Raw genomic sequence first — 115343 nt, 5'->3', positions numbered from 1 at the left:
GGCTGGAACGCCCCCCAGTGAACGACCGGTAAACCAGGCTGGAAGCCCTCTCCCCCAATCGTGGCAATCCCATACTGTTGTGCAGAGGTCACCCATACCAGTGCCGTTGTTATTACAATGGCGATTAAAGGTGCTGGCAACTGGCTGCGATACGTTTTGATCAGCATTAAAATAATTAACGTAAAAAGGGATATTCCTACGGTTAATAAATGGCTATCTGAAAGTCGACCTGGCAAGGCGATTATTTTTTCAATAACCTGCGCTTCATCAAGCTTAATCCCCAACACCTTGCCTAATTGCCCGACGATAATCGTCACGGCTACGCCATTAAGTAAACCGGTAAGAATGGGATGAGAAAGCAGATCGGCGAGCGCGCCCAGCCGAAATTTACTGGCAAGCAAACACCACCCGCCCATCATCAATGTCATGATGATCGTCAGCTGCCAGTGCAGTTCGGGGTTTCCTGCAGAAAGCGGAAATACGACGGCCGCAATCACCGCGCAGGTTGTGGCATCAGGGCCCACAATAAGCTGGCGTGAAGAGCCAAACAGTGCGTACGCTATCATTGGTAAAACGCAGGAATAGAGCCCTACAATTGCCCCCACACCCGCCAGCTCAGCGTATGCAATCGCAACAGGGAGCGCTACGGCCGCAACGGATAACCCGGCTTTAACATCATGCTTTAGCCAGCTTTTATCGTAGGCTAACAAATTTTGTAAACCGGGCATGTAGTTTAACAACAGTTTTCCGAACACATTATTCTCCGGACAGAGATATTACTCGCGTCATGTTGGCACATTTCTTAGTGAGGTTCTGGTTTTCAAATGCTCCGGACGGAGGCCGACACTGTTGCGAATCAAATAAAACGTTAACTCTTTTATTATTCTGACTGATGTTAAACGTAGTTCAGATACTGCGGCTTAACCGGGGTTGGCCGTGCCGGATACCGTGATGAAAGCAAGTGATGGAATAAATACAATGGTCATTATCAGTAAGTCTCGTTAATCGCTAATGTTGAATCATTTTGGCATAGATAGCAGGTTGTTACACACCCTGAGATTGAGACAGTCCATCACTCTTCCCGTCACCCAGCAGTACCGCCCCGCCATCTTAACCGGAGCGGCTTATATACGTCGTTATCACATGCTCAAAAACTGTACGTCACCTTCAAACTCCCCGTCGGCGACGTTTTACGATGCACAATCGGGCTATCGCCCGCATCCCCCGTCAGCTGCGTCACGCCCGCTGAGGCAAGCACGCTCCAGCGCGAGGTGAGCTTGTGGGTCCAGTCAAGGTTCATCGACCAGGCATAAATCCCGGCCCCGGCGTCATGTCGGGCAAAGCCCGATGCGGCCGACTGGGCGGCGCTGACCCCATAGTACGTCTGCATATACTTGTCGGATCCCCAACTGCCGGTCAGCGCCATCGTCACCTCATTTTTGGGTGAGGTGTAGAACGGGCTGGAAATGCCGAAATGTACCGCTTCACCGTTGTCCCTTTCTGAAACCGGTACCTCAGCCTGCAGCTGCAGATTCAGCCAGTCGGTCACCTTGTACCCCAGCCCGGGTACCACGATAGCCGAGCCTTTAATCTCACCCATCCCCCGCAGCTCGTCGCTGCCAGAGCTGATCGAATCGCTGCTCACGTCTTTATCTTTACGGCCAACTCGATAGCTCAGCGCTGCGCTGTAATCCAGGTTGCCAACATTGTTTCCATAACCGATCCCTCGCGTGGTGCCGATAAAGAAGCCATTTGCCATGGAATAATCCACTACCTGAGCCGCTGAGACGCGGGTTTTCTCTGAACCCGAGTATCGCGGCCCCACATCCACGCCGCCTCCCAGGGTTAAGACGTTACCCTGGCGCTGTTCTTCCGCCAGTACAGGCGTAGCCAGTAACGCCAGAACGACGCCCGGCACGAGGGTTTTCAGGCAGCGGCCCGAAAGTAAATGAGGGAACGTATGACGCAGTTCGATATTTCTCATTAAGGAAGTCCTTATGGATGCAAATGATGACGATGCAGGCGGTTAAACGCCGGAACGCCCATTTTGAAGCGTGACCCTAAGGTTCTTATGAGCCGAAAATGAAGAAAGACTGAAGCGCGCGCGGGTGCTGTCATCCGGACAGATTTCCTGCTACCGTTTTTTTCTTAAGAAATTCTTCATTCACGGTTGATACCGTTACCAATGTGAAAATTCTACTTATCGAAGACGACCTGGATCTCGGCAATGGCGTACGTATCGCCCTCTCAGATCAAGGGTTTGACGTCATATGGGTTCGCCGTAAAGAGGATGCGCTGCATCAGCTTGACGTCTGCGTGCCGGAACTAATTTTGCTCGACCTGGGGCTACCCGACGGCGATGGCATGAGCCTGATGACGCGTTTGCGCCAGCAGCTCAAGGGGATCCCCGTCATCATCCTGACGGCGCGAGGGACATTGCAGGATCGCCTGTGCGGGCTGGATGCCGGCGCGGACGACTATCTCGTCAAACCCTTTATTCTCGCCGAGCTGCTGGCGAGAGTGCGAGCCCTTGCACGGCGCAGCTACGGTTTTGAAAATGAGGCGATAGAAATTCGCGGGCTCTCTCTTCATATCCCGACGCGTCGCGTGACGGTGAGTGCGCGCCATATCGATTTAACGGCCAGTGAATACGCGCTGCTGGAAACGTTGATGCTGCGCGCGGACCGCGTGCTGACCCGGCGGTTTCTGGAAGAAAGGATATTCGGCAACAAAGAGAACCTCAGCAACGCGCTCGACGTGCATATGGGAAATTTGCGGCGGAAAATCGGCGACGGCTATGTGCGAACGGTCCGGGGCGTCGGGTACGTCATTGATACCGTCTCCATTCAAAAGGTGAGCGGTTAATGCAAAACGTCTGGTATCACCTGAGGCGCCCGACGCTGGTGCGCCGAATTATCATCGCCCAGATGCTGCTGCTGACCCTGCTGTGGTGTCTTTTTCTAACCTTCATTCTGTGGGAGGACCTGCGCAGCCCTCCCATCCTTACGGGCAGTAAAACGTACGAAACCGTTTTTACCCTGGTTGAGCGTATGGACGGACGTCCGCAGGATCGTACCGCCGTGCTGGAAGCCTTTAGCCAGGCCCTGCGGGAAGGTTACGGCGGAGGGGAAGATCCCGTGCTGTCGATTAACATCATCGTTCGCAAGAATAATGCCGTTATTTTTGCCTCCGACGGTGCACCCGCGGGGATAACAAACACCCGATTCGGCGAACTGGAGCACGTCCAGAGTGAAGATCGTACCTGGACCAGCCGCACCCTTAAATCCCCTCACTCTGACGTGGAGGTCACCCTCTTCACGCCAGCCAGCGGCTGGAACTTCTTTATCTATCTGAACTCTCGCGGGTACTACATCCTGCCGCTGCTGGTCTGCTTCCCGTTTCTGCTGTTTCCCGCGTGGCTCTCAATCCGCATTGCGATGCGTCCATGGAATAAGGTGGTCAATGAAATTACGTTACGCACGCCGGACGACCTCTCTCCTTTAAGAGCCGTACCGAAGCACCGGGAGCTTCGACAGATGGTGGACGCGATCAACGACTTCCTTGCCAGGGTGCGTGAAAGCGCGGAAAGGGAGCGAGTTTTCATCGCTGATGCCGCGCACGAGCTGCGTACCCCCCTCGCGGCGATGCGCATCAACGTGGAGGCGCTGCAGTCCTGGGTCATCAGCGAGAGCCAGAAGGAGCTGCTTGCGGGCGTGATTCGCAGCAACAGCCGCGCCGCGCGCCTCGTCAATCAGTTGCTGCTGATGATGCACAGCGAAGCGCGCATTGATACGGCGATGGAACCCGTGCCGCTGACAACGCTTATTCAAGAACGAATGGCCGAGCTGGAACCGCTAGCGTCTGCGCGCAAAATTGAGCTGGAATTCTTTGCCGAGGATGACGTCTGGATCCACGGCGTCAGGGAACGCCTGGTGTCGCTGATTGATAATCTCATTGAGAACGCCGTGAAGTACAGCCCCGAGGGCGGGCGGATTCAGGTCGACGTGAGCGCCTGCGATCGCGTCGTTCAGCTGCGCGTCTCCGATGCGGGCCCGGGTATTCCGGATGAGCTGCAGGAGCGCGTGTTCGACCGCTTTTTCCGCGATCCCAATCAGGTGCAGAGCGGCAGCGGGCTGGGGCTTGCCATCGTCAAAGCGGTGGCGCAGCAGCACAACAGCAGCGTAAATCTGAGTACTTCTGCAGAAGGTGGCCTCCTGGTCACGGTTGACTTCCCGAACCGCACGTTTAGCTAAAGCAGAACAGGGGGTTTGATCGCAAATGCCGCAGATTGCTTCAAAATAATTACCGTATTTGTTATATTGTTGTTTATTGCTTATTCACCTCTGCGGTGCCAAAAAGAACAAGATTCACCGCAACCCAGGACAGAGAAATGTTAGATTACCGCTTCCCGACAGCTTTGCAGATGGTTCTCAGCGTAGCGATGGCGGAGCAATTGGGTGAACGTTCGACGAGCGCGATTCTGGCCTACGGTCTGGAAGCAAACCCGAGCTTCATCCGCAAATTGATGGTTCCGCTGACGCGAGACGGCATTATCGTCTCAACGCTTGGCCGTAACGGCTCCATTCATCTTGGTCGCCCGCCGGAAGAGATCACCCTGCGCGACATCTACCTTTCGGTCATCGAAGATAAAAAACTGTGGGCGTCGCGCCCTGACGTACCGGCCCGCTGCGTGGTCAGCGCTAACGCCTGCTGGTACTTTAAATCGATTTCCGAAGAGGCCGAGCAGGCGTCGTTAGCGGTACTGGAGCGCCATACCGTGGCTAGCGCCCTGGAAGCGGTTAAAAACGCCGACAGCAGCGGATGGGATCCGCTCCCCGATCTCATTGCCCAGTATCAAAAAACGTCATAACGTTTTCCTGATGCGAAAAAAAACCGCCTTCACTGTGAAGGCGGTTTTTTATTATCAGCAACATCCCTACGCGGGCAGCACGTCCCTTTCCTCTTTTTTGCCGCGCGTGACGAACTTACGCAGCGTCACGTAGAACACCGGCGTCAGGAACAGACCAAACAGCGTCACCCCCAACATACCGGAGAACACCGTGATCCCGGTGACGCCGCGTACTTCCGCACCCGCGCCGTGGCCGAGGATCAGCGGAATGGTCCCGGCAATAAAGGCGATGGAGGTCATCACAATCGGGCGTAAACGCAGGCGGCACGCCTCCAGCGCGGCTTCCATAATGCCTTTACCCTGAATTTCCAGCTCGCGGGCAAACTCCACGATAAGAATGGCATTTTTACAGGCCAGCCCCATCAGCACCACCAGCCCCACCTGCACGAAGACGTTGTTATCGCCCCCGGTCAGCCAGACGCCAAACAGCGCGGAAAGCATCGTCATCGGCACGATGAGGATCACCGCCAGCGGCAGCGTCCAGCTTTCATACAGCGCCGCCAGCACCAGGAACGCCAGCAGTACCGCGACCGGGAAGACGATCAGCGCCGTGTTGCCCTGGGTGGCCTGCTGGAAGCTCAGATCCGTCCATTCAATGTTCATCCCGTTCGGCAGGATCTGCTTAGACATCGCGTCCAGCTGCGTCATCGCCTGCGCTGATGAGAGCACGCGCGGGTCGGCATCGCCAATCAGGTCCGCCGCCGGGTAGCCGTTGTAACGGATCACCGGATCGGGCCCGTAGGTGGTCGTGATGTTCACCATACTGCCAATCGGCACCATTTCGCCCTGGCTGTTGCGGGTACGCAGATTCGCAATATCTTCCACGCTGTCGCGGAACTGCCCGTCGGCCTGCGCCATCACGCGCCAGGTACGCCCGAACTGGTTGAAATCATTGACGTACGACGAGCCCAGATAGGTTTGCAGCGTCCCGAAAAGATCGGTCAGCGACACGCCCTGCGCTTTCGCCTTGTCGCGGTCAACCTGGACGTCCAGCTGCGGCACGTTAGCCTGGTAGGTTGAGATCGGGAAATGCATCCCCGGCGTCTGCATGATTGCACCGGACATGGTGTTCACCGCGTTTTGCAGCGCGCCATAGCCCAGACCACCGCGATCCTGAATGTACAGGGAATAGCCCGACCCCTGACCCAGCCCTAAAATCGGCGGCGGCAGAATAGAGAAGCCAAAGCCCTGCTGGATTTGCGCGATTTTCGCGTTAATCTCCGCGTTAATTTCCGCCGCGGAATGTTTACGCTGGTCGAACGGCTTCAGGCCGAAGAAGACCGTCCCGGTATTCGGCGTATTGGTGAACTGCAGCGCATTCAGTCCCGGAAACGCGACCGCATAGTCCACGCCTTCGGTATTCATCCCGATTTCGCTCATTTTGCGGATCACCGCATCGGTGCGGGCCAGCGAAGAGCCTTCCGGCATTTTCACGCCGCCGATCAGGTACAGCTTGTCCTGCGTGGGAATAAACCCGCCGGGCACCGCTTTAAACATGACGCCTGCGGCACAGAGCAGCAGCAGGTAAACCACGAATACCGCACCGCGCCGTCCCAGCGTTTTGCCCACCAGCCCCTGATAGCCGTTTGAACTGCGGAGGAAAAAGCGGTTAAACGGACGGAAAATCCAGCCGAACAGACGGTCGATAAGCCGGGTCGGGAAATCTTTCGGCGCGCCGTGGGGCTTTAACAGCAGTGCCGCCAGCGCCGGAGAGAGCGTCAGCGAGTTAATCGCTGAAATCACCGTCGATATCGCGATCGTCACCGCAAACTGCTTGTAGAACTGGCCGGTAACGCCCGACAGAAACGCCATCGGCACAAACACCGCGCACAGCACCAGCGCAATCGCGATAATCGGCCCGGACACTTCACGCATCGCCTGGTGCGCGGCCGCAAGCGGCGCAAGCCCCTCTTCGATATTTCGCTCGACGTTTTCCACCACCACGATGGCGTCGTCCACCACGATACCGATGGCCAGCACCAGCCCGAACAGGCTGAGGGTATTCAGCGAGAAGCCCAGCAGGTAAAGAATGCTGAAGGTACCCACCACCGACACCGGCACCGCGATCAGCGGAATGATCGACGCGCGCCAGGTTTGCAGGAACAGAATCACCACCAGCACGACCAGCACCACGGCTTCCAGCAGCGTTTGCACCACCGCACGGATCGAATCACGCACGAAAACCGTCGGATCGTAAGGTGCCGCCCACTTCATGTCTGCCGGGAAGCGCGTGGACAGTTCGTCCATTTTCGCGCGCACCGCGTTAGACAGATCGATGGCGTTCGCCCCCGGCGACTGGAAGATACCAATCCCGACCGCGTCTTTATTGTTCAGCTGGGAACGCAGGGCATAGCTCCCGGAGCCCATTTCAATCCGCGCCACGTCGCGCAGGCGGACGACCGTACCATCCTGCGTTGTTTTCAGGACAATATTGCCAAACTCTTCTTCGGTATGCAGGCGGCCCTGGGCGTTAATGGAGATCAGGAAGTCGCTCTCTTTCGGCAGCGGCTCGGCGCCAAGCTGACCGGCGGAGACCTGTACGTTTTGCTCCTGCATCGCCGTGACCACGTCCGAGGCGGTCAGCCCGCGCGCCGCCACTTTATTAGGGTCCAGCCAGACGCGCATCGCGTACTCACCGGAGCCGAAAATCTGGATCTGGCCGACGCCGGGCAGGCGCGCCAGCTCATCCTTCACCTTCAGCGTGGCGTAGTTGCGCATATACAGAGAATCGTACTTACCGTTTGGCGAAAACAGATGCACCACCAGCGTCAGCGTGGGCGACTGCTTCTGGGTGGTAATGCCCAGACGCCGCACGTCCTCCGGCAGACGCGCTTCGGCCTGCGCGACGCGGTTCTGCACCTGAACCTGCGCCTGATCCGGGTCAGTCCCCGGACGGAAGGTCACGGTGGTCACCAGCACGCCGTCCGAGCCCGCGACGGATTTCATGTACATCATGTTCTCGACGCCGTTGATCGCCTCTTCCAGCGGCGTCGCCACGGTCTCGGCAATCACTTTCGGGTTGGCGCCCGGGTACTCGGCGCGCACCTGCACGCTTGGCGGCACGACGTCAGGGTATTCGCTCACCGGCAGCAGCGGGATGGCGATTAACCCTGTGATAAAAATCAGAATCGACAGGACGGCAGCAAAGATCGGCCTGTCGATGAAAAAGCGGGAAAAGTCCATGGGTTGGATTCTCAGGTCAAGGGATCAGTTGAGGGCGGCGCTGGCGGTCATGGCAACGGTTTTGGCGTTAACCGGCATACCCGGCATAAACACTTTCTGTAAACCCTCGACGATGACTTTGTCACCTGGGTTCAGCCCCTGCCGCACGATGCGTAAACCGTCTGCCAGACGACCCGGCGTAATGTCGCGACGCTGCGCTTTCCCCTCTTTATCCACGATATAAACGTATTTACGATCCTGATCGGTCAGCACCGCCTTGTCGTCGATAAGCGTAGCTTTGAACTCCGCGCTGCCCGGCAGGCGTACGCGGGCAAACAGTCCCGGCGTGAACTGACGCTGTGAGTTATCCAGCAGCGCGCGCATGCGGATGGTCCCGGTGCTCGGCGTGAGCTGGTTATCCAGGAAATCCACTTTGCCCTGATGGGGATAGCCCTCCTCGCCCGTCAGGCCAATCTCAACCGGCAGCACCGTGTGATTGCTGGACGCCCCCTGCCCGCTGCGGGCCAGGTTTTGATAGTGAAGGTAGGTTGACTCGTCCACGTCAAAGTAGACGTATACCGTCTTCTGCGAGACCAGCGTGGTGAGGACGCTGGCGGTATCGCCCGCAGTCACCAGGTTGCCGCTGGTGATCAGCGCCCGGCTGGCGCGACCATCGATAGGCGCGGTCACTTTGGTGAAGTCCAGATTGAGCTGGGCTGCGTCAACCGCCGCCTGCGCGGCGCGAATATCGGCCTGCGCCTGAACGGCAGCCGAACGACGCTGCTCCCACTCTTCCCGTGAGACCAGATGGGTATTGATCAGCTTATCGGTACGGTTAGCCTCACTTTGCGCCAGGCTGGCCTGCGTTTTGGCCCGCGCCAGGTTCGCCTGCGCCTGTTCCAGCGCGGCGCGATAGGTACGGTCATCAATGGTGAACAGCACCTCGCCCTTCTTCACTTCCTGGCCGTCGGTGTAATTCACCTTATCAATGTAGCCGGACACGCGCGGGCGCAGCTGAACGCTCTCCACCGCTTCAATCCGGCCGTTAAAGCTATCCCACTGGCTAATCGATTTCACCACCACGTCAGCGGCACTCACGGCAGGCGCAGGTGGCGCGGCATTTTGCGCGACGCTGTTATCGCATCCGACGAGCAGCACGGAGAGCAACATGGCCCCCAGCGCGCTCAGAGGAGAGTTACCCCAGGTTTTTTGCAGGCTCATTATTTTTATTCCGATAATTGTCGCCACCGGGCAAGACGCAGCAGGAGGCACCGCGCCACTTCCTTTGTCCGGGGGCTGTCTTAAGGCCATTTGTGTCGTTCATCGCCACAAAACTGTAACAGTTGCGAATACACTATTCGCGGCGATTGTAGGAAGGCGCTTAACTAAGTGCAAGAATAATTGTTGCACTTTATGTGCTATTTGAGTGGATGTGAAAAGACCCGTTTCGGTCAGGGATTTAAATGCAACAATAAAACTTGCAATTACTGAAAAAACGCGCCACCTTTAAATGCAACAGACAAAGATACTTTTTCATCCGCTGCGTGGGGGTAACCAGATGAACACTGGCGCATTTATGCATGATTTACTCGACTGGATCGACAACAACCTGGACAGCCGCCTGGACATTGAGACCGTCGCCAGGCGTTCCGGCTACTCAAAATGGCACCTCCAGCGCCTGTTCAAAGAGCATACGGGCTATCCCCTCGCCGGGTATATTCGCGCGCAAAAGCTGCAAAAATCGGTTGAGCGGTTATCCCACAGCGACGAACCGATTCTGAACGTGGCGATCGCGCTGGGCTTTGACTCCCAGCAGTCCTTCAACCGCAGCTTTAAGCGCCAGTATGGTCAGGCGCCTGGGGCATGGCGACGCAGTATGGTTGGCCCGGAAACACAGCAGCTTCGCCAGTAATGCATATTTTGCTGCAACGTCGATCTGTTGCTGCTATACTGTATATAAATGGGTCTTCCCTTGTTGTGGTGGCTGAAGGCATGATAATGGTGTATTTAATCGCCAGAGGTCACCGCCATGGACGAAAAGTCCCTCTACGCTCATATTCTCAACCTGTCCGATCCGTGGCAGGTAAAGTCCCTTTCTCTCGATGAAAATGCCGGTTCTGTTACTGTCACTATTGAGATCGCTGAAAACACCCGGCTAGCCTGTCCGACCTGCGGTAAATCCTGTTCTGTTCACGATCACCGTCATCGTAAATGGCGCCATCTTGATACCTGCCAGTTCACCACTATTGTTGAAGCCGATGTTCCACGAATTATGTGTCCGGAGCATGGCTGCCTGACGTTGCCTGTTCCGTGGGCTGGCCCCGGAAGTCGGTATACGTTGCTATTCGAATCGTTCGTTCTCTCATGGCTGAAAATCAGCACCGTTGATGCTGTCAGGAAGCAACTTAAGCTCAGTTGGAATGCGGTTGACGGCATTATGACCCGGGCAGTTAAGCGAGGTCTTGCCCGGATAAAAAAGCCATTATCCGCCCGTCATATGAATGTGGATGAGGTCGCCTTTAAAAAAGGACATCGTTACATAACGGTGATCTCCGATCGCGATGGTCGGGCGCTGGCCTTAACGGATGATCGCGGCACAGAGAGTCTTGCCGGCTATCTTCGCACGCTCACTGATGGGCAGTTGCTGGCTATCAAAACGCTCTCAATGGACATGAACGCGGGCTATATAAGAGCAGCGCGTATCCACTTACCCAGTGCGGTTGAGAAAATCGCCTTTGACCGCTTCCATGTGGCGAAGCAACTGGGCGAGGTAGTTGATAAAACCCGTCAGAATGAACATCCGCACCTCCCTGTTGAAAGCCGACACCAGGCAAAAGGAACCCGCTTCCTGTGGCAGTACAGCGATAAGTGGATGACCGAATCCCGGCAGGAAAAGCTGATGTGGCTGCGTGCACAGATGAAGCTGACGAGCCAGTGCTGGGCGCTGAAAGAGCTGGCAAAGGATATCTGGAACAGGCCATGGAGCGAGGAAAGACGGAGTGACTGGCAGAGATGGTTGGCGCTGGCGGCTAACAGTGACGTTCCCATGATGAAAAATGCCGCGAAAACGATAGGAAAAAGGCTGTACGGGATCCTGAATGCGATGCGACACAGTGTCTCAAACGGAAATGCGGAGGCACTTAACAGCAAGATCAGGCTGCTGAGGATAAAAGCCAGGGGATACCGAAACCGGGAGCGCTTTAAACTGGGGGTGATGTTCCACTACGGAAAGCTGAATATGGCGTTCTGAGCCTTCCCACCATGATCGGGGAAGACCCATATAAATACAGTATAGCGAGGTGCACGATGGCTGTTGAAACAAAATTTGTTGTCGTAAGAAAAGGTGAAGAGAAAATGACATTTGCCAGTAAGAAAGAGGCTGACGCTCACGACAAGCTGCTCGATATGGCCGACGCGTTCACCGACTGGCTGTTGCAAAGCGGAATGCAGATGGATGAAACGCAGGCTGAAAATCTTGGCCTGTATCTCGCCGAGCAGAAAGAGACCGTGCAGCATATTCTGCGTACCAGCAAGCTCCCCGATCTCACTGCTCCAGCTGTAGCGGATAAAACAGAATCCGACGCGGCTGACGCCAAAAAAATCAGGGCTGTGAAAGCGGCCTGATTGTCAGAAAATCATCACCGTTCTGGAAGCCGTAAGCAGATAACTGCTTACGGCTTTTTTTAGCCCGAACACAAGCCCTTATAATCATTAGCATATCCTCTTTTGGTGATAAGAATTTAACAATACCAGCAAAAGTCACTTTATGGCGTATTTTCCAATAAGCATGTTTCGTTACTCAAAAACTAATTATTGGAATAAACCAGCTTCCCTCTTCCTGTATGCCCGTTCCTCGCTCTTAGCTGCCGGTTAACCACAGTGATTTTCTGAAAGTGTAACGGGTGCCATTTTGCATACCACGAAGCGCCACGATAAAAAACCCGGCTTTGACGTATAGGGGATTATTATGGCTGAAGCTGTAGTGCTTTTTTTATTCTCGTTGGAGCTAAGGGAGTTTTGTCGTTAAACTCCTCCAATACCCCGACGGGTATAGACAGAATGGCTGGGCTTACAGAACAAGTAGATATGAACATGAAAGGATCAGTGAAGTATAATTAATCATGGAATAATTAATGTTATGCGAAAAAGCTAAAAGGGAATATATTAGTAATTTATTTGGTTATACCCCGCATTTTGGTTGCGGCATTTGAATTAATTGTGTTTTTTGTAGTATGGGGACTGCCTGCCTTGGCTTTTCTCCTTTTGATTTTTATGGTTTTGAAATACGGCTCCAGCCTTGGAAAAATATCACTAGTAGCATTTACTTCTCTGGTTGTGGTTGTGGTTGTGGTTGTGGTTGTGGTTGTGGTTGTGGTTGTTTAATATAGAGTTTTTCGAACTGATATGTTATCAGTATCAGTGGATAGAAAATATTTTATGTCCAAGTGATTAAGGGAAATTTAAAGAGTGAAGAAAAAAACAACTGGTGCGGCTCGATGGCTGCAGCCAGCTCTTATTGGAAATATCTTTGGTGGGTTCGCATGAGAGATTAACTTTTAATCAACATTGCGAGTAGTGTTTATACAAATCCTGCCCTCCCCTTTGCACTACTTTGAAAACATTACCCGGTTCATTACACATGCGACTTTCATAAAAGTTATCCGTTGTTATATTATATAAACAGATAAGACGTATTCCATAAGTAATATCTTCGCGATCACGGGGAATTACTTCATGTTCCGTTCCATACCAATATAGTTTGGCTTTATCGCCCTTTGCAATAAATGGAGCGGGCTCACCAAAAGACTCTTCATACTCAAATGTAAATTTTTCTCCGCCACAAACCATATTAATCATGCATTTTGTATAGCCTGTGCTATAAGATAAGTCTGATCCAGTATTGGGTTCGTATACAGTTACACTTTTTCTCTCACGATATACAGATTCTATGGTAACTGTTCTGCGGTTAAGTTCCTTAGGTAACCTTAGGTTTAGCTCATAATCTTGTTTATGCTGGCAACTTGATGGTAAGTTTGTAAAGGGAAAAAATAAACCTTTTTCTTGCATAAGGTTTTTTCGCATCAAATCTCGAAATTGGATGAATTCAACTGAGTATGTTTGAAAAAAAACAAGGAGTGCCAGGATAAAACCAAACAGGCTCAGTAATAAAAATGGTACATAACATATAAATATGTCTGTGCTGGATGAATAATATGCACCTATAGAAAGTGAAAATAAAATCAGACCAAGTAATACAGCTAAACATGCAGAACTTCCACGACTTCCTTCAGTATCCATTTTTCTGAACTCTATGCAATCGCAATCTCCTAGCCAGCATATCCTATAGCTATTAGGTGATATTTTATATGCTATAATAAAAAGATATCCGGTTTTGTGAATGCATTCAATTGAATTAAAATGTGGTGTAACTGGTCTCAGATCATAGTAACTTAAATAAAAGTAGAACTCATTGTAGGTGATTCTTACATATGAGGCATTGTTACCTTTCTCATCACACATCCTGTCGATTTTTACCTTATCAAAAGGCAACCTGAGGCACTTATACATATCTTAGCGACCTAAATTATGTTGGATATTTATATTGTAACACAAATTATATAGCAAACAGTACATGAAAACAATTCATGCATTTTAAGTATAAATCCATGAAATACATTCACAAGATGAATTGTTCATTACCAGAAAACTGAACTTACCAACCTGAGCGTCAAAGCTGATAATTTCTCCGTTCCGTCTGACTTGCATCCAGCAGTGGACCTTTAATTATTGTCAATGTGATGGTATTTCAGCAAAATGAGGTTGCCTTTAAGTATGACATTTTTATACAGTCACCAACTATTGAATCTAGCTCCTGCAGAAGTTACTGACTCACAAAATAAAGGATACACGGGGTCGGGCTTTGCGGACTCCTCCACTGAATAAGCCCCGCAAACTGTATCGCAGCGTCTACAAAACTACGCGGCACCATTCTAATAATCCAGGTGCTGAATATCGCTGGAAATGTAATCGTAAAAGAGCCGGGGATGGACTACTGGCCAAGCGCGAGACTATGCATGGCGGACAGAAGCGTGGCCGAGACTACACACCATTGCTTTATTTTCCGATCAAAAAGATTGGCAAACCGTTGAATGAAATATTCAGCGAAGTATATGGCCGTCTTGATGCCACCGATCCTGTATTCTGGTTGGTCCCGCAACATGAGCATCAGCGAAGGGAATTAGTCTGAATTGGCGAAAACAGTTTTTATCCGGGTCTGGTTGTTGATGAGAACGGAATTCTGCAACAGGTAAATACTTCAATTACGAAAAACGACGTTAAGGTTAAAACAACACCTCTTTCCTGCTACGGGTGCGGCCATCATCCGCAATGAGAGCTATTGCAAACTTCCGCTTTTCGCTCTTAGCAAACCAAACGTTACCTCCATACCTCTTCCCCAACGCTACCAGCCACAAAACCTGGTAGCTATACAAACACGCCAGACTGTTAAGTTAATACGCTTTCCCCCTCTCTGAGAAAATACGCATGACCCCACACCCGCTACGCCAGATAATCGAATCCTGCGATCGCGCCATCACCACCAAAAACTATGACGCGCTGATGAAACACTACGCCGAAGACGCGGCTCTGGTGGTTAAGCCCGGCATGACGGTTAAAGGCAAAGAAAACATCCGCAACGCGTTTATTGCCATCTCGGATTATTTCCAGGACCAATTGATTGTGGAACAAGGAGAGATGCAGGTGATCGAAGGCGGTGACAATGCCCTCGTTATCATGGAAACCGTTCTGCGTTTTCCTGATGGTCAGGGTGGAATCACGGAAATGTCGCGCCGCGCGACCTATGTTTTTCGGCAGGAAAGCGATGGTCGCTGGCTTTGTACCATCGACAACTCCTACGGTACATCGCTTCTGGATACCGGGAACCGATCGCGTTAATCACTCTTTCAAAGGGGCGCTGCCGCCCCTCCACGCCAGCCCCTTAATGCGCAGTAATGCGCGGCTCCTTCACAAACTCAGCCAGCAGCCACACCATATCGTGCAGCAGGCCTGTCAGCTCCTTCACTACGTGAGCGGGCAGCGTTCCCCCCATAACGGCTTGCGTCAGCGCCAGAACGTAGTCCACCTGCGTTAAGGTGTCCTGCCAGCAGTCGGGCACGCAGGAGTTGGTTTTCTCACCCATGATCAACTGTTCAATCAGGTATGGCGGAAGATCGGCATCGCAGAGTGCGCGCAGCCTGCGCAGAGCCTCAAGGAGACGCTCGCACAGCGCATTACGGCTCGCGACATCATCGGTTTCGACCAGCACGCTCACCAGCGCGGCGCAGTTGTCGGCGACGTCAAAGAGATCGGCATCGGCCGGAAGCGGTCGGGAGATACGTTGCAGAATGACGTTTTCGTCAGACGGGAGATAAGTCAATGTTGGGATAGTCGCCATACAAGGCTTCCTTCTATATGGAGTTTATTTAACCACCCTTTGAGTTCCTACGCTCGGGGGGTAGCGCTGACAGAGGTAGGAATACCGCCCATATAGAAAACGGCCAGCCTTACGGCTGCTCCGTCAGCGCCACCGTTATTGTAACGAGATCGGCACTGCTGCGACATACGTAATGTCACTATATGGTTGACGGGTTCCTACGCCCGATTGCGGATGTGCCGCAACGCAGGCACTTTACGACCGCGCCTCGTAGAGGAAAAGACATAACGCTGAATTTCATAAGGTTACTTTTCGGTTTGCGAGGCGCCTTCCAGAAACGTTCACCGGGGTCAGACAGAGCACGCCCCACCAAATTTTGCCCCAACCTCTCTGGCACATCTGGTGTATTGTTTTTAAACAATAACATCCATTAAAGGACACCTGCGTAATGATCAGCATCCTCGGCAAAACCACCTCCATCAACGTTCGTAAAGTGCTCTGGACCTGCGAAGAAGCGAGCATAGCCTATCAGCAGGAAGATTACGGCAGCGGTTTTGCCTCGACGGAAACGGATGCCTTCCGCGCCCTGAACCCCAACGCCATGGTGCCGGTGCTGATTGACGGTGATTTCGTGCTGTGGGAGTCCAATTCCATCTGCCGTTATCTGGCGCGCAAGGCCGAACGTCACGATCTGCTGCCCGCAGAACCGCAGGCCTGCGCCAACGTTGAGCGCTGGATGGACTGGCAGGCCACTGAATTTAACAACGCCTGGCGCTATGTCTTCCCGGCGCTGGGGCGTAAAAACCCGGACTTTAACGACCCTGAGCGCATTGCGGCGGGAATCAAAGAGTGGAACCACTGCATCACCATTCTGGAAAACCAGCTGCAGCGCACCGGGGCCTTTGCGGCGGGCGAGACGTTTACCCTCGCGGACGTGGTGCTTGGGCTGTCGGTGAATCGCTGGAAAATGACGCCGTTTGATAAGCCAGACGTGCCCGCCATTGAGGCCTGGTTCGAGCGCCTTAACCAGCGTCCGGCATTTTTGCGTCACGGCAATAACGGCATGATATAAAACTTAATGCCTGAATGAATACCGCAACGAGGCTGTTTTATTTAATTACGAAACCCTGATTGTCGTCAGAGGGAATAATAATTAAGCCATATCCTGGACAGCCCGTTGCACCGCTTTGCTAGCCTGAATAGTCAGGCAAAGCTCAACCCGGAGGTATTCTTGCTGATTAAACTCAAGAAAGAACGAACGCACCAGGAGGATCGCCGGCTTGCTCTCTGGCTGGCGACCTCAGCAGGTTTGCTGAACGCCATCGCCCTCGGGGCATTTGGTTTTTTTCCCTCACACATGACCGGCAACACCTCACAGTTATCCAGCGAAGTTTCTTCTACCGATCTGAGCGATATGATTTTCTTCGGCTCGATAATTCTCTCTTTTGTGGCTGGCGCCATTATTGCGCGCACGATCGTCATATGGGGAATTATCCATAACGTCAGGCTGGTTTTTTGCCAGATCCTTTTTGTCGAGGGGATATTACTGACCGGCGTTTCCTTCTACGAAATGTATTTCCATGCGCTCACCAGCAATCGCGAGATTATTCTTTTTCTCTGCTTTCTGATGGGCATTCATAATTCCACCTCCACGCAGCTTTCCGGCGGACGGGTAAGATCGACGCACATTACCGGCACGCTAACGGACGCGGGGATTTCCCTGGCCTCCGTCATGGTGGCGATGCTGCGCAGGGATTACTCCAAAGATACGGCGGCGCAAAAAAGCCAGCTAAAAACCCACTTAACCACCCTGTTTTCGTTCATTACGGGCGGCATCGCGGGGCTGCTGCTGTTCCGATGGATTGGCTTTAACGCCATGCTGGCGCTAGGCGTGATGCTTGCGGTTGTCGCCACCGTCTCAATAATCACCGTCTCGTCGCGGGTTCGACGGGTTCGCGCCCCTCTATGAAGGTAATGACCTGTAATCGGCATAAAAGCCCTTTAAATGTGACACTGTCACATATAAATATTCGCTTTAGGACTATTCTGCCCGCCCCACAATCAGGCCTTATGCCATAAGGCCTGACCTCAGGTTGCCACTAGTTTCATAGGGTTACTGATTTTCCCCCTTCGCTGGAACCCTTCCCAAACGCTTGCTATAGGTCAATTACCCCTGCCGAAACATGGCATAACAACAGGCAACCGGTGGTTGCTATAACGCATGCGCACAGGGAGACACACCGCAATGCACCCATTATTCAAACGTTCGCTGCTGTTTGTCGGCGCCATTATCGTGGTTCTCGCCCTCCTCGTCTGGGGGATCGGGCTGGAGACCATCAGAGCGCGTCAGGTTGACCTGATCTATCTCGGGCAACAGCATATGATTCTGGTTTTCTCATCAATGTTCTTTGCCCTGCTGGTGGGTATTCCGGCCGGTATTCTGCTGAGCCGCCCGGCCGCGCGGGGTATCGCCGAATATGTGATGCAAATCTTCAACGTCGGCAACACGCTGCCGCCGCTGGCCGTGCTGGCGCTGGCGATGGTGGTGATTGGTATTGGCGATACGCCGGCCATCATCGCCCTGTTCCTCGCCTCGCTGCTGCCGATCGTGCGCAACACCTATGCCGGGCTGTGCTCGGTCCCGCCGTCGCTGCTGGAAGCGGCAAACGGCATCGGGATGACCAAATGGCAGCGTCTGCGCCAGGTTGAGCTGCCTGCCGCCTGGCCGGTCATGCTCTCGGGGATCCGCATCGCCACCGCCATTAACGTCGGTACCGCACCGCTGGCGTTCCTGATCGGTGCCAGCAGCTACGGCGAGCTGATTTTCCCCGGCATTTACCTGAACGATTTTCCGACCCTGATCCTCGGCGCGGCGGCCACCGCCCTGTTCGCCCTGATCCTCGATACCCTGCTGGCGGCGCTGGGTCGCGTGATGAGTCCCCATCTCGCTCGATAACAATAACTAGGAGCTTTTATGAGACTGATATCCAGCCTGGCGGCGCTGTGTGCCGCGGCGCTGTTCACCGGCCAGACCATTGCGGCCCCGCTGATTCTGGCGACCAAGAGCTTTACCGAGCAGCACATTCTCTCGGCGATGACCGTGCAGTACCTTCAAAAGAAAGGCTTTCAGGTGCAGCCGCAAACCAATATCGCCACGGTGATCTCCCGCAACGCGATGATCAACAAGCAGATTGATATGACCTGGGAGTACACCGGCACGTCATTAATCATCTTTAACCATATCAACAAGCGCATGTCGCCCCAGGAGTCTTACGAGACGGTGAAACGTCTGGACGCGAAGCACGGTCTGGTCTGGCTCAAGCCCGCCGACATGAACAACACCTATGCGTTCGCCATGCAGCGCAAGCGCGCCGAGGCGGAACATATCAACACCATGTCGGAGATGGTGGCGAAGATTGAGCAGATCCGTAAAACCAACCCGGACAAAAACTGGCTGCTGGGCTTAGACCTGGAATTTGCCGGGCGCAGCGACGGCATGAAGCCGCTTCAGGCCGCCTATAAGATGGACCTGGACCGCCCGCAGATCCGCCAGATGGACCCCGGTCTGGTTTATAACGCAGTGCGCGACGGCTTCGTCGACGCCGGGCTGATTTATACCACCGACGGGCGCGTGAAGGGCTTCGATCTCAAGGTGCTGGAAGACGATAAAGGCTTCTTCCCGAGCTATGCGGTCACCCCGGTGGTGCGTAAGGACACGCTGGAGGCCAATCCGGGCCTGGAAGAGGCGCTCAACACCCTCTCGGCCCAGCTCAACAACGACGTTATCACCGAACTGAACAAGAAGGTGGATATCGACCATCAGTCACCGCAGCAGGTCGCCCGTGATTTCCTGCGTAGCAAACAGCTGCTGTAGGAGGCGCTATGGAGACGATTCACTACATTCTGGACAACTGGGACTACCTCTTAACCCTGACGCTGCAGCATCTGTGGCTGGTGGCGCTGGCCGTGGGCTTAGCCATTCTCATCGGCGTCCCGCTCGGCATTCTGATTGTTCGCCACAGGTGGCTGGCGACGCCGGTGCTGGGGATTGCCACCATCGTGCTGACCATTCCGTCCATTGCGCTGTTTGGCCTGATGATCCCGCTCTTTTCGCTGATCGGTCAGGGGATTGGCGCCCTGCCCGCGATCACGGCGGTGTTTCTCTACTCGCTGCTGCCGATTGTGCGTAACACCCATACGGCGCTCGACAGCCTGCCGCCGGGCCTGCGTGAAGCCGGGCGCGGCATCGGCATGACCTTCTGGCAGCGACTGCGCTGGGTCGAAATTCCGATGGCGCTGCCGGTGATTTTCGGCGGGATCCGCACCGCCGTGGTGATGAACATCGGCGTGATGGCGATTGCCGCAGTGATCGGCGCGGGCGGTCTGGGCCTGCTGCTGCTCAACGGCATCGGCGGAAGCGATATTCGCATGCTGATTGCGGGTGCGCTGATGATTTGTCTTTTAGCGATTGTGCTCGACTGGCTGCTGCACCGTCTGCAGGTGGTTCTGACTCCGAAGGGGATTCGATAATGATAAAACTGGAAAACCTCACCAAACACTTTTCACAGAAGCACGGCCAGACCTTCAAGGCCGTCGACAACGTCAACCTGAACGTGCCCGAAGGGGAAATGTGCGTCCTGCTCGGCCCGTCCGGCTGCGGGAAGACCACCACCCTGAAGATGATTAACCGCCTCATTACGCCGAGCAGCGGGACGATCCTGATCAACGGCGAAGACACCAGCGGGATGGACACCGTCACCCTGCGCCGCAACATCGGCTACGTGATCCAGCAGATTGGCCTGTTCCCGAACATGACCATCGAAGAGAACATTACCGTCGTACCGCGCATGCTGGGCTGGGATAAAGCGCGCTGCAAAACCCGCGCCGAAGAGCTGATGGATATGGTGGCGCTGGATCCGCATAAGTTCCTGAATCGCTATCCGCGCGAGATGTCCGGCGGCCAGCAGCAGCGCATCGGCGTGATCCGCGCCCTGGCGGCAGATCCTCCGGTGCTGCTGATGGATGAGCCCTTCGGCGCGGTGGACCCGATTAACCGCGAGGTGATCCAGAACCAGTTCCTCGAGATGCAGCGCAAGCTGAAAAAAACCGTCATGCTGGTGAGCCACGATATCGATGAGGCCCTGAAGCTTGGCGACCGTATTGCGGTGTTCCGGCAGGGGAAAATCGTCCAGTGCGCCAGCCCGGACGAACTGCTGGCGAAACCGGCGAACGAGTTTGTCGGCTCGTTTGTCGGTCAGGACCGCACGCTGAAGCGCCTGCTGCTAGTCTCGGCGGGCGACGTCACCGACCAGCAGCCGACCATTACGGTGCGGGGTTCGACGCCGCTGCCAGAAGCCTTTGCCACCATGGATGATAACGATATTCGCGCGATTACCGTGGTTGACGAGCACGGCAAGCCGCTGGGCTTTGTGAAGCGTCGCGAAGCGCGTAACGCCAGCGGGACCTGCGCCGACATCCTGCATCCGTTCCGCATGACCGGCAAAGCCGAAGACAACCTGCGCGTGGTGCTGTCACGCCTGTATGAGAGCAACACCAGCTGGATGCCGATCGTGGATGAGGACGGGCGCTACAACGGCGAGATTTCTCAGGACTATATTGCCGAGTATCTCAGTTCAGGTCGTACGCGTCGGGCGTTGAATATACATAGCGAGAGCTAATCTTTCCGGCCGGGCATCGCCCGGCTTTTCCGCACGCATACCTTTTGCTAACCCCGCGATTTCCCGCCACAATATTGTATCTTTCCCGTTTACTCGCGACCCATGCAACGTCTTCATACGTACCCCGACATCCGCGCGATGTTTCGTCGACTGCTGATTGCTACCGTCACCGGCGTGCTGGCCGCGCTGGCCGTGGCGGTGTTCCGCCACAGCATGTATCTGCTGGAGTGGCTGCTTCTCAGCAACGACAGCGGCAGCCTGGTGAATGCCGCCTCGTCGCTCTCACCCTGGCGGCGCGCGCTGACGCCCGCGCTGGGCGGGCTGGCTGCGGGACTGTTACTATGGGGATGGCAACGGCTGACCGCCCAGCGGCCTCATGCCCCCACCGATTATATGGAAGCGCTGGAGACCGGCGACGGTCAGTTTGATTACGGCGCCAGCCTGGTGAAATCCCTTGCCTCGCTGCTGGTCGTGGCAAGCGGAAGCGCCATCGGGCGTGAAGGGGCGATGATCCTGCTTGCCGCCCTCGCCGCCTCCTTTTTTGCCCGGCGCTTTACGCCCAAATCCGAATGGAAGTTATGGATCGCCTGCGGCGCCGCGGCCGGGATGGCCAGCGCCTACCATGCTCCGTTAGCCGGAAGCCTGTTCATTGCGGAGATTCTGTTTGGCACCCTGATGCTGGCCTCGCTCGGGCCCGTGGTTATCGCGGCGGTAGTGGCGCTTCTCACCACGCAGCTCCTGGCGCCGGGAACCGGCACGCTCTACGCGGTCCATCTGAGCGGCACACTCACCGCAACTGATTATGCCCTGCTGGCCGCCATGGGGCTGCTGGCGGGTCTCTGCGGACCGCTGCTGATGTGGCTGATGGCGTTCAGCCACGGGCTATTCCTGCGCCTTAAGCTTTCGCCCCCGTGGCAGCTGGCGCTCGGCGGTGCGATCGTCGGGCTACTGTCTCTTCTGACGCCGAAGGTGTGGGGGAACGGCTACAGCGTGGTGCAGGCTTTTCTGCTCGCCCCACCGCTGCTGTCGATCGTTGCAGGCGTCTTTATCTGTAAACTACTGGCGGTACTGGCGAGCAGCGGTTCGGGCGCGCCGGGCGGGGTGTTCACGCCCACGCTGTTTGTCGGCATGGCGACAGGGATGCTGTTTGCACAGCTTTTCGCGCTGTGGCTGCCGGGCGCTGAGACGGCGATTCTGCTTGGGCTGGCGGGGATGGCGACGCTACTCGCCGCGACCACGCATGCGCCCATTATGTCGGCGCTGATGGTCTGTGAAATGACCGGGCAATATTTTTTACTGCCCGGTTTGCTGGTCGCCTGCGTGCTGGCGTCCGTGCTGTCGCGGACGTTACGCCACGACTCGATCTACGGTCAACACGCCACTGAGGGCAGAGAGATCGATGTATTGCGCTAGCTCGCGCTGCTCGGCGCGAGGCAGATAAGGCAGTTCGCCCACCAGTGGTCCGGGTAGTTTGGTGCTCAGCACGTCGATGATCTCCGCATAGTGCGCCAGACCAGGGTTGATGCGGTTGGCCACCCAGCCAACCAGCGGCAGGCCGTCATTGGCAATCGCCTGCGCCGTCAGCAGCGCATGGTTGATGCACCCTTCCTGGATCCCCACCACCATCACCACCGGAAGCTGTTCCTGCACCACCCATTCCGACAGCGGGCGCAGATCGTTCATCAGGCTGCGCCAGCCGCCCGTGCCTTCCACCACCACGTGATCGACCTTCTCGCACAGGCTCGCCAGACCGTTGGACAGCAGAGGGTAATTAATCAGGCCGCTGTGCGCCACGCTGCTCTCCTCTTCGCTTAACGCAATAGGATTGATCGCGTGATAAGGCAGTTCCAGTGACGAGACGCTTTGCAGTACCAGGGCGTCTTTATTACGCAATCCCTCTGGCGTCTCTTTACTCCCTTTTGCGACCGGTTTGTACCCTGCCACGCGTTTACCGCTTGCTGCCAGCGCCTGCAGCAATGCGCGGGATACAACGGTCTTGCCGACAGAGGTATCTGTACCAGTAACAAAGAAACGCTTAAGCATGACTCACTCCACCTCTTGGGTATGCTTCGAAAATATAAACCAGGTAAATAATTCAGTGGAGGAAGTCTACGGGATGCGTGCGCTACCCGGCTTGAGATAGCGCAATTTTTCTTACATCTGCAAAAAAGAGTTAACCCTGTAACAGGCGGATCAACAGCGAGCCGTTATACATGGCATCTTTGACCAGCGCGGCGCCGGCCATCGTGCCCTGATTGGAAAACTGGGTACTTTCTACCGCAATGTTCCGGCTGTAGGCGGGAAGTGACTGCTGCTGAATACAGGCCGTAATCGCCGGGAAGAGGATCTCCGCCGCCTGGCTCAGCGGTGAGCCAATAAGGATTTTTTGCGGGTTGAAGAGGTTCACCATAATCGCCAGAATGCGGCCAACGTTATTCCCCACCCCGGTAATGATGTCCTTCGCCAGCAGATCGCCCTGACGCGCCGCGGCGCAGAGAGAATCCACCGTGAGGGGTTGTCCGTGCAGCGATGAGCTCATGGACTGACTGAGCCTGACCTGCGCCAGCTCCAGCACGCTTTCCACGCTGGCAATGGTCTCCAGACAGCCGTGGTTACCGCAGTAGCAGCGCTTACCGTATGGGTCGACCTGGGTATGGCCAATTTCCACCAGACTGCTGCTTCCGGCGTGGAGAAGACGTCCGTCGGTAATGACGCCTGCCCCGACGTTATGATCGATAACCACCTGAATCACATCCCTCGCCCCGCGTGACGCGCCGAACAGCGCCTCCGCCATGGTCCAGGCGCTGATGTCATGCTGAATATAGACCGGCACGCCGGTATGGTTTTTCAGCACTTCGCCCAGCGGCATCTCTTTAACATCGTCGTAAAACGGCATGCGGTGAACAATGCCATTTTCGGTATCAATAATCCCCGGCATGGTGATGGCAATGGCCGTTAAGCGTTCAAGCTTCTGCTGGTGACGAATAAAGAAGCGATCGATATGCGAAACAATCGCGTCGAGGAGCGGTTCCCCGGCGTTGAGCGGCAGATCAAGACGGTCTTCCACCACCAGCTTGCTGCTGAGATCGCGCAGCGCAAGGAAGATCTCCCCCGGCTGATGCGCAGCGACAGGTAGTGCCAGGCTTCCGTCTCCACCACCAGCCCGACTGCCGGACGACCACGGCTGCCCGGCTCCTGAATTTCCGTCTCCTGAACCAGGTGCGCTTCCAGCATCTCGCGGACAATCTTGGTAATACTGGCGGGTGCCAGCTGTGCCAGGCGCGAAAGATCGATACGCGAAACCGGACCAAGCTGATCAATCAGGCGATACACCGCGCCAGCGTTGGTCTGCTTAATCTGATCAATATGCCCTGGCTGACTATCAGCGACCACCTCGTACTCCCTTATTTTCGAGCTTCGAAATAAACTGTTGGCTATGGTGAAGCACTTGCAGGGCTGCCGTCAAATATTTACTTAGCCATGTGATTTACTGCACATTTTTGCCCACTTTTCCCTGAAAATGCCGCCCGGCGGAGGCGTTCATCAACTGATGTTTGAAGCGCTGTGCGGCATGGCTCTGTTCGCGATGTTTTGCCCAGACCAGCCACATCTCTGAAACGGCATCCTCTTCGGCGATGGTCACCCAGCGCATTTCGCGCAGTTGTACCCGCTTAAAGGAGGCCGGAAGAATAGAGACGCCCAGCCCGGCGGCGACCAGGCCGATAATGGTCATTGCCTCCCCGACTTCCTGGGTGATGACCGGGGCAAGATCGTAGCGGCGCATCAGCCCCAGGATATCGTCATACAGACCCGTTCCGACCTGCGGGTCAAAAAAGACAAACGGCTCGTTTGCCAGCTCTGCCAGCGAAACCGCCGGACGCGACGCCAGCGGGTGATCGTGCGGGATCATGGCCATCAGCGGCTCGCGCAGGATCACCTCCCACGCCAGCGAGTCCGGCAGCTGGGTATTACGCATCAGCCCCAGATCCAGCGAACCTTCATTGAGCGGCGCGATCTGCTCGCGGGTGTTGATCTCGCGCGTTTGAATATGAACATCCGGGAAATGGCGACGGAATGACGACAGGGTTTCCGAGACGGCGCTGATAAACGGTGCGGACGAGGTAAACCCGATGCGCAACTCTCCGGCCTCCCCGAGATAGAGCCGTTCTGCCCGGGCGGCGGCGTCCTCGACCATGCTCAGAATTTGTCGGCTGTCGATGAGAAACTGCTTACCCGCCGCCGTCAGGCTTACGCTGCGGTTGGTGCGGGCCAGAAGGCGCGCCCCGACCTGCTGCTCCAGGATCTGAATCTGCTGGCTTAAGGGGGGCTGAGAGATGTTCAGCCGCGCCGCCGCTCGGCCAAAATGCAGCTCTTCGGCGACAGCGACAAAGTAGCGGAGATGACGCAGCTCGATATTCATATTTCTAAAGTATCATTTGAGATTATTAATATATTAGACAGAATATTTACATTTTCCTACCCTTATCAGGTGGTCATACCCGTCACCAGAAATCACGGGGATGTTTAAGCAAGGAAACTGTGTGAGTCGTACAACTGCCATTGATATCGATCCGGCGAGCGATATCGATGATTTACCTGCAACATCGCAGCCGGTTCAGTTCATTAAACGTGGTACCCCCCAATTTATGCGCGTCACGCTGGCGCTCTTCTCCGCCGGTCTGGCGACCTTCGCCCTGCTCTATTGCGTTCAGCCGATCCTGCCCGTGCTCTCCCATGAGTTTGGCGTTTCACCCGCCAGCAGCAGCGTATCCCTCTCTATTTCAACCGGTATGCTGGCGGTTGGCCTGCTCTTTACCGGGCCGCTCTCTGACGCCATCGGCCGTAAACAGGTGATGGTAACCGCGCTGATGCTGGCCTCGGTTTGTACGCTACTCTCGACCATGATGACCAGCTGGCACGGCATCCTGGTGATGCGCGCGCTGATCGGGCTCTCGCTCAGCGGCGTGGCGGCGGTCGGGATGACCTACCTCAGCGAGGAGATCCACCCGAGCTTTGTTGCCTTCTCTATGGGGCTATACATCAGCGGGAACTCGATTGGCGGGATGAGCGGACGTCTGCTGAGCGGGGTATTCACGGACTTCTTTAGCTGGCGTATTGCGCTGGCGGTCATCGGCTGTTTCGCGCTGGCTTCTGCCCTGATGTTCTGGAAAATTCTGCCGGAATCGCGTCATTTCCGCCCGACATCGCTGCGCCCGAAAACGCTGTTTATCAACTTCCGCCTGCACTGGCGCGACAAGGGGCTGCCGCGCCTGTTCCTGACCGGCTTCCTGCTGATGGGCGCCTTCGTCACGCTGTTTAACTATATTGGCTATCGCCTGATGCTCTCGCCGTGGCATCTGAACCAGGCTATTGTCGGTTTACTCTCGGTGGCTTATTTGACCGGTACGTGGAGTTCACCGAAGGCCGGGGCAATGACCGCCCGCTATGGCCGCGGCCCGGTCATGCTGTTCTTCACATCGGTGATGCTGGTCGGCCTGCTGCTGACGCTCTTCTCCTCCCTGTGGCTGATTTTTGCCGGCATGCTGCTCTTCTCGGCAGGGTTCTTCGCCGCCCACTCGGTCGCCAGCAGCTGGATAGGCCCACGCGCGCGTCGCGCCAAAGGTCAGGCATCGTCTCTTTATCTGTTTAGCTATTACCTGGGGTCCAGCATCGCCGGGACGCTCGGCGGCGTGTTCTGGCATCACTACGGCTGGAACGGCGTGGGCGGGTTTATCGCGCTAATGCTCTGTGCCGCACTGCTGGTGGGCGCAAGTCTTCATAAACGTCTGAGATAATATGCTCGCGGGCGGACGTCCGTTTCCCGAAAAACGGCACCAGCGTACTGGTGCCGTTTTTCGTTCAGGAATCCCAGGCCTGTTCTATCTTACCGGCTTCAAACTGCGGAGGCGGTTTTCGGAAACGGCGCGTGAGCCATGTCAGGTAAAGGATCCCCAGCGCCGCCCAGATGAGGCCAAGCGTCAGGGACGTCGCTTCGAGGTTTATCCACAGCACGCCGACCGTGACGGCACCAATGAGCGGCAGCAGGAGATAGTGGAACCGATCTTTCCACGTTTTGTTCATCCCCTTACGCCGCCAGAAATGGTTGTACACCGAGAGATTAACAAACGTAAACGCCACCAGCGCGCCAAAGTTGATCAGCGCCGTCGCGGTCACGAGATCGAAGTACAGGGCCGACAGCGCCACTATCCCAACCATAATGACGTTCAGGGCTGGCGTACGCCATTTCGGATGCACGTAGCCAAACACCCGCTCCGGAAACACGTTGTCACGCCCCATCACATACAGTAAGCGAGAGACGCTGGCGTGCGAGGCCAGGCCTGAAGCGAGCGTATTCACAAACGTGGTACACAGAAACACCGACTGGAAGAGCTTGCCGCCCACGTACAGCGCGATTTCCGGCAGCGCAGCGTCCGGGTTTTTGAAGCGCGCGATCGTCGGGAAAAAGAGCTGCATGAAAAACGAGGCAACAATAAATATCAGCCCGCCATACAGAGCGGTGAGGAAGATGGCTTTGGGGATCACCCGCGCCGCGTTTGGCGTCTCTTCCGACAGCGTGGTGACCGCGTCAAAGCCGAGGAAAGAGAAGCAGACGATAGTCGCGCCGGTAATAATCGGGATCAGGTGTGCGTTCTCGCTGATAAACGGCTGGAGCGACCAGACGGTGCCGACGCCCTCTCCCTTATGCAGACCGTGCACCACCAGTATGACAAACACCACCATGATGGCGATCTGCACCAGCACAAACAGCGTGTTAAAGTTGGCGACCAGATTCACACTCTTCAGGTTCGCCAGCGTCAGGATCGTCACAAACCCCACCACCCAGACCCACGGCGGGACTTCGGGGAACAGCGCGGAAAGGTAGATCTTCGCCAGCAGCACGTTGATCATCGGCAGGAAGAGATAATCCAGCAGCGATGACCAGCCGACCATAAAGCCTAAATGGGGGCCGATCGATTTCTGCGTGTAGGTGTACGCAGAGCCCGCTTCCGGGAACTGTCGTACCAGTTTGCCGTAGCTGATGGCGGTAAACATGACGCCAGCCAGCGCCAGGAGATACGAGGCGGGCACGTGGCCGTTGCTGATACCGGACACAATGCCGAAGGTATCAAACACGGTCATGGGGGTGAGATAAGCCAGCCCCATCATGACCACCTGCCAGAGCTTGAGGGAACTGCGCAGCCGGGTTCTGCCGGCCATGCGCGGCGAGTCAAGAGAGGTGTTAGTCGCCATAAACCGTCCCCCCCATGCTTACCGTGGTTTGCAATCGCGCTGTCCTTAACGCAAACCTGCTTAGCAAAGGGGGAAGTTGTAAAGAACACACGCGATCGTACCAGCGCACCGTCTCTGGCTCGCACTCACAGCAGGCGCCTGACTGGCCCCCTTCGCCCTGCGGATAGTTGAACATCTGCATCATTTCCTACCTCGTCACACAGTGTCGTTAAGAAAATCCCTGTGCCGCCTGCGCTCCATAACGCGACTCCCGGGAGAAAGCTGGCGTGCCAGCGAACAGTTAGGCCAGGCTCCGCGCAGGCCGTTTGGTGATACGTGTCAGATGAAACAAAGCGGCCCCTTACCGGGGCACGTCATCAGGCGTTTTTCAGCATCCACTCAATTTCCGTTTCGGTAATCAGGCGTTCAAACTGCAGTAATTCATCGTTTTTGCAGGCGTGATAGACGTGGCAGAAACGTTCGCCCAGCCGCTCGCGAAGGCTATCGTTTTGCATAAATTCCCACAGCGCATCGCTCTGACGAATCGGGAACGGCAGTCCGTCCTGCTCCAGACCGTTGCCTTCCACTTCTTCCTGCAGGGGTAAATCGTTATCCAGCCCATGTAAAATGCCGGCAAAAATCGCCGCCATCACCAGATACGGATTCGCGTCAGCGCCCGCCACCCGGTACTCGACCCGATGGTTATGGCGATCGCCGCAGGGGATACGCAGGGCAACGGTGCGATTATTGTGTCCCCATGACGCCTGCGTCGGCACGTACATCCCCGGCTGGAAACGGCGGTAGGAGTTGACGTTCGGTGCCAGCAGCGCCATGGACGCAGGCATCAGGTCGATCATCCCGGCCAGCGCGCGTTTCAGCAGCGCGGAATCCTCGCCGTTGGCGTCTGCGAGCACGTTTTCGCCTCGGTTGTTTTGCATGCTGATGTGGATATGCATCCCGCTGCCCGCATGTTCTTCATACGGCTTTGCCATAAACGTGGCGTGCATCTTATGTTTTTCCGCCATCTGCCTGACGAGACGTTTAAGCGCCAGCGCATCATCGCAGGCGTCGAGCACGTTTTCCGTATGGTGCAGGTTTATCTCAAACTGGCCCGGGGAGGCCTCAGCCACTGCCCCGTCGGCGGGGATCAGTTGCAGCTGCGCCAGTTCGTCAATGTCGTTCAGCACGTCAGCAAAATGGTTAAGATTATCAACCGAGTAGACCTGACTCTGCGTGTTACGCACGTCGGTCCCCGGCGCGCAGGGTGGCTGCAGATAGCCGTCGGCATCGCGTTTACGGTCAAGTAAATAGAACTCCAGCTCTACCGCTACCACGGGGAACAGGCCGCGCTGGCGCAGCTGCTGCCAGAGTCGGTTGAGTACGTTCCGCGGCTCAACGTCAAAGGGAGCGCCATCTTCATCGACCATGGTGAGCTGCACCTGACCAATGTATTCCGGGTCGGCGGCGGACGGCGTCAGGGTGCCCGGCACCGGCACGCAGATACAGTCCGGCTCGCCGAGCTCCTGCCCCAGACCCGCCTCTTCCACGACGTTACCTAAAATGTCCATGGCGAAAACCGATGCCGGGAAATAGCAGCCTTTTTCAAGCTTGCTCAGTCCGGCAACCGGGATGCGCTTGCCGCGAAAACAGCCGTTCAGGTCGGTCAGGAGGACATCAATAAACTGGGTGTCAGGATACTTTTCTAAATAGCGCTTCACTTCCTGCGTAAAGGCGCTGCCCCGCCTCTCATCCGTGTGCTGCACAAAGTTCTCAACTTCTACGATATTGGTTTCCATGATTTACCACCGTTTTTGGGATTTGCGTTCGCTGCTCTGGACTGTCAAATATAATGTCCACCCTATCGAATCTGTATGCAAATAAATTGTTTGTCAAATGTTAAATTAAGTTTGCAAAAGGCAGATCCCGTTGCTAGATTGAGAAAATATTGAACGAAAAGGCCGTTTGTCAGGCGAAAATGGCCTAAATTTAGTCCACTTTGTGAGGGCGATCATGGAAAATATAATGAACAAGCCAGTTATTGGCGTGGTGATGTGTAGAAACAGGCTTAAGGGTCATGAGACCCAGACCCTGCAAGAAAAGTACCTGAATGCCATTATTAACGCGGGGGTTTACCAATTGCCTTACCGCATGCGCTGGCAGAGCCAGAGCTGCTCACCGCTCTGCTGCCAACGCTTGACGGAATTTACCTGCCGGGCAGCCCAAGTAACGTGCAGCCGCACCTTTATGGTGAAAACGGCGATGAGCCTGACGCCGATCCCGGGCGAGATCTTCTGAGTATGGCGCTGATTGCCGCCGCGCTCGAAAGGCGCATCCCCATTTTCGCCATCTGCCGGGGGCTGCAGGAACTCGTTGTTGCAACGGGGGGGACGCTGTATCGCCGCCTGTTCGAGCAGAACGACCTGCTCGAGCACCGGGAAGATCCTGAACTGCCGGTTGAGCTACAATACGCCCCGTCTCATGAAGTTCAGGTTCAGGAGGGAGGACTGCTGTCTCAATTAATACCAGGCTGTAACACATTTTGGGTAAACTCGTTACACGGGCAAGGTGCACGGACGTTAGGACCACGGCTTCGCGTGGAAGCCCGCTCGACGGATGGGCTGGTCGAGGCGGTCAGCGTTCATGACCACCCTTTTGCCCTCGGCGTGCAATGGCACCCCGAATGGAACAGCAGCGAGTACGCCCTGTCCCGTATGTTGTTTGAAGGTTTTATCACCGCCTGTCAAAGCCACATTGCCGAGAAGCAACGGCTTTGACCACTACCGTAAAGGAAATGCAACTATGAGCGATGACGGACTGGCGCCAGGGAAACGTCTGTCTGAGATCCGCCAGCAGCTGGGTCTCTCGCAGCGGCGTGCCGCCGAACTGTCTGGGTTAACACACAGTGCCATCAGCACCATTGAGCAGGACAAAGTCAGTCCTGCTATCAGTACGCTGCAAAAGCTGCTGAAAGTTTATGGGCTGTCGCTCTCGGAATTCTTTTCGGAACCGGAAAAACCTGATGAACCGCAGGTGGTTATTAATCAGGAAGACCTTATCGAAATAGGCAGTCAGGGGGTTTCGATGAAGCTGGTTCATAACGGAAATCCGAACCGTACGCTGGCGATGATTTTTGAAACTTACCAGCCTGGAACCACGACCGGAGAGAGGATCAAACACCAGGGTGAGGAGATCGGTACGATACTGGAAGGTGAAATATTGCTGACGATTAATGGCCAGCAATATCACCTGGTTGCGGGGCAAAGCTATGCCATCAATACCGGCATACCGCACAGCTTCAGCAACACCTCGGCAGGCATCTGCCGCATTATCAGTGCCCACACCCCTACCACGTTCTAATTACCACTCAGTCCCGGCGTAAGCGCGCTTACGCCGGGAAATATAAAAACGATCGCTGTCGGCATTTAACGGGTTAATTCCCGGGATGCCCCACGGCTTCGTATTGCCTGAAACGGCCATGCCTTTATTTATCTGATTGCGAAAGAAAGGAGTGAATATGCATTTTCAGCACCTGACTTACTGGCAGGATAAAGCAAAAAACAGCGCCATTGAGACCCGGTTATTTATTAACGGTGCCTATTGTGACGCCGCCGATAACACCACGTTTGACACCGTCAATCCCGCGACCCAGCAGACGCTGGCGAACGTCGCACGGGGCAAGCAGGCGGACGTGGACCGCGCGGTTCAGGCCGCGCGTGCGGTATTTGAGCGCGGTGACTGGTCGCAGGCGTCTCCGGCGCAGCGCAAGGCCGTGCTCAATACGCTCGCCGATTTGATGGAACGCCATAGCGAAGAGCTGGCCTTACTGGAAACGCTGGACACCGGTAAACCCATCCGCCACAGCCTGCGCGACGATATTCCCGGCGCGGCGCGCGCTATTCGCTGGTACGCCGAAGCGGCGGATAAAGTCTACGGCGAAGTGGCGCCTACGGGGCCGGGCGAGCTGGCGATGATCGTGCGCGAGCCCATCGGAGTTGTCGCGGCCATCGTCCCCTGGAACTTCCCGCTGCTGCTGGCCTGCTGGAAGCTGGGCCCGGCGCTGATCGCGGGCAACAGCGTGGTATTGAAACCATCGGAGAAATCACCGCTCACCGCCCTGCGGCTGGCCGGACTGGCGAAAGAGGCGGGCCTGCCTGACGGCGTGCTGAACGTGATAAGCGGTTACGGCCACGAAGCGGGCCAGGCGCTGGCACTGCACCCGGAGGTCGAGGTGCTGACGTTTACCGGCTCTACCCGTACCGGCAAGCAGCTGTTGAAGGACGCGGGAGAAAGCAACATGAAGCGCGTCTGGCTGGAGGCGGGCGGCAAAAGCGCCAACATTATCTTTGCCGACTGTCCGGACCTGGACAAGGCCGTGAGCGCGACCGCCGCCGGGATTTTTTATAACCAGGGGCAAGTCTGTATCGCCGGCACCCGCCTGCTGCTCGAAGACAGCATCGCTGATGACTTCCTGGCAAGGCTGAAGGCGCAGGCCCGCCACTGGCAGCCGGGCGATCCGCTCGACCCCGACAGCACGATGGGGATGCTCATCGACGCCGCGCACGCCGATACCGTCCACACGTTTATTCGCGAGGGAACCCGGAAAGGTACGCTGCTGCTGGACGGGCGGGAACAATCATGGCCTTCCGCAGTCGGTCCAACCATTTTCGTCGACATCGACCCTGCCTCCCCGCTGTTCCGGGAAGAGATTTTCGGGCCGGTGCTGGTCGTCACCCGTTTTAAAACCGAAGAGGAAGCCTTAACGCTGGCCAACGACAGTGAATACGGGCTTGGCGCGGCGGTATGGACCCGCGATCTCTCCCGCGCGCACCGCATGAGCCGCCGCCTGAAAGCCGGCTCGGTCTTCGTCAATAACTATAACGACGGTGATATGACCGTCCCCTTTGGCGGCTATAAGCAGAGCGGCAACGGTCGCGATAAGTCCCTGCACGCGCTGGAAAAATTTACCGAACTGAAAACCATCTGGATTGCCCTGGAGCCTCAATCATGACCGAACATACCACCAGCTACTACGCGGCCAGCGCGAACGCTTACGAACCTTTCCCGACGCTTAACGAATCGATCAGCTGTGACGTGTGCGTGGTGGGCGGCGGCTATACCGGCCTCTCCTCCGCGCTGCATCTCGCCGAAATGGGCTACGACGTGGTGCTCCTTGAGGGGGCGCGCATCGGCTTCGGCGCCAGCGGACGCAACGGCGGCCAGCTGGTTAACTCCTACAGCCGCGACATCGACGTGATCGAGAAAAACTACGGCCCCGATGCTGCCAGAGCCCTCGGAAGCATGATGTTTGAAGGCGGGGAGATCATCCGGGAGCGTATCCAGCGCTATCAGATCCAGTGCGACTATCGTCCCGGCGGGCTGTTTGTGGCGCTAAACCATAAGCAGCTGGAGACGCTGGAGGAGCAAAAAGCCAACTGGGAACGCTACGGCAACACGCAGCTGGAGCTGCTGGACGCCAGCGCCATCCGCCGGGAAGTCGACAGCGACCGCTATACCGGCGCGCTGCTGGACCGCAGCGGGGGGCACATTCATCCGCTGAACCTGGCGATCGGCGAAGCGGACGCCATTCGCCTGAACGGTGGGCGGGTGTATGAACAGTCCCCGGTGACTGCCATTCAGCACACCAGCCCGGCCGTGGTGAGCACGCAGCATGGTCAGGTGACGGCCCGCTACGTGATCGTCGCCGGGAATGCCTATCTGGGCGATAAGATCGAACCGGAGCTGGCAAAACGCAGCATGCCCTGCGGCACCCAGGTGGTGACCACCGCCCCGCTGCCGGAAGAGCTCGCCCGCACGCTGATCCCCAATAACTACTGCGTGGAAGATTGCAACTACCTGCTGGATTACTACCGTCTCACCGCCGACAACCGCCTGCTGTACGGCGGTGGCGTCGTGTATGGCGCGCGCGATCCGGACGATGTCGAGCGCCTGGTGATGCCAAAGCTGCTGAAAACTTTCCCTCAGCTGGCAGGCGTCAAAATCGACTACCGCTGGACGGGCAACTTCCTGCTGACCCTGTCGCGTATGCCGCAGTTTGGTCGTCTGGATAAAAACATCTATTACATGCAGGGCTACAGCGGCCACGGCGTGACCTGCACCCACCTGGCCGGACGGCTGATCTCGGAACTGTTGCGCGGTGACGCTGAGCGCTTTGATGCGTTTGCCAACCTCCCGCACTACCCCTTCCCGGGCGGCCGCAGCCTGCGGATTCCATTTACGGCGATGGGCGCGGCGTACTACAGCCTGCGCGATCGTCTTGGCGTATGATCGTTTCGACAAAAGGGTATCTGACATGAGTAACCAGGAATTTCATCAGCGCAGACTTTCTGCCACCCCGCGCGGCGTTGGCGTAATGTGTAATTTCTTTGCCCGCTCGGCGGAGAATGCCACGCTCACCGACGTGGAAGGCAACGACTATATTGATTTCGCCGCCGGGATCGCGGTACTGAATACCGGCCATCGTCATCCTGAACTGGTGGCCGCAGTCGAAAAACAGCTTCACCAGTTCACCCACACGGCCTACCAGATTGTGCCGTATGAAAGCTACGTTTCATTGGCCGAAAAACTTAACGAGCTGGCTCCGGTGCAGAGCCCGGCCAAAACGGCGTTCTTCACAACGGGCGCGGAAGCGGTGGAAAATGCCATTAAAATCGCCCGGGCCCACACCGGCAGACCGGGCGTGATTGCCTTCGGGGGAGGCTTTCACGGCCGAACCTATATGACCATGGCCTTAACCGGCAAGGTCGCGCCTTACAAGCTGGGATTTGGCCCCTTCCCGGGCTCGGTTTATCACGTGCCGTATCCCTCCGAGCTGCACGGCATCACGACGCAGGATGCCATCACGGCGATAGAACGCCTGTTCAAAGCAGATATTGAGGCGAAACAGGTGGCGGCGATTATTTTTGAACCCATTCAGGGTGAAGGCGGATTCAACGTCGCCCCGCCAGAGCTGGTGGCCGCCATCCGCCGTATCTGTGATGAACACGGGATCGTGATGATTGCCGACGAAGTGCAGAGCGGCTTCGCCCGTACGGGTAAGCTGTTTGCGATGGAACACTACGCGGACAAACCCGACCTGATGACGATGGCTAAAAGCCTGGCAGGCGGAATGCCGCTGTCCGGCGTGGTGGGCCGCGCCGAAATCATGGACGCGCCGGCTCCCGGCGGCCTGGGGGGCACCTATGCAGGCAACCCGCTTGCGGTGGCCGCCGCGCACGCGGTGCTGAAGATTATCGACAACGAGTCGCTGTGCGCGCGCGCCCGTGAGCTGGGCGATCGGCTGAAAGCCACGCTGGAGGAGATTCAGGGCACCTTCCCTGCGCTCGTGGCGATAAGGGGAAGAGGATCGATGATTGCGGCGGAGTTTTTTGACCCCGAGAGCCGTGAACCGTCGGCCGCCATCGCGCAGGCGATCCAGCAAAAGGCGCTCGCCCAGGGCCTGCTGTTATTGATCTGCGGCCAGTACGGCAACGTGATCCGCTTCCTTTATCCGCTGACCATTCCGGATGCCCAGTTCAACCAGGCGCTGGCGATCCTGCAACAGGTTATGCGCGATAAGTCCTGAGTGCCCACCGAAAACCGTCTCCCGGAATGCCGGGGACGGTTTCAACGGAGGAGATCGGCACAGATTTCCTCCGCGTGGGAAATGTTGGGGAATTGGGTCTGTTTCATTGTATGCTCCCTGAAACACATCCCCGGCATGAGGAAATAAGAATTGCAAAAAACATCAGCCTATCAGTCACTTGTGAAAACCTTCCAGCGTCTCTCCCGCTTCTCGCACCTTACCTCCATCGCCAGCTGGGACATGTTTACCATGATGCCGCCCGGCGGCAGCGCCGCGCGCGGCGAGGCGCTGGCGGAGATGAGCGTCCTGCAGCATCAGATCCTGACCGATAAAAAAGTCGGCGACCTGTTAGCGGCGGCGGCAGGTGAAGATCTGAATGACGTCGAACAGGCCAACCTGCGCGAAATGACGCGCCACTACCAGCAGGCGACCCTGCTGCCGGAATCGCTGGTGGAAGCCAAATCCCTGGCGGGCAGCAGGTGCGAGCACGCCTGGCGCACGCAGCGTCCCGCCAACGACTGGCAGGGCTTTTCCGCCAACCTGAAAGAGGTGGTCAAACTCAGCCGTGAAGAGGCACGCCTGCGGGCGGAAGCCAAAGGCTGCACACCGTACGACGCGCTGCTGGATATTTTTGAGCCCGACATGACCAGCGCCCGTCTGGACGTTCTGTTCGGCGATATGAAATCCTGGCTGCCGGGCCTGCTGGCAAACGTCGTGGAAAAGCAGGCGCAACGTTCGTTTGTTCCTCCTCAGGGCCCATTCCCGACCGCAACACAGCGTGAACTGGGCCTGGAAGCCATGAAAATGCTCGGTTTCGATTTTAACGGCGGTCGCCTCGACGTGAGTGCGCACCCGTTCTGCGGCGGCGTGCCGGAAGACGTGCGCATCACCACGCGCTACGACGAGGATGAACTGCTCAGCGCGCTGTTTGGCGTGATCCACGAAACCGGACACGCGCGCTACGAACAAAACCTGCCGCGCGCATGGGCAGGACAGCCGATTGCCCTCGCCCGCTCAACCGCGATCCACGAATCCCAGAGCCTGTTCTTTGAGATGCAGCTGGGACGCAGTGAAGCCTTCCTCAAGCATCTTCTCCCTGCGGTGCACGCCCGCTTTGGCAGCCAGGCGGCGTTCAGCGAAGAGAATTTTATTGCCTGGAACCAGCGCGTGAAGCCGGGCTATATCCGCGTCGATGCGGACGAAGTGAGCTACCCGGCACACGTGGTGCTGCGCTATGAGATTGAGCGCGCGCTGATCAACGGCGAGATCGAAGTGGACGATATCCCTGCCCTGTGGGACGAGAAAATGCAGGCCTGGCTCGGGTTATCCACCAAAGACAACTACCGCAACGGCTGCATGCAGGATATCCACTGGACTGACGGCGGTTTTGGCTACTTCCCATCCTATACGCTGGGGGCCATGTATGCCGCGCAGCTGTTCCACGCCGCGAAAACGGCGCTTCCGGGTCTGCAGGCCTCCATCGCTGAGGGCGATTTTTCCGCACTCTTTGAGTGGCTGCGTCAGAACATCTGGCAGCACGGCAGTCGCTTCAGCACGTCGCAGTTAATCACCCAGGCGACGGGTGAAGATCTGAATATCCGTTATTTCCGCGAGCATCTGACCTCCCGTTATTTGTAATCTGTTTGGCCGGGGGTGAGGGACCTCAGGTAAAGAAGTCGTATGTTCCCCCTCACCCCAGCCCGTACACCCTCATGGGAGAGGGAGCCGTCTGTGCAGGACCCCGGCAATGTACATATGGTTACACGCCGATACCAATCACTCACGGAAACCCCGAATTTACAGGGATATAGTTATTTCAACGGCCCCGCAGTGGGGTTAAATGAAAAACCAAATTCGAGGGTATGAACATGAAAAAAGTATTAGCTCTGGTTGTTGCCGCTGCTATGGGTCTGTCTTCTGCTGCGTTCGCTGCTGAAACCACTGCTGCACCGGCTGCTGCGGCACCTGCTGCAACGACCACCGCGGCGCCAGCAAAAACTGTCCATCACAAGAAACATCATAAAGCCGCTAAACCGGCTGCAGAGCAAAAAGCCCAGGCCGCTAAAAAGCACCACAAAAAAGCGACCAAACCAGCTGCAGAGCAGAAAGCCCAGGCTGCTAAAAAGCACCACAAAAAAGCGACCAAACCGGCTGTAGAGCAGAAAGCTCAGGCTGCTAAAAAGCATCACAAAAAAGCAGTAAAACACGAAGCTGCTAAACCAGCTGCACAGCCAGCTGCGTAAGAGTACAAGCTAAACCGTGCCCTTCGGGGCACGTTGGTAAACCGGCGCTGAACCGGAACAGGTTCCGCGCCGTTTTTTTTATCCGGAGGGCGTATGCTGCGGCGCTATCGGTTTGAGCTGATTCTGATCCTGCTTATTTTATGCGCGCTCATCGCCAGCCATTTTTATCTTTCCTGAATGTAGCACGCTGATTTTACTCCCACTTTAGCGCTGTCCCGTCTATAGTATTTTCATAGGGTTCACTTTTAATAATCATAATTACCCCCACCAGAGTGAGATATGCGTAAATCTGTTGTGTTGTTACTGGGAACGTTTGGTCTTTTTTCTGGATTCTCACATGCGGATGATGGCGGTGATGACACCATTAGCGCGAAAGAGCTAAAGACGCTTTTTTTCAATCATGACGACCGTACGCGCGTCGCCGATCCCACCCAGGCGCCCTGGGATGCTATAGGTCAACTGGAAACCGCCAGCGGTAACTTATGTACTGCGACGCTGATCACCCCTCAGCTTGCCCTTACGGCAGGCCACTGTCTGTTAACGCCGCCAAACGGCAAGCCGGATAAAGCGGTGGCCTTGCGGTTTGTGTCGCAAAAAGGGACCTGGCGCTATGAAATCCACGGCATTGAAGGCCGGGTCGATCCGTCTCTCGGCAAACGGCTGAAACCGGATGGTGACGGCTGGATCGTGCCACCGGCGGCCGCCTCATGGGACTTTGGCCTGATCGTTTTACGCTACCCCCCTTCCGGCATTTCGCCGCTGCCGTTATTTGACGGCGATAAAGACGCACTCACCGCCGCGCTGAAAGCCGCCGACCGGAAGGTGACGCAGTCCGGCTATCCTGTCGACCATCTGGATACCCTTTACACCCACACCGACTGTATTGTGACGGGCTGGGCGCAAACCAGCGTACTCTCGCACCAGTGTGATACGTTGCCGGGCGACAGTGGTTCACCGCTGATGCTGAAAACAGATAACGGCTGGCAGTTGATTGGCGTGCAGAGCTCTGCACCGGCGGCGAAAGATCGCTGGCGGGCCGATAACCGGGCCTTGTCCGTGACCGGTTTTCGCGACAAGCTGGAAGCGCTGGCGCAGCAGTAAATCAGCATCGTCTGACCTGATGTAATGCCCTGATTGACTCAATCGGCATCGGCTGGCTGAACCAGAAACCCTGCAGTTGATCGCAGCCAGCCAGCCGCAGCAGTTTCATTTGTCTTTCGGTTTCGACCCCTTCGGCGACCACCGCCATCCCCAGCGCGTTGGCGATCCGCACCGTGCCGCTCACCAGCGCGGCCGCCTGTTCATCGTGGTCCACCAGCCCGGCCAGCGATTTATCAATCTTGATGGTGTCGAAGTTAAAACGCCGCAAATAGCCAATGCTGGAATAGCCGGTGCCAAAGTCGTCCAGCGCCACCGCGGTGCCCAGCGCTTTAAGATTGGCTATCGCCATGCGGGCACGCTCCGGGTTTTCGAGCACATAAGACTCCGTGACCTCCAGCTGCAGTCGGTTGGCAGGGAAATGGGTGGTCTCCAGCACGCTGGCCACTTTGTCTTCGAAGGCGGGATCGCGGAATTGTGCGGGAGAAATATTAACGGAAAGCGTTAAGTCACCGTACGGCTGGAGATCCTGACATGCGCGCTGCAACACAAACTGGCCCAGTTTGTAAATCAGACCGCTGGTCTCCGCGATGGCGATGAAGGTATCCGGGCCCAGCGGCCCTTCCGGGCGACGCGGCCAGCGGACTAACGCTTCGACGCTGCTCATTTTCTGGCTGCGGGCGTCAATAATCGGCTGATACCAGACCTCAAACTCATCGCGCTCCAGACCGTTACGGATCTGATTTTCAATCGCCAGCTTGCGCTCACGGGCGCTGTTCAGCTCGGCGTCGTAGTGGGTGATACGCCCTTTCCCGCTCATTTTGGCATGGTACATGGCAATATCGGCGCGACGAAACAGCTCGGAACTGGTGCATTCAATCAGGGTTCCGCTGGCGATCCCGATACTGGCCCCGATATGGATGGTGCGTTCCCCCAGCTGAATCGGGGAGGAGAGAGAATCCAGCACCGACACGGCAAAAGCGGAGGCCTGTGACTCTGCCTTATCACCGCCGATTGTCATGGCAAACTCATCCCCGCCCATACGCGCCAGCATTCCCCCTGGCGGCACGCGCTCACTCAGCGTTTTCGCAATCGCCACGATGAGATCGTCACCCACGCTGTGGCCGTAGATGTCATTCACGTCTTTAAAGCCATCCAGATCGATAAACACCACGCTTTTGACGTCGATATCTCCGCGTAAGCTCACCCGATCCAGCGCCTCGATGAGCGCTCGCCGGTTCGGCAGATGGCTTAGCCAGTCCGTTCTGGCCACCAGACGTGCCTGGCTTTCTCCTCGCGCAAGCTTGTACAGCCCCACGCTGCTCACCAGAATAAAGAGCAGGATCAGGGCCGATGCCAGCACGACAATCTGGGTGATATCAGAGGATGCCGCCCGGGCGGCCTGCGCTCCCGGAAGCCGTGCCTGCCAGTTAAGATAGCCCAGCAGCTCCCCTGCCGAACTGCGCAGCGGCATACTCAGCTCGTTAATTTTATCCGGCGTAAAGTGCAGGTTATCGATCTGAAAGGTCGACCCCAGGTCGGATAAAATTCTGGCGTTCAGATGACGGGTGATTACCAGATAGCGGCGCGTTCCGTCGGTAACCTGTAATCTTCCGACCATCGGGCGAATCAGCCCAATGCCCACAAAGGCGACGCCGCTTCGCGTTTTGCTGATCCCGGCATAGATATTTTTATCCCCTGACAGGGCGCGCGCGTGCTGAGCAATAAGCGCCTTCAGCCCCTTACCGAAAAAATCGAGATTCGTCTCCTGAAATGGCTGACTTTGAAACGATCCCCAGATGACGTTGAAATGCTCATCAAGCACGAAGGTGCCATCATAGAGGTTGTTGATTTTAAAGCCGGCGCCCCAGGTGTTATACAACCAGTTGGTATCGAGCGTGGGACGGTAGGCCTCTCGCACCGCATCGTCCCAGACGGCGTTATCCAGCACCAGCGAGGAGACGCGGTTGACCGATGTCTGAATGGCCCCCTGTACGGAAAGCGCCGCGCGATGTTCATCAATTTCATTGGTTTTGGTGCTGATAAGATGCAGGGAAAGATAGAGGAGTGCGACGACGGAGATGATTAAGCCGATGCCCGCCATAAAGACCATGGCAAACAACGTTCTCGCGGTGGGAATATTGCGCCAGCTTAATGTGCGATACATCCGCCATCCTCTTCAGGGTTTTGCTTTTCTAAGCGTAATACAGGCAGCGAATTTCGCTGCCTGTAAAGGATGGCTTTATGAGCGTCAGGCGAGTTTTATCATAATCATACCGGCAAGCAGCAAGATGAGTCCCATCCAGCCCTTGTTATTTAAACGCTGACCGAAGAGCACCCAGCCTGCGGCCAGCGTGGCGGCGATACCAAAACCGCCCCACAGCGCATAGGCCACCGACAGGTCAATCCCTTTTACCGCCTGGGACAGCGCGCTGAACGCGCCCAGAACCGCGGCAATCGACATCAGGCCGTAGAGCTTACGGCGAAAACCATCGGAGAATTTCAGCAGGACGTTCGCCAGAATTTCCAGCACGATGGCGAACCCCAGCCAGGCCGCATGAACCCACTCAAACTGTTGCATGGTTCTGCTCCTTCTGCACTTTAGACGGCTTACGGGTACCTGATTTAATCAGCACAATACCCGCGACCAGCGTCGTTAATCCGGCGACCTTCATTGTTGTTAATGTTTCGTCAAATATCAGCACGCTGAACAGCGTAATCAACAAAATACCGATCCCTTCCCACAGGGCATACGCGACGCCCAGCGCAATTTTTTTCACCGCAAATGAGAGGAAAATATAAGAAAGCGAAATCATCACCAGCATCAAAATAAAACCGGTATTGCCATCGCTGACGCTTGCCCACTTCATCGACAGCGTGCCGGTAATTTCAGCAATAATAGCCAGTGCTAATAAAATCCAGTAAAACATGTTTTTCTCCTGCTTGAGAATATAATCCATCGTGGCCCGCTGCGTGCAGCAAACCCAAAAATACGAATTGAAATCAGTCAGCTAAGCGCTTAGCGCCAGCTCAGGCAGAAGAAATGACTAGAGTGCGGTGCGCCAGTGTTGCTCACCAGAAAGCAGGCAGAAAGAGGTGGAGTATACAGCAGTATTGTTTGAAGAGTACGTCCTGAACATATTGTCCATAAAATTACAATTATCCGCGTTGTTGCTTCTCGTCTTTGCGGATGAAAATTGTCCTCGGTAGTTAAACACACCGAATTTGTACCATAAGCCAGGATTTTACTCAAAGTCTTTGCAATTCTTTACCCACCCCGTTTGATTTTGGTTAGTTTATTGCAACGCCTTTCGCCTTTATTATAAAAATAACGAAAATTGCGGAGTCACCATGGCTAAACCCATCATTACCCTGAACGGGTTAAAAATTGTCATCATGCTGGGCATGCTGGTGATCATATTGACAGGCGTGCGCTTTGCCGCCGACATTATTGTGCCCTTTATTCTGGCCCTGTTTATTGCGGTGATCCTCAACCCGCTGGTGCAGCGCATGACGCGGCTTCGCATCCCACGCGTGCTGGCCATCACGCTGCTTATCAGCATCATTATTGTGGCGATGGTGCTGCTGGTCGCTTATCTGGGCACCTCGCTCAATGAACTGGCGCGAACGCTGCCGAAATATCGCTCTTCGCTGGCGATCCCCCTCCTGCAGCTGGAGCCCTGGCTGCAGCGCGCGGGGATCGAAGTCTCGGTTGAGGAACTCCTGAAATATATCGACCCCAATGCGGCGATGACGATCGTCACCAGCCTGCTGACGCAGCTTTCCAACGCCATGACCTCTATTTTCCTGCTGTTCTTAACGGTGGTGTTCATGCTGCTGGAGGTGCCCCAGCTGCCGGCAAAGCTGCAGCAGATCATGGTCCGTCCGGTTGAAGGAATGGGGGCGATCCAACGCGCGCTGGACAGCGTCTCCCGCTATCTGGTGCTGAAAACGGCCATTAGCCTGGTGACGGGCGTTGTCGTCTGGGTGATGCTTCTGGCGCTGGACGTCCGCTTTGCGTTCGTCTGGGGGTTACTGGCGTTTGCGCTTAACTACATTCCCAACATCGGCTCCGTGCTGGCGGCGATCCCCCCTATCCTTCAGGTGCTGGTTTTCAGCGGGCTTTATGACGCGCTGATCCTGCTGGCCGGATACCTGGTCATCAATCTGGTGTTCGGTAACATACTGGAACCGCGCATGATGGGCCGGGGCCTGGGGCTGTCCACGCTGGTGGTCTTTTTGTCCCTGATATTCTGGGGCTGGCTGCTCGGGCCCGTCGGGATGCTGCTCTCCGTTCCGCTCACCATCATCGTCAAGATTGGTCTGGAGCAGACGGCGGGCGGGCAAAGTATCGCCGTGCTGCTGAGCGATATGGGTCATAAATAGCCGTCATTCCGCCATCGACAGGAGGGGCTTGCGGGTCCTTCCACCTTCACGATAGGCGCTGAGCGCCCTTCGCCACTCCGCCAGCGGGTACACCGTAACGTCGCTGTACTCACTGTCGGGCAACCTCTGCCAGATGCGATCGAACTCTGCGCGCCACGCCTCAACGCTGAGCGCATCCAGACCGTTTCGGATATGGAACCACGCCACGCGCGGCGCAGGCCGCCGCTGTGTGAAGGCTTGCCCGGACAGCAGCCCGTAGCAAACAAACATGCCCGGCTCGGGCATCACGCTGAGGATCGCTTCCGCAAGCGGCCCGCCGGTGGCATCGTAGACGATATCGCTGCGTGCGGCGACGGCGCCGATTCTGTGCGCGTCATGCTGCGCGACAGGCGCGATCCCCATCGCCTCCAGCCGTTCAGCATGCACGGCGGAACGGTGAATGCCGAACACCGCTTCCGCCCCCGCCTGACGCGCCCACTGCCCCAGCAGGATGGCGCAATCGGATCCCGCAGCCGTGAGCAAGACCCGCTTTCCGCGCGGCGGGTAGCGGGTCAGCATCATCTGCGCCGCCAGCGGGTTGATGTAGGCCCGCGCGGCCAGGCGCGAGTCGACAGCGTCCGGAACGGGTATCGCATACTCTGCCGGGCAGTCCACATAGCGCTGCCAGGTGCCCTGACCGCGCAGCGGCAGGACGCGCTTACCCACCAGATGCTTAAACGAGGCGGGCGCCCCGGTGACAACCCCGACACCTTCATACCCCGCGACCGCCGGTAAGGGTGTTCTGTGGCGATAGGCGCCGGTGATGGGGATAAGATCGGACGCGTTGACCGGAGAAAACAGCATCCGCACGCGGAGCTGTCCGGGCGCAAGCGCGCCCAGCGGCGCGTTTTCAGGTTGCAGAACAGAGTCTGGCTCGCCAAACCGGCGATACCAGAGGGCCAGGTTTTCCATTACGATCTCAAGGCTGATAGCGGAACTACTCGCGCCAGCCCATTGCCGGTGCGACATGTTTGAGAATAGACTCAATCACGTGCGCATTATAATCCACCCCCAGCTGGTTCGGTACGGTCAGTAAGAGCGTATCCGCCTCGGCAATCGCCTCGTCCTTTTTCAGCTGTTCAACCAGCTTGTCCGGCTCCGCGGCATAGCTGCGCCCGAAGATGGCGCGCGTTTTCTCATCAAGATAACCCACGCTATCGCTGTCGTTGCGGCTGGCACCGAAATACATCCGGTCGCGGTCGTCCATCAGCGCAAAAATACTGCGGCTAACCGACACGCGCGGCTCGCGCGTATGCCCTGCGTCTTTCCAGGCCTGACGGTACGCGCGGATCTGTTTTGCCTGCTGAATGTGGAACGGCTCGCCGGTTTCATCGTCCTTCAGCGTTGAGCTTTGCAGGTTCATGCCCAGTTTTGCCGCCCATACCGCCGTCGCATTAGAACCCGCGCCCCACCAGATACGCTCGCGCAGCCCTTCTGAATAAGGCTCCAGACGCAGCAGCCCCGGTGGATTGGGGAACATTGGCTGTGGGTTCGGTTTGGCAAACCCTTCCCCACGCAGCACCTCAAGCAACACCTCGGTATGACGACGCGCCATATCCGACTCGTTTTCCCCTTCCTGCGGGACATAGCCGAAATGCCGCCAGCCATCAATAACCTGCTCCGGTGAGCCCCGGCTGATGCCAAGCTGCAGGCGACCGCCGGAAATCAGATCCGCCGCGCCCGCATCTTCGGCCATGTACATCGGATTTTCATAGCGCATGTCGATTACGCCGGTGCCAATTTCGATGGTTTTTGTTTTTGCCCCTATAGCGGCCAGCAGAGGGAACGGCGAGCTAAGCTGTCGGGCGAAGTGGTGCACGCGGAAATACGCGCCGTCTGCCCCCAGCTCTTCAGCCGCCACGGCTAAATCGATGGACTGCAGCAGCGTATCGGCCGCCGAGCGCGTGCCGGACTGCGGTGAAGGCGTCCAGTGACCAAAGGATAAAAATCCGATCTTTTTCATAACCCTGTGTCCTGATAATGCGTTGCGTTCTGTCCACTTTACGCATTACCCGGTAAGAATAAATGCCGTTTATTTAACGGAATGGTTCAAATAAATTGACATAACTGACGGGTTCGTCACGACGCAACGTTATGGGATATACTCTTCCCCACTCTTTTCATGGCAGGTAAAACCGGCAATGGCTTTGATCCCCAAAAACTACGCGCGGCTGGAAAGCGGCTATCGCGAAAAAGCATTAAAAATTTATCCCTGGGTGTGTGGACGCTGCTCGCGCGAGTTTGTCTATTCCAATCTGCGTGAACTCACGGTTCACCATATCGATCACGACCATACCAACAACCCGGAAGATGGCAGCAACTGGGAGCTGTTGTGCCTGTTTTGCCACGATCACGAGCATTCGAAATACACCGAAGCGGATCAGTACGGCACCACCGTGGTGGCCGGGGAAGACGCGCAAAAAGACGTGGGCGTCGCCACGTTTAACCCGTTTGCCGATTTAAAGGCGATGATGGATAAGAAGAAGTAATCCTCTCGCCCCCTCGCTCACATCATGATCCGCGAATTTAGAATGTCCAGGTGATAGCGGCGGTTGCAGACCCCTCATTACGCCGCATCACGATCGGGCTTTGATTGGCATGGTCGCCAAGCCAGGTATAGTCCGCGCTGAGGACAGTTCCCCAGTGAGCATCGAACTGATGGCTCCAGGTCAGGCTGGTGTCGACGCCGTAAAATCCACCCGGCGCAGCATAGCGGCGATAGCCGGTGCGGCGATAGCCGGTGCGGCGGCTCTGCTGCTCACTGACCCCATACCAGGTATTCAGGTAACGGCTGTCGCCAAACAGGGCCGCAGACTGAAAGGCTATCGTGTCCTGGTTATTTTGTACCGGGATCAGCGTAACGGAGGCCTGATAGCTTGCCCCCTGACTGTCGGTTAACGGCAGCGTCGCTTTGCCTTCCATGCTCAGCCATGGCGCAGCCTGCCAGCCCACGGCAAGGCCGGTATTCAGGGTGGCATCAATATCCCCCATCCCTTTCAGGTTGTTTGCCCCCTCGCGCCAGCCAGAATTTTTATCAGCCCTTCCGGGATCGTAGCCCAGCGTGTGTTCGAAATACCAGCCGCTGTCGTTTTGCAGGTCATATCCCACCCCTTTTTGTGCATCAACAAAGAAAGCGCCTTTGCGTCCCTGCAGCACAGGAACCACCTGCCACACCTGCTTGTCTGAGCCTGAGTAACGCGGGGCATATTGCCCTCCCAGCCCGACGGTTAAGGAATCAGACGCGGTGTCATCATCCGCCTGCGCGGCGGATGCCACGACCATCAGAAGCGGGACGGACATATACAGGACTTTTTTTATCGCTATCATACTGCTCTCCTTACAGACGCTGGCGTCTCCTGAGACAGGGACAGCCACACAATGTTGGCGCAGTATGATTTGGCTGAATCAATGAATCGTCGGGATAGTGTTAAGAAATGGTCAAGGTGAACGGATGTTATCCAGAAGAGTGCTGATTATTGAAGATGACGCCGACGCGGCTGGCGTGCTCGAAGCCTATTTACGGCGTGAAAATTACGACGTGACCATTACCGGAGACGGTCTTTCCGGGCTGGATATGGCGCAGCGGTGGAAGCCCGACCTCATCCTGCTGGACGTGATGCTGCCGGGACTTAACGGCACCGAGGTGCTGGCGGGCCTGCGTCGTAAAAGCGATGTGCCGGTAATCATGGTCACGGCCATGGGGGATACTCCCGATCGCATTGGCGCCCTGCGCTACGGTGCCGATGATTACGTGGTGAAGCCTTATCATCCGGGCGAAGTGGTGGCGCGGGTGCAGGCGGTGCTGCGGCGCAGCAGTAAAAAAGAGACAGAGGAAAAGATCCTTCGCTGGCAAACGCTGGCGGTGGATGTCGCCGCCATTGTGGCGTGCGTGGACAACGGCGACGACGCGCCTGTGATGCTCGATCTTACGCCAACGGAATTCTCACTTCTGGCAACGCTGCTGCGCTCGCCTGCGCACCCGTTCTCCCGCCAGTATTTACTGGAACACTGTTTGCCGGAAAGCGAGGCGCTGGAGCGCGTGGTGGACACCCATATTTATAACCTGCGTAAAAAACTCGAAGCTGTGGGTATTTCCGGCGTGCTGATCAACGTGCGCGGCGTGGGTTACAGGTTCAGACAGCCATGATAAAAAACCGGCACGCCTCTCTGTGGCGCTGGATTTGCGCGCGCATCCTGGCGCTGGCTATCGGCAGCGTGATCGTCATTGCCACCTGCATGTGGCTGCGCTATGCGGTACAGAACTACTGGATCATGGGCAGGATGCCGCCAGCGGTCCGGCAGGAGTTTCTTACGCTCAGCCAGAACCCGCAGGCCAATCCGGCCCGCTTCCACACGATTGTGGATACCTGGTGGGGCCTGAGCTATTCCACGCCGTCCATCGCCTCAGCGGACTGGGTCACGGTGGCCCTGCTGGTGCTGGTGATGATCCCGTTTATTGTGGTGATGGGGCTCAAACACGCCCGCCCGCTGGCGCTGCAGTTCAGCCGCCTTCGCGATGCGGCAAAGGATGTCGCCGAAGGGCAATTTGGCCGTCAGGCAGAGCTGATCAAGGATGCACCGGCAGAAATGGTCAGCTTTGCGACCGACTTTAACTCCATGACGGGGCAACTGGCCCGCTATGAGAAAGAGCTCCGCGCCTCGCACGTCGCGATGGCGCACGAGCTGCGCTCGCCCCTGACGGCCGCCATCGGGCGTCTGCAGGGCATGCTAGACGGCGTGTTTGATGCCAGCCCGGCGCAGCTGGGCATGGTGATGAAACAGCTCCAGCACCTCAACCGCCTCACCGACGAGCTCCACCTTCTCTCTTTGGCAGACGCGGGTAACCTTGTGCTGGAGGACCAGCCGTTCTGTCTGGATGAGCTGATTCAGGAGCGGGCTGCCTGGATCATGCCCCAGGCGGATGCGCATCATTTCAGGATAACGCTGCGTAACCCGCACACCAGCCCCTTCCGGGGCGATGCGTTCCGTATGGGACAGGTCGTTACCATCCTCATGGAAAATGCGCTACGTTACGGACGCGAAGGCGGCCACCTTGAGGTGGCGCTGCATTACGCCAGCGGGCATTACATCCTCGAATTCACCGATGACGGACCGGGCGTGTCGCCCCAGTTCTTACCGGAAATGTTTAAACGCTTTAGCCGCGAGGAGCAGTCCCGCGCGCGGCATTCCGGCGGCAGCGGCCTCGGTTTGTCCATCGCCCGGGCGATTTGCGAGGCGCATGGGGGTGAGATTAGCGCGTCATTACCGGAAACCGGCGGCCTTGCGGTGCGCATTTTGTTGCCCTGGCAGCCGTCCGATAATGAAAATCTCCCCTCTTGATAAAGCCTTGACAGAACATCGAATCTTTCTCGACGTAGCGCGCATTTAATAACGCCATTCCCTTTATGGAGCGGCGTTATGTCAGACGAATTTTTTCTCTCCCTCCGCCACTGCCTGCATCATTTGTACGGCGTGGCGCGCACCCTTTCCTGGCTGCATTTTCTTCCCCTGGCCCTGCTTGCGCTGGCGATTTTTCCGCTGACCGGCTGCGGTGATAAACACGAAAACAAACCTGACCCAGTGCGTAAGGTACGCTACGTCGTCGTTGGCTCCGCCCAATCCCTTCCCGCGCTGGAAAGAACCGGTGAGCTCCATGCCCACGATGAAACGACCCTGAGCTTTCGCACCGGAGGCCGGATACTGATGCGTAGCGTTGATATTGGCGACCGGGTCACTGCCGGACAGCTGCTGGCCACGCTTGATAATACGACCGGGCAAAACCAGCTCGACAGCGCAGCGGCCGACTATGAAGGCGCCAAAGCCTCTGCCCAGGTCGCCGCGCTTAACGTCAGTCGCATGCAAAAGCTTATGCCAACGGGCGCGATAGCCCGCACGCAGCTCGACAGCGCCCGGGCGGACTGGCTTGTCGCCCGCGCGCGCTTAAAAAGCAGCGAGGCCGCATGGCGAAATGCCCGCGAAAGTCTCGGCTGGACGCGCCTGATCGCCCCACAAGCGGGCGTCATCACGGCCGTGAGCGCCTCTGCGGGACAGGTTGTCAGCGACGGCCAGTCCGTGCTGACGCTGGCGACCGGGGAAGCCCGCGACGTGGCGTTTGACATTGCCGCGCCCGATGCGATCCTGCCTCTGGATAAGGCGGTTTTGCAGGTTTCCCTGCTCGGCGACCCGTCGGTACAGGCGTCTGCCCTGCTGCGGGATATGACCCCGCAGGCCGATCCTCAGACCCGCACGTGGCGCGTCAGAGCCACCCTGCAAAACCCGCCGGAGGCCATGGCGCTCGGCGCCAGCGTCACCGTAACGTTGCCCTCCGCCGCCCCGCACGGGTACGCGCTTCCCGCGTCGGCGCTGACCCGAGCCGGCGACAAACCGGCGGTTTTTGTGATTACCCCGCAGTCGCGGGCGCAGCTGCGCGTGGTGGTGCCCGTCGGCTATACAGCCACCTCCGTCATGATTGCCTCCGGCCTTGAGCCCGGCGACAGGGTGATTACGGCGGGCGTGAGCACATTACGACCCGGCGAGCCGGTGATGGCCGGAGAGGTTCAGCCATGAACACAGGATCGGAAGCCCAATTTAACCTCTCCGCCTGGGCGCTGAAGAACCAGCAGATGGTCAGCTTTTTCATGCTGCTGGTGATTGCGATGGGCGTGTTCTGCTATGAGAAGCTGCCGCGTAACGAAGATCCGGCATTCACCATTAAAACGGCCGTCGTCTCCGCACAGTGGCCGGGAGCCTCCGTGACGGATACCACCCGCCTGCTGACCGATACGCTTGAAAAAAAGCTGCAGGAAACGCCCTGGCTAGACTATCTCGAAAGTGAAACCCGTGCCGGACGCACCGTTATCCACGTCAACCTCCGTGACGATACGCCCCCGCAACGCGTGCCCGATATCTGGTATCAGGTTCGCAAAAAAATGCAGGACATCGCGCCGTCCCTGCCCGAAGGGGTGCAGGGTCCTGCCGTGGATGACGAGTTTGACGACACGTTCGGCACAATTTACGCCTTTATTCCCGAAGGCTTCACGCTGCGGGAGGTGCGGGATCGCGCAGAGACAATACGGCGCGAGCTCATGTCCCTGCCGGATATGGGCAAAACCACCCTGCTGGGCGAACAGCAGGAGCAGTGGGTTCTCGCCTTTTCTCCGGCACGCCTGGCCGGGATGGGGCTGGATATTCAGGACGTTGCCGACGCCCTCCGGGCGCAAAACGCCGTTGTCCCGGCAGGAACGATGCGTACCGGGCAGGAGAACATGGCGATAAAGGTCAGCGGGGCGCTCACTACCGAAGAGAGTTTGCGCGCCGTCACGCTGCACGTTAACAATCGCTATATTCCGCTGACCGACATTGCCACCGTCACCCGGGAAATCGCCGAGCCACCGGCCCCGGCCTACCGGGTGAACGGCAAACCGGCTATCGGGCTGGCGGTGTCGATGGCGCCGACAGGCAACATGCTGCGTTTCGGTGCTGCGCTGAACGCAAAAATGGCGGCCCTCAGCGCCGGGCTGCCGCACGGTATCGAGATGGTGAAAGTCGCCGATCAGTCAGCGGTGGTGAGTGAAGCGGTAAGCGGGTTTATCCGGGTACTTATCGAAGCCGTTGTTATCGTGCTGGCGGTTTCATTTGTCTCGCTGGGTTTGCGGGCCGGACTGGTGGTGGCGACGGCCATTCCGCTGGTGCTTGCCATGACGTTTGTCGGCATGATGCTCGCCGGTATTGGCCTTCAGCGTATCTCGCTCGGGGCGCTGATCATTGCCCTGGGCCTGCTGGTGGACGACGCCATGATCGCCGTCGAAACGATGGTCTCCCGACTGGAAGCGGGGGATTCCCGTCGACTCGCGGCCACCTGTGCATTCAAAACGACGGCCTTCCCGATGCTCACCGGTACTCTGGTCATGATTGCCGGTTTTATTCCCGTTGGTTTTGCGGCCTCCAGCGCCGGTGAATACTGCTTCTCCCTGTTTGCGGTGGTGCTCATCGCCCTGCTCTGCTCCTGGGCCGTCGCGATCCTGTTTTCGCCGCTAACGGGCACGTGGCTGCTGCCGGAAAAAGTCAGACATCACGCGGCAGGACCGGGACGGATCGCGCGCGGGTATGGACGGCTTTTACGCCTGGCGCTCCGCCACCGGCTCGCTACCGTACTGATTGCGCTTGCCACGCTGGGGCTGTCAGCGTACGGCACGACGTTTATGCAGGGCGAGTTTTTCCCCGCCTCGGACCGGCCCGAGTTGCTGGTCAGCCTGACGCTTCCGGCCAACGCGTCGCAGCCGGAAACCCTCAGAGAGGTGGAAAAGCTGGAAAAAGCGCTGGCCGACAACAGCAATATCGATCGCTTTTCGACGTACGTTGGCTCAGGCGCCGTCCGTTTTTACCTGCCGATGGACGTGCTGCTGGAAAATGAAAATATCGCCCAGATGGTTGTGGTCGCGAAGGATCTTGCGGCGCGGGATCGTCTGCATGCGCAGCTCAACACGATCCTGGCAACACAATTTAGCGACATCATCACCCGCGTGTCGCCCCTTGAGCTGGGGCCTCCCGTCGGCTGGCCCATCAAATACCGGGTGAGCGGGCCGGATTATCTGCAGGTCCGGGCGCTTGCGAACCGTCTCACGGACGCGATTGGCCGCTCCCCGTTCTCACGCGACGTTAACCAGACGGCCGGAGAGCCGGAGAGGGTCATCACCCTTAAGGTGAATCAGACGGCGGCCAGAGCGGCGGGAATATCGTCAGAAAGCCTTGCCCGCACGCTGAATACCGTCTGGTCCGGCAGCGTTGTCACGTCCATCAGAGATAATGACCGCCTTGTCGACGTGGTGCTCAGGGCCGAGGACAGCGCGCGCCAGAGCACCGCCACTTTCTCCTCACTCACGATTCAGGGGAATGACGGTAAAAAAATTCCGCTCAGCGCCGTCGCAACGCCGGTCTGGGGCGTGGACGATCCGGTCATCTGGCGCCGCCAGCGCGTGCCCTTTATCACGGTGCAAACCGACCTCGCCCCGGGGCTGAGGGCTGAAGCGGTATCCGCCGCGCTGCGTCCGGCGGTCGATAAACTGCGCGCGAGCCTGCCCGCAGGTTACAGCATTGAAGAAGGCGGCGCGGTTGCCGAATCGGATAAGGGGAACAGCTCCGTCTTTACCGTTCTTCCGGTGACGCTGGTCATCATGCTGATGCTGCTGATGCTTCAGCTGCGGCGATATTCCCGGATGCTGCTGGCGCTCCTGATGGCCCCGTTTGGTTTACCGGGGATCGTGCTGGCTATGCTGCCTGGCGGCACGCCGATGGGGTTTGTTGCGCTGCTGGGCGTCATCGCCCTGGCGGGGATGATCGTGCGTAACGCGGTAATATTGATTAGCGAGGTTGACAGCAATCTTGCTCAGGGGATGGCATATGATGCCGCGATTATGGCAGCGGCGGAGCACCGGGCCAGACCCATCTGCCTGACCGCCTGCGCCGCCATTCTGGGCATGATCCCCATCTCTCACCAGGTTTTCTGGGGTCCAATGGCCTATGCCATTATCGGCGGGCTGCTGGCTGCGACGCTGGTGACGCTGACCGTGTTACCCGCGTCGTTTAGCCTGCTGTTACAGTGGGGGGCTCAGCGCAAAGCCGCAGCCGACGGGCCGGGCTGAGTCCCCATCTTTCTCCGATTACGCGGCGGTCAGCGCAAAACGGTCTTTCAGGACATGGCGGATGTCCTCCTCCGCCAGCTGCCGCGTTTCAGTGCCGTTCGCCGTGATGGTTTTCAGCATATCGCCCAGCAAAATCTGGCGTCCTTCCGGGCTGTGCTGCACCACCACCCGCTTCTGCACAAAAATAGCATCAGGATGCGTGGAGTTCAGGTAGTTGGCCGGAACGAAATCAATCCACTCCTGGGGCGTGAGATCGAAGCCGTATTGTCGGGCCCATTCGCCTTCAACCTTCGCCTCAAGCAAATACTCGCCCTCCGCGCTGCGGCTCAGGCGAAACCTGTCGAAATCCTGGGTGATTTCCACGTCAAGCGTGTCCAGCGCCATTGGCGCGCGGATGCCGTAGCTGCCGAACCCGAGATCGCAAAGCCACTGGCGGCTCTCCACCTCGGCGATGAGCGCCATATGGGTTTTCGGACGCCGCGCGGGGTAGAACATCGGGCGCGCCGCCACGAAACGGTAAGGAATGCCAAGTGCTTCCAGCGCCATGGCAAAAAGCCCGTTCACCTCATAGCAGTAGCCGCCGCGCCCTTTCTTTAACACCTTCTCGGCAATGTCGTCTGGTGCCAGCGAGACAATTTTCCCCGCCTGCACGTCCAGATTTTCAAAGGGAACGGAAAAGAGCTGATGACGCATCAGCGCATGCAGGGTGGTCGTATCGGCCGCCGCCGGTCCGGTGTAGTTTATGCGTTTGAAATACGAGGAAATGTCGAAATTATCGCTGTGCATAATGCCTCCTTGTCCTGAACATGCCGGACACTATAGATGGCGCACATCATTGGCTGTATAGTCAGTTTTATCGAAAATTAGCCTGAACAGATACCCATGTCTGCCCCCTCCCCACACTATCGCCGGATTGCTGAGCGTCTGCGCCTCACGCTCTCTTCAGGCGCATTGCGAGTCGGTGACCGGATGATCTCCGCGCGTAAACTGGCCGAACGCGAGCACGTGAGCCTTCCGACGGCGCTGGAGGCCCTTCGCTGCCTTGAGGCTGAAGGGCTGATCGTTGCGCGACCGCGTTCAGGTTATTACATCCGCCAGATCAGCCTCCCTCCGCGCGCGGAGCCCGCGCGTTCCACGCCGGGCCCGGTGCCCGTGACTATGTCCGCCGTGGCCCGCTCGCTGTTCAGCAGCGCAGAAGCCCGCCTGGTCCCGCTGGGCGCCGCCCTGCCCGATCCCGCGTGGCTGCCCGGGGAGGCGCTACAGCGGGCGTTACACTCCGTGGGCCGTCGTCTGGACGCGCATGGGCAGAGCTACAGCCTGCCGCCGGGAAGGCGTGATTTACGAAGCAAGATTGCGGCGCGTGCTGCGCAGTGGGGAGCCCGCTTCGGCGCGGACGATCTGATTATTACCGCAGGCGCGACGCAGGCGCTGCGCCTGGCCCTGCGGGCCGTGTGTCAGCCAGGTGATGTGGTGGCGGTGGAGCAGCCCGCCTACTTTGGCACGCTCCTGCTGCTGGAGGATTTAGGCCTGAAGGCGTTAGAAATCCCCACCGATCCTGCTGAAGGTCTGTTACTGGAACCGCTGGCTGACGCCATCCGCTGCCACCGTCCCGCGGCCGTCCTGGCCTCGCCCACCGTGCAAAACCCATTGGGTGCCAGCATGCCCGTCGCGCGCAAGCAGGAACTGGTTGCTCTGCTTGAAGAAGCCGGTATTCCTCTGATTGAGGACGACGTTTACGGTGACCTGGTCGGTGACGGGCAACGTCCTCCGGCCTGCAAAGCCTTCGACCAGAACGGGAATGTGATTTACTGCAGCTCCCTGTCTAAAACGCTTGCACCGGGGTGGCGAATCGGCTGGATTGCCGCCGGACGCTATTACCCGCAGGTCTTGCAGGCCCGCATGGCCGGAGACTGGGCCGGCGCGCCGCTGCTGGAAGCCGCGACGAGCGAGATGCTGGCAAACGGCGACTACGACCGTCACCTGCGGCGGCTAAAGCGGCGGATCGCAGAGGGAATCGCCGCCGTCGTGGCGCGGGTCAAGGCCAGTTTTCCCCCCGGTACCCGCGTAAACGTCCCCGCAGCTGGCTTTCTGCTGTGGGTCGAACTTCCTCCGCAGGTCAACGCGCTGGAGGTGCATCGCCGCGCGCTGGCGCGGGGTATTGGCGTCAGCCCCGGCCCCCTGTTTTCCCCTGGCGCAGAACTCACGCACTTTCTGCGGCTAAACTGTGCAAACGAACCGACGCCCCGCCTGCTCACTGCCGTGGAGCAGATTGGTGCGCTATGCCATGAGCTGGCCGCTTTCACACCAGACTCTCCAGCCATTCGGTAAATACCCGTACCTTGCGGGAGAGATGACGATGTGGGTAGAGCAGTGACAGTTTGCGGTCCGGCGAGCGATATTCAGGCAGGACCTCAACCAGCAGGCCGCGGTCAATGTAAGGCTGGAGAAAGAGATTCATTCCCTGCATTACCCCCAGCCCGGCCAGGCCTGCCGCGATGTAGGCCTCGGAGTTATCCACCACGAGCTTACCGGGTAGCGCGATCTCCGCAACGCCCTCTGGCGTGGTAAACGTCCACGGCTGAACGTGCCTGCTGCTGTTGTTAATCCAGTTAATCGCCTGATGCTTGCGTAAATCCTCCAGCGTTTCTGGCGTACCGTGTTCAGCCAGCCAGGCCGGGCTGGCGCAGGTCGTGATTTTAATGTTCCCGATTTTACGCGCGATATAGTCGCCGTCGTCCAGCTCGCCCACCCGCAGCACGCAGTCCAGACCGTCCCGCAGCATATCCCGACGGCGGTCAGAGCTGCTCAGGATGATGTCGATATCAGGATGCTGACGATAAAAATCAGGCAGGTTCGGTATCACCCGCAGCGCCGCAAAAGAGATGGGCATATCCACACGCAGCTGGCCGTGTATCGGCCGATCGGCGCCAAACGACTCCAGTAATTCGTCCGCCTGCGCCAGCAGGGGTTTACTGCGGCGATAAAAGGCTTCCCCATCCGGCGTCAGGCTAATCCGACGCGTGGTGCGCTGCAGGAGCCGCGTGCCGCTGTGTTGTTCCAGAAGCTGCAGCGCTTTGGTCACTGCCGGTCGATGGACCCGCAGATTTTCCGCCGCCTGGGTAAGGCTCCCCGAGTCGACAATTTCAATAAAAATCCGAATAGATTCAAAGAGGTTTATTTGCATAAGGGATGTCTTGCCGCGAGCGGGAGAAAATGATTGTTATTAATTTTATAACAGTGATGAATGTTTTTGGCTATTTTTCCTAACAATCTTCCTCTCTACACTCTCCCTCATTCAAACGTAAGGGAGAGTCTGCTATGAAAAATAACCGTATCTGTCAGATCCTGGGTATCGAAAAGCCCGTTATTCAGGGACCGTTATCCTGGCTTACTGATGCCCGTTTAGTGGCCGCGGTCAGCAATGCCGGAGGACTCGGCGTGCTGGGCCCCAACGCCGGTTTAACCGCCGATACCGCGGTCTCCACGCCGGAAGAGACCGCCGAAAAAATGCGGGAAGAAATTCGGAAAACCAAACGGCTGACCGAAAAACCCTTCGGCGTGAACCTGATCCCCACCGCCGTTAATGACGTCTGGACCGGGCCAATTCTTAAGGTGGTAAAAGAGGAAGGCGTCAGGGCCGTGGTGTATACGGGCTATGGGGAAGGCAGCATTATTCCCGCGCTGTTCAATGAGTTAAAAGAGGCAGGTATCGCCATTATCTACCGCGACATCAATCCCACGCCGGAAAATACCCTTCTGGCTGAAGAAATGGGGGCTGACATCATCGTCGCCACCGGTTTTGACGAAGGCGGGACGCTACCCGCGACGGCGCTGGGTACCTTTTCCATCGTGCCGCTGATTGCCGATGCCGTGAAGCACGTCCCGGTGATGGCGGCGGGCGGTATAACCGATAATCGCACCGCCAGAGCGGCGCATGCGTTAGGGGCGGAAGGCGTGTTTGCCGGCTCGGTGTTTATCAGTACCGAAGAAAGCCGCGTGCCGCAGGGGGTCAAAGAGAAAATTGTTGTCGCCAACGGCCTGGACCTGCTGCTTTTCCGCACCGTCCCCCACTACTATCGTTCTCTTCCCGGCAAGCTGGCGGAAAAACTGGCGGCGATGGATAAAGCGGGCGCAAGCAACGAAGCGCTGGGCAAGGCGATGGGCGGATTACGGGGCCTGCGCCTGGGCATGCTGGAAAATAACACCGATGAAGGGTATATCGCGCTCGGCACGGGGATTGGGAATATCCGCAGCGTGAGAAGCGTGGCCGAGGTTGTCGATGCGTTAACGGTTGAGTAAGCCCTTAACCCTGATGCTATGGACGCTGCACAGGAGCGGCGTCCGCAAACCGTCTGCGGTTCTTTGTCACACATAGCCACCATCTACCTCGCCACCGGTAAATCCGCGTACCGCGTCGTATAGGCCGGTGACAACATTTCCCGCTTCATCGCCCACGGTTTCTCAATCCCCTGCCCGGCGAACCATATCTTCCCTTTGCCGGAGTGATTGACGCTGTCGATCATCTCCATCAGCGCCGCGCTGTTGGCGCGCAGGCGATTGTCGTCAAACAGATTAAGCTGAGCGACGCCGCTGCTGAAAAAGTCCGCCAGCATGACCCCGGCCTTCATATAGCGATACCCGTCGAGCCATATCCGCCCCAGCGCCTCCGTGGCGGCACGGATGATATCCCGCGAGTCATTGGTGGGCGTCATCAGGGTGACCGAAGCCTGATTACCGTAATAAATTTCGTTGTCCGCATGCGGGCTGGTGCGCACAAACACGCTGATAAAGCGACAGTATTGATGCTCGCCGCGCAGTTTCTCTGCGGCGCGTTCCGCGTAGGCGCAAATCGCCTGGTGCATCTCTTCATATTGCGTAATGCGATGACCAAACGAACGGCTACAGATGATTTGCTGCTTCGTGGGGGTGTACTCTTCCAGGTCAAGACAGGGCTCGCCGCGAAGCTCGCGCGCCGTACGCTCCAGCACCACGTTAAAATGTTTGCGAATGACCCACGAGGAGGCCTCCGCCAGCTCCAGCGCCGTGGTAATCCCCATCGCGTTCAGTTTTTTCGTGATGCGCCGCCCTACGCCCCATACCTCCTCTACCGGAACCTTTGCCAGCAGTTTACGCTGCCGCTCCCGGCCCGACAGATCGACCACGCCGCCGGTACTGGCCCAGCGTTTCGCCGCATAGTTGGCCAGCTTTGCCAGCGTTTTTGTCGGGGCAATGCCGACGCCAACGGTTAAACCCGTGTTTTTAAAGACCTGCGTGCGCATCTGGTGTCCGAACGCGTCCAGCGACATGCAGTTACCGATCCCTGAAACGTTCACGAACGCCTCGTCAATCGAGTAAATTTCTATGGCCGGAGCCAGATCCGTCAGCGTCTGCATCACCCGACTGCTGAGGTCGGCATACAGCGCATAGTTCGAACTGAAGACGTAAACCCTCGCCGGAAAAAGCTTCTCTTTGAATTTAAAATAGGGCTCACCCATTTTTATGCCGAACTGCTTTGCCTCCCGCGAGAGTGAAATGATGCAGCCGTCGTTGTTGGACACCACCACGATGGGCTTCCCCTCCAGATCGGGGCGGAATACCTTCTCGCAGGAGGCATAGAAGCTGTTCACATCAACCAGCGCGAACATGTTTATGCGTTTTAAGCGTGTGGGTGACGACGCCGAAGATCTGCAGCTCCTCTTCGGACTGAAAGGTAATCGGCTGATAGCGGGCGTTATGTGGCAACAGCCTCAGCACCGGGCGCGTCTGTAGCTCTTTCACCGTAAACTCACCGGCGACCGACGCCACAACGATATCCCCATGTTCGGCATTTAACGAGCGGTCAACCACCAGCAGATCGCCGTCGCCAATCCCCGCGCCAATCATGGAGTCTCCACTCACCTTGATAAAATAGGTCGCACTGGGGTGCCTCACTGCCAGCCGGTTAAGATCGAGACGATCCTCCACATAATCCTGCGCCGGGCTGGGAAACCCACAGGCAACACGTTCTAAAAACAAAGGTAGTTCAATGATTTGTTTTGGTTGATAAGAAAAGAGAGTGTCCATGATGCCTTTCTCGCCATATACTGTATATAAATACAGTATTACGGATTATGGTCAGGGATCAAGGTCATTTCCGGAAGCGAACCCAAACGCGTTGAAGTGTCAGAAGATTTAAAACGCGCAAAGCCCGGAAGCACATGTCGGGCTTTGCGCCTGTGACGATCAGTCCATCAGCGTATTCAATGTTTCCAGCGCGTCAGGCGGCAGCTGCAGTTCCCCCGCCGCGAGGTTTTGCCGCAGATGCGCCACGGAAGAGGTGCCCGGGATCAGCAGGATATTCGGAGAACGCTGCAGCAACCATGCCAGCGCAACCTGCATTGCCGTGACGCCCAGTGAATCCGCGACAGCCTTCAGCCCGGACGATTGCAGCGGCGTAAAGCCGCCCAGTGGGAAGAACGGCACATACGCAATCCCCTGCTGCGCGAGCAGATCCACCAGCGCATCATCACCCCGGTTCACAATGTTGTACATGTTCTGCACGCACACCACCTGCACCATCTTCTGCGCTTCCGCGACCTGGGTGGCCGTGACGTTGCTCAAACCAATATGCCGCACCAGCCCCTGCTGCTGTAATTCTGCCAGGGTGGAGAGCGGTTCAGCAATCGACCCTTCCGCTGGCCCGTGCGCGCTAAACATGATCCGCAGATTCACCACGTCCAGCACGTCCAGCTGCAGATTGCGCAGGTTGTCATGCACCGCCTGCGTCAGCTCCTGCGCGGAAAAGGCCGGCAGCCAGGCGCCTTTGTCGTTGCGACGGGCGCCAATCTTGGTGACGATCGTCAGATCGTCCCGGTAAGGATGAAGCGCCTCACGGATCAGCTGGTTGGTGACATGAGGGCCATAAAAATCACTGGTATCAATGTGGTTCACCCCCGCCGCCACGGCCTCGCGTAACACGTCCAGCGCGGCCTGCTTATCCTTCGGCGGCCCAAAGACGCCCGGCCCGGCCAGCTGCATCGCGCCGTAGCCCAGCCGTTTCACCGTCCGCGTCCCGAGCGCGTATGTCCCGCTTTTATCAATGCTGCTCATGTTGACCTTCCTCATAAAAATGATCCGGATTTACAACAGGTTCCCAAAAGGGCCCCTTAGTTAAGCGCGAGTTAATTAAAGTTTACATTCTCTACGACGATAGTAATGAAGTAACCCTGCATCTTCTCTAACGGACGACCGCTATGCTGAAAAATCTGCACGTGATTACCGGTATTATCTTTGCCCTCACCATATTCTGCCTGCTGCAAGTTGTCACGGGAGGGTTGTTCTACTCTGCCGTCAGTAACGATCGCCATAACTTCCAGAACTCCGGCGTGCTCAATGCCCAGCAGGAAAGCCTGAGCGACAGCGTGAACACGCTGGTGAAAACGCGCGTCACCGTCACCCGCGTGGCGATCCGCTACCTGAAAAACCAGCGTGACCCGGCTTCCCTGGCGGCGATCAATAAACTGCTGGGCACCGCAGGCGACTCGCTGGCAAAAGCCGAAGCCTATAACAAAGAGTGGCAGAAACTGCCGCAGGTTAAGGGCCAGGAGGCGGCATTGACCGACGAGATGCAGAAATCCTGGAACCAGATGCACGAAGTCATGCGTTTATCGATTGAGTATCTGCGCGCCGACAACTATCAGGCCTATGGCGATCTGGATGCGCAGCAGGCGCAGGACGATATGGAAGCGGTCTATAACCGCTGGCGCGCCGAAAATAACACCCTGCTGAAGGCCGCAACCGAAGAGAACCAGAGCAGCTTCACGCAGATGCAGTGGACGCTGGCGGCAATTCTGCTGGCCGTTATCGCGGTTCTGGTGGTCATCTGGCAGGGTTTACAGCACCTGCTGTTAAAACCACTCCACTCCATTATGGACCATATTCGCGCCATTGCAGGAGGCGACCTGACGCAGGAGATCGCTATCTCGGGCCGCAATGAGATGGGTCAGCTGGCCGCGGGCCTGCATGAGATGCAGCAGTCGCTGGTGACCACCGTCAGCGCCGTACGCGGAAGTACCGATTCCATCTACACCGGCGCAGGCGAAATTGCCGCAGGAAGCAACGATCTTTCCGCCCGCACCGAGCAGCAGGCCGCCTCGCTCGAAGAGACCGCCGCCAGCATGGAAGAGCTGACCGCGACGGTTAAACAGAACTCCGATAACGCCCGTCAGGCCACGCTGCTGGCGAAAAACGCCTCTGAAACGGCCGCGCGCGGCGGTCACGTCGTGGATAACGTGGTTCGCACCATGAACGAGATCGCCGACAGTTCACAGCAAATTGCGCATATTACCGGCGTGATTGACAGCATCGCGTTCCAGACGAACATTCTGGCGCTTAACGCCGCGGTGGAAGCGGCACGCGCCGGGGAACAGGGGCGTGGTTTTGCGGTTGTCGCAGGCGAGGTCCGGACCCTGGCGAGCCGCAGCGCGCAGGCGGCGAAAGAGATCAAAGGGCTTATCGAGAACTCCGTCAGCCGGGTGAATACCGGTTCTGAGCAGGTTAGCGAGGCAGGCACCACCATGAAGGAGATCGTCGCCGCCGTGACCCGCGTGACCGATATCATGGGCGAGATTTCCTCTGCCTCTGACGAGCAGAGCCGCGGCATTGAACAGGTGAGCCTGGCCGTTTCGCAGATGGACAGCGTGACGCAGCAAAACGCCGCGCTGGTGCAGGAGTCCGCCACGGCGGCAGCGGCGCTGGAAGATCAGTCCGAACAGCTGCGCCAGGCGGTGGCCGCGTTTCGTCTGAACGGCAAAGAAAAAGCGGTAGCTCCACGTCCGGCCAGCGTGAAAACGCCTCAGCTGTTGCGCCCGGCAACCGCAAACGCCGCCACCGACAGCAACTGGGAAACCTTCTGAATCACCGGCGGGCGAGGAAATCGCCCGCTAGCGGCTGCGCTTGGCGTGCCGCTCCCAGTTCTCCTGTTTTGCTTCATCGGATTTACGCAGTGAAACGTAGCATGCCCCGCTGCCGCCGTGATGCGGCAGCGCCACGCAGAAGGCCTGCACTTCCTCGAACTCGGTTAACCAGCGCGCCAGATAGCTGCGCACCACATTAGGATGCGAGTTCTGCTCGCGCCCTTTTCCGTGAATGATAATCAGATTGCGTAACCCGTCACGTCCGGCCTGGCGAATAAAAGAATAGAGCATCTGACGGCAGCGTTCGGCGGGCTGACGCAGGAGGTTTAAGCTGGCCTGGCGGGCATATTTACCCGAGCGCAGCTTCTCGATAACGCCCTGCTGCACCCCTTCGCGCTGGAACGCCAGCGGTTCTTCCAGGGGAAGAAGGTCAAGAAAGTCCAGCGTCAGGAAGTTATCCAGCTGTTCACTATCCACCTCCTGGCGCGCCCGCGTATTGCGGCTGGGCTGCCAGTGAATATCCGGGCCACGCTTCAGCGGCTGGACATCTTCCATGGCGTCAAGAAAAAAGGATTTGTCGTCAGGGTTCATGGATATCCTCCGGCTACAACTGAGGACGGTACTATACCTGCGCCTGAGACTGGCCTCAATCACCGTTACAGGCCCTCATGCGCCGCAAATATTAACCTGATGAATATATATAGTATTTATAAAATAAAGTTAAATATGACTTAACTAAAACTTCAGCAAAGATGAAATAAGTGATTTGTGTTAAATTTTCGTAAAATCAAACACTCGACATCCTTTCTTTTTGCGGAAAAGGTGTTATACCTAAATATACCTGCTTCATGGATATAATATTCAGGATTGGCGAAAGGACGCACTGCTGTGTGTACTGGAGGATCTGTCTGATGTCGGGCAGATCCTGTTTTTTTATTATCTCACTTTCACGCCGCGATTATTTTTCTCGCTTCCCGTCTGAACTGCGTAATTAATGATTCAGCCAGGGGCGTCTGACGTGAATCACGGCGCTGAATTAAATAATATGCTGCTTTTGGAAGCGATTCGACAACCGGCAGCATGACCAGACGGTGCGCCAGAAGCGGGTCACAGCCTAACTCCTGCGGCAATATGCTTAGAAAATCACTTTGCGCAACCAGGCTTATGCAGGAAGAAAAGGTTTCGCAGACCACACCAATTTGCGGTATTTGCGAGCGATGGCTAAATACCTCTTCTAACTGCTTATAATAACTTCCCCGCGGCGTCGGCATTGTCCAGTTATAATGCAGAAGTTCGTTAATCGACGTTGCCCCGTTGCCGGATGCCCTTCGCGACAAAATACCGCAAATGGCTTCTCAAAGAGTTTTTCAAACGTAAATTCCTGATCGTAAGGTCCCTGATAATAAGTATTGATGGTGAAATCCAGCTCTCCCTGCCGTAATTCGTTGATCATCGACACCAGCTGCCCTTCCATTATCCGCACTTTGACCTGCGGATGTTGGGCATGAAAGCGGGTGATAACGGCGGGCATCAGGCTGCGCGAAACGCTGGCCCCCATCCCGATGTTGATCTGCCCGGCCTGTTCCCCCTGCCGCTGACGAATGTCATCCTGCGCCGCGCGCAGCTCTTCCAGAATTAACCGGGCGCGCTGGTAAAAGCCCTCACCGCATTCGGTCAACGCCACGCCCTTACTCCTGCGCACGAAAAGCTGCGCCGCCATGCCCTCCTCCAGCTCTTTGATGGATTTGGTCAGCGCCGGCTGCGAAAGATTCAGCGTCCTGCTGGCACCGCGAATGCTGCCCTGACGAGCGACTTCAACAAACGCCCGGAGATGATGGAATTTAACCTGAAATGACATAGCCCGACCGATAACCGTTGTTTATCAGAGTAAAGAAACTGTCATCTACTTTACTGGAAAGGGATGTGCGAGGGTAATTCCTGAACGGTTAAAACTGTGAAAAATCGGTTAGTGATAAGTAAAAACTATCACAGCGTGAAGCAGTTCACATATTTTCATGATGACAGGAACAGATATGGACACACTGGCGCAGTACATCCAGACGTTAACCCCGCAGCTGAGCGCGTGGCGTCGCGATTTTCACCATTTTGCGGAATCCGGCTGGGTAGAGTTTCGTACCGCCGCGAAAGTTGCGGAGACCCTGGACTCGCTGGGTTACGAACTGGCGATGGGGCGCGACGTGGTCGATGCCGAAAGCCGGATGGGGCTGCCCGACGAGGCAACCCTGGCGCGAGAGTTTGCCCGCGCGCGGGCGCAAGGCGCGCCTGAGAAATGGCTGGCGCCGTTTGAAGGCGGCTTTACCGGCATTGTCGCCACCCTGAATACCGGCCGCCCGGGCCCAACCCTGGCGTTTCGCGTGGACATGGACGCCCTTGATTTAAGCGAAGCGCTCGACGACAGCCATCGCCCGTTCCGCGACGGGTTTGCCTCCTGCAATCCGGGCATGATGCACGCCTGCGCGCACGACGGCCACACCACCATTGGTCTGGGGCTGGCACAGGTGCTTAAGCAGAATGAAGCCCGGCTGAACGGCACCATCAAGCTGATCTTCCAGCCTGCCGAAGAAGGCACGCGCGGCGCGCGCGCCATGGTTGCTGCCGGGGCGCTGGATGACGTGGACTATTTCACGGCCATTCATATTGGCACCGGCGTCCCCGCCGGGACGGTAATCTGCGGCAGCGATAACTTTATGGCCACCACCAAGTTCGACGTGAGCTTCACCGGCGTGGCCGCACACGCGGGCGGTAAGCCGGAGGACGGTCGTAACGCTCTGCTCGCCGCCGCGCAGGCCGCCCTCGCCCTGCACAGCATCGCCCCGCACAGCGACGGCGCATCCCGGGTAAACGTCGGCGTGATGCAGGCGGGCAGCGGACGCAACGTGGTGCCCGCGAATGCGCTGATTAAGGTTGAAACCCGCGGCGAAAGCGAAGCGATTAATCAGTATGTCTTTGAACGCGCGCAGGCCGTCATTACCGGCGCGGCGGCGCTCTATGGCGTGAGCGCGGAGATGCGCCTGATGGGGGCTGCCACCTCCAGCGCGCCGACACCGGCGTGGGTGGATTATCTGCGCGAACAGGCGAGCCAGGTTTCCGGGGTTGTTCATGCCATCGATAAGGTGAAAGCGCCAGCGGGTTCCGAAGACGCCACGCTGATGATGGCCCGCGTGCAGCAGAACGGCGGCATGGCGTCCTATATGGTGTTTGGCACGGATTTGAGCGCCGGACATCACAACGAAAAATTCGACTTCGATGAGCAGGTCATGACTATCGCCATCGAAACGCTGGCGCGAACAGCGCTCAATTTCCCGTGGACGCGAGGTGTGTGATGCAGGAGAACTACGCTTTTATTGCCGATGCGATCGACACGCGATGTCGGACGTTAACCGATATTGCCGACGCGATCTGGGATCGTCCCGAAACCCGCTTTGAAGAGTTCTGGTCCGCCGAGCGGCTGGCCAGCGAGCTGGAAGCTGAAGGCTTCACGCTGACCCGCGAGGCAGGCGGTATTCCCAATGCCTTTATCGCCAGCTTCGGCAGCGGGAAACCGGTTATCGCCCTGCTGGGCGAGTACGACGCGCTGGCCGGGTTAAGCCAGCAGGCACACTGCGCGACGGCGCAAACCGCCACGCCGGGGGCTAACGGCCACGGCTGCGGACATAATCTCTTAGGCACCGCGGCGCTTGCGGGCGCGGTGGCGGTGAAAAGCTGGCTGGAGCAGCACGGCGGCAGCGGAACGGTGCGTTTTTACGGCTGTCCCGGTGAAGAAGGCGGCTCCGGGAAAACCTTTATGGTGCGCGAAGGGCTGTTTGATGACGTCGATGCCGCCGTCACCTGGCACCCGGAAGCCTTTGCCGGGATGTTTAACGTCAGCACGCTGGCGAATATTCAGGCCGCCTGGCGTTTTCACGGCGTGGCGGCGCACGCGGCCAACTCCCCTCACCTGGGACGCAGCGCGCTGGACGCCGTAACGCTGATGACCACCGGCACCAACTTCCTTAACGAACACATTATCGAGAAAGCGCGCGTCCATTACGCCATTACCGATACCGGCGGGATTTCGCCCAACGTCGTGCAGGCGCAGGCCGAGGTGCTGTACCTGATCCGCGCCCCGGAGATGGCGGATGCGCAGCAGATCTACGAGCGCATCGAGAAAATCGCCCAGGGCGCGGCGCTGATGACCGAAACGACCGTCGAGTGCCGCTTTGATAAAGCCTGCTCCAGCTACCTGCCGAACCGCACGCTTGAGGCGGCGATGTATCGCGCCCTGCAGCACTACGGCACGCCGGAGTGGACCGACGAAGAGCGAGAGTTTGCCCGCGAGATCCGCGCCACGCTGACGCCCAACGATCTGCAAAACAGCCTGAAAAATATTGCCGCCACGGGTGGCGAAGCGGGTAAAGCCTTTGCCCGTCGTCATCAGGCGACGCTGCTGGTGGATGAAGTCGCGCCTTATGCCGTCACCGACAACGTGCTGGCAGGTTCAACCGACGTGGGTGACGTCAGCTGGAAAATGCCGGTCGCCCAGTGCTTCAGCCCCTGCTTTACCGTCGGCACGCCGCTGCACACCTGGCAACTGGTGTCTCAGGGGCGAACCTCTATTGCCCACAAAGGCATGCTGCTGGCCGGGAAAGTGATGGGCGCGACCGCGCTCAATCTGCTGCAGGACGCCGCGCTGCTGAAAAAATGCCGTGAAGAGTTCGAACAACAACTAGAAGAAAAACCGTACGCGTGTCCGATCCCACCGGGCGTGACACCGTCACCTTTAAAATAAAAAAACACAACACAACAACACAACACTCCCGAGGAACGCCCATGAGTATGTCATCCATACCTTCGCATTCCCCATCCGGTAAGCTCTATGGCTGGGTTGAAAGGATCGGCAATAAAGTGCCGCACCCTTTCCTGCTTTTTATCTATCTGATTGTGATTTTGATGGTCGCCACCGCCGTGCTCTCCGCCTTTGACGTCAGCGTGCGCAGCCCGGCCGACGGCAGCCTGGTGGCGGTGAAAAATCTGCTGAGCATTGAAGGGCTGCACTGGTTTTTACCCAACATGATTAAAAACTTCAGCGGCTTCGCCCCGCTCGGCGCCATTCTGGCGCTGGTGCTGGGCGCCGGTCTGGCTGAACGCGTCGGCCTGTTGCCTGCATTGATGGTGAAGATGGCTTCTCACGTCAGCGCGCGCTACGCGAGCTACATGGTGCTGTTTATCGCCTTCTTCAGCCATATCTCCTCCGACGCCGCGCTGGTGATCATGCCGCCGATGGGGGCGCTGATCTTCCTCGCCGTCGGGCGCCATCCCGTGGCGGGCCTGCTGTCCGCGATTGCGGGGGTGGGCTGCGGTTTTACCGCTAACCTGCTGATCGTCACCACCGACGTGCTGCTCTCGGGCATCAGTACGGAGGCGGCGAAAACCATTGATGCGGCCATGCACGTCAGCGTGATCGACAACTGGTACTTTATGGCAAGCTCGGTCATTCTCCTGACAATTGTCGGCGGGCTGATTACCGATAGGATCATTGAGCCGCGCCTGGGCAAATGGGAAGGCCGTAGCGATGAAAAGCTGGAGACGCTGAGCGAAGCGCAGCGCTTCGGCCTGCGCGTGGCGGGGATTGTCTCGCTGGCGTTTATCGCCGCGGTGGCGCTGATGGTGGTGCCGGAAAACGGCATATTGCGCGATCCGGTTAAACATACGGTCCTGCCCTCGCCGTTTATTCAGGGCATCGTGCCGCTGATTATCCTCTTCTTCTTTATTGTTTCGCTCGCCTACGGTATCGCCACCGGCAAAATCCGCCGCCAGGGTGACCTGCCGCAGCTGATGATCGAGCCGATGAAGGAGATGGCGGGCTTTATCGTGATGGTGTTCCCGCTGGCCCAGTTTGTGGCGATGTTTAACTGGAGCAACATGGGCAAGTTTATGGCCGTGGGCCTCACCGACGCGCTGGAGGCTGCCGGGCTAAGCGGCGTACCGGCGTTTGTCGGTCTGGCGCTGCTGTCATCCCTGCTGTGCATGTTTATCGCCAGCGGCTCCGCCATCTGGTCGATTCTGGCCCCGATCTTCGTGCCGATGTTTATGATGCTGGGGTTCCACCCGGCTTTCGCGCAGATCCTGTTCCGCATCGCGGACTCTTCGGTTATCCCGCTGGCGCCGGTTTCGCCGTTTGTTCCGCTGTTTTTAGGCTTCCTGCAGCGCTATAAACCCGAGGCCAAACTGGGTACCTACTATTCGCTGGTTTTACCCTACCCGCTTATCTTTTTAGGGGTATGGCTGGTGATGCTGGTGGCGTGGTATCTTGTCGGCCTGCCGATTGGGCCGGGGATCTACCCGAGGCTGAACTAAGGGAATGAGGATGCTGAGATTACTCGAAGACAAGATTGCGACGCCGCTTGGGCCGCTGTGGGTGATCGCGGACGAGCAGTTTTGCCTGCGCGCCGTTGAGTGGGAAGAGCACAGCGACCGCATGGAAGAACTGCTTGCGATTCACTACCGCGCCCAGGGGTATGAACGTATCCGCGCCACCAATCCGGGTGGACTGAGCGACAAGCTTGCGGCGTACTTCGAAGGCGATCTCAGCATCATCGACACGCTGCCCACCGCCACGGCGGGCACCCCTTTTCAGCGCGAAGTGTGGCAGGCGCTGCGGGCCATTCCCTGCGGGCAGGTGATGCATTACGGCCAGCTTGCGGAGCAGTTAGGTCGCGCTGGGGCCGCACGCGCCGTAGGTGCCGCGAACGGCTCTAATCCGGTCAGCATCGTGGTGCCCTGCCATCGCGTTATTGGCCGCAACGGCACCCTGACCGGCTATGCCGGTGGCGTGCAGCGAAAAGAGTGGTTGCTGCGTCACGAAGGGTATCTCTTACTCTAGTTCCCAGGCTTTTTGTGCTTAATTTTCTTCCGGTTAGGCTAAAAATCCATAATCAAGCTGTGGAATTTCAAGAAGATGGCGGCAGATTGCCGTCTCTTGTCCTTATTGAGGGTTTGTCAGGCTTACGTACTTACCAAAAAGATGTTAAAATTGACCAATATCAATTAAGGCTTGAGCAAACCTATGATCCCGGAAAAGCGAATTATACGACGCATTCAGTCTGGCGGTTGTGCTATCCATTGCCAGGATTGCAGCATCAGCCAGCTCTGTATCCCGTTTACCCTGAATGAGCATGAACTCGATCAGCTTGATAATATCATCGAGCGTAAAAAGCCTATTCAGAAAGGGCAGACGCTGTTTAAAGCGGGAGACGAACTGAAATCGCTCTATGCTATCCGTTCTGGCACCATCAAGAGCTACACCATCACCGAACAGGGCGATGAGCAGATCACCGGCTTCCATCTGGCGGGTGACCTGGTAGGCTTTGATGCCATCGGTACGGGCCACCACCCGAGCTTTGCTCAGGCACTCGAAACCTCGATGGTTTGCGAAATTCCGTTTGAAACCCTGGACGATCTGTCCGGCAAGATGCCTAACCTGCGTCAGCAGATGATGCGTCTGATGAGCGGTGAGATCAAAGGCGATCAGGACATGATTCTGCTGCTTTCTAAAAAGAACGCAGAAGAGCGCCTGGCCGCGTTTATCTACAACCTCTCCCGCCGCTTCGCCGAGCGTGGCTTCTCGCCGCGTGAATTCCGTCTGACGATGACGCGTGGCGATATCGGTAACTACCTGGGTCTGACCGTGGAAACCATCAGCCGTCTGCTGGGTCGTTTCCAGAAAAGCGGGATGCTGGCCGTTAAGGGTAAATACATCACTATCGAAAACGGTGAAGCGCTGGCCGTTCTTGCCGGGCACGCCCGCAACGTGGCGTAAACGCCATACGTATACTGCCAGACCGATAAATTTTCCTGATTTATGGGTCTGGCCTGTTACCCCGTCTTTTATCTGCCCTTTTCACCGCAGCTCGTCCCCACACAGCACCCAAAAGGGTCTCGTTGAGGTTATGAATTGAGAGAAAGTTTGTTTTTCGTTTCAGTCGTGATTGCCTCAGTGACCTTTATCTTCATCTGGATCATGCTTGTCGGCCCAATGAAGGGGGAGGAAAAAACCTACGTTCAGGATTCCACGACCTTTGCGATAGCGGTGATGGTGCTGCTGTTTATTGCGTTTATCGCGGTAACGACCACGGTGCTTTTCCTCTGATAAATTTTCATGAATTATTGATCTGGCAAAAGCTCTCCTCTGTTTCATTCAGGATATATAGGTTACTCTTTTAATTACAGACTGTGGTGACAGTAGTAAGGAGACCTGTATGGCCAAGTATCAAAACATGCTGGTAGCAATCGATCCGAATCAGGACGATCAGCCGGCATTACGACGTGCTGTGTATTTACATCAACGGATTGGTGGCAAAATCAAAGCGTTTTTGCCGATCTATGACTTCTCGTATGAGATGACCACCCTTCTGTCGCCTGACGAGCGCACCGCTATGCGTCAGGGCGTCATCAGCCAGCGTACCGCGTGGATCCGCGAACAGGCGAAGTATTACCTGGAAGCGGGCGTGCCCATTGATATCAAAGTGGTCTGGCACAACCGACCTTTCGAAGCCATCATTCAGGAAGTCGTTGCCGGTGGGCACGATCTGCTGCTGAAGATGGCGCACCAGCACGACAAGCTGGAATCCGTGATCTTCACCCCGACCGACTGGCACTTGCTGCGTAAATGCCCTTGCCCGGTCTGGATGGTGAAAGACCAGCCGTGGCCTGAAGGCGGGAAAGCCGTTGTGGCGGTAAACCTCGCCAGCGAAGAGGATTACCATAACTCGCTGAACGAGAAGCTGGTGAAGGAGACCCTCCAGCTTGCCGACCAGGTCAACCACACCGAAGTGCATCTGGTAGGTGCCTATCCGGTTACCCCGATTAACATCGCCATTGAGCTGCCGGAATTTGACCCGAGCGTGTATAACGACGCCATCCGCGGTCAGCACCTGCTGGCCATGAAAGCGCTGCGCCAGAAATTCAGCATCGATGAGAAGATGACCCACGTGGAAAAAGGGCTGCCTGAAGAGGTCATCCCGGACCTGGCTGAACACCTGCAGGCGGGGATTGTCGTGCTGGGTACCATTGGCCGTACCGGTATTTCTGCCGCCTTCCTCGGCAACACCGCCGAGCAGGTGATCGACCATCTGCGCTGCGACCTGCTGGTTATCAAGCCGGATGAGTACCAGACGCCGGTTGAGCTTGACGATCCGGAAGACGATTGACCCGCAAGATGAAAAAAAACCGTCGGCGAACCGGCGGTTTTTTTTTGCCGGGTGGCGGCTACGCCTTACCCGGCCTACGGGTTTGGTAGACCCGGTAAGCTTGCGCCACCGGGCTTTACCCTGTCAGAGCGCTTTCAGAATCGCATCCACGCTGGCTTTGGCATCGCCAAACAGCATGTGGGTGTTCTCTTTGAAGAACAGCGGGTTCTGCACCCCGGCATAGCCGGTATTCATTGAGCGCTTAAACACGATCACGTTCTGCGCCTTCCACACTTCCAGAACCGGCATCCCGGCGATTGGGCTACGCGGATCGTCCTGCGCCGCCGGGTTAACGGTGTCGTTAGCCCCAATGACCAGCACGGTGTCGGTGTCGGCGAAATCATCGTTGATCTCGTCCATCTCCAGCACGATGTCGTAAGGCACTTTCGCTTCCGCCAGCAGCACGTTCATGTGGCCTGGCAGACGCCCCGCCACCGGATGAATACCAAAACGCACCTTGATGCCGCGCGCGCGCAGCTTCTCGGTGATTTCCGCGACCGGATACTGCGCCTGTGCCACCGCCATGCCGTAGCCCGGGGTGATAATGACCGAGTGCGAGTTTTTGAGCATCTCGGCGGTATCTTCCGCGCTGATCTCACGGTGCTCCCCCACTTCCTCATCGGAGCCGGTAGACGAGCCGTCAGAACCAAAGCCACCGGCGATGACGCTGATGAACGAGCGGTTCATCGCCTTACACATGATGTAAGACAGGATCGCACCCGAAGAACCCACCAGCGCACCGGTGACGATCAGCAGGTCGTTGCTCAGCATAAAGCCCGCCGCCGCCGCCGCCCAACCGGAGTAGGAGTTCAGCATGGAGACCACCACCGGCATATCCGCACCACCGATGGACGCCACCAGATGCCAGCCGAAGGCCAGCGCGATGATAGTCATCACCAGCAACGCCAGTACCTGCAGACCGACGCTTTCGGTACGCACGAAGACCACCAGCAGCACAAACGATACCACCAGCGCCGCCAGGTTCAGCTTATGACGGTTTGGCAGCATCAGCGGCTTAGAGGAGATCTTCCCGCGCAGCTTACCGAACGCGACAATGGAACCGGTGAAGGTGACCGCACCGATGAAGATACCGAGAAACACTTCCGTCAGGTGAATATTCACCAGAATCGGTTCCAGACCTGGCGTGTGGTACAGGTAGCTATTGAAGCCCACCAGCACTGCGGCCAGACCCACAAAGCTGTGCAGAATCGCCACCAGCTCCGGCATCTCGGTCATTTCAACGCGTTTCGCCAGGCGAATACCAATCGCACCGCCGATGATCATCGCCACCAGGATCCACGCCACGTTGCCGGTGTCCGGCCCGAAGATGGTGGCAATCAGCGCAATCGCCATCCCGGCGATACCAAAGTTATTCCCCTGCTGAGACGTTTCGTGTTTGGAAAGCCCCGCCAGACTGAAAATAAACAGGATTGCAGCAACAATGTATGCGGCTGTCACTAATCCTCCAGACATATGCTACCCCTTAGCCTTTACGAAACATTTTCAGCATGCGCTGAGTCACGGTGAAACCACCGAAAATATTGATACTGGCGATCAGCACCGCGATAAAGCTCAGGAAGCTGATCCAGCCGCCGTGGCCAATCTGCAGTAACGCCCCCACCACGATGATCCCGGAGATGGCGTTGGTTACCGACATCAGCGGCGTATGCAGCGCATGGGAGACGTTCCACACCACGTAGTAGCCCACGACGCAGGAGAGCGCGAAGACGGTAAAGTGGCCGAGGAACTCTTTCGGCGCGACGTCAGCCAGCCAGCCGAACAGAATAATCACCAGCGCCATGATCGCGTATTTGCGCCACGGGGAAGCCGGTTTGGCAGGTTCTTTTGGCTCAGGCGCCGCTTTAGGCGCTGCCTGAGGCTGGGCCGAAACCTGAATCGGTGGCGCAGGCCAGGTAATTTCACCTTCACGCACCACGGTCACACCGCGCACCACCACGTCGTCAAAATCGACGGTGATGTTGCCGTCTTTCTCTTTGCAAAGCAGCTTCAGCAGGTTGACGAGGTTGGTGCCGTACAGCTGAGACGATTGCGTCGGCAGGCGACCCGGCAGATCGGTATAGCCGATCACCTTCACGCCGTTTGCGGTCGTGGTCACCTGATTTGCTACGGTATATTCGCAGTTGCCGCCGTTTTGCGCGGCCAGGTCGACAATCACGCTGCCCGGCTTCATGGAGTCCACCATCTCACGGGTAATCAGCTTCGGCGCCGGTTTACCCGGGATAAGCGCGGTGGTCACAATGATGTCGACATCTTTCGCCTGCGCGGCGAAGAGTTCCATTTCGGCTTTGATAAAGGCTTCGGACATCACCTTCGCATAACCATCACCGCTGCCCGCTTCTTCCTTGAAGTCCAGCTCAAGGAATTCGGCCCCCATACTCTGGACCTGTTCTTTCACCTCAGGACGGGTATCAAACGCGCGAACGATAGCGCCCAGGCTGTTTGCCGCACCGATGGCTGCAAGTCCCGCCACGCCAGCGCCAATCACCATCACCTTCGCCGGAGGGACTTTACCCGCCGCGGTGATCTGACCGGTAAAGAAGCGACCAAATTCGTGGGCCGCTTCAACAATGGCGCGGTAGCCCGCAATGTTTGCCATCGAACTTAAGGCGTCCAGCGACTGGGCGCGCGAAATACGCGGCACGGAGTCCATCGCCATCACGGTGACGCCGCGCGCGGCCAGTTTTTCCATCAGCTCAGGATTTTGCGCAGGCCAGATAAAGCTCACCAGCGTGGTGCCCGGATTCAGCAGCGCAATCTCACTCTCTTCCGGTGCGTTGACCTTCAGAATAACCGGCGACTGCCACACGTCGGCACTGTCCACCACTTCCGCGCCAGCCTGAATAAAGGCCTCGTCATCGAAACTCGCCAGTTTGCCCGCGCCGCTTTCAACTGCGACGGTAAAACCCAGCTTAAGCAGTTGCTCCACCGTTTTCGGTGTTGCCGCTACGCGGGTTTCATTGGCTAACCGTTCTTTTGGTACCCCAATACGCATAGTTTTCCCTTCCATCGGTTTTTGATGATGGTTTAACGATAAGTGCCCGCGGTTTGTATCATTTTTCGCCATCACGCAAGCAATGAGACACAATTCACCCCGGAAAATAAAACAGTAACAAACTGTCTATAACCTACTGAAAATAGCGGCCGTGATCTACCGCCAGAAAACACTATTTCTTACTTTATCTGTGAAAAATAAGCGATCGGCGTCACTGACAGTGATATTTACCTTAAATTCATCGCCAGAACCGATAATTCGCGCAAGCGAAGCGGTAAAAACATGATATAGCGCCATAAGAGAACAACTTATTAACATTAAATTAACTTGTAAAAGTCATAAGCTTTATCAGTTTTACTTGTCAAACGCGTGTTTTTTCAACATATCACTAAATGTTATCGAATAAGGTGATTCAGTGAGCACAGGCAGTGAAAAATGGCGCAGACAGCGACGGGTTTTAAATGCCATAATCGGGACCGTCTCAAATTAACAACAATACCAGTACATGGTTTGCGCAAGGCGAAGGATCATTTTTATGAAGCTTAAGAACACACTCCTGGCGTCCGCACTTCTCTCCGCGACCGCCCTGTCTGCGAATGCCGCAACAGAGTTAACGCCGGAGCAAGCGGCAGCGTTAAAACCTTTTGACCATAAGGTCATTGTGGGTCGTTATAATTCTATTGGCGACGCCGTCGCCGCTGCATCAAAGGCCGCTGATAAAAACGGGGCAGCCTCGTTTTATGTTGTTGACCAGTCTGATAACGGCAACAGCGGTAACCAGCGCGTGACCATTGCGCTGTATAAGGACAACGCGCCAAAAGCTGACGCACCGAAAAACCGCGTGATTAACGGTGTTGTTGAACTGCCGAAAGATCAGGCAATTGCGCTGGAACCGTACGACACCGTCACCGTTCAGGGCTTTTACCGCAGCCAGCCTGAAGTGAACGATGCCATCACCAAAGCCGCGAAAGAGAAAGGGGCCTACGCTTTCTACATCGTGCGTCAGGTCGATGCTAACCAGGGCGGCAACCAGCGTATTACCGCGTTCATCTATAAAGAAGATGCGAAGAAACGTGTTCTGCAGAGCCCGGATGCGATTCCGGCAAACTCCGAAGCCGGTCGCGCGGCGATAGCGAAAGGCGGCGAAGAAGCGAAGAAAGTGGAAATCCCAGGCGTCGCAACGACGGCTACGCCAAGCGCTGAAGTGGGCCGTTTCTTTGAAACGCAGTCCACGAAAGGTGGTCGTTATTCGGTTACGCTGCCAGACGGTACCAAAGTTGAAGAGCTGAACAACGCCACTGCCGCGCAGATGGTGCCGTTCGACAGCATCAAATTTACCGGCAACTACGGCAACATGACGGAAGTCTCTTACCAGGTCGCGAAGCGTGCGGCGAAGAAAGGGGCGAAGTTCTACCACATCACCCGCCAGTGGCAGGAACGTGGTAACAACGTGACCATCAGCGCCGATCTGTACAAGTAACAAAATCGTTTAAAAAAGGCGGCGCAATGCCGCCTTTTTTGTTACTTTTTTTGAATTTCTGCCACACGTCATTGCATGCTTTCGTTACACTCCGTAAAATCCCGCGCCTTAGTGTGATCCACCATTTTTATGCGCCTGAGCGAAATAATTATTCTGGATTTTGACCTTTCATAACAGGAAGCCAATGGAAAAGAAACTTGGCCTGAGTGCTCTGACTGCACTCGTTTTAAGCTCAATGCTGGGTGCAGGCGTATTCAGTTTGCCGCAAAATATGGCGGCCGTCGCCAGCCCGTCTGCCCTCATCATTGGCTGGGGCATTACGGGTGTCGGAATATTGCTGCTGGCCTTCGCCATGCTGCTGCTGACGCGCATTCGCCCGGATCTGGACGGCGGCATTTTCACCTATGCCCGGGAAGGTTTCGGCGAGCTGATTGGCTTCTGCTCCGCCTGGGGATACTGGCTGTGTGCGGTGATCGCCAACGTCTCCTATCTGGTGATCGTTTTCTCGGCCCTCAGTTTCTTTACCGATACGCCTGAGCTGCGCCTGTTTGGCGACGGGAATACCTGGCAGTCTATTGTGGGCGCCTCGGTGTTACTGTGGTTCGTCCACTGGCTGGTGCTGCGTGGCGTACAAACGGCCGCCAGCATTAACCTGGTGGCGACGCTCGCGAAACTGGTTCCGCTCGGCCTGTTTATCGTTCTGGCCTTCATTGCGTTCCGTATGGACGTGTTCACGCTCGATTTCAGCGGCGTTGCGCTGGGCGTCCCCGTCTGGGAGCAGGTGAAAAACACGATGCTGATTACCCTGTGGGTGTTCATCGGTGTTGAAGGCGCGGTTGTGGTTTCCGCCCGGGCCCGAAATAAACGCGATGTGGGCCGCGCCACGCTGCTGGCGGTACTGGCTGCGCTCGGGGTCTATCTGCTGGTGACGCTGCTGTCGCTGGGCGTGGTGGCGCGTCCTGAGCTGGCTGAAATGCGTAACCCGTCAATGGCGGGCCTGATGGTGAAAATGCTCGGCCCCTGGGGCGATGTGGTGATTGCCGCTGGCCTTATCATCTCCGTCTGCGGAGCCTACCTGAGCTGGACCATCATGGCGGCTGAAGTGCCTTTCCTGGCCGCGACGCACAAGGCGTTTCCACGCCTGTTTGCGCGTCAAAACCAAAACAGCGCGCCGTCTGCCTCACTCTGGCTGACCAACATCAGCGTTCAGATCTGTCTGGTGCTGATCTGGCTCACAGGTTCAGACTATAACACGCTGCTGACCATCGCCTCGGAGATGATTCTGGTACCCTATTTCTTAGTGGGTGCGTATCTGTTAAAAATTGCCACACGCCCGGCGCATTATGTCGTGGGTGTCGGAGCCTGTATTTACGGCCTGTGGTTGTTGTATGCTTCCGGACCTATGCATCTGCTGCTGTCGGTGGTGCTGTACGCACCGGGTCTGCTGGTGTTCATCTACGCCCGCCGCACGCATCAGCTGGAGAACGCGCTGAAACGCCGTGAGATGGCCTTAATTGGACTGTTACTGGTTGCTGCCGTGCCGGCAACCTGGATGTTAGTGGGATAGCATCGCCTTTCCCATTGTTGAACTGTAAAGGAGAATACGATGGGAAATGCACCGCTTCGCCCCATACTGATCACCGGCGGAGGCCGCCGTATCGGCCTCGCCCTCGCCCATCATTTTCTCAACCTTCGCCATCCGGTCATTGTCAGCTACCGCACGGAATACCCGTCGATTGAAGGGCTGCGCAAAGCCGGGGCGGTTTGCATTCAGGCTGATTTTTCAACCGATGAAGGCATTCTGGCCTTTGCGGAAAAGGTGAAATCCACCACAACGGGTCTGCGCGCCGTGCTCCATAACGCCAGCGCATGGCAGGCCGAAAGGCCGGGTACGTCACTCAGCGAAACGCTCTCCGCCATGCTGCAGATCCACGTCAATGCCCCTTATCTGCTTAACCACGCTCTGCAGGATCTGCTCCGCGGCCACGGGCATGCTGCGGGCGACATCATTCACTTCACGGATTATGTGGTGGAGCGCGGCAGCGACAAGCACATTGCCTATGCGGCCAGTAAAGCCGCGCTGGATAATATGACCCGCTCGTTTGCCCGCAAGCTCGCCCCCGAGGTGAAGGTGAACGCCATCGCCCCGGCAATGATCTTATTCAACGAAAACGATGATGCGGAGTATCGCCAGCAGGCGCTGAATAAATCGCTGATGAAAATTGCCCCAGGCGAGAAAGAGGTCATCGACCTCGTGGATTACCTGCTCACCAGTTGCTACGTCACCGGCAGAACCTTTGCCGTGGACGGCGGCCGACCGCTGCGCTAGTGAAAGCGGCTCCAGAAGAAAATTAACACCCAGGCGCTGAGCCCCCAGCAGACCACCGCCCCGCTCAGCGCCAGGGGAAGACGCAGAAAACCGGTGAAATACCACAGCGAAAGCAGGTAGAGAAAATACGGGATGATTGACCACATGCCAAACACGATGGTCGTGCGTAACGCTTCCGTGCCGCGTTCAGACGCCACAATATAGTGGGCAATGAGTGCAAAGGTCGGGAAGAGAGGGATCAGCCCGGCAATATAGTAGTTTTTCGTTTTTGCCAGAATGCCAATCAGCAACACCACCAGCGCACCCAGCGCGGCTTTGATCACCAGAGCCATCGTTTTCCTTATAATAATCAACTCACCTTATGGGCCAGAATAACGGAACCGGCGTTAATTTTGAAAGATTAATGGAAGGTTAAGGTTTCGCGGTGTATGTTGGCTTTTTTCACGAAAACAGACGCTGTATGAATAAGATTGTTTATGTTGAAGACGAACCCGAAGTCGGACAGCTGATCGCCGCCTATCTGGGTAAACATGATATGGACGTCATTGTTGAACCTCGTGGCGATCGTGCCGAAGAGGTGGTCGTCCGTGAAAACCCGGATCTGGTGCTGCTGGATATCATGTTGCCGGGCAAAGACGGCATGACGCTCTGCCGCGACCTGCGCGCCCGGTGGGAGGGCCCTATCGTCCTGCTCACCTCACTGGACAGCGATATGAACCATATTTTGTCGCTGGAGATGGGTGCCAATGATTACATTCTGAAAACCACACCGCCTGCCGTCCTGCTCGCTCGCCTGCGCCTCCATTTACGCCAGCACGCCAGCATCGAACGCGAAGCACCGGCGCCGTCTCTGACGCCGCACAAAGCGATGCGCTTCGGTACGCTGTCTATTGATCCGATTAACCGTCAGGTGCTGCTCTCTGGCGAGCTTATCGCCCTTTCCACCGCAGATTTTGACCTGCTGTGGGAGCTGGCAACGCATGCCGGGCAGATCATGGATCGTGACGCGCTGCTGAAAAACCTGCGTGGCGTAAGCTATGACGGAATGGACCGCAGCGTGGACGTGGCGATTTCGCGTCTGCGCAAAAAACTGCAGGATAACGCCACCGAGCCCTACCGCATTAAAACCGTGCGTAACAAGGGCTATCTGTTTGCCCCACATGCGTGGGAAACCTGATCGCCGGACAGGATAACCTGCGCGAAATAAAGGCATTACGCGAGAATGCCCTTCTTTCGCGCGTTTATTTTTACGTTTGCGCAACAATTAACTTGCTAAGCACGCAAACTATTCCATAATTACCTTCTCGACTCTCCTTTCTTCAGCTCGCCCCGCTCTTGCGATTGTTTTACTCATTTTCGCCGTGAAGCTTTCACGACATCTCTCCAATAAATCTTGAAATGAGGATTTAAGCTCATGAATTATGTATAGCTACGGTCAGGTAGAAGCGATAAAAACCAATCTTGAGTGGATTGTTAATCAGGCAACCCTGAACCACGCCTCCCCCTCTCGCACCGATCAAAAAGCGCTCTTTGACCTGCTGGAACTCATCCAGTCTTACGAAATACTGCTGGATCTCATCAGCGAATACGGAACGGATGTGATTGATACGCACATTGCAGAAGGCCTGGCCATGACGGAAAAACTCATCGCCAAGGTAAAAAACAGCGCGAAAGCCGTCTAACACGCTCGACAGACGTGAAAAACTCGAAGGGTTTTCATGTATATTCTGCACATAGCGTTTTTGCGGTGAGATCCAATGAAAAAGCTGTTTGTGCAGTTTTATCTTTTACTGTTTGTCTGCTTCCTGGTGATGACCATGCTGGTCGGCCTGGTCTATAAATTTACCGCCGAACGCGCGGGCAGGCAGTCTCTGGATGACCTGATGAAAAGCTCGCTCTATCTGATGCGCAGCGAGCTGAGAGAGATCCCGCCACACGACTGGGCGAAAACCCTGAAAGAGCTGGATCTCAATCTGTCATTCGATTTACGCATCGAGCCGTTGAAAGATTTCGATCTGGACCCGCCCGCCATGCAGCGTCTGCGCGACGGGGATATCGTCGCGCTGGATGAGAAATACACCTTTATCCAGCGAATTCCGCGCAGCCATTACGTGCTGGCCGTCGGGCCGGTGCCCTATCTCTATTATCTGCATCAGATGCGCCTGCTGGACATGGCGCTGATGGCCTTTATCGCCATTTCACTCGCGTTTCCGGTTTTTATCTGGATGCGCCCGCACTGGCAGGACATGCTGAAACTCGAATCCGCCGCGCAGCGTTTTGGCGAGGGGCATTTTACAGAGCGTATTCACTTCGACAGCGGTTCCAGCTTTGAACGTCTGGGCGTGGCCTTTAACCAGATGGCCGATAACATCAATGCCCTTATCGCCAGCAAGAAACAGCTGATCGACGGAATTGCGCACGAGCTGCGCACGCCGCTGGTGCGCCTGCGCTATCGTCTGGAGATGAGTGAGAATCTGACGGAAGCAGAGTCTCAGGCGCTTAACCGCGACATTGGCCAGCTTGAGGCGCTGATTGAGGAGCTGCTGACCTACGCGCGCCTCGATCGCCCGCAAAACGAGCTTAACCTCAGCACGCCGGATCTGCCCGCGTGGCTGCAAACCCACATTGACGACGTTCAGAGCGTGAACCCGCAGCGCACGCTGTTGACCCGCGTGACGCCGGGTGATTACGGCGCACTCGATATGCGCCTGATGGAACGCGTGCTGGACAACCTGATGAACAACGCCATGCGCTACAGCGAAAGTACGCTGCAGATTGGGCTGGATTTGCAGGGCAATCAGGCCAGCCTGACCGTTGAGGATGACGGGCCGGGGATTGCGCCGGAGGCACGCGAAACCGTGTTTGAACCGTTTGTCCGCCTCGATCCCAGCCGCGATCGCGCCACCGGCGGATGCGGTCTGGGGCTGGCAATCGTCCACTCTATCGCGCAGGCGATGGGCGGCACGGTGCATTGCGAAGAGAGCGAGCTCGGCGGCGCGCGCTTCTGCTTTAGCTGGACGGTGTACCATAACATCGCCCTTCCCGTCCCTGCCTGACTTCAACCGCACGCTGGCCTGACCCGGCGTGCTGTGCTATATGATAAGTATGTTGTAACTAATGAGGGGCTTATGGCGACCTACGATCTTATTGAACGGCTGAACAACACGTTTCGGGAAATAGAACACGAGCTGCTGACCCTGACAGAACGTTTGCAGACCTGCCGACTGCTGGCCGCGCGCGTTTTTACCCTGCCAGAGGTAGTCAAAGGGGCCGAGCACGACCCGCTGGACACCATCGACGTGAAGCAGCACATCGGCAAGGCCGCACTGGAGCTGGCGATGAAACACTATCGCCATCTTTTTATCCAGCAGCAGTCTGAACAGCGCAGCAGCAAGGCGGCCGTGCGGCTGCCGGGCGTGATCTGTCTGCAAACCGATGCAGTAGCGCGCGAGGCGCTGGAAAGCCAGATTGCCCATATCAACAGTCTGAAAGCGGCATTTGAGAAGATCGTTACCGAAGAGTCGGGCCTGGCCCCCGCCGCCCGGTTTGAGTGGGTGCACCGTCAGCTTCCGGGGTTAATTACCCTGAATGCCTATCGCACGCTGACGGTTCTGCGCCATCCCGCCACGCTGCGCTTCGGCTGGGCGAATAAGCACATCATTAAAAACTTCACCCGGGATGAAATTCTGGCGCAGCTGGAAAAGAGCCTGAAGACGCCGCGCACCGTCGCGCCGTGGTCGCGTGAGCAGTGGATCGAGCGCCTGGAGCAGGAGTACCACAGCATCGCCTCGCTGCCAGCGGATACGCGCCTCAAAATTAAGCGCCCGGTGAAGGTGCAGCCTATCGCCCGCGTCTGGTATTCCGGCCAGCAAAAACAGGTGCAGTATGCCTGTCCAACGCCGCTGATTGCGCTCTATGATGCCGATCAGGGGGCTATCGTGCCGGATATTGGTGAGTTGCTGAATTACGATGCTGAAAATGTCCAGCACCGTTACCGACCTCAGGCGCAGCCGCTTCAGCTCATTATTCCGCGGCTGCACCTGTACGTGGCGAGTTGATTATTTCAGACTGCCAACCATCGCCTCAGGGCGCACCCAGGCATCAAACTCCGCCTCCGTCAGATAGCCAAGCGCCAGGGCGGAGGCTTTCAGCGTCAGCCCCTCCTTATGCGCTTTTTTGGCGATCTCGGCGGCTTTATCGTAGCCGATATGGGTATTGAGCGCGGTCACCAACATCAGCGACTCGTTCAGCAGCTGGCTGATGCGCTCGCGGTTTGGCTCGATCCCCACCGCGCAGTGTTCGTTAAAGCTCTCCATGCCGTCCGCCAGCAGACGAATTGATTGCAGAACGTTGTGGATCACCATCGGTCGATAGACGTTCAGCTCGAAGTTGCCGGATGCACCGCCCAGGTTGACGGCCACGTCGTTGCCCATTACCTGACAGCAGAGCATAGTCATGGCTTCGCACTGGGTCGGGTTGACTTTACCCGGCATGATGGAGCTGCCCGGCTCGTTTTCCGGAATGCTGATTTCACCGATGCCGCAGCGCGGGCCCGAGGCCAGCCAGCGCACGTCGTTGGCGATTTTCATTAGCGACGCCGCCAGCCCTTTCAGCGCGCCGTGGGTGTGGACCAGCGCATCGCAGGTCGCCAGCGCTTCGAACTTGTTGGGCGCCGTGACGAACGGCTGTCCGGTTATGGCCGCAAGTTCCTCCGCCACGCGCACCGCATACTCCGGATGGGTGTTTAACCCGGTGCCGACCGCCGTGCCGCCGAGCGCCAGCTCCGCCAGGTGCGGCAGGCTGTTTTCAATATGCTTCAGGTTGTGTTCCAGCATCGCCACCCAGCCGGAAATCTCCTGGCCGAGCGTCAGCGGCGTGGCGTCCTGCAGGTGCGTACGGCCAATTTTGACGATGTCGCGGAAGGCCTGCGCTTTCTCGTTGAGCGTGGATTTGAGGACGTTGAGCTGGGGGATAAGCTGCTCGCGGATAGCAATCACCGCCGCCACGTGCATGGCCGTGGGGAAGACGTCGTTAGAACTCTGGCTCTTGTTGACGTCATCGTTCGGGTGTACCTTGCGCTCCATGCCGCGCACGCCGCCCAGCAGTTCGCTGGCCCGGTTCGCCAGCACTTCGTTCATGTTCATGTTGCTCTGGGTGCCGGAACCGGTCTGCCAGATGGCGAGGGGAAATTCGTCGGGATGCTTGCCCGCCAGCACTTCGTCGGCGGCATTTATGATGGCGGTGGCCTTGTCAGCCGCCAGCAGGCCCAAATCCTGGTTTACCTTCGCGGCTGCGCGTTTGGTGAGCGCCAGCGCCTGAATCAGCGAAACGGGCATTTTTTCAGTCGAGATACGGAAATGCTCCAGCGAACGCTGGGTTTGCGCGCCCCATAGCTTGTCGGCCGGGACGTCGATGGCGCCCATCGAGTCTTTCTCATGGCGTACCGTGGTCATTACTTTCTCCTTGATAACACTGTCGGGATTGCTCACATGCTTAAGGGATAAGTAATGATGACTTCTGAGAAACGGTATGGCGCTTTGTGCGCTCTTTTTGGTGTCGGGTGGCGGCTTCGCCTTACCCGACCTATGAGAATGTAGGCCGGGTAAGGCGAAGCCGCCACCCGGCATTTTCTTCAGACTACTTCACACACGCCGAACACTGAGAAGACTGGATCTGTTTGAAGAAGTCGTTACCTTTGTCATCCACGAGGATAAACGCCGGGAAGTCTTCCACCTCAATTTTCCAGATCGCTTCCATGCCCAGTTCCGGGTATTCCACGCACTCCAGGCTCTTGATGCTGCCCTGCGCCAGCACCGCAGCCGGGCCGCCGATGCTGCCGAGGTAGAAGCCGCCGTGCTTGTGGCAGGCGTCCGTTACCTGCTGGCTGCGGTTGCCTTTCGCCAGCATGATCATGCTGCCGCCGTTAGCCTGCAGCTGGTCGACGTACGAGTCCATACGGCCCGCCGTGGTTGGGCCTAATGAGCCAGAGGCATAACCTTCAGGCGTTTTCGCCGGGCCCGCGTAGTAGATCGGGTGATCTTTAATGTACTGCGGCAGCCCTTCGCCGTTGTCCAGACGCTCTTTCAGCTTCGCGTGCGCAATGTCGCGGCCCACGATAATCGTGCCGTTCAGGGAGAGACGGGTCGAAACCGGATACTGAGACAGCTGCGCCAGGATCTCTTTCATCGGACGGTTCAGGTCAACGCGAACCGCTTCCCCCTCGCCCGCTTTGCGCAGCGCTTCCGGAATGTATTTACCCGGGTTGTTCTCCAGCTTCTCGATCCAGATGCCGTCGCGGTTGATCTTGGCCTTGATGTTGCGATCCGCAGAGCAGGAGACGCCCATCCCGACCGGACAGGATGCACCGTGACGCGGCAGACGGATCACGCGCACGTCGTGGGCGAAGTATTTACCGCCAAACTGCGCGCCGAGGCCCAGATTGCGCGCTTCTTCCAGCAGCTCCTGCTCAAGCTGCACGTCGCGGAACGCCTGGCCGTGCTCGTTACCTTCGGTTGGCAGGCCGTCGTAGTATTTGGTTGAGGCCAGCTTCACGGTCTTCAGCGTGCTTTCCGCCGAGGTACCGCCAATCACAAACGCGATATGGTACGGCGGGCACGCCGCGGTGCCGAGGGTGCGCATCTTCTCAACCAGGTAGTTCTTCAGCTTGCCCGGGGTGAGCAGCGCTTTGGTCTCCTGGTAGAGATAGGTTTTGTTGGCCGAACCGCCGCCTTTGGCGATGCAGAGGAATTTGTACTCGTCACCGTCGACGCTATAGAGATCGATCTGTGCAGGCAGGTTAGTGCCGGTGTTGACCTCTTTGTACATGTCCAGCGCCGCGTTTTGCGAATAGCGCAGGTTGTCTTCGGTGTAGGTGTTATATACGCCGTGCGCCAGCGCCGCTTCATCGCCGCCGCCGGTCCAGACGCGCTGGCCTTTTTTACCGACGATGATCGCCGTACCGGTATCCTGGCAGGTAGGCAGAATGCCTTTCGCCGCGATATCGGAGTTACGCAGGAACTGCAGGGCAACGTACTTGTCGTTTTCGCTGGCTTCCGGGTCGCTCAGAATATCGGCCACCTGCTGCTGGTGCGCAGGACGGAGCATAAACGAGGCGTCGTGGAAAGCATGCTGCGCCAGCAGCGTCAGCGCCTGCGGATCCACCTTGAGGATCTCTTGTCCTTCAAACTCAGAGACGGAGACGTGATCGCGGGTTAACAGGTAATACTCGGTCTGATCCTTACTGAGGGGGAAAGGATCCTGATAATGGAAGGGTTTATTCGACATTGGTCTCTCACTTACTGCTTCGGTCTGTTTATTCAGGGCAGATGTTCCGCTGCCCGGCTTAAAAGCGAGTCAGCTTATCCTACACAATTTTTTAACAAAAACTGAGACTAGTACGACTTTTTACATCCACAGGTTACTTCCATGTGGTTTATTGCTTTAATACCCGGAGTTTATTCCACATTTGAATCAGGGCTTGATAATGCAAAAACTCATTAACTCAGTGCAAAACTACGCCTGGGGAAGTAAAACTGCGTTAACGGATCTCTACGGTATCGCGAACCCAAACAACCTGCCGATGGCAGAACTGTGGATGGGGGCGCACCCGAAGAGCAGCTCAAAAATTGAAGACGCCAGCGGCCAGGCACGCAGTCTGCGTGACGTAATTGACGCCGATAAAGCCGCGCTGCTGGGCGACAAGGTGGCTCAGCGCTTTGGCGAACTGCCGTTCCTGTTTAAAGTACTGTGCGCTGACCAGCCGCTCTCCATCCAGGTTCATCCGAACAAGCAAGCGTCTGAAATCGGCTTTGCGAAAGAGAACGCGGCGGGTATTCCGTTAGACGCCGCCGAGCGTAACTACAAAGATCCTAACCACAAGCCGGAGCTGGTGTTCGCGCTGACGCCGTTCCTGGCGATGAACGCGTTCCGCGAGTTTTCAGAGATTATCTCCCTGCTGCAACCGGTCGCGGGTGCCAATAACGCTATCGCGCATTTCCTTGAAAACCCGAATGCCGAGGCGCTAAGCCAGCTGTTTGCCAGCCTGCTGAACATGCAGGGTGAAGAGAAATCCCACGCCCTGGCGGTGCTGAAAGCCGCCCTGGAGAGTCAGCAAGGTGAACCGTGGGAGACCATCCGTCTTATTGCGCAGTTCTATCCGGACGACAGCGGCCTGTTCTCCCCTCTGCTGCTGAACGTGGTGAAGCTGAATCCGGGTGAAGCAATGTTCCTGTTCGCGGAAACCCCGCACGCCTATCTGCAGGGCGTGGCGCTGGAGGTGATGGCCAACTCTGACAACGTGCTGCGCGCGGGCCTGACGCCGAAATACATCGACATCCCCGAGCTGGTTGCCAACGTCAAGTTCGTGGCGAAACCCACCGCGGAGCTGCTGACTCAGCCGGTGAAAAACGGCGCAGAGCTGGACTTCCCGATTCCGGTTGAGGATTTTGCTTTCTCCCTGCACGACCTGAGCCAGACAGAAACGACCATCGCACAGGAAAGTGCGGCGATCCTGTTCTGCGTGGAAGGCGAAGCGACGCTGCACAAAGGCGAACAGCGTCTGGTGCTTAAGCCCGGTGAATCAGCATTCGTTGCAGCCAATGAGTCTCCGGTTAGCGTAAGCGGCACCGGTCGACTGGCGCGCGTTTTCAATAAGCTTTAAGCACTTACTGAATTTTTTAACAACTCTTGCTAAGCTAGTTGCAGGCTTAATATCTCCAGGCGGTTTTTACCGCCTGGTTTCATTTTAGGGATAGTCGCAATGAAAAAATCGGTCGTAGCGGTAGGAGTGATTGTAGCGTTAGGCGTAGTCTGGACGGGTGTCTCCTGGTTTACCGGGAAACAGCTGGAAGGACGCCTGGCTGAGATGGTGGCGCAGGCTAACGGAGAGATTAAGCGCAGCGCGCCGGAAGCGGGCCTTGAGCTGAGCTATCAAAATTATGAGCGCGGCGTGTTTACCAGCCGTATGCAGGTAGTGGTGAAGCCGGTTGCCGGTACGGAGAACGGCTGGCTGAAACCAGGTCAGAGCGTGGTGCTGGATGAAGTGGTGAGCCACGGTCCCTTCCCGCTGGCGCAGCTAAAGTCGTTTAACCTGATCCCGTCAATGGCGTCCGTTCACACGGTCCTGGTGAATAACGACGTCACCAAACCGCTGTTCGACCTGGCAAAAAATACCTCACCTTTCGAAATCGACACCCGCATCAGCTATGCCGGTGACACCAGTTCCGATATCGCGCTGAAAGCGCTGAACTACGAGAAAGAGAATGAGAAAGTCGCCTTTAGCGGTGGTCACTTCAAACTTGACGCGGACCGCGACGGGAACGTGTTCTCCCTGACGGGTGAAGCGGAAAGTGGCCTGGTCAACGCCGTGAACGAATACAATCAAAAAGTTCAGCTCACCTTCAACAACCTGAAGGCCGACGGCAACAGCCGCATGACCGATTTTAAAGAGCGTATCGGCGATCAGAAACTCTCTCTCGATAAAGTCGCCATTGCGGTTGAAGGCAAAGAGATGGCCGTGCTGGAAGGCATGGACGTCAACGGCAAATCCGACGTGTCCAAAGACGGTAAGAGCATCAATACCCAGCTGGATTACACGCTGAAGAGCCTGAAAGTGCAGAATCAGGATCTGGGCACCGGCAAACTGTCGCTGAAGATCGGCAATATCGACGGCCAGGCGTGGCACGAATTTAGCCAGAAATACAGCAAAGAGAGCCAGGCGCTGCTGACCGATGCCGCGCTGCAGCAGAACCCGGAAGTGTACCAGCAGCAGGCGATGGCAGTGCTGTTCAACAACGTGCCGATCCTGCTGAAAGGCGAGCCGGTGATCACCGTTGCGCCGCTGAGCTGGAAAAACAGCAAAGGTGAAACCAGCTTCAACCTGTCTCTGTTCCTGAAGGATCCGGCCACCGCCACGGGTGAACCGCAGACGCTGGCGCAGGAAGTGGATCGCAGCGTGAAGTCGCTCGACAGCAAGCTGACCATCCCGATGGATATGGCGACCGAGTTTATGACCCAGATTGCGAAGCTGGAAGGCTACGGCGATGAAGATGCCGGCAAGCTGGCGAACCAGCAGGTGAAAGGCCTGGCGGCCATGGGCCAGATGTTCCGCATCACGAAGGTGGACAACAACACGATTTCCACCAGCCTGCAGTACGCCAACGGCCAGGTCACGCTCAACGGCGACAAAATGCCGCTGGAGGATTTTGTCGGCATGTTTGGCATGCCTGCTCTGGGGATGCCGGAACCGGCTGAACCGGCAGCGCCAGCCGAACCGGCGGCACCGCAGCAGTAAACGTCAAAACCCCTCGCATGAGGGGTTTTTTATTGCCGGGTGGCGCTGACGCTTACCCGGCCTACGATTCCGGGCCGCTTCAGGCCCGTGCAAGCGCAGCGCCGCCGGGCGATATTATTTCACCGGCACCAGGCGCGCCGCCACAATCTGGTGCCCGGCCTGAACGTCCGTATTGTCGATGCGCTGCATGATCCTGTCCGCCAGGGTGTAGCCCATCTCCCGCGCTGGGGTAGTGGCCCAGACGATCGACAGATCGTCGAGCGCGTTTTCACCGACGTCGGCGAACGCCCCCAGCGCCACCTGGTGGCCGAAGAAGGTTTCCACCCCGCCCTCGCCGCTCTGACGCCCGGCGCGGATCAGGCCAAACCAGGCGCCCATGGCGATCACATCGTTATAGCAAATGACGGCGCTGATGGTCGGGCTGCTGCGCAGCAGCGCGCCTATCGCTTCCGCCGCCATCTTCTGGCTGGACTCACACTCAACAACCCACTCGCTGTGGAACGGCAGGCCGTATTTAATCAGCGTCGCGCAGTAGCCGCCGACCCGTTCGGCGCGGGTCAGGGACGAGCTTTTGCCGCCCAGCCAGGCAATGCGCTGATGGCCGCGACGAATAAGATGCTCGGTCAGCATTTGCGCAGCCTGCATGTTATCCGGGCGCAGCGTATCGGCTTCATCGAGGTAGCTGGCGCGTGAAGCAAACACCAGCGGCACGCCTTTTTCAGCGGCACGCTCGCACAGCTCGCTGCCCACGCCCGACGCCCCGGCGACGATCACCCCGTCCACACCCTGATTCAGCAGCATATCGAGCCGGGAAAGCAGCTGATCGGCCTCGCGACCGCCGTGAAGCAGAAAGACCATCCGCCCCTGCGCTTCAAGCGCTTCGGTTAAGCCGGCGGTCAGCTCCGCATAGAAAGGTGACGTCAGGTCACGGACAATCAGGCCAATCACCCCGCTTTGCCCGCCGCGCAGCGCCGACGCCTGGCGGTTTCGCACAAAGCCCAACTGCTCAACCGCCTCATTCACCCGCTGACCGGTCGCGGGAGAGATGCGTCCTTTTCCGCTCAGTACCAGAGAAACGGTGCTGACGGAAACCCCCGCCGCCAGCGCGACATCGTTGATGGTGACTTTTTTCGCTACAGCCATGTGTTGGCGTGACTCCCTGAAAAATGAGATCGGTAAAACGTTTTATCAATACGTTATCTTTATACTACCAGTCAAAGCCTGAGAATGTGATTTAGCGCGCACTAAACTTTGATAAAACGTTTTATCTTCTCGCAGCATTGAAGCAGACAAACTGATTTTAACAATAAAGGAGTCGTTTTATGACGGCGAAAGCAGCACAAAAAATATCGCTGTGGGAATTTTTCCAGCAACTGGGTAAAACCTTTATGCTGCCCGTGGCGCTTCTCTCGTTCTGCGGGATCATGCTCGGGATCGGCAGTTCGCTCAGCAGTAAAGACGTCATCACGCTGATCCCCTTCCTCGGCGCGCCCGTGCTGCAGGCGATCTTTATCTGGATGAGTAAAGTCGGCTCCTTTGCCTTCAGTTTCCTGCCCGTGATGTTCTGTATTGCAATCCCGCTGGGCCTGGCCCGCGAGAACAAAGGCGTCGCGGCGTTTGCCGGTTTTGTGGGCTACGCGGTGATGAACCTGGCGGTTAACTTCTGGCTGACTGCAAAAGGCATACTGCCGACCACCGACGCCGCCGTTCTGAAGGCCAACAACATTCAGAGCGTGATTGGTATTCAGTCCATCGACACCGGGATCCTCGGGGCGGTGATCGCCGGGGTAATTATCTGGATGCTGCACGAGCGCTTCCACAATATCCGCCTGCCGGATGCCCTGGCCTTCTTCGGCGGCACCCGCTTTGTCCCGATCGTGACCCTGGTCGTTATGGGTCTGTTTGGTCTGATTATTCCGCTGATTTGGCCAGTTTTCGCTATGGGCATCAACGGCATTGGCCGCATCATTAACGGTGCGGGAGATTTTGGTCCGATGATCTTCGGCACCGGCGAGCGTCTTCTCCTGCCGTTTGGCCTGCAGCATATCCTGGTGGCCCTGATTCGCTTCACCGAAGCGGGCGGCACCATGGAGGTGTGCGGTCACGACGTGAGCGGCGCGCTGACTATCTTCCAGGCGCAGCTGAGCTGCCCGACGACACACGGCTTCTCCGAAAGCGCCACCCGCTTCCTGTCTCAGGGTAAAATGCCTGCCTTCCTCGGCGGCCTGCCGGGTGCTGCGCTGGCAATGTACCACTGCGCGCGCCCGGAAAACCGTCATAAAATTAAAGGTCTGCTGATTTCCGGCGTGATCGCCTGCGTCGTGGGCGGTACCACCGAGCCTATCGAGTTCCTGTTCCTGTTCGTCGCGCCGGTGCTGTATCTGATTCATGCGGTGCTGACCGGTCTGGGCTTCACCGTGATGGCGGTGCTGGGCGTCACCATCGGCAACACTGACGGCAACGTGATTGACTTCGTGGTGTTCGGGATCCTGCACGGCCTGTCGACTAAGTGGTATCTGGTCCCTGTCGTGGCGGCAATCTGGTTTGCGGTGTACTACGGGATCTTCCGCTTCGCCATCACCCGCTTTAACCTGAAAACGCCAGGACGCGATATTGATACGGCCACCAGCGTTGAACAGGCGGTTGCCGGTACCGTGGGCAAATCCGGCTATAACACCCCTGCCATTCTGGCGGCGCTGGGCGGTGCGGATAACATCACCTCGCTGGATAACTGCATTACCCGCCTGCGTTTGTCGGTGGCGGATATGTCAAAAGTGGATACCAACGCCCTCAAGGCCAACCGGGCCATCGGCGTGGTACAGTTAAACCAGCACAATTTGCAGGTGGTTATCGGCCCGCAGGTACAGTCAGTGAAAGATGAGCTGGCGACCCTGATGCGAACAGTAGAAGCCTGATGCCTCAGCCCCCTCACCATGAGGGGGTTTTACGTTAAGGATTAAAGCATGTTTGATTTCTCAACCGTCGTGGATCGACACGGCACCTGGTGTACGCAGTGGGACTATATCGCCGACCGCTTTGGCGCGGCGGATCTGCTGCCCTTCACCATCTCGGATATGGATTTCGCCACCGCCCCCTGCATAACCGACGCGCTGCAACAGCGCATTCATCACGGCGTGTTTGGCTATAGCCGCTGGAAAAACGACGAGTTTCTCGCCGCCGTCGCACACTGGTTCCAGCAGCGCTTTAACACCCGAATTGATACCGAAAGCGTGGTTTATGGCCCCTCCGTCATCTACATGGTCTCTGAACTGATTCGCCTCTGGTCAAAACCCGGCGACGGCGTGGTGGTTCACACCCCGGCATACGATGCCTTTTACAAAGCCATAGAGGGTAACGGGCGTCGTGTTGTGGCGGTTGAAATGGAAAAACAGGCCGCTGGCTGGCAGGGCAATATGGCAGCCCTCGAAGCGGCGCTGGCGAGACCGGAAAACAAAATTTTGCTGCTGTGCAGCCCGCAGAATCCGACCGGCAAGGTCTGGACGCGGGATGAATTGACGCAGATGGCGGAACTCTGCGAGCGCTATGACGTGGCGGTTATCAGCGATGAAATCCATATGGACATGGTGTGGGGAGAACATCGTCACACGCCGTGGACCGCAGTGGCGCGGAGCAAATGGGCGCTTCTGACCTCCGGCTCGAAAAGCTTTAACATTCCGGCGCTGACGGGGGCTTATGGCCTGATCGGCGATGAAGAGAGCCGTAACGGCTATCTCAGCGCGTTAAAAGGTCGGGACGGGCTCTCTTCCCCTTCCGTGCTGGCGCTAACGGCGCATATCGCCGCCTATCAGCAAGGGGGCCCGTGGCTGGATGCCCTGCGGGGTTATCTGGAAGACAATCTGTTGTATATCGCTCAGGAAGTAAACCGCGCTTTTCCGAAACTCAACTGGCAGCCGCCGGAAGCGACCTATCTGGCCTGGATCGATCTGCGTCCGCTGAATATTGACGATCGGGCGCTGCAAAAAGTGCTGATTGAGCAGCAAAAGGTCGCCATCATGCCGGGATATACCTATGGAAAAGAGGGAAATGGCTTCGTACGCCTCAATGCGGGCTGCCCGCGCAGCAAGCTGGAGCAAGGGGTTCAACGCCTGGTTGCTGGCATTAATACGCTTCTATAATCAATTTGCGCAACGGAATATTCCCTTGCGCAAATAGCTTTTTACCCCGTTTTGTTTTTATAATATGGCGCACTTTAACCAGAAAAGAGTGCGACCATGATTGATACACGCCTGCCTTTAACTGATATTCATCGTCACCTTGACGGTAACATTCGTGCCCAAACCATCCTCGATCTTGGCCGCCAGTTCAATTTAACGCTTCCTGCTCAGACCCTTGAGTCCCTGATCCCTCACGTACAGGTGACCTCTAATGAACCGGACCTGGTCAGCTTCCTGAGCAAACTCGACTGGGGCGTGAAGATGCTGGCGTCGCTGGATGCCTGCCGCCGCGTGGCGTTTGAGAACATCGAAGATGCCGCCCGCAACGGCCTGCACTACGTCGAGCTGCGCTTCTCGCCGGGCTACATGGCGATGACCCACAACCTGCCCGTTGCAGGCGTCGTGGAAGCCGTCATTGAAGGCGTCCGCGAAGGGTGTAAAACCTTCGACGTTCAGGCTCGCCTGATCGGCATCATGAGCCGTACCTTCGGTGAAGCCGCCTGCCTGCAGGAGCTGGAAGCGCTGCTGGCCCATCGTGATGCCATCACCGCCGTCGATCTCGCCGGTGACGAGCTGGGCTTCCCGGGCAGCCTGTTCCTCTCCCACTTCAACCGCGCGCGCGATGCCGGCTGGCACATTACCGTGCACGCGGGTGAAGCGGCTGGCCCGGAAAGCATCTGGCAGGCCATCCGCGAGCTGGGCGCCGAACGTATCGGTCACGGCGTGAAGGCGGTAGAAGACCGCGCCCTGATGGATTTCCTGGCGGAGCAGCGCATCGGCATTGAGTCGTGCCTGACGTCCAACATTCAGACCAGCACCGTGGCAACGCTGTCGCAGCACCCGCTGAAAACCTTCCTCGAGCACGGCGTGCTGGCCTCACTGAATACGGACGATCCGGCGGTTCAGGGCGTGGATATCATCCACGAGTACAACATCGCGGCCCCGCAGGCGGGGTTGAGCCGCGAGCAGATCCGTCAGGCGCAAATCAACGGGCTGGAGATCGCCTTCCTGACGCCTGCGGAGAAGCAGGCGCTGAAAGATAAAGTGGCTCGCGGTTAACACCGTTGCGGGTGGCGCTGACGCTTACCCGGCCTACAAAATATTAAAAAACTATGCCAGACAGAGCGTCGCGCGATGTTTGGCAGATTCGATCCCCAGCTCAATCAGCTCCATAATCTGTATTGCCTGGCTGGCCGGAACCGGATTCTCTCCCGTGCCGTTCAGCGCATCGCGGATAGCGGCATAATACGCCGGATAGTTACCCGGTATCGTCAGCAAGGTCTCCTCGACCAGCTCGTCGCCTTCCACCCGCGTGACGACGCCGTCGCGCATATCATAGCCCCAGTCTTCCTGCGGCAGACGCTCACCGTTTTTCAGCCTGTCTTCCTGCGGATCGAGACCAAACTTCACGTAGCTGCCTCGCGTGCCGTGAATAATGTAACGGGCAGATTCTGCCGCCGCGACCATCGTCCCGTGCAGCACAATTCGCCGCTGCGGATAGCTGAGCACCGCGTGGAAGTAATCGGTCGTCTGCGCACCGGGCCTGAGCTGGGCCAGATCGACCGTCATGCTCACCGGCAGGCCAAAGAGATTGACGGCCTGATCCAGCAGATGCGGGGCTAAATCATACCAGATACCGCTGCCAGGACCGGCCTGCTCGCGCCAGCGGTTTCGTACCTGCGGGCGAAAGCGGTCAAAGTGCGACTCAAAAAAGAGGATCTCCCCTAACGTACCTTCACTGAGAAGCCGTTTTACCGTCAGAAAATCACTGTCCCAGCGGCGGTTATGGAACACCGACAGCAGCCTGCCCAGACTCTTTGCCAGCGCATCCAGCTCGCGAGCTTGTGACAGTGTCACGGTAAAGGGCTTATCGATAACCACATGCTTTCCGGCTTCCAGCGCGGCCTTTGCCAGCGGAAAGTGGGTATCGTTCGGCGTGGGAATGACGATTAAATCAATGTTTGGATCGTTGAAAAGATGTTTTGGCTCGGAGACAACCGGCACAGAAGGCCAGTCTGCATGGACTTTAGCAGCGTCGCTGCTGGATACCGCCGCCAGCGCCATCCCCGGCGTCCCGGCTATCAGAGGCGCATGAAACGTTTTGCTCGCGTACCCGTAACCAATAAGCCCAACGCGGATATTATCACTCATAGTGTCATCCTCTTTTAAGTCGTTCTTATTTCACACTGGCTAGTCTGGCATTAGCACGGATTAATAATGTGCCGTATGACGTAAAATAGCAGGTTATACGGATTGTTTTTGTTACATAGTATTAACCTACTGATTTTGTTTAAGGGAACCGTTCCCAAAGCCCTTGCCGTCAGAGAAACGTCGCTGTAACATTTGCGCCCTGTCTTTATGGATAAAGTACAATTACACATCATGACGTCAATTATTAATCGAATCATTGAATTAGCGGGATGGATTGTCCTTGGGGTGTCGGTCATTTTGCTGGGCGTTGCCAGCCATATCGATAACTACCAGCCGCCGGAGCATGTCACCGTCGCTCAACCTAAGTAACCGGTTACTGCAATAAAGAGTGACATAATATGTCAGTTACTTATTGCCAGCCCTGGTGAACACGGTTAACCTTCTCTTCCAGGCATCGTCTGATGCCTGAATTTCAGCAAAGAAAACTCCTAATTTCGTCGCGTTACCTGAGTGGGCTGTTTACGTCTTTATTAATCCGTTTATTATTCGAACGAATTACCTTAACTGGTATTACTCACTTTTATATGGAAACTTATTAATATGACAGTTCAGGACTATTTATTAAAATTTCGCAAGATCAATTCGCTTGAGAGCCTGGAAAAACTGTTTGACCATCTGAACTACACCCTGTCGGATAATCAGGAAATCATTAATATGTATCGCGCCGCTGACCATCGCCGTGCGGAGCTGGTCTCCGGTGGCCGTTTGTTCAACGTCGGCGAAGTGCCAAAGTCCGTGTGGCGTTACGTTTTATAAGAAAGTAGCCATCCGCGCGAAATGTTATATACTCTCCGCCCTGCCAACTGGCTGTACAACATTTCGCGCAGATTATGGGAGAGTTCATGACCGCAACGCCTGGAGAACGCATTGGAGGCTGGTTAATCGCCCCACTGGCATGGCTGCTGGTTGCCTTATTAAGCGCATCACTTGCGCTACTGCTTTATACCACCGCACTGATTACCCCTCACGCCATTCAGACCCTGTTGTCGCAAAGCGTGCCTAATATTGCTTTGTGGTTTGTGTCGTTCGTTTTCGCGATCGGGATGTGGTACTACACGCTGTGGCTGACCATCGCCTTCTTTAAGCGCCGTAAGAATGTGCCTAAGCACTACATTATCTGGCTGCTGGTTTCGGTCCTGCTGGCGGTGAAGGCGTTTGCTTTTTCGCCCGTTTCAGACGCGCTGGCCGTTCGTCAGCTGCTTTTCCCGTTGCTGGCCGCGGCGCTGCTGGTGCCCTACTTCAAGCGTTCGACGCGGGTGAAAAACACCTTCGTGAACCCGTAATAACCCTACAGATAACCTGTTGTCGCCTGCCTGGGTTTGTCCGATAATAGGCGGCTTTTTTATTTCAGGCTAAATAATGACCGATTACTTACTGCTCTTTGTCGGCACCGTGCTGGTTAACAACTTCGTTCTGGTGAAGTTCCTTGGCCTGTGCCCGTTTATGGGCGTTTCCAAAAAGCTGGAAACGGCAATGGGTATGGGGCTGGCGACGACCTTCGTCATGACGCTGGCGTCCATCTGCGCGTGGTGGATTGATACCTGGATCCTCATCCCGCTGGGGTTAACCTATCTCCGTACGCTGGCCTTTATTCTGGTTATCGCGGTGGTGGTGCAGTTTACCGAAATGGTGGTGCGCAAAACCAGCCCGGCGCTCTATCGCCTGCTGGGCATCTTCCTGCCGCTGATCACCACTAACTGCGCCGTTCTCGGCGTGGCGCTACTGAACATCAACCTGGGCCATAACTTTATGCAATCGGCGCTGTATGGTTTTTCTGCGGCTGTCGGTTTCTCTCTGGTCATGGTGCTGTTTGCCTCTATTCGCGAGCGCCTGGCAGCAGCGGATATTCCTGCGCCCTTCCGCGGTAACGCGATTGCGCTGGTCACCGCCGGTTTAATGTCTCTGGCCTTTATGGGCTTTAGTGGTCTGGTGAAGTTGTAATGAATGCTATCTGGATTGCCATCGCCTCTATCAGCGTCCTGGGGTTGGTGTTTGGCCTTATCCTGGGTTACGCCTCCCGCCGTTTCGCGGTAGAGGACGATCCCGTTGTTGAGAAAATTGATGAGCTTCTGCCGCAAAGCCAGTGCGGGCAGTGTGGCTACCCGGGCTGCCGCCCTTACGCTGAAGCGGTAGGCATCCAGGGCGAAAAAATTAACCGCTGCGCCCCCGGCGGCGAAGCAGTCATGCTGAAAATTGCCGCCCTGCTTAACGTTGATCCGCAGCCGGTTGATGGCGACGCGGACGTGCAGGAGCCGGTCCGCGCGCTGGCCGTGATCGACGAAGCGAACTGCATCGGCTGTACCAAATGTATTCAGGCCTGCCCGGTCGACGCCATTGTTGGCGCCACGCGCGCCATGCACACCGTGGTGGCGGACCTGTGCACCGGCTGTAACCTCTGCGTAGCCCCCTGCCCGACGCAATGTATCGAGCTGCGCCCGGTTGAAACGACTACCGAAAGCTGGAAATGGGATCTTCAAACCATTCCGGTTCGCAATATTCCTGTGGAACAACATGCTTAAGTTATTTTCTGCTTTCAGAAAAGAGAAGATTTGGGACTTTGACGGCGGTATTCACCCACCGGAGATGAAAACCCAGTCTAACGGCACGCCGCTGCGTCAAATACCGCTGGCGACCCGTTTCGTCATGCCGCTCAAGCAGCACATTGGCGCTGAGGGTGAGCTGTGCGTGAAAGAAGGCGATACGGTTCTTCGCGGTCAGCCGCTGACCTTTGGTCGCGGACGTATGCTGCCGGTGCACGCCCCCACCTCCGGTAAGGTGGTCGCCATCGCGCCTCATACGGTGCCGCATCCGTCAGCGCTCTCAGAGCTGAGCGTGATTATTGAAGCCGACGGCGAAGACCGCTGGATCGACCGCGATGGCTGGAGCGACTACCGCTCCCGCAGCCGCGAGGCGCTTATCGAGCGCATTCATCAGTTCGGCGTTGCTGGCCTGGGTGGCGCAGGCTTCCCGACCGGCGTCAAGCTGCGCGGCGGTGGCGATAACATTCAGACGCTGATTATCAACGCCGCCGAATGCGAGCCGTACATCACCGCCGACGATCGTCTGATGCAGGACTGCGCCGCCCAGGTGGTGGAAGGCATCCGCATCCTCGCGCACATTCTGCAGCCGCGGGAAGTGCTGATCGGTATCGAAGACAATAAACCGCAGGCTATCTCAATGCTGCGCGCCGTGCTGGCGGGCAGTCACGATATTAGCCTGCGCGTTATCCCGACCAAATACCCCTCTGGCGGTGCTAAACAGCTGACGCAAATTCTCACCGGTAAGCAGGTTCCGCACGGCGGACGCTCTTCAGATATCGGCGTGCTGATGCAGAACGTCGGGACCGCGTACGCCGTGAAGCGCGCGGTGATCGACGGCGAGCCGCTGACCGAACGCGTGGTAACGCTGACCGGGGAAGCGGTCTCTCGTCCGGGCAACGTCTGGGCGCGTCTGGGTACGCCGGTGCGTCACCTGCTGGAGCAGGCTGAGTTTTGCCCGTCAAGCGACCAGATGGTGATTATGGGCGGCCCCCTGATGGGCTTTACCCTGCCGTGGCTCGATGTGCCGGTAGTCAAAATCACCAACTGCCTGCTCGCCCCTTCCCCGACCGAGATGGGTGAAGAGCAGGAAGAAAAAGGCTGTATTCGCTGCAGCGCCTGTGCCGACGCCTGCCCGGCGGATCTGCTTCCGCAGCAGCTGTACTGGTACAGCAAAGGCCAGCTGCACGACAAGGCGACAGCCCATAACCTGGCCGACTGCATCGAATGCGGCGCCTGCGCCTGGGTCTGCCCTAGCAACATTCCTCTGGTGCAGTATTTCCGCCAGGAGAAGGCGGAAATTTATGCCATCTCCATGGAAGAAAAACGCGCGGCGGAAGCCAAGGCACGCTTTGAAGCGCGCCAGGCGCGACTGGAGCGTGAAAAAATCGCCCGTCAGGAGCGCCATAAGCAGGCCGCCGTTCAGCCCGGGGAGAAAGATCAGGATGCGATTAATGCCGCACTGGCCCGCGTTCGCGAGAAAAAAGCGACCGCGGCGCAGCCTGTGGTGATCCCGGCTGGCGAGAAGCCGGACAACAGCGAAGCCATTGCGGCGCGTGAAGCGCGTAAAGCTCAGGCCCGCGCCCGTCAGGCTGAAAAAGCGCAAACGGTCCAGGCAGAGACGGAGATCGACCCGCGTAAAGCCGCCGTTGAGGCGGCGATAGCCCGCGCTAAAGCCCGCAAAGCCGGTGAGCAAAGCGTGGTGGTTGAGCAGGAAGCGGTCGACCCTCGCAAAGCGGCCGTTGAGGCGGCGATTGCCCGTGCCAAAGCCCGCAAAGCGGCGCAGCAGACGCCAACCGCAGAACCCGACGCGCCGGTCGATCCGCGTAAAGCCGCCGTCGAAGCGGCGATTGCCCGCGCTAAAGCCCGCAAAGCGGCGCAGCAGGATGAGCAGCCGCAGGCCGCCAACGATGACCCGCGCAAAGCCGCCGTCGCCGCCGCCATTGCGCGCGTTCAGGCAAAGAAAGCCGCACAGCAAGCAGTTAACGAGGATTAAATGGTTTTCAGAATCGCAAGCTCCCCTTACACCCACAATCAGCGCCAGACATCGCGCATTATGATGCTGGTCTGCCTGGCGGCGCTGCCGGGCATTGCCGTTCAGTGCTGGTTTTTCGGCTGGGGAACCCTGTTCCAGATAATCCTGGGCTGTGCCAGCGCCTTAGCGGCGGAAGCCCTTGTCCTTAAGCTGCGCAAGGCGGCGGTCTCCCGCATTCTGGCCGATAACTCCGCGCTGCTGACCGGGCTGCTGCTGGCGATCAGTATCCCGCCGTTTGCTCCATGGTGGATGGTGGTCCTCGGCACCGTGTTTGCGGTGATCATTGCCAAACAGCTGTATGGTGGACTGGGCCATAACCCGTTTAACCCGGCGATGATTGGCTACGTGGTACTGCTGATCTCCTTCCCGGTACAGATGACCAGCTGGCTGCCACCGCACGAGATTGCGGCCACGGTTCCGGGCTTCATGGATGCTCTGCACGTGATCTTTACCGGCCATACGGCGCTCGGTGCCGATATGAACGCGCTGCGCATGGGCGTGGACGGGATCAGCCAGGCGACGCCGCTTGATACCTTTAAAACGTCCCTGCATGCCGGGCACAGCGTTGAGCAGATCATGAAATCCGCCATCTACAGCGGCGTACTGGCGGGTGCCGGCTGGCAGTGGGTCAACCTGGCGTATCTGCTGGGCGGCCTGTTCCTGCTGCAGCAGAAAGCCATCCGCTGGCATATTCCGGTCAGCTTCCTCGTGACGCTGGCGGTCTGCGCCACGCTGGGCTGGGTATTCTCTCCTGAATCACTGGCCAGCCCGCAGCTGCACCTGCTCTCCGGGGCGACCATGCTGGGTGCCTTCTTTATCCTGACGGATCCGGTGACGGCCTCAACGACTAACCGCGGGCGCCTGATCTTCGGCGCGCTGGCAGGCCTGCTGGTCTGGCTCATCCGCAGCTTTGGCGGGTACCCGGACGGCGTGGCTTTTGCCGTCCTGCTTGCCAACATTACCGTTCCGCTCATCGACTATTACACGCGTCCGCGCGTGTACGGCCATCGCTAAGGGTCTCGCCATGTTCAAAACGATGCAAAAACACGGCGTCACGCTGGCTGTCTTCGCCGCGGTCCTGACAGGGCTGACGGCGCTGGTTAATGCGCTGACCAAAACGACCATCGAAGAGCAGGCCTCGAAGCAGCAAAAGGCGCTGTTCGATCAGGTGATCCCGGCGGAATTCTACGATAACGACCTGCAAAAAAGCTGCTTTGTGGTAGACGCGCCGCAGCTTGGGAAAGGCCCGCACCGCCTCTTTATTGCCCGCAAAGGGGATAAACCGGTCGGCGCAGTGATGGAAGCGACGGCGCCTGACGGCTATTCCGGTGCCATTCAGCTGCTTGTGGGCAGTGATTTCTCCGGCACCATACTGGGCACTCGCGTGACGGAACACCATGAAACGCCGGGTCTTGGCGATAAAATTGAAACCCGTCTGAGCGACTGGATTTTGCACTTTGCCGGTAAAGTGATCCATGGCGAAGGTGATACCGCGTTTGCGGTGAAGAAAGATGGCGGCGAGTTCGACCAGTTCACCGGGGCGACCATCACCCCACGTGCGGTGGTGAATGCCGTAAAACGAGCCGGGCTGTACGCTGAAACGCTGCCCGCGCAAATCAACAATCTTGCGGCCTGTGAGGAGTAATCATGAGCCAGGTTAAAGAGGTTATTGTCCAGGGGTTGTGGAAAAACAACTCCGCGCTGGTTCAGCTTCTGGGGATGTGCCCACTGCTGGCGGTGACATCCACCGCCACCAACGCGCTCGGTCTGGGTCTGGCAACCACGCTGGTATTGACCCTGACCAACCTCTCCATCTCTGCCCTGCGCCGCTGGACGCCGTCGGAAATTCGTATTCCTATTTACGTCATGATCATTGCGTCGGTGGTCAGTATTGTTCAGATGCTGATTAACGCCTACGCGTTTGGTCTGTACCAGTCGCTCGGGATCTTCATTCCCCTTATCGTAACCAACTGTATCGTGGTCGGGCGTGCGGAAGCCTTTGCGGTGAAAAACAGTCCGGCCATGTCGGCGCTGGACGGTTTTTCTATTGGCATGGGTGCCACCTGCGCCATGTTCGTGCTGGGCTCGCTGCGCGAGATCCTCGGCAACGGTACGCTGTTTGACGGCGCTGATGCGCTGCTGGGCGGCTGGGCCAAAGCGCTGCGTATTGAAGTGTTCCACACCGATACGCCATTCCTGCTGGCGATGCTGCCGCCCGGCGCGTTTATTGGCCTTGGCATGATGCTGGCGATAAAATACCTGATTGATGAGAAACGTAAGCGCCGCGCGGCTGAGCGCAGCGTTCTGGAAGGGACACCCGAGAAGGCCTCATGAATAAAGAAAAGCGCATTGCGATCCTGACCCGTCTGCGGGACGAGAACCCGCACCCGACGACGGAGCTGAATTTTACCTCCCCGTTTGAGCTGCTGATCGCCGTGTTGCTCTCTGCACAGGCGACCGACGTGAGCGTCAATAAAGCCACCGCCCTGCTCTATCCGGTCGCCAATACGCCGAAGGCCATGCTGGAGCTGGGCGTGGAAGGCGTGAAGTCCTATATCAAAACCATCGGCCTGTTTAACAGCAAAGCCGAGAACGTCATCAAGACCTGCCGAATTTTGCTGGAGCAGCACGGAGGCGAAGTGCCGGAAGACCGTGCCGCGCTGGAAGCCTTACCGGGCGTGGGGCGTAAAACGGCGAACGTGGTGCTCAATACCGCGTTTGGCTGGCCCACTATCGCCGTCGATACGCATATCTTTCGCGTCTCTAACCGGACCAACTTCGCGCCGGGAAAAAATGTCGAGCAGGTCGAAGAGAAGCTGCTGAAAGTGGTTCCGGCAGAATTTAAGGTTGATTGCCATCACTGGCTGATTCTGCACGGTCGTTACACATGTATTGCCCGTAAGCCTCGCTGCGGCTCCTGCATTATTGAAGATCTCTGCGAATACAAAGAAAAAGTGTACCCCTGAGGCATCTCAATCCCCTGACTAAAGAAGGGCTTTCAAACGCTCTTCTTTTGACCGTTATTTGTCCGCCTTTCGTTTCGCCTCACCTGTCACTTATTCGGCTCTTTAACGCTGAAACAGGTTAATACTTTTTTCATAGCCGAAAATTTCTATACATCTGTGATCGCGATCACCCTGATAACTTCATGTTGTATTTTTGTTGTCAAAATCGACCTAAACCCTTTATCTGACAAGACACTCCTCTTTCTTTGCCGACGATAAGACCAGCTATTTTTCAGAATATGGGCTATATCACTGCCACAAGCGGCAAATAGCAGAACATATCGCCAACTGCCCGTACTGACCGGTGATTACCAGTCGAAAAAACTACCTTTACTCAGCGTATGAAATTTAACGCTGAATAACATTTGCATGAACCGACGATTATACCACTCAGGATATATGTAACAGATTATTACAAACGTATTGCCAGATGGGGCAGGATAGTGAACATTACCCGCCGTTTCTCCTCCCAATATAACTATAAGGCGTATGGACTACGGCCATCACGCTATGAACACCCCCGTTAATATGGGATGTAAAAAAAGAGGTATATGTGTCGACTGCAAACAATAAACCAACAGATGAAAGCGTGAGTCTGAACGCTTTTAAACAACCTAAAGCGTTCTATCTCATCTTCTCTATCGAGTTATGGGAGCGTTTTGGTTACTACGGCCTGCAAGGGATCATGGCGGTTTACCTGGTGAAACAGCTGGGTATGTCCGAAGCCGATTCCATCACGCTGTTCTCCTCCTTCAGTGCCCTGGTCTATGGTCTGGTTGCTATCGGCGGCTGGCTGGGTGATAAAGTTCTGGGTACTAAGCGCGTCATTATGCTGGGCGCCATTGTTCTGGCGATTGGCTATGGACTGGTAGCATGGTCAGGGCATGATGCCGCTGTCGTGTATATGGGCATGGCCACGATCGCCGTGGGTAACGGTCTGTTCAAAGCGAACCCGTCTTCCCTGCTCTCTACCTGCTACAGCAAAGATGACCCGCGTCTGGACGGTGCATTTACCATGTACTACATGTCCATCAACATCGGTTCGTTCTTCTCGATGCTGGCAACCCCATGGCTCGCAGCAAAATTCGGCTGGAGCGTGGCGTTTGCACTGAGCTTCGTCGGTATGCTGATCACCGTGGTGAACTTCCTGTTCTGCCGCAGCTGGGTTAAAAACTACGGTTCAAAACCAGACTTCGAGCCTGTGCATATGGGCAAACTGCTGGCGACCATCGTAGGCGTTGTGGTCCTGGCGGCCATCGCTACCTGGCTGCTGCACAACCAGGGTATCGCACGTGCCGTTCTGGGCGTTGTGGCGCTGGGTATCGTGGTTATCTTCGCGAAAGAAGCATTCGCTATGCAGGGTGCTGCCCGTCGTAAGATGATCGTGGCCTTCATTCTGATGCTGGAAGCGATTATCTTCTTCGTGCTGTACAGCCAGATGCCAACCTCTCTGAACTTCTTCGCCATTCGTAACGTTGAGCACTCTATTCTGGGCATCGCGTTCGAACCGGAGCAGTATCAGGCACTGAACCCGTTCTGGATCATGATTGGTAGCCCGATTCTGGCCGCGATCTATAACAAGATGGGCGACCGTCTGCCAATGCCGCACAAGTTTGCTATCGGTATGGTGCTGTGTTCCGGCGCGTTCCTGGTGCTGCCGCTGGGTACCAAATTTGCTACCGACGCCGGTATCGTATCCGTTAACTGGCTGATCCTGAGCTACGCGCTGCAGTCTATCGGCGAACTGATGATCTCTGGTCTGGGTCTGGCAATGGTTGCACAGCTGGTTCCGCAGCGTCTGATGGGCTTCATTATGGGTAGCTGGTTCCTGACCACTGCCGGTGCAGCAATTATCGCCGGTAAGATTGCGAACCTGATGGCCGTGCCGGAAAACGTCACTGACCCACTGGTTTCCCTGAACGTCTACGGTACCGTGTTCATGCAGATTGGTATCGCGACTGCCGTTATTGCCGCTCTGATGCTGCTGACCGCACCGAAACTGAATCGCATGACTCAGGACGACGACAAGACCGCTAAGGCGACCAAAACCGCTACTGCGTGAAATCCGTGAGAAACGACTGACCAGAAGCCGCTAATTGATTAGCGGCTTTTTTTTTATCCGTTTGCGCACTAACATAGCTGAAACCTCAGCGAAAAGGAGTTACCGATGAAACTGTTCTACAAACCGGGCGCGTGCTCTCTTGCTTCCCATATCACCCTGCGCGAGAGCGGCAAAGATTTCACGCTGGACGGCGTTGATCTGATGAAAAAACGTCTGGAAAACGGCGATGACTTTCTTGCCATTAACCCGAAAGGACAGGTTCCGGCGCTCCTGCTGGATGACGGTACCCTGCTGACCGAAGGCGTGGCGATTATGCAGTTCCTGGCCGATAGCGTGCCCGATCGCCAGCTGCTGGCCCCGGTCAGTACGATTTCTCGCTATAAAACGCTGGAATGGCTGAACTACATTGCCACCGAGCTGCACAAAGGCTTTACGCCGCTGTTCCGCCCGGATACGCCGGAAGAGTTTAAGCCGACCCTGCGCGCCCTGCTGGAGAAAAAGCTGCAGTACGTTAACGAATCGCTGAAAGACGAACAGTGGATTGGCGGCTCGCGCTTCACGATCGCTGATGCGTACCTGTTCACCGTGCTGCGCTGGGCACGTGCGGTTAAGCTGAATCTGGAAGGGTTAGACCACATTGCATCGTATATGAAACGCGTGGCTGAACGTCCTGCGGTGGCTGCAGCGCTGAAAGCGGAAGGGTTGAATTAACCGAGCAGACTGTGTTGCCGGGTGGCGCTGACGCTTACCCGGCCTACGAATTCCCTAGACCCGTGCAAGCGCAGCGCCACCCGGCATCGTTTAAAGCTGGGTTGCGCTGAAATAGTGCTCCGGCTTCGCGATACGATCCTGTGCCGCGACCACCTGCAGTTCATATTCCTGCATCTCTTTCGTCGCAATCATAATTTCGTACACCGCTGCCGTAACGTGCTCCAGGGCATCCCTCACCGTTGCACCCTGAAGCAGTTTCACCAGCAGCAGCCCGCTGGTCACATCGCCCACGCCCACCGGCTGACGCGGGCCAAAATCCACCAGCGGACGGCTGATATGCCAGGCATCCTCTTTCGTCACCAGCAGCATCTCAAAGCGATCCTGGCTTAGCCCTGCGCGCGCGAGGTGTTTTACCAGCACAACCTCAGGCCCCTGCGCGATCAGCTCGCGTGACGCGCTTACGGCCTCTTCTACGCTGTTAACCGGATGCTCGCAGAGAATTTCCAGTTCGACCAGGTTTGGCGCAATGATATCGCTGGCGGGCAGCGCATGGCGAACGTGGAATTCTGCCACGCCTGGCGCCACGATACAGCCTTTCTCCGGGTGGCCCATAACGGGGTCGCAGAAGTACTTTGCCGACGGGTTGGCAGCCTTTACCTGACGCACGATGCCGAGGATATGTTCCCCCTGCTCCGCTGAACCAAGATAACCGCTCAATACGGCGTCACAGCGCTTGAGCTGGCCGATATCGGCAATGCCCTGCACCACCTCGGTGAGGTGCGAAGGCGGCATCACGCAGCCGGCCCATTTGCCATACTGCGTGTGGTTAGAGAACTGAACGGTATTGAGGGGCCAGACGTTGACGCCGAGGCGGCGCATCGGGAATTCCGCAGCGCTGTTGCCAGCATGTCCAAAAACAACGTGGGACTGAATGGCGAGGATGTTCTTCATTTTATGCTTACCAAACCCTGAAAAAACAAAAGGGGCGTGGTTTCCCACGCCCCTCGAGACTGTTAATTATTTCCAGCAGACAAGGCAGTAGTTTTTCTTACCGCGACGCAGCAGGGTGTAGCGGCCATACAGACGGTCGCCATCAACAAAGGTGTATTCCGGGTCAGCCTGCTTTTCACCGTTGATGGTGATCGCGTTTGAGGCGATGGTTTTACGCGCCTGACCGCGGGAAGGCTGCAGCTCAGAATCCACCAGCGCCTGCATCAGGTCAGCCCCTTTCTCCATCTCAACCATTGGCACGCCGTCCTGCGCCAGCTGTTCGAAGTCCGCTTCGCTCAGATCGCTCAGGGTACCGTTGAACAGGCTTGCAGTAATGCGTTTTGCCGCGGCCAGACCTTCTTCACCGTGAACCAGTTTGGTCACTTCATCTGCCAGCACGTACTGCGCGCGTGGCGCTTTACCGCTGTTCTTGTCTTCTTCTTCCAGCGCATTGATGTCTTCAATATCCATAAAGGTGAAGAACTTCAGGAAGCGATAAACATCGGCATCCGCCGTGTTGATCCAGAACTGGTAGAATTTGTACGGGCTGGTTTTCTTCGGATCGAGCCATACCGCACCGCCTTCGGTTTTACCAAATTTGGTACCGTCTGCTTTGGTAATCAGCGGAACGGTCAGACCAAAGACCTGATTCTGGTGCAGGCGACGGGTCAGGTCGATACCGGAGGTGATATTACCCCACTGGTCAGAACCGCCAATCTGCAGGGAAACACCGTGCAGTTTGTTCAGGCAGGCAAAGTCATAGCCCTGCAGCAGGTTGTAGGAGAACTCGGTAAAGGAGATACCCTGGTCGTCACGGTTCAGACGCTGCTTCACGGCCTCTTTGTTAATCATCTGGTTAACAGAGAAGTGCTTGCCGATGTCGCGCAGGAAGGTCAGCACGTTCATGCTGCCAAACCAGTCGTAGTTGTTCGCGGCAATCGCGGCGTTATCGCCACAGTTGAAGTCGAGGAACGGTGCAACCTGTTTGCGGATCTTATCGACCCACTCCTGCACGGTATCTTCGGTGTTCAGTTTACGCTCAGCGGCTTTAAAGCTTGGGTCACCAATCAGACCGGTCGCGCCGCCCACCAGGGCAACAGGCTTATGGCCCGCCATCTGGAAGCGTTTCAGGCATAACAATGGAACAAGATGCCCCAAATGCAAGCTGTCAGCGGTGGGATCGAAGCCGCAATAGAGCGCGATCGGGCCTTGCGCCAGTCGCTCTGCTAACGCTTCCTCGTCCGTCACCTGGGCCACGAGGCCCCGCTCTTGCAATTGTTTAATCAAGTTACTGCTTGCCATCAAATTCTCCATGTATAAACGACTGCACCTTTGCCGGTACACGACTTTTCGCCTGATGCGAAAGGACCATAGAATAAAGCGCAAGCGCGGTGTGCGCTAGCGCTTAAATCAACAAATTTCGGGGATTACGGCGCCAGTCTGTCGATTTTCCAGCCGCCATTCTCGCGCTGGTATAAAAAGCGGTCGTGCAGGCGATGTTCGCCCCCCTGCCAGAATTCGATTTGCTCAATCGGGATGCGGAAACCACCCCAGAAGCTCGGCAGCGGGATTTCACCCTGCTGGAACTTCTGCTTCAGCTCGAGGAATTTACTTTCCAGCACGCCGCGGGCGGAAATGCGGCTGGACTGTTTTGATACCCAGGCGCCAATCTGGCTGTCACGCGGACGACTGTGGAAATACTTCACCACTTCCAGCGTCGAGAGACGTTCCGCTTTGCCGGTCACCATGACCTGACGTTCCAGCATGTGCCATGGGAACAGCAGGCTGATACGCGGATTGTTTTCCAGATGGTGCGCTTTGCGGCTGCCAAGGTTGGTATAGAACACCAGCCCTTTCTCGTCATAATGCTTGAGCAATACGATACGCTGATACGGTTGGCCGTTTTCATCTACCGTTGCGACAACCATCGCCGTTGGGTCGGCAAGTTTCGCTTCGCAGGCCTGTTTCAGCCAGCGTTCAAAAAGCACGAGGGGCTCAGCGGGAAGATCCTGGCGACGCAGGCCGCCTTTGGTGTATTCACGGCGCAGATGCGCAATTTGCTGCAGTTCGTCGTTATCTGACATGGCGTTAGCTGACATTGAGAGTGGGTGGCGCTATTGTGCGCCGCCCCTGTAAAAATCTCAACGCTTGGGATTTTCGAGCTGGCAATTGTTCAGCACAATACGGTCGCGTTTGTAGACCGTAGCGCTGTCGCCTTTCGACCAGAAGACATAGATACCGTCGGTGTAGCGTGCGCCCGAGGCCGAAATGCCCTGCTTCAGCGTCAGCAATTTATTGTCGTAAACAAAACTGGCTTCCTGGCGCGGATTGTTCAGCTTCACGGTCAGCGGTTTTTCGTCGCAGCGATACTCCAGGGTATCGGTCTGCATGCGCTCAACGAGCTGATTGTAGACGCTGCATCCTGACAGCAGCAAAGGGGCGGCAATAAGAAGAAGTTTTTTCATGGGCATATTCCGAAGACTATCCTGGTCCTGGAGGGCATGGCTGCCCCCCTGTTTCGTTCCATTCTAACGACGACGCGCCGCGCTGAATTTCAGTTAACTCTGATTATGACGCGGATTTGCCGGGAAAATCGCCCCTAGCACGCTCGCCTCGCGCGCGCCGGTGACCGACGGTAAATTGCCCGGCAGCCCGGCAACGGTGCGCCAGGCAAGCCAGGCAAAGGCCAGCGCCTCCATATCATCACCGCTGATGCCGGCCTCATCGGTCGTCGACACTTCGGTACCCGGCAGCAGCCCCGCAAGACGCGCCATCACCAGCGGGTTACGGCTTCCCCCGCCGCACACCAGCAGGCGTTCACATCCGCCGCTAAGCAGCACCTGTTCAGAAATCGACACGGCCGTAAGCTCGGCAAGCGTCGCCTGAACATCCTGCGGCGCGAGCGCCGGGAAAGACGCCAGCTGGCGCTCAAGCCAGCCAAAGTTGAAATATTCACGCCCCGTGCTTTTCGGTGCCGGTAAGGCAAAATAAGGATCGCTCAGCATGGACTGCAGCAGCGGGAGAATCACCTTACCCTCACTCGCCCACTCCGCGTTTTTATCATACGGTTGACCGCACTGACGCCAGATCCAGGCATCCATTAACATATTGCCCGGGCCGGTATCGTAGCCCCGGACCGGCTGCCCCGGAATAAGCATCGACAGATTGGCGATCCCACCAATGTTGAGCACCATGCGCCGTTCTGAAGGGTGCGCCAGTAGTGCCTGATGAAACGCGGGCACCAGCGGTGCGCCCTGTCCGCCAAGGGCTATATCGCGACGACGGAAATCGCCGACCACCGTGACGCCCGTTTTCGCCACAATCTGGTTGTTATCGCCGATTTGCAGGGTGTGCGGGGCATCGCCGATGGGTTCATGCCAGACCGTTTGTCCGTGACACCCGATGGCCACCACATCCTGCGGACGAAGATGTTCTTTTTGCATCAAAGCCTGCACCGCATCCGCAAACAGCGCCCCCAGGCGGACATCCAGCTGTCCAAGCTGCGAAAGGGTCAGCTGCTGCCCCTGACAGATACTGAGAATATCCTCTTTCAGTGAAAGGGGGATTGGCCAGGTCAGGCTCGCCTGCTGCGCCACCATGTTCTCATCAATGGCAGCCAGAACGACATCTACCCCATCCAGACTGGTGCCTGACATCACACCAATGTAGCGACCCGATTTCATGCGCTTTCCTTACGTTGCGTGGGCTAAGGATATCCACTCAACCATAAACGGCGTCGCTTTGCCATCCGGCAATAATATTTTTTAACAATGTCAGACGGGTAGCGTGGGCGGATCCTGTTTATGTCTCGTTAAGTCAAATTCAAGTACAATTTTCCTATTGTTAGTGCAAAGATATGAACGATGGCCCCTTATGCCATATAATTTAGCCATAACGGATGCCCCCCATCGGGCGTTTTTGGTGAACAGGAGATTCAAATGATTTTACGTGTACTGGGCGTTTCGCTGATTGGTTTAACTCTGGCTGGCTGTGTGAATGACAGTTCACTTTCTGGCGACGTGTATAGCGCTTCTGAAGCGAAACAGGTTCAGAACGTGACTTACGGTACCGTTGTTAACGCACGCCCTGTACAGATTCAGGGTGGTGATGAAAACAACGTGATGGGCGCCATCGGCGGTGCCGTTCTGGGTGGTTTCCTGGGTAATACCGTCGGCGGCGGTACGGGCCGTTCTCTGGCAACAGCCGCAGGCGCAGTGGCCGGTGGTGTAGCAGGCCAGGGTGTTCAGGGTGCGATGAACAAAACCCAGGGCGTCGAGCTGGAAATTCGTAAAGACGACGGCAGCACCATTATGGTTGTTCAGAAACAAGGCAGCACCCGCTTCTCCGCAGGTCAGCGCGTTGTGCTGGCAAGCAACGGAAGCCAGGTGACCGTTTCTCCACGTTAATTAAAAATGGATGTGGCCATTGGGCCACATCCATTTACAATATACATCACTTATACGAATATTTTTACAAAATATATTCACCACACAAATATTTAATCTCATCGTATATTGTCTCCGCGCAAAGTATTTATTGCATTACTTGCTTAGACTCTTCGCAATTACCTCTTCATAATTTATTTCTCATTTTGTAAAAACTTATATGCTTGCGAATAGTCGTTGTCTAAAAGGTCGTTATATCTCGTTCTGTTTCGGTTGCCTTGTCGTCATCGGAATATTACAAGCTCTCTTTTCAAAAGTGGTTGAATGGGTTCCCTCCTTCTCGCCTCTTTTGTTCCCTACGCTCACCATTTTTTTACTCGTGTTTCACCTGTTTATTGCCTGCTTTATGGCAATGAAATACTGGTGTGATAAGCGGCGGCTCTATCTGATTGCGATCGCCTTTGCCTTTGCCGGTTCGGCACTGTTGATGGTCGGAACGCTGTCCAGCTTTCCAGCGTGGCTGAACCTCTATCAGTTCAACGTCGTGAACTACAACGATGCGATGATCTACTTTATGTTCCGCCACTTTTTAATGGCGGTGTTGTTCATCGTTGCGGCAATACTCTATCCTACGCGCGATTACCCCTTTTCACGGTTGGCGCATATCTCAATTGTGAGCGGGGCGTTTCTCTTTACCGCCTGCGTTGTGGGACTGGCCTGGATATATTCCAGTCACTCGCCCTTGTTATCCATTGACCTGGTTGATAACGAAACCCGTCAGTTTATGGTGCTCTGGAGCCAATGCATAAATATTTCTTTAATTGTCTTCTGGGTGGTTTCATTAGTAACGCTGATGTTTGTCACGCGCGTGCGCAATTTATTCTGGGTAGGCGGAAATTTCCTGTGCGTTTGCTATATCGTCACGCTCGCCATGCTGTTAGTAGGCGGACATGCTGAAGATATATCGTGGTATCGCGCCCGGCTATTTGAAACCGTCGCTACGCTGATGATTATTTTTGTACTGCTCTACGACGTCTTCATGCTGTACCGTGATTCCCATTTAAAATATCAGCAGTCATATCAAAATTCGATTCGCGATCCGCTTACGCGCCTGTATAACCGTAGCTATTTTTATGAATCGTTAAACCAGGCGCTGGACATGGCGAAACCCAGCCGCCCAGTTTCGGTTATCGTCAGCGATCTCGACCGCTTCAAGCGTATCAACGATAACTATGGCCACCTTCAGGGAGACAAAGTCTTACAGTTTGTCGCCAATCTGCTGATGGATTCCGTACGCCCGCAGGACATCGCGGCTCGAATCGGCGGTGAGGAGTTTGTGCTGATGCTGGCCAACACCTCTTCAGATGCAGCCCACCAAGTGGCGGAACGTATTCGGTTGAAGCTAAGCAGCTTTGATAAAACCAGCAGCGGAGGGCAGCTACCTGAGCCGATTACCATCAGCATGGGAGTATTTACGGCGACGTCATCGTCCGTGACCGCAGAAGCGTGCGTGGAGAGTGCCGACAAGGCGATGTATGAAGCGAAGGAGACAGGCCGTAATCGAGTGGTGGTCTTTAAGTAAAAAAAGGCCTTGCTGCTGCAAGGCCTTAGTGTTGATCAGTCGCGAGACTGTAGCTCATGGATGTTTTGCTCAAGGCGAGCAATGAGGCTAATGAGCATTTCCAGCTCCGCCGGTGAAACGCCTGAAAGGATTTCACCGCGCGTTTTGGTAATCACAGCTTCCATTTCAGTAATGATAGGCGCCGCTTTCTCAGTGAGTTTTATCCGCTTGGCGCGACGATCGCTGGCGCAGGTTTGTCGGGAGATCAGCCCCTTCTCTTCCAGCTGGTCAAGCGTGCGCACCAGTGACGGTTGCTCAATGCCTATCGCTTTTGCCAGTTGAATTTGCGACTGGTCGGGCGGCAGCTGATGAATGTTGTGCAGCGTGACCCAATGCGTCTGCGTCAATTCCAGAGGTTTCAGGCGATGGTCAATCAGAGCACGCCAGACGCGTACCAACCTTGCCAGATCAGAACCTAATGGCGATTCCAATTTCATCTCCTTATAATTAGCTTGCTAAGTTATTATACTGATTTAGAATAGTGTGCAGCATTTGTAATGGCAAAACAAATGCAATACTGCATTCATCTAACTCAAAAGTATGACTTACACTGAATTGTGATGCTTCTTTATACTCAGACAAGCCAACACGGCATTCTGTTCACTGCAAAGGATCTCTGCTCGTGACCTTTTTTCATCGCTCAGAGGGTTTACCCCTCCAGGACCTGATCTTCGGTGCGTCAGTCTACTTTCCCCCTCTGTTTAAAGCCGTGCTGGTGGGCTTTATTCTTTGGCTCATCGCGCATCGCCTGCTTCGCGACTGGATGTACTCCGGCGAAATCTGGCATCCCATGCTGATGGATCTCTCCCTGTTTGCCCTCTCCGTGTGCCTGGGCCTTGCTGTTCTGATCGTGTGGTGACTATGCCCCTGAAAACGCTGAAGTACTTTTCCACCCTGTTTGTTCTGGTCCTTGCGCTGGTCGCCGGATGGTGGCTCTGGAATTATTACATGCAGTCACCCTGGACGCGTGACGGTAAGATTCGCGCTGAGCAGGTCAGCATTACCCCGCAGGTATCGGGAAGCATTACGTCGCTGCTGGTTAAGGATAACCAGTACGTTAAAAAGGGAGAGGTTTTATTCCGAATCGACGACACGCCGTACCATATCGCGATTCTGAATGCCCAGGCGCAGCTGGCAAAAGCCCAGTCTGATCTGGCAAAGGCCAACAACGAGGCCAACCGCCGCCGTCACCTGTCGCAAAACTACATCTCCGCGGAAGATTTAGACACCGCCAACCTCAACGTTAAGGCGATGCAGGCGAGCGTCAACGTGGCTGAGGCGACGCTGAAGCAGGCGCAGTGGGAGCTAACCCAAACCGTGATTACCGCCCCTGTCGATGGATGGGTGACCAACCTTTCCGCCCGCGTGGGTAACTATGCCACCACGGGACAGCCCGTTTTCGCTCTGGTCGACAGCCACTCCTTCTACGTAGTGGGCTACTTCGAAGAGACCAAGCTTCGGCATATTCGCGAGGGATCGCCAGCAGCGATTACGCTGTACAGCGGCTCGCAAAGGTTACAGGGTCACGTCTCCAGCATTGGTCGCGCCATTTACGATCAAAGCGTTGAAACAGATTCCGGCCTGGTGCCGGATATCAAGCCGAACGTCCCCTGGGTGCGTCTCGCTCAACGCGTGCCTGTTCGCGTGGAGTTTGACCATTTACCGCAGGGCATCACGCTGGTATCCGGCACCACCTGCACTGTCTCCATCGGAACCCCTTAATGAAGCTGCAGGCGCTCTCCTGGCAAAACTCGCCGTGGATGAAAGCGACGCGTCCTCAGTGGCGCTACGCGCTGCGTAACGGCATTGCCATGTGTCTGGCGCTGACCGTCGCCTATTACCTGAACCTGGATGAGCCCTACTGGGCGATGACCTCTGCCGCAGTGGTGAGTTTTCCCACCGTTGGTGGGGTGATCAGTAAAAGCCTTGGGCGTATCGCCGGCAGCCTGCTGGGTGCCACGGCGGCGTTAATTATCGCCGGCCACACGCTGAACGACCCATGGCTGTTCCTGCTGAGCATGGCGGCATGGCTGGGATGCTGTACCTGGGCCTGCGCCCATTTCACCAACAACGTCGCCTACGCTTTCCAGCTGGCGGGCTATACCGCCGCCATTATTGCCTTCCCGGTGGTGAATGTGCTCGATACCACCGAGCTGTGGGATATTGCACAGGCGCGCGTCTGCGAAGTGATTGTCGGGATCCTCTGCGGCGGATTTATGATGATGATCCTCCCCAGCACTTCCGACGGCACCGCACTCATCACCGCCCTTAAAACCATGCACACCCGGTTGCTTGAACACGCGAGCCTGCTGTGGCAACCGGATACCAGCGATGAGATCCGTCTCGCCCATGAAAAGGTGATAGGACAGATCCTGACAATGAATCTGCTGCGTATTCAGGCGTTCTGGAGCCACTACCGCTTTCGCCGTCAGAACACCCTGCTTAATTATTTACTGCACCAGCAGCTGCGCATGACCAGCGCCATTTCCAGCCTGCGCCGGATGCTGCTCAACTGGCCGACGCCGCCGGAAAACACGCGCGCGGTGATTGAAACGCTGCTCGCGACCCTTGCGCGCCCGGATGCAGACATCTACACGGTCGCGCGAATAATCGCCCCGCTCGCCCCGGTGGATGAATATGATTATCGCCATCGCGCCTTCTGGCAGCGGTTGAATTACTTTTGCCGCCTCTACCTGCGCAGCAGCCGCTGGATTAACGCGGTAGAGAACGCCACCCCGGTTACGGAGTTCAACGTTCCCGGGAGCCCGGCTCTCGCCCGCCATACTGACTACCTGGAGGCGCTGTGGAGCGGTTTTCGCACCTTTTGCGCGCTGATGCTGGTAGGCGCGTGGAGTATCACCACGCAGTGGGAGTCCGGTACGGCGGCCCTGACGCTCGCCGCCATCAGCTGCGTGCTTTACTCCGTCGCGGCCTCGCCGTTTAACTCGCTGACGCT

Annotated in this window: 102 protein-coding genes and 3 pseudogenes (2 of these 105 only partly in view); 68 read left to right on the top strand and 37 right to left on the bottom strand. The window is 56.8% G+C overall.

Annotated elements, in window-relative coordinates:
• Positions 1–755 carry the start of a SulP family inorganic anion transporter gene (locus tag PI91_RS12600; RefSeq protein ID WP_039266241.1) on the bottom strand. Its footprint begins 967 nt before the window's first position, so the window shows 755 of its 1722 coding nt (coding positions 1–755); it begins with the start codon at positions 753–755; the stop codon falls past the left edge of the window.
• A gap of 392 nt (positions 756–1147) precedes the next feature.
• Positions 1148–1984, bottom strand: coding sequence for a MipA/OmpV family protein (locus PI91_RS12595; protein WP_039266240.1), 837 nt, complete (start codon positions 1982–1984; stop codon positions 1148–1150).
• A 203-nt stretch (positions 1985–2187) separates the two neighbouring features.
• Here PI91_RS12595 and PI91_RS12590 point away from each other — a divergent pair, with 203 nt between their 5' ends.
• From PI91_RS12590 to PI91_RS12580, 3 genes are all read left to right on the top strand, one after another.
• Positions 2188–2865, top strand: coding sequence for a response regulator transcription factor (locus PI91_RS12590; protein WP_039266239.1), 678 nt, complete (start codon positions 2188–2190; stop codon positions 2863–2865).
• On the top strand, positions 2865–4253 hold the full coding sequence (locus PI91_RS12585) for a HAMP domain-containing sensor histidine kinase (protein WP_039266238.1): 1389 nt from the start codon (positions 2865–2867) through the stop codon (positions 4251–4253). Before PI91_RS12590 ends, PI91_RS12585 begins: the two co-directional genes overlap by 1 nt.
• A 137-nt stretch (positions 4254–4390) precedes the next feature.
• Positions 4391–4870: an Rrf2 family transcriptional regulator gene (locus tag PI91_RS12580; RefSeq protein ID WP_008502426.1), complete on the top strand. Its 480-nt coding sequence runs from the start codon at positions 4391–4393 to the stop codon at positions 4868–4870.
• A gap of 66 nt (positions 4871–4936) precedes the next feature.
• Here PI91_RS12580 and oqxB read toward each other — a convergent pair whose 3' ends face one another.
• Both oqxB and PI91_RS12570 read right to left on the bottom strand, forming a co-directional pair.
• Complete coding sequence (gene oqxB / locus PI91_RS12575; protein WP_021241210.1) at positions 4937–8092, bottom strand: multidrug efflux RND transporter permease subunit OqxB; 3156 nt, start codon at positions 8090–8092, stop codon at positions 4937–4939.
• Positions 8093–8116: 24 nt separating this feature from the next.
• On the bottom strand, positions 8117–9292 hold the full coding sequence (locus PI91_RS12570) for an efflux RND transporter periplasmic adaptor subunit (RefSeq protein WP_039266237.1): 1176 nt from the start codon (positions 9290–9292) through the stop codon (positions 8117–8119).
• A gap of 337 nt (positions 9293–9629) precedes the next feature.
• On the opposite strand from PI91_RS12570, the gene PI91_RS12565 reads away from it, so the two are divergent.
• From PI91_RS12565 to PI91_RS12555, 3 genes are all read left to right on the top strand, one after another.
• Positions 9630–9983 (top strand): helix-turn-helix domain-containing protein, encoded by a 354-nt coding sequence (locus tag PI91_RS12565; protein ID WP_028015790.1) that lies wholly within the window; start codon positions 9630–9632, stop codon positions 9981–9983.
• 117 nt (positions 9984–10100) lie between these two features.
• Positions 10101–11321 carry an ISL3-like element ISKox3 family transposase gene (locus tag PI91_RS12560; protein WP_000343760.1) on the top strand — a complete coding sequence of 407 codons (1221 nt, stop codon included), beginning with the start codon at positions 10101–10103 and terminating at the stop codon, positions 11319–11321.
• Between the two features lie 56 nt (positions 11322–11377).
• Positions 11378–11695 carry a YebG family protein gene (locus PI91_RS12555; RefSeq protein ID WP_024909116.1) on the top strand — a complete coding sequence of 106 codons (318 nt, stop codon included), beginning with the start codon at positions 11378–11380 and terminating at the stop codon, positions 11693–11695.
• Positions 11696–12631: 936 nt separating this feature from the next.
• On the opposite strand, the gene PI91_RS26020 is transcribed toward PI91_RS12555, so the two are convergent.
• The gene (locus tag PI91_RS26020) at positions 12632–13369 is read right to left on the bottom strand and encodes a hypothetical protein (RefSeq protein WP_157841587.1); all 738 of its coding nucleotides are present in this window, start codon (positions 13367–13369) and stop codon (positions 12632–12634) included.
• Positions 13370–14614: 1245 nt separating this feature from the next.
• Here PI91_RS26020 and PI91_RS12545 point away from each other — a divergent pair.
• Positions 14615–15025: an SgcJ/EcaC family oxidoreductase gene (locus PI91_RS12545; RefSeq protein ID WP_039266236.1), complete on the top strand. Its 411-nt coding sequence runs from the start codon at positions 14615–14617 to the stop codon at positions 15023–15025.
• Positions 15026–15068: 43 nt separating this feature from the next.
• Here PI91_RS12545 and PI91_RS12540 read toward each other — a convergent pair whose 3' ends face one another.
• Positions 15069–15524, bottom strand: coding sequence for a hypothetical protein (locus PI91_RS12540; protein ID WP_039266235.1), 456 nt, complete (start codon positions 15522–15524; stop codon positions 15069–15071).
• Positions 15525–15951: 427 nt separating this feature from the next.
• Between PI91_RS12540 and PI91_RS12535 the strand changes: the two genes are divergently transcribed.
• The 7 genes from PI91_RS12535 to clcB all read left to right on the top strand — a co-directional run bounded on the left by PI91_RS12535 (position 15952) and on the right by clcB (position 22594).
• Positions 15952–16575: a glutathione S-transferase family protein gene (locus tag PI91_RS12535; protein ID WP_023327332.1), complete on the top strand. Its 624-nt coding sequence runs from the start codon at positions 15952–15954 to the stop codon at positions 16573–16575.
• Between the two features lie 159 nt (positions 16576–16734).
• On the top strand, positions 16735–17472 hold the full coding sequence (locus PI91_RS12530; RefSeq protein ID WP_039266234.1) for a YoaK family protein: 738 nt from the start codon (positions 16735–16737) through the stop codon (positions 17470–17472).
• Positions 17473–17748: 276 nt separating this feature from the next.
• The gene (gene osmY, locus PI91_RS12525; RefSeq protein WP_039266233.1) at positions 17749–18459 is read left to right on the top strand and encodes an osmoprotectant ABC transporter permease OsmY; all 711 of its coding nucleotides are present in this window, start codon (positions 17749–17751) and stop codon (positions 18457–18459) included.
• Between the two features lie 18 nt (positions 18460–18477).
• The gene (gene osmX / locus PI91_RS12520) at positions 18478–19377 is read left to right on the top strand and encodes an osmoprotectant ABC transporter substrate-binding protein OsmX (RefSeq protein ID WP_008502442.1); all 900 of its coding nucleotides are present in this window, start codon (positions 18478–18480) and stop codon (positions 19375–19377) included.
• Between the two features lie 8 nt (positions 19378–19385).
• Positions 19386–20033, top strand: coding sequence for an osmoprotectant ABC transporter permease OsmW (osmW, locus tag PI91_RS12515; protein ID WP_021241193.1), 648 nt, complete (start codon positions 19386–19388; stop codon positions 20031–20033).
• Entirely contained in the window at positions 20033–21181 is a 1149-nt protein-coding gene (gene osmV, locus PI91_RS12510) for an osmoprotectant ABC transporter ATP-binding protein OsmV (RefSeq protein WP_008502444.1), read from the top strand. The genes osmW and osmV overlap by 1 nt, the downstream gene beginning before the upstream one ends.
• A 102-nt stretch (positions 21182–21283) precedes the next feature.
• Positions 21284–22594 (top strand): voltage-gated ClC-type chloride channel ClcB, encoded by a 1311-nt coding sequence (gene clcB / locus PI91_RS12505; protein ID WP_071580350.1) that lies wholly within the window; start codon positions 21284–21286, stop codon positions 22592–22594.
• On the opposite strand, the gene bioD is transcribed toward clcB, so the two are convergent.
• The 3 genes and pseudogenes from bioD to PI91_RS12490 form a co-directional block, all read right to left on the bottom strand.
• Entirely contained in the window at positions 22529–23224 is a 696-nt protein-coding gene (bioD, locus tag PI91_RS12500; RefSeq protein ID WP_008502446.1) for a dethiobiotin synthase, read from the bottom strand. The genes clcB and bioD overlap by 66 nt on opposite strands.
• 130 nt (positions 23225–23354) lie before the next feature.
• Positions 23355–24574: pseudogene (mlc, locus tag PI91_RS12495) on the bottom strand (sugar metabolism global transcriptional regulator Mlc).
• A gap of 94 nt (positions 24575–24668) precedes the next feature.
• Positions 24669–25601 carry a LysR family transcriptional regulator gene (locus PI91_RS12490; protein ID WP_039266231.1) on the bottom strand — a complete coding sequence of 311 codons (933 nt, stop codon included), beginning with the start codon at positions 25599–25601 and terminating at the stop codon, positions 24669–24671.
• Between the two features lie 121 nt (positions 25602–25722).
• Here PI91_RS12490 and PI91_RS12485 point away from each other — a divergent pair, with 121 nt between their 5' ends.
• A complete protein-coding gene (locus PI91_RS12485; RefSeq protein WP_039266230.1) occupies positions 25723–26976 on the top strand; it encodes an MFS transporter in 1254 nt (417 codons plus the stop codon).
• Between the two features lie 64 nt (positions 26977–27040).
• On the opposite strand, the gene PI91_RS12480 is transcribed toward PI91_RS12485, so the two are convergent.
• Both PI91_RS12480 and PI91_RS12470 read right to left on the bottom strand, forming a co-directional pair.
• The gene (locus PI91_RS12480) at positions 27041–28432 is read right to left on the bottom strand and encodes an APC family permease (RefSeq protein WP_023292582.1); all 1392 of its coding nucleotides are present in this window, start codon (positions 28430–28432) and stop codon (positions 27041–27043) included.
• Between the two features lie 356 nt (positions 28433–28788).
• Positions 28789–30207 carry a glutamine synthetase family protein gene (locus PI91_RS12470; RefSeq protein ID WP_008502452.1) on the bottom strand — a complete coding sequence of 473 codons (1419 nt, stop codon included), beginning with the start codon at positions 30205–30207 and terminating at the stop codon, positions 28789–28791.
• A 214-nt stretch (positions 30208–30421) separates the two neighbouring features.
• On the opposite strand from PI91_RS12470, the pseudogene puuD reads away from it, so the two are divergent.
• The 8 genes and pseudogenes from puuD to PI91_RS12430 all read left to right on the top strand — a co-directional run bounded on the left by puuD (position 30422) and on the right by PI91_RS12430 (position 39337).
• A pseudogene (gene puuD / locus PI91_RS12465) lies at positions 30422–31185 on the top strand (gamma-glutamyl-gamma-aminobutyrate hydrolase).
• Positions 31186–31210: 25 nt separating this feature from the next.
• On the top strand, positions 31211–31768 hold the full coding sequence (gene puuR / locus PI91_RS12460; RefSeq protein WP_008502454.1) for an HTH-type transcriptional regulator PuuR: 558 nt from the start codon (positions 31211–31213) through the stop codon (positions 31766–31768).
• A gap of 157 nt (positions 31769–31925) precedes the next feature.
• The gene (gene puuC, locus PI91_RS12455) at positions 31926–33419 is read left to right on the top strand and encodes an aldehyde dehydrogenase PuuC (RefSeq protein ID WP_039266227.1); all 1494 of its coding nucleotides are present in this window, start codon (positions 31926–31928) and stop codon (positions 33417–33419) included.
• Positions 33416–34696, top strand: a complete 1281-nt coding sequence (locus PI91_RS12450) for an FAD-binding oxidoreductase (RefSeq protein ID WP_032674665.1) — start codon at positions 33416–33418, stop codon at positions 34694–34696. Before puuC ends, PI91_RS12450 begins: the two co-directional genes overlap by 4 nt.
• A 25-nt stretch (positions 34697–34721) precedes the next feature.
• Positions 34722–35993 carry a 4-aminobutyrate transaminase gene (gene puuE / locus PI91_RS12445; RefSeq protein WP_039266226.1) on the top strand — a complete coding sequence of 424 codons (1272 nt, stop codon included), beginning with the start codon at positions 34722–34724 and terminating at the stop codon, positions 35991–35993.
• Positions 35994–36143: 150 nt separating this feature from the next.
• Positions 36144–37631 carry a carboxypeptidase M32 gene (locus PI91_RS12440; RefSeq protein WP_039266225.1) on the top strand — a complete coding sequence of 496 codons (1488 nt, stop codon included), beginning with the start codon at positions 36144–36146 and terminating at the stop codon, positions 37629–37631.
• Positions 37632–37861: 230 nt separating this feature from the next.
• A complete protein-coding gene (gene asr, locus PI91_RS12435; protein WP_021241183.1) occupies positions 37862–38236 on the top strand; it encodes an acid resistance repetitive basic protein Asr in 375 nt (124 codons plus the stop codon).
• A gap of 279 nt (positions 38237–38515) precedes the next feature.
• Positions 38516–39337, top strand: a complete 822-nt coding sequence (locus tag PI91_RS12430) for a serine protease (RefSeq protein ID WP_023344007.1) — start codon at positions 38516–38518, stop codon at positions 39335–39337.
• Between the two features lies 1 nt (position 39338).
• Here PI91_RS12430 and PI91_RS12425 read toward each other — a convergent pair whose 3' ends face one another.
• From PI91_RS12425 to mdtJ, 3 genes are all read right to left on the bottom strand, one after another.
• Complete coding sequence (locus tag PI91_RS12425) at positions 39339–41501, bottom strand: bifunctional diguanylate cyclase/phosphodiesterase (protein ID WP_039266224.1); 2163 nt, start codon at positions 41499–41501, stop codon at positions 39339–39341.
• 84 nt (positions 41502–41585) lie between these two features.
• The gene (gene mdtI / locus PI91_RS12420; RefSeq protein ID WP_008502462.1) at positions 41586–41915 is read right to left on the bottom strand and encodes a multidrug/spermidine efflux SMR transporter subunit MdtI; all 330 of its coding nucleotides are present in this window, start codon (positions 41913–41915) and stop codon (positions 41586–41588) included.
• Complete coding sequence (mdtJ, locus tag PI91_RS12415; protein ID WP_008502463.1) at positions 41902–42264, bottom strand: multidrug/spermidine efflux SMR transporter subunit MdtJ; 363 nt, start codon at positions 42262–42264, stop codon at positions 41902–41904. The genes mdtI and mdtJ overlap by 14 nt, the downstream gene beginning before the upstream one ends.
• A 421-nt stretch (positions 42265–42685) precedes the next feature.
• On the opposite strand from mdtJ, the gene PI91_RS12410 reads away from it, so the two are divergent.
• Entirely contained in the window at positions 42686–43720 is a 1035-nt protein-coding gene (locus PI91_RS12410; RefSeq protein WP_039266223.1) for an AI-2E family transporter, read from the top strand.
• A 3-nt stretch (positions 43721–43723) separates the two neighbouring features.
• Here PI91_RS12410 and PI91_RS12405 read toward each other — a convergent pair whose 3' ends face one another.
• Positions 43724–44671, bottom strand: coding sequence for a zinc-dependent alcohol dehydrogenase family protein (locus PI91_RS12405; protein ID WP_039266222.1), 948 nt, complete (start codon positions 44669–44671; stop codon positions 43724–43726).
• A gap of 25 nt (positions 44672–44696) precedes the next feature.
• Positions 44697–45722, bottom strand: coding sequence for an LLM class flavin-dependent oxidoreductase (locus PI91_RS12400; RefSeq protein ID WP_008500518.1), 1026 nt, complete (start codon positions 45720–45722; stop codon positions 44697–44699).
• Between the two features lie 178 nt (positions 45723–45900).
• Between PI91_RS12400 and yajD the strand changes: the two genes are divergently transcribed.
• On the top strand, positions 45901–46248 hold the full coding sequence (gene yajD / locus PI91_RS12395; RefSeq protein WP_003857471.1) for an HNH nuclease YajD: 348 nt from the start codon (positions 45901–45903) through the stop codon (positions 46246–46248).
• Between the two features lie 37 nt (positions 46249–46285).
• On the opposite strand, the gene PI91_RS12390 is transcribed toward yajD, so the two are convergent.
• A complete protein-coding gene (locus tag PI91_RS12390) occupies positions 46286–47086 on the bottom strand; it encodes a MipA/OmpV family protein (protein ID WP_039266221.1) in 801 nt (266 codons plus the stop codon).
• Between the two features lie 124 nt (positions 47087–47210).
• On the opposite strand from PI91_RS12390, the gene PI91_RS12385 reads away from it, so the two are divergent.
• The 4 genes from PI91_RS12385 (at position 47211) to PI91_RS12370 (ending at position 53400) form a co-directional block, all read left to right on the top strand.
• Positions 47211–47906: a response regulator gene (locus PI91_RS12385; protein ID WP_008500520.1), complete on the top strand. Its 696-nt coding sequence runs from the start codon at positions 47211–47213 to the stop codon at positions 47904–47906.
• On the top strand, positions 47903–49099 hold the full coding sequence (locus PI91_RS12380) for a cell wall metabolism sensor histidine kinase WalK (RefSeq protein WP_023344001.1): 1197 nt from the start codon (positions 47903–47905) through the stop codon (positions 49097–49099). Before PI91_RS12385 ends, PI91_RS12380 begins: the two co-directional genes overlap by 4 nt.
• A 78-nt stretch (positions 49100–49177) precedes the next feature.
• A complete protein-coding gene (locus PI91_RS12375) occupies positions 49178–50326 on the top strand; it encodes an efflux RND transporter periplasmic adaptor subunit (RefSeq protein WP_039266220.1) in 1149 nt (382 codons plus the stop codon).
• A complete protein-coding gene (locus PI91_RS12370; RefSeq protein WP_039266219.1) occupies positions 50323–53400 on the top strand; it encodes an efflux RND transporter permease subunit in 3078 nt (1025 codons plus the stop codon). The genes PI91_RS12375 and PI91_RS12370 overlap by 4 nt, the downstream gene beginning before the upstream one ends.
• Positions 53401–53418: 18 nt before the next feature.
• Here PI91_RS12370 and PI91_RS12365 read toward each other — a convergent pair whose 3' ends face one another.
• The gene (locus tag PI91_RS12365) at positions 53419–54186 is read right to left on the bottom strand and encodes an arylamine N-acetyltransferase (protein WP_039266218.1); all 768 of its coding nucleotides are present in this window, start codon (positions 54184–54186) and stop codon (positions 53419–53421) included.
• Positions 54187–54282: 96 nt separating this feature from the next.
• On the opposite strand from PI91_RS12365, the gene PI91_RS12360 reads away from it, so the two are divergent.
• Complete coding sequence (locus PI91_RS12360; protein ID WP_039266217.1) at positions 54283–55728, top strand: PLP-dependent aminotransferase family protein; 1446 nt, start codon at positions 54283–54285, stop codon at positions 55726–55728.
• Here the strand turns inward: PI91_RS12360 and PI91_RS12355 are convergent.
• Positions 55700–56584: a LysR family transcriptional regulator gene (locus PI91_RS12355; RefSeq protein ID WP_023327303.1), complete on the bottom strand. Its 885-nt coding sequence runs from the start codon at positions 56582–56584 to the stop codon at positions 55700–55702. The two genes, PI91_RS12360 and PI91_RS12355, sit on opposite strands and share 29 nt — an antisense overlap.
• 134 nt (positions 56585–56718) lie before the next feature.
• Between PI91_RS12355 and PI91_RS12350 the strand changes: the two genes are divergently transcribed.
• Positions 56719–57699, top strand: coding sequence for a nitronate monooxygenase family protein (locus tag PI91_RS12350; RefSeq protein WP_039266216.1), 981 nt, complete (start codon positions 56719–56721; stop codon positions 57697–57699).
• 83 nt (positions 57700–57782) lie between these two features.
• On the opposite strand, the gene umuC is transcribed toward PI91_RS12350, so the two are convergent.
• The 3 genes from umuC to PI91_RS12335 form a co-directional block, all read right to left on the bottom strand.
• Positions 57783–59045, bottom strand: a complete 1263-nt coding sequence (gene umuC, locus PI91_RS12345; protein WP_008500531.1) for a translesion error-prone DNA polymerase V subunit UmuC — start codon at positions 59043–59045, stop codon at positions 57783–57785.
• On the bottom strand, positions 59029–59463 hold the full coding sequence (gene umuD, locus PI91_RS12340) for a translesion error-prone DNA polymerase V autoproteolytic subunit (protein ID WP_008500532.1): 435 nt from the start codon (positions 59461–59463) through the stop codon (positions 59029–59031). The genes umuC and umuD overlap by 17 nt, the downstream gene beginning before the upstream one ends.
• A 159-nt stretch (positions 59464–59622) precedes the next feature.
• On the bottom strand, positions 59623–60489 hold the full coding sequence (locus PI91_RS12335) for an aldo/keto reductase family oxidoreductase (RefSeq protein ID WP_021241164.1): 867 nt from the start codon (positions 60487–60489) through the stop codon (positions 59623–59625).
• A gap of 143 nt (positions 60490–60632) precedes the next feature.
• On the opposite strand from PI91_RS12335, the gene PI91_RS12330 reads away from it, so the two are divergent.
• On the top strand, positions 60633–62294 hold the full coding sequence (locus tag PI91_RS12330; protein WP_008500534.1) for a methyl-accepting chemotaxis protein: 1662 nt from the start codon (positions 60633–60635) through the stop codon (positions 62292–62294).
• Between the two features lie 27 nt (positions 62295–62321).
• On the opposite strand, the gene smrA is transcribed toward PI91_RS12330, so the two are convergent.
• Positions 62322–62885 (bottom strand): DNA endonuclease SmrA, encoded by a 564-nt coding sequence (gene smrA / locus PI91_RS12325; protein ID WP_021241163.1) that lies wholly within the window; start codon positions 62883–62885, stop codon positions 62322–62324.
• 356 nt (positions 62886–63241) lie between these two features.
• Positions 63242–64152, bottom strand: a pseudogene (locus PI91_RS12320) (LysR family transcriptional regulator).
• Between the two features lie 175 nt (positions 64153–64327).
• On the opposite strand from PI91_RS12320, the gene PI91_RS12315 reads away from it, so the two are divergent.
• The 7 genes from PI91_RS12315 to uspE all read left to right on the top strand — a co-directional run bounded on the left by PI91_RS12315 (position 64328) and on the right by uspE (position 71503).
• Positions 64328–65638, top strand: a complete 1311-nt coding sequence (locus PI91_RS12315; RefSeq protein ID WP_023343992.1) for a M20 family metallo-hydrolase — start codon at positions 64328–64330, stop codon at positions 65636–65638.
• A complete protein-coding gene (locus tag PI91_RS12310) occupies positions 65638–67083 on the top strand; it encodes a M20 family metallopeptidase (RefSeq protein WP_023343991.1) in 1446 nt (481 codons plus the stop codon). Before PI91_RS12315 ends, PI91_RS12310 begins: the two co-directional genes overlap by 1 nt.
• Before the next feature lie 41 nt (positions 67084–67124).
• Positions 67125–68651, top strand: a complete 1527-nt coding sequence (gene abgT, locus PI91_RS12305) for a p-aminobenzoyl-glutamate transporter (protein ID WP_039266215.1) — start codon at positions 67125–67127, stop codon at positions 68649–68651.
• Positions 68652–68661: 10 nt separating this feature from the next.
• Positions 68662–69177, top strand: coding sequence for a methylated-DNA--[protein]-cysteine S-methyltransferase (ogt, locus tag PI91_RS12300; protein ID WP_021241159.1), 516 nt, complete (start codon positions 68662–68664; stop codon positions 69175–69177).
• A gap of 183 nt (positions 69178–69360) precedes the next feature.
• Positions 69361–70113: a fumarate/nitrate reduction transcriptional regulator Fnr gene (fnr, locus tag PI91_RS12295; protein ID WP_006174991.1), complete on the top strand. Its 753-nt coding sequence runs from the start codon at positions 69361–69363 to the stop codon at positions 70111–70113.
• Positions 70114–70260: 147 nt separating this feature from the next.
• Positions 70261–70443 (top strand): hypothetical protein, encoded by a 183-nt coding sequence (locus tag PI91_RS12290; RefSeq protein ID WP_014883604.1) that lies wholly within the window; start codon positions 70261–70263, stop codon positions 70441–70443.
• Between the two features lie 109 nt (positions 70444–70552).
• Positions 70553–71503, top strand: a complete 951-nt coding sequence (gene uspE / locus PI91_RS12285) for a universal stress protein UspE (protein ID WP_008500542.1) — start codon at positions 70553–70555, stop codon at positions 71501–71503.
• Between the two features lie 123 nt (positions 71504–71626).
• Here uspE and pntB read toward each other — a convergent pair whose 3' ends face one another.
• Together pntB and pntA are read right to left on the bottom strand one after the other, a co-directional pair.
• Complete coding sequence (gene pntB / locus PI91_RS12280; RefSeq protein ID WP_021241158.1) at positions 71627–73015, bottom strand: Re/Si-specific NAD(P)(+) transhydrogenase subunit beta; 1389 nt, start codon at positions 73013–73015, stop codon at positions 71627–71629.
• Positions 73016–73025: 10 nt separating this feature from the next.
• Positions 73026–74555, bottom strand: coding sequence for a Re/Si-specific NAD(P)(+) transhydrogenase subunit alpha (gene pntA / locus PI91_RS12275; protein WP_021241157.1), 1530 nt, complete (start codon positions 74553–74555; stop codon positions 73026–73028).
• Between the two features lie 535 nt (positions 74556–75090).
• Here pntA and ydgH point away from each other — a divergent pair.
• The 3 genes from ydgH (at position 75091) to folM (ending at position 78364) form a co-directional block, all read left to right on the top strand.
• On the top strand, positions 75091–76035 hold the full coding sequence (ydgH, locus tag PI91_RS12270) for a DUF1471 family protein YdgH (RefSeq protein WP_023327293.1): 945 nt from the start codon (positions 75091–75093) through the stop codon (positions 76033–76035).
• Positions 76036–76219: 184 nt separating this feature from the next.
• Positions 76220–77602 carry an amino acid permease gene (locus tag PI91_RS12265; RefSeq protein ID WP_023292612.1) on the top strand — a complete coding sequence of 461 codons (1383 nt, stop codon included), beginning with the start codon at positions 76220–76222 and terminating at the stop codon, positions 77600–77602.
• Positions 77603–77641: 39 nt separating this feature from the next.
• Complete coding sequence (folM, locus tag PI91_RS12260) at positions 77642–78364, top strand: dihydromonapterin reductase (RefSeq protein ID WP_021241156.1); 723 nt, start codon at positions 77642–77644, stop codon at positions 78362–78364.
• Here folM and PI91_RS12255 read toward each other — a convergent pair.
• Positions 78361–78696, bottom strand: a complete 336-nt coding sequence (locus PI91_RS12255) for a GlpM family protein (protein WP_023617531.1) — start codon at positions 78694–78696, stop codon at positions 78361–78363. The two genes, folM and PI91_RS12255, sit on opposite strands and share 4 nt — an antisense overlap.
• 128 nt (positions 78697–78824) lie before the next feature.
• On the opposite strand from PI91_RS12255, the gene rstA reads away from it, so the two are divergent.
• The 4 genes from rstA to tus all read left to right on the top strand — a co-directional run bounded on the left by rstA (position 78825) and on the right by tus (position 82422).
• Positions 78825–79541: a two-component system response regulator RstA gene (gene rstA, locus PI91_RS12250; protein WP_021241154.1), complete on the top strand. Its 717-nt coding sequence runs from the start codon at positions 78825–78827 to the stop codon at positions 79539–79541.
• A gap of 244 nt (positions 79542–79785) precedes the next feature.
• Positions 79786–80046 (top strand): hypothetical protein, encoded by a 261-nt coding sequence (locus PI91_RS12245; RefSeq protein WP_039266214.1) that lies wholly within the window; start codon positions 79786–79788, stop codon positions 80044–80046.
• Between the two features lie 75 nt (positions 80047–80121).
• Complete coding sequence (rstB, locus tag PI91_RS12240) at positions 80122–81420, top strand: two-component system sensor histidine kinase RstB (RefSeq protein ID WP_039266213.1); 1299 nt, start codon at positions 80122–80124, stop codon at positions 81418–81420.
• 72 nt (positions 81421–81492) lie between these two features.
• On the top strand, positions 81493–82422 hold the full coding sequence (tus, locus tag PI91_RS12235) for a DNA replication terminus site-binding protein (RefSeq protein ID WP_039266212.1): 930 nt from the start codon (positions 81493–81495) through the stop codon (positions 82420–82422).
• Here tus and fumC read toward each other — a convergent pair whose 3' ends face one another.
• Both fumC and fumA read right to left on the bottom strand, forming a co-directional pair.
• Complete coding sequence (gene fumC / locus PI91_RS12230; RefSeq protein ID WP_023343987.1) at positions 82423–83817, bottom strand: class II fumarate hydratase; 1395 nt, start codon at positions 83815–83817, stop codon at positions 82423–82425.
• Positions 83818–84001: 184 nt separating this feature from the next.
• Positions 84002–85648 carry a class I fumarate hydratase FumA gene (fumA, locus tag PI91_RS12225; RefSeq protein WP_039266211.1) on the bottom strand — a complete coding sequence of 549 codons (1647 nt, stop codon included), beginning with the start codon at positions 85646–85648 and terminating at the stop codon, positions 84002–84004.
• A 199-nt stretch (positions 85649–85847) separates the two neighbouring features.
• Between fumA and manA the strand changes: the two genes are divergently transcribed.
• Both manA and PI91_RS12215 read left to right on the top strand, forming a co-directional pair.
• Positions 85848–87023 carry a mannose-6-phosphate isomerase gene (gene manA, locus PI91_RS12220; RefSeq protein WP_039266210.1) on the top strand — a complete coding sequence of 392 codons (1176 nt, stop codon included), beginning with the start codon at positions 85848–85850 and terminating at the stop codon, positions 87021–87023.
• 99 nt (positions 87024–87122) lie between these two features.
• Positions 87123–88655: a YdgA family protein gene (locus PI91_RS12215; protein WP_039266209.1), complete on the top strand. Its 1533-nt coding sequence runs from the start codon at positions 87123–87125 to the stop codon at positions 88653–88655.
• 114 nt (positions 88656–88769) lie between these two features.
• Here the strand turns inward: PI91_RS12215 and PI91_RS12210 are convergent, their stop codons facing one another.
• Entirely contained in the window at positions 88770–89798 is a 1029-nt protein-coding gene (locus tag PI91_RS12210) for a Mal regulon transcriptional regulator MalI (protein ID WP_039266208.1), read from the bottom strand.
• 179 nt (positions 89799–89977) lie between these two features.
• Between PI91_RS12210 and malX the strand changes: the two genes are divergently transcribed.
• The 3 genes from malX to add all read left to right on the top strand — a co-directional run bounded on the left by malX (position 89978) and on the right by add (position 93889).
• Complete coding sequence (malX, locus tag PI91_RS12205; protein WP_023343984.1) at positions 89978–91570, top strand: maltose/glucose-specific PTS transporter subunit IIBC; 1593 nt, start codon at positions 89978–89980, stop codon at positions 91568–91570.
• 48 nt (positions 91571–91618) lie between these two features.
• On the top strand, positions 91619–92791 hold the full coding sequence (locus PI91_RS12200) for a MalY/PatB family protein (protein ID WP_039266206.1): 1173 nt from the start codon (positions 91619–91621) through the stop codon (positions 92789–92791).
• A gap of 96 nt (positions 92792–92887) precedes the next feature.
• Positions 92888–93889: an adenosine deaminase gene (add, locus tag PI91_RS12195; protein WP_039266205.1), complete on the top strand. Its 1002-nt coding sequence runs from the start codon at positions 92888–92890 to the stop codon at positions 93887–93889.
• 51 nt (positions 93890–93940) lie between these two features.
• On the opposite strand, the gene PI91_RS12190 is transcribed toward add, so the two are convergent.
• The gene (locus PI91_RS12190; RefSeq protein WP_039266204.1) at positions 93941–94981 is read right to left on the bottom strand and encodes an oxidoreductase; all 1041 of its coding nucleotides are present in this window, start codon (positions 94979–94981) and stop codon (positions 93941–93943) included.
• Positions 94982–95224: 243 nt separating this feature from the next.
• On the opposite strand from PI91_RS12190, the gene blr reads away from it, so the two are divergent.
• The 12 genes from blr (at position 95225) to gstA (ending at position 105391) form a co-directional block, all read left to right on the top strand.
• Positions 95225–95350: a division septum protein Blr gene (gene blr, locus PI91_RS12185; protein ID WP_198527868.1), complete on the top strand. Its 126-nt coding sequence runs from the start codon at positions 95225–95227 to the stop codon at positions 95348–95350.
• A 231-nt stretch (positions 95351–95581) separates the two neighbouring features.
• Positions 95582–95797, top strand: coding sequence for a transcription modulator YdgT (ydgT, locus tag PI91_RS12180; RefSeq protein WP_006174966.1), 216 nt, complete (start codon positions 95582–95584; stop codon positions 95795–95797).
• A gap of 86 nt (positions 95798–95883) precedes the next feature.
• Entirely contained in the window at positions 95884–96324 is a 441-nt protein-coding gene (locus PI91_RS12175) for a DUF2569 domain-containing protein (RefSeq protein WP_008500563.1), read from the top strand.
• A 76-nt stretch (positions 96325–96400) separates the two neighbouring features.
• Positions 96401–96982 (top strand): electron transport complex subunit RsxA, encoded by a 582-nt coding sequence (gene rsxA / locus PI91_RS12170; RefSeq protein WP_008500564.1) that lies wholly within the window; start codon positions 96401–96403, stop codon positions 96980–96982.
• Positions 96982–97560, top strand: coding sequence for an electron transport complex subunit RsxB (gene rsxB, locus PI91_RS12165; RefSeq protein WP_008500565.1), 579 nt, complete (start codon positions 96982–96984; stop codon positions 97558–97560). Before rsxA ends, rsxB begins: the two co-directional genes overlap by 1 nt.
• The gene (rsxC, locus tag PI91_RS12160; RefSeq protein ID WP_039266203.1) at positions 97553–99574 is read left to right on the top strand and encodes an electron transport complex subunit RsxC; all 2022 of its coding nucleotides are present in this window, start codon (positions 97553–97555) and stop codon (positions 99572–99574) included. The genes rsxB and rsxC overlap by 8 nt, the downstream gene beginning before the upstream one ends.
• Entirely contained in the window at positions 99575–100627 is a 1053-nt protein-coding gene (rsxD, locus tag PI91_RS12155; protein ID WP_008500567.1) for an electron transport complex subunit RsxD, read from the top strand.
• A 10-nt stretch (positions 100628–100637) separates the two neighbouring features.
• Positions 100638–101258: an electron transport complex subunit RsxG gene (gene rsxG / locus PI91_RS12150; protein WP_039266202.1), complete on the top strand. Its 621-nt coding sequence runs from the start codon at positions 100638–100640 to the stop codon at positions 101256–101258.
• A 2-nt stretch (positions 101259–101260) separates the two neighbouring features.
• Positions 101261–101947 (top strand): electron transport complex subunit E, encoded by a 687-nt coding sequence (locus PI91_RS12145; protein WP_008500569.1) that lies wholly within the window; start codon positions 101261–101263, stop codon positions 101945–101947.
• Positions 101944–102579 carry an endonuclease III gene (nth, locus tag PI91_RS12140; RefSeq protein WP_008500570.1) on the top strand — a complete coding sequence of 212 codons (636 nt, stop codon included), beginning with the start codon at positions 101944–101946 and terminating at the stop codon, positions 102577–102579. The genes PI91_RS12145 and nth overlap by 4 nt, the downstream gene beginning before the upstream one ends.
• A 592-nt stretch (positions 102580–103171) precedes the next feature.
• Complete coding sequence (gene dtpA, locus PI91_RS12135; protein ID WP_008500571.1) at positions 103172–104680, top strand: dipeptide/tripeptide permease DtpA; 1509 nt, start codon at positions 103172–103174, stop codon at positions 104678–104680.
• Between the two features lie 105 nt (positions 104681–104785).
• Entirely contained in the window at positions 104786–105391 is a 606-nt protein-coding gene (gene gstA, locus PI91_RS12130) for a glutathione transferase GstA (RefSeq protein ID WP_008500572.1), read from the top strand.
• Between the two features lie 90 nt (positions 105392–105481).
• Here gstA and pdxY read toward each other — a convergent pair whose 3' ends face one another.
• From pdxY to anmK, 5 genes are all read right to left on the bottom strand, one after another.
• Entirely contained in the window at positions 105482–106342 is an 861-nt protein-coding gene (gene pdxY / locus PI91_RS12125) for a pyridoxal kinase PdxY (RefSeq protein WP_039266201.1), read from the bottom strand.
• A 66-nt stretch (positions 106343–106408) separates the two neighbouring features.
• Positions 106409–107683: a tyrosine--tRNA ligase gene (gene tyrS, locus PI91_RS12120; RefSeq protein WP_008500574.1), complete on the bottom strand. Its 1275-nt coding sequence runs from the start codon at positions 107681–107683 to the stop codon at positions 106409–106411.
• A 125-nt stretch (positions 107684–107808) separates the two neighbouring features.
• Positions 107809–108465, bottom strand: coding sequence for a pyridoxamine 5'-phosphate oxidase (gene pdxH / locus PI91_RS12115; RefSeq protein ID WP_008500575.1), 657 nt, complete (start codon positions 108463–108465; stop codon positions 107809–107811).
• Positions 108466–108522: 57 nt separating this feature from the next.
• Positions 108523–108852, bottom strand: coding sequence for a C-type lysozyme inhibitor (gene mliC, locus PI91_RS12110; protein ID WP_085930290.1), 330 nt, complete (start codon positions 108850–108852; stop codon positions 108523–108525).
• Between the two features lie 87 nt (positions 108853–108939).
• Positions 108940–110064, bottom strand: a complete 1125-nt coding sequence (gene anmK / locus PI91_RS12105) for an anhydro-N-acetylmuramic acid kinase (protein ID WP_021241136.1) — start codon at positions 110062–110064, stop codon at positions 108940–108942.
• Between the two features lie 255 nt (positions 110065–110319).
• On the opposite strand from anmK, the gene slyB reads away from it, so the two are divergent.
• Both slyB and PI91_RS12095 read left to right on the top strand, forming a co-directional pair.
• A complete protein-coding gene (slyB, locus tag PI91_RS12100) occupies positions 110320–110787 on the top strand; it encodes an outer membrane lipoprotein SlyB (RefSeq protein ID WP_008500578.1) in 468 nt (155 codons plus the stop codon).
• A gap of 199 nt (positions 110788–110986) precedes the next feature.
• Positions 110987–112348 carry a GGDEF domain-containing protein gene (locus PI91_RS12095; RefSeq protein ID WP_039266200.1) on the top strand — a complete coding sequence of 454 codons (1362 nt, stop codon included), beginning with the start codon at positions 110987–110989 and terminating at the stop codon, positions 112346–112348.
• 35 nt (positions 112349–112383) lie between these two features.
• Here PI91_RS12095 and slyA read toward each other — a convergent pair whose 3' ends face one another.
• Positions 112384–112824: a transcriptional regulator SlyA gene (slyA, locus tag PI91_RS12090; protein ID WP_021241135.1), complete on the bottom strand. Its 441-nt coding sequence runs from the start codon at positions 112822–112824 to the stop codon at positions 112384–112386.
• A gap of 185 nt (positions 112825–113009) precedes the next feature.
• Between slyA and PI91_RS12085 the strand changes: the two genes are divergently transcribed.
• The 3 genes in view from PI91_RS12085 to PI91_RS12075 are tightly spaced (at most 2 nt apart) and all read left to right on the top strand, a layout consistent with a single transcriptional unit that may run on beyond the window.
• The gene (locus PI91_RS12085; RefSeq protein ID WP_039266199.1) at positions 113010–113246 is read left to right on the top strand and encodes a DUF1656 domain-containing protein; all 237 of its coding nucleotides are present in this window, start codon (positions 113010–113012) and stop codon (positions 113244–113246) included.
• A gap of 2 nt (positions 113247–113248) precedes the next feature.
• A complete protein-coding gene (locus PI91_RS12080) occupies positions 113249–114109 on the top strand; it encodes an HlyD family secretion protein (RefSeq protein WP_023292627.1) in 861 nt (286 codons plus the stop codon).
• Positions 114109–115343, top strand: the 5' portion of a protein-coding gene (locus tag PI91_RS12075; RefSeq protein ID WP_023292628.1) for an FUSC family protein. It continues 799 nt past the right edge of the window; only the first 1235 of its 2034 coding nucleotides appear in the window; the start codon lies at positions 114109–114111; the stop codon falls past the right edge of the window. The genes PI91_RS12080 and PI91_RS12075 overlap by 1 nt, the downstream gene beginning before the upstream one ends.

The organism is Enterobacter sp. FB, assembly GCF_000805795.1.
Taxonomy (GTDB): domain Bacteria; phylum Pseudomonadota; class Gammaproteobacteria; order Enterobacterales; family Enterobacteriaceae; genus Enterobacter; species Enterobacter roggenkampii.
This window is presented reverse-complemented; position numbering and strand designations above follow the sequence as displayed.

What these genes read in the sequence shown, in the direction of transcription:
- rstB (WP_039266213.1), top strand. Translation starts at nt 80,122, where the DNA reads ATGAAAAAGCTGTTTGTGCAGTTTTATCTTTTACTGTTTGTCTGCTTC.
- mdtI (WP_008502462.1), bottom strand. Translation starts at nt 41,915, where the DNA reads ATGCAACAGTTTGAGTGGGTTCATGCGGCCTGGCTGGGGTTCGCCATC.
- fumA (WP_039266211.1), bottom strand. Translation starts at nt 85,648, where the DNA reads ATGTCGAATAAACCCTTCCATTATCAGGATCCTTTCCCCCTCAGTAAG.
- pntA (WP_021241157.1), bottom strand. Translation starts at nt 74,555, where the DNA reads ATGCGTATTGGGGTACCAAAAGAACGGTTAGCCAATGAAACCCGCGTA.
- rsxA (WP_008500564.1), top strand. Translation starts at nt 96,401, where the DNA reads ATGACCGATTACTTACTGCTCTTTGTCGGCACCGTGCTGGTTAACAAC.
- pdxY (WP_039266201.1), bottom strand. Translation starts at nt 106,342, where the DNA reads ATGAAGAACATCCTCGCCATTCAGTCCCACGTTGTTTTTGGACATGCT.
- osmV (WP_008502444.1), top strand. Translation starts at nt 20,033, where the DNA reads ATGATAAAACTGGAAAACCTCACCAAACACTTTTCACAGAAGCACGGC.
- PI91_RS12570 (WP_039266237.1), bottom strand. Translation starts at nt 9,292, where the DNA reads ATGAGCCTGCAAAAAACCTGGGGTAACTCTCCTCTGAGCGCGCTGGGG.
- PI91_RS12490 (WP_039266231.1), bottom strand. Translation starts at nt 25,601, where the DNA reads ATGAATATCGAGCTGCGTCATCTCCGCTACTTTGTCGCTGTCGCCGAA.
- smrA (WP_021241163.1), bottom strand. Translation starts at nt 62,885, where the DNA reads ATGAACCCTGACGACAAATCCTTTTTTCTTGACGCCATGGAAGATGTC.
- PI91_RS12145 (WP_008500569.1), top strand. Translation starts at nt 101,261, where the DNA reads ATGAGCCAGGTTAAAGAGGTTATTGTCCAGGGGTTGTGGAAAAACAAC.
- PI91_RS12215 (WP_039266209.1), top strand. Translation starts at nt 87,123, where the DNA reads ATGAAAAAATCGGTCGTAGCGGTAGGAGTGATTGTAGCGTTAGGCGTA.
- PI91_RS12200 (WP_039266206.1), top strand. Translation starts at nt 91,619, where the DNA reads ATGTTTGATTTCTCAACCGTCGTGGATCGACACGGCACCTGGTGTACG.
- rsxC (WP_039266203.1), top strand. Translation starts at nt 97,553, where the DNA reads ATGCTTAAGTTATTTTCTGCTTTCAGAAAAGAGAAGATTTGGGACTTT.
- folM (WP_021241156.1), top strand. Translation starts at nt 77,642, where the DNA reads ATGGGAAATGCACCGCTTCGCCCCATACTGATCACCGGCGGAGGCCGC.
- PI91_RS12315 (WP_023343992.1), top strand. Translation starts at nt 64,328, where the DNA reads ATGGACACACTGGCGCAGTACATCCAGACGTTAACCCCGCAGCTGAGC.
- PI91_RS26020 (WP_157841587.1), bottom strand. Translation starts at nt 13,369, where the DNA reads ATGGATACTGAAGGAAGTCGTGGAAGTTCTGCATGTTTAGCTGTATTA.
- PI91_RS12580 (WP_008502426.1), top strand. Translation starts at nt 4,391, where the DNA reads ATGTTAGATTACCGCTTCCCGACAGCTTTGCAGATGGTTCTCAGCGTA.
- yajD (WP_003857471.1), top strand. Translation starts at nt 45,901, where the DNA reads ATGGCTTTGATCCCCAAAAACTACGCGCGGCTGGAAAGCGGCTATCGC.
- add (WP_039266205.1), top strand. Translation starts at nt 92,888, where the DNA reads ATGATTGATACACGCCTGCCTTTAACTGATATTCATCGTCACCTTGAC.
- PI91_RS12380 (WP_023344001.1), top strand. Translation starts at nt 47,903, where the DNA reads ATGATAAAAAACCGGCACGCCTCTCTGTGGCGCTGGATTTGCGCGCGC.
- PI91_RS12405 (WP_039266222.1), bottom strand. Translation starts at nt 44,671, where the DNA reads ATGGAAAACCTGGCCCTCTGGTATCGCCGGTTTGGCGAGCCAGACTCT.
- anmK (WP_021241136.1), bottom strand. Translation starts at nt 110,064, where the DNA reads ATGAAATCGGGTCGCTACATTGGTGTGATGTCAGGCACCAGTCTGGAT.
- rsxD (WP_008500567.1), top strand. Translation starts at nt 99,575, where the DNA reads ATGGTTTTCAGAATCGCAAGCTCCCCTTACACCCACAATCAGCGCCAG.
- PI91_RS12375 (WP_039266220.1), top strand. Translation starts at nt 49,178, where the DNA reads ATGTCAGACGAATTTTTTCTCTCCCTCCGCCACTGCCTGCATCATTTG.
- PI91_RS12480 (WP_023292582.1), bottom strand. Translation starts at nt 28,432, where the DNA reads ATGGCGACTAACACCTCTCTTGACTCGCCGCGCATGGCCGGCAGAACC.
- PI91_RS12555 (WP_024909116.1), top strand. Translation starts at nt 11,378, where the DNA reads ATGGCTGTTGAAACAAAATTTGTTGTCGTAAGAAAAGGTGAAGAGAAA.
- PI91_RS12410 (WP_039266223.1), top strand. Translation starts at nt 42,686, where the DNA reads ATGGCTAAACCCATCATTACCCTGAACGGGTTAAAAATTGTCATCATG.
- PI91_RS12390 (WP_039266221.1), bottom strand. Translation starts at nt 47,086, where the DNA reads ATGATAGCGATAAAAAAAGTCCTGTATATGTCCGTCCCGCTTCTGATG.
- umuC (WP_008500531.1), bottom strand. Translation starts at nt 59,045, where the DNA reads ATGTTCGCGCTGGTTGATGTGAACAGCTTCTATGCCTCCTGCGAGAAG.
- pntB (WP_021241158.1), bottom strand. Translation starts at nt 73,015, where the DNA reads ATGTCTGGAGGATTAGTGACAGCCGCATACATTGTTGCTGCAATCCTG.
- rstA (WP_021241154.1), top strand. Translation starts at nt 78,825, where the DNA reads ATGAATAAGATTGTTTATGTTGAAGACGAACCCGAAGTCGGACAGCTG.
- fnr (WP_006174991.1), top strand. Translation starts at nt 69,361, where the DNA reads ATGATCCCGGAAAAGCGAATTATACGACGCATTCAGTCTGGCGGTTGT.
- PI91_RS12355 (WP_023327303.1), bottom strand. Translation starts at nt 56,584, where the DNA reads ATGCAAATAAACCTCTTTGAATCTATTCGGATTTTTATTGAAATTGTC.
- PI91_RS12400 (WP_008500518.1), bottom strand. Translation starts at nt 45,722, where the DNA reads ATGAAAAAGATCGGATTTTTATCCTTTGGTCACTGGACGCCTTCACCG.
- slyA (WP_021241135.1), bottom strand. Translation starts at nt 112,824, where the DNA reads ATGAAATTGGAATCGCCATTAGGTTCTGATCTGGCAAGGTTGGTACGC.
- PI91_RS12080 (WP_023292627.1), top strand. Translation starts at nt 113,249, where the DNA reads ATGCCCCTGAAAACGCTGAAGTACTTTTCCACCCTGTTTGTTCTGGTC.
- osmY (WP_039266233.1), top strand. Translation starts at nt 17,749, where the DNA reads ATGCACCCATTATTCAAACGTTCGCTGCTGTTTGTCGGCGCCATTATC.
- ydgT (WP_006174966.1), top strand. Translation starts at nt 95,582, where the DNA reads ATGACAGTTCAGGACTATTTATTAAAATTTCGCAAGATCAATTCGCTT.
- PI91_RS12365 (WP_039266218.1), bottom strand. Translation starts at nt 54,186, where the DNA reads ATGCACAGCGATAATTTCGACATTTCCTCGTATTTCAAACGCATAAAC.
- manA (WP_039266210.1), top strand. Translation starts at nt 85,848, where the DNA reads ATGCAAAAACTCATTAACTCAGTGCAAAACTACGCCTGGGGAAGTAAA.
- oqxB (WP_021241210.1), bottom strand. Translation starts at nt 8,092, where the DNA reads ATGGACTTTTCCCGCTTTTTCATCGACAGGCCGATCTTTGCTGCCGTC.
- PI91_RS12330 (WP_008500534.1), top strand. Translation starts at nt 60,633, where the DNA reads ATGCTGAAAAATCTGCACGTGATTACCGGTATTATCTTTGCCCTCACC.
- osmW (WP_021241193.1), top strand. Translation starts at nt 19,386, where the DNA reads ATGGAGACGATTCACTACATTCTGGACAACTGGGACTACCTCTTAACC.
- PI91_RS12370 (WP_039266219.1), top strand. Translation starts at nt 50,323, where the DNA reads ATGAACACAGGATCGGAAGCCCAATTTAACCTCTCCGCCTGGGCGCTG.
- PI91_RS12310 (WP_023343991.1), top strand. Translation starts at nt 65,638, where the DNA reads ATGCAGGAGAACTACGCTTTTATTGCCGATGCGATCGACACGCGATGT.
- rsxB (WP_008500565.1), top strand. Translation starts at nt 96,982, where the DNA reads ATGAATGCTATCTGGATTGCCATCGCCTCTATCAGCGTCCTGGGGTTG.
- puuR (WP_008502454.1), top strand. Translation starts at nt 31,211, where the DNA reads ATGAGCGATGACGGACTGGCGCCAGGGAAACGTCTGTCTGAGATCCGC.
- PI91_RS12190 (WP_039266204.1), bottom strand. Translation starts at nt 94,981, where the DNA reads ATGAGTGATAATATCCGCGTTGGGCTTATTGGTTACGGGTACGCGAGC.
- rsxG (WP_039266202.1), top strand. Translation starts at nt 100,638, where the DNA reads ATGTTCAAAACGATGCAAAAACACGGCGTCACGCTGGCTGTCTTCGCC.
- PI91_RS12535 (WP_023327332.1), top strand. Translation starts at nt 15,952, where the DNA reads ATGATCAGCATCCTCGGCAAAACCACCTCCATCAACGTTCGTAAAGTG.
- mdtJ (WP_008502463.1), bottom strand. Translation starts at nt 42,264, where the DNA reads ATGTTTTACTGGATTTTATTAGCACTGGCTATTATTGCTGAAATTACC.
- slyB (WP_008500578.1), top strand. Translation starts at nt 110,320, where the DNA reads ATGATTTTACGTGTACTGGGCGTTTCGCTGATTGGTTTAACTCTGGCT.
- nth (WP_008500570.1), top strand. Translation starts at nt 101,944, where the DNA reads ATGAATAAAGAAAAGCGCATTGCGATCCTGACCCGTCTGCGGGACGAG.
- fumC (WP_023343987.1), bottom strand. Translation starts at nt 83,817, where the DNA reads ATGACCACGGTACGCCATGAGAAAGACTCGATGGGCGCCATCGACGTC.
- PI91_RS12175 (WP_008500563.1), top strand. Translation starts at nt 95,884, where the DNA reads ATGACCGCAACGCCTGGAGAACGCATTGGAGGCTGGTTAATCGCCCCA.
- gstA (WP_008500572.1), top strand. Translation starts at nt 104,786, where the DNA reads ATGAAACTGTTCTACAAACCGGGCGCGTGCTCTCTTGCTTCCCATATC.
- puuE (WP_039266226.1), top strand. Translation starts at nt 34,722, where the DNA reads ATGAGTAACCAGGAATTTCATCAGCGCAGACTTTCTGCCACCCCGCGC.
- PI91_RS12095 (WP_039266200.1), top strand. Translation starts at nt 110,987, where the DNA reads ATGCTTGCGAATAGTCGTTGTCTAAAAGGTCGTTATATCTCGTTCTGT.
- PI91_RS12265 (WP_023292612.1), top strand. Translation starts at nt 76,220, where the DNA reads ATGGAAAAGAAACTTGGCCTGAGTGCTCTGACTGCACTCGTTTTAAGC.
- PI91_RS12245 (WP_039266214.1), top strand. Translation starts at nt 79,786, where the DNA reads ATGTATAGCTACGGTCAGGTAGAAGCGATAAAAACCAATCTTGAGTGG.
- PI91_RS12595 (WP_039266240.1), bottom strand. Translation starts at nt 1,984, where the DNA reads ATGAGAAATATCGAACTGCGTCATACGTTCCCTCATTTACTTTCGGGC.
- PI91_RS12360 (WP_039266217.1), top strand. Translation starts at nt 54,283, where the DNA reads ATGTCTGCCCCCTCCCCACACTATCGCCGGATTGCTGAGCGTCTGCGC.
- PI91_RS12350 (WP_039266216.1), top strand. Translation starts at nt 56,719, where the DNA reads ATGAAAAATAACCGTATCTGTCAGATCCTGGGTATCGAAAAGCCCGTT.
- umuD (WP_008500532.1), bottom strand. Translation starts at nt 59,463, where the DNA reads ATGGACACTCTCTTTTCTTATCAACCAAAACAAATCATTGAACTACCT.
- ydgH (WP_023327293.1), top strand. Translation starts at nt 75,091, where the DNA reads ATGAAGCTTAAGAACACACTCCTGGCGTCCGCACTTCTCTCCGCGACC.
- tus (WP_039266212.1), top strand. Translation starts at nt 81,493, where the DNA reads ATGGCGACCTACGATCTTATTGAACGGCTGAACAACACGTTTCGGGAA.
- PI91_RS12430 (WP_023344007.1), top strand. Translation starts at nt 38,516, where the DNA reads ATGCGTAAATCTGTTGTGTTGTTACTGGGAACGTTTGGTCTTTTTTCT.
- ogt (WP_021241159.1), top strand. Translation starts at nt 68,662, where the DNA reads ATGCTGAGATTACTCGAAGACAAGATTGCGACGCCGCTTGGGCCGCTG.
- clcB (WP_071580350.1), top strand. Translation starts at nt 21,284, where the DNA reads ATGCAACGTCTTCATACGTACCCCGACATCCGCGCGATGTTTCGTCGA.
- malX (WP_023343984.1), top strand. Translation starts at nt 89,978, where the DNA reads ATGACGGCGAAAGCAGCACAAAAAATATCGCTGTGGGAATTTTTCCAG.
- PI91_RS12450 (WP_032674665.1), top strand. Translation starts at nt 33,416, where the DNA reads ATGACCGAACATACCACCAGCTACTACGCGGCCAGCGCGAACGCTTAC.
- PI91_RS12585 (WP_039266238.1), top strand. Translation starts at nt 2,865, where the DNA reads ATGCAAAACGTCTGGTATCACCTGAGGCGCCCGACGCTGGTGCGCCGA.
- PI91_RS12335 (WP_021241164.1), bottom strand. Translation starts at nt 60,489, where the DNA reads ATGAGCAGCATTGATAAAAGCGGGACATACGCGCTCGGGACGCGGACG.
- PI91_RS12425 (WP_039266224.1), bottom strand. Translation starts at nt 41,501, where the DNA reads ATGTATCGCACATTAAGCTGGCGCAATATTCCCACCGCGAGAACGTTG.
- PI91_RS12470 (WP_008502452.1), bottom strand. Translation starts at nt 30,207, where the DNA reads ATGGAAACCAATATCGTAGAAGTTGAGAACTTTGTGCAGCACACGGAT.
- PI91_RS12545 (WP_039266236.1), top strand. Translation starts at nt 14,615, where the DNA reads ATGACCCCACACCCGCTACGCCAGATAATCGAATCCTGCGATCGCGCC.
- PI91_RS12385 (WP_008500520.1), top strand. Translation starts at nt 47,211, where the DNA reads ATGTTATCCAGAAGAGTGCTGATTATTGAAGATGACGCCGACGCGGCT.
- PI91_RS12255 (WP_023617531.1), bottom strand. Translation starts at nt 78,696, where the DNA reads ATGGCTCTGGTGATCAAAGCCGCGCTGGGTGCGCTGGTGGTGTTGCTG.
- PI91_RS12540 (WP_039266235.1), bottom strand. Translation starts at nt 15,524, where the DNA reads ATGGCGACTATCCCAACATTGACTTATCTCCCGTCTGACGAAAACGTC.
- tyrS (WP_008500574.1), bottom strand. Translation starts at nt 107,683, where the DNA reads ATGGCAAGCAGTAACTTGATTAAACAATTGCAAGAGCGGGGCCTCGTG.
- puuC (WP_039266227.1), top strand. Translation starts at nt 31,926, where the DNA reads ATGCATTTTCAGCACCTGACTTACTGGCAGGATAAAGCAAAAAACAGC.
- uspE (WP_008500542.1), top strand. Translation starts at nt 70,553, where the DNA reads ATGGCCAAGTATCAAAACATGCTGGTAGCAATCGATCCGAATCAGGAC.
- asr (WP_021241183.1), top strand. Translation starts at nt 37,862, where the DNA reads ATGAAAAAAGTATTAGCTCTGGTTGTTGCCGCTGCTATGGGTCTGTCT.
- PI91_RS12210 (WP_039266208.1), bottom strand. Translation starts at nt 89,798, where the DNA reads ATGGCTGTAGCGAAAAAAGTCACCATCAACGATGTCGCGCTGGCGGCG.
- PI91_RS12565 (WP_028015790.1), top strand. Translation starts at nt 9,630, where the DNA reads ATGAACACTGGCGCATTTATGCATGATTTACTCGACTGGATCGACAAC.
- osmX (WP_008502442.1), top strand. Translation starts at nt 18,478, where the DNA reads ATGAGACTGATATCCAGCCTGGCGGCGCTGTGTGCCGCGGCGCTGTTC.
- abgT (WP_039266215.1), top strand. Translation starts at nt 67,125, where the DNA reads ATGAGTATGTCATCCATACCTTCGCATTCCCCATCCGGTAAGCTCTAT.
- pdxH (WP_008500575.1), bottom strand. Translation starts at nt 108,465, where the DNA reads ATGTCAGATAACGACGAACTGCAGCAAATTGCGCATCTGCGCCGTGAA.
- bioD (WP_008502446.1), bottom strand. Translation starts at nt 23,224, where the DNA reads ATGCTTAAGCGTTTCTTTGTTACTGGTACAGATACCTCTGTCGGCAAG.
- mliC (WP_085930290.1), bottom strand. Translation starts at nt 108,852, where the DNA reads ATGCCCATGAAAAAACTTCTTCTTATTGCCGCCCCTTTGCTGCTGTCA.
- PI91_RS12560 (WP_000343760.1), top strand. Translation starts at nt 10,101, where the DNA reads ATGGACGAAAAGTCCCTCTACGCTCATATTCTCAACCTGTCCGATCCG.